Origin of the sequence: Marinobacter sp. C2H3 (assembly GCF_037080155.1) — a bacterium.
Classification (GTDB): Bacteria; Pseudomonadota; Gammaproteobacteria; order Pseudomonadales; family Oleiphilaceae; genus Marinobacter.
Genome location: NZ_JBBBNZ010000006.1, coordinates 1 through 115343, shown reverse-complemented (window position 1 = coordinate 115343; position 115343 = coordinate 1). Strand labels below are relative to the sequence as shown.

At 62.0% G+C, this 115343-nt stretch carries 101 protein-coding genes and 1 riboswitch (1 of these 102 running past the window's edge); of the genes, 68 read left to right on the top strand and 33 right to left on the bottom strand.

Annotation, left to right across the window (positions count from 1 at the left end; all coding sequences use genetic code 11):
• A protein-coding gene (locus tag V3388_RS15135; RefSeq protein WP_336368417.1) for a branched-chain amino acid transaminase crosses the window boundary here: on the top strand, window positions 1-542 show its 3' portion. Its footprint begins 382 nt before the window's first position; 542 of the gene's 924 nt are visible here — the last part of the coding sequence; its start codon lies off the left edge, out of view; the stop codon is at window positions 540-542.
• A gap of 175 nt (window positions 543-717) precedes the next feature.
• Window positions 718-1959, top strand: a complete 1242-nt coding sequence (locus tag V3388_RS15130) for an O-antigen ligase family protein (RefSeq protein ID WP_336368416.1) — start codon at window positions 718-720, stop codon at window positions 1957-1959.
• Here the strand turns inward: V3388_RS15130 and V3388_RS15125 are convergent.
• The 3 genes from V3388_RS15125 to V3388_RS15115 form a co-directional block, all read right to left on the bottom strand.
• Entirely contained in the window at window positions 1918-2859 is a 942-nt protein-coding gene (locus tag V3388_RS15125; protein WP_336368415.1) for a glycosyltransferase family 2 protein, read from the bottom strand. The genes V3388_RS15130 and V3388_RS15125 overlap by 42 nt on opposite strands.
• A 2-nt stretch (window positions 2860-2861) precedes the next feature.
• Window positions 2862-3719, bottom strand: a complete 858-nt coding sequence (locus V3388_RS15120; RefSeq protein WP_336368414.1) for a glycosyltransferase family 2 protein — start codon at window positions 3717-3719, stop codon at window positions 2862-2864.
• A 68-nt stretch (window positions 3720-3787) separates the two neighbouring features.
• A complete protein-coding gene (locus tag V3388_RS15115; RefSeq protein ID WP_336368484.1) occupies window positions 3788-4495 on the bottom strand; it encodes a rhamnan synthesis F family protein in 708 nt (235 codons plus the stop codon).
• Between the two features lie 337 nt (window positions 4496-4832).
• On the opposite strand from V3388_RS15115, the gene rfbB reads away from it, so the two are divergent.
• Genes rfbB through rfbD form a run of 4 tightly spaced genes read left to right on the top strand, consistent with a single transcriptional unit; the run spans window position 4833 to window position 8251 of the window.
• Entirely contained in the window at window positions 4833-5900 is a 1068-nt protein-coding gene (gene rfbB, locus V3388_RS15110; RefSeq protein WP_336368413.1) for a dTDP-glucose 4,6-dehydratase, read from the top strand.
• On the top strand, window positions 5897-6775 hold the full coding sequence (gene rfbA / locus V3388_RS15105) for a glucose-1-phosphate thymidylyltransferase RfbA (protein WP_336368412.1): 879 nt from the start codon (window positions 5897-5899) through the stop codon (window positions 6773-6775). Before rfbB ends, rfbA begins: the two co-directional genes overlap by 4 nt.
• Window positions 6772-7323: a dTDP-4-dehydrorhamnose 3,5-epimerase gene (rfbC, locus tag V3388_RS15100; RefSeq protein ID WP_336368411.1), complete on the top strand. Its 552-nt coding sequence runs from the start codon at window positions 6772-6774 to the stop codon at window positions 7321-7323. The genes rfbA and rfbC overlap by 4 nt, the downstream gene beginning before the upstream one ends.
• Window positions 7310-8251: a dTDP-4-dehydrorhamnose reductase gene (gene rfbD, locus V3388_RS15095; RefSeq protein ID WP_336368410.1), complete on the top strand. Its 942-nt coding sequence runs from the start codon at window positions 7310-7312 to the stop codon at window positions 8249-8251. The genes rfbC and rfbD overlap by 14 nt, the downstream gene beginning before the upstream one ends.
• Here rfbD and V3388_RS15090 read toward each other — a convergent pair.
• From V3388_RS15090 to lpxL, 9 genes are all read right to left on the bottom strand, one after another.
• Window positions 8238-9275: a glycosyltransferase gene (locus tag V3388_RS15090; RefSeq protein ID WP_336368409.1), complete on the bottom strand. Its 1038-nt coding sequence runs from the start codon at window positions 9273-9275 to the stop codon at window positions 8238-8240. The genes rfbD and V3388_RS15090 overlap by 14 nt on opposite strands.
• A complete protein-coding gene (locus tag V3388_RS15085; protein WP_336368408.1) occupies window positions 9268-9999 on the bottom strand; it encodes a YrbL family protein in 732 nt (243 codons plus the stop codon). Before V3388_RS15085 ends, V3388_RS15090 begins: the two co-directional genes overlap by 8 nt.
• Window positions 9996-11036 carry a glycosyltransferase gene (locus V3388_RS15080; protein WP_336368407.1) on the bottom strand — a complete coding sequence of 347 codons (1041 nt, stop codon included), beginning with the start codon at window positions 11034-11036 and terminating at the stop codon, window positions 9996-9998. The genes V3388_RS15085 and V3388_RS15080 overlap by 4 nt, the downstream gene beginning before the upstream one ends.
• A 111-nt stretch (window positions 11037-11147) precedes the next feature.
• Window positions 11148-12248: a glycosyltransferase family 4 protein gene (locus V3388_RS15075; RefSeq protein WP_336368406.1), complete on the bottom strand. Its 1101-nt coding sequence runs from the start codon at window positions 12246-12248 to the stop codon at window positions 11148-11150.
• The gene (locus V3388_RS15070; protein ID WP_336368405.1) at window positions 12245-13228 is read right to left on the bottom strand and encodes a mitochondrial fission ELM1 family protein; all 984 of its coding nucleotides are present in this window, start codon (window positions 13226-13228) and stop codon (window positions 12245-12247) included. The genes V3388_RS15075 and V3388_RS15070 overlap by 4 nt, the downstream gene beginning before the upstream one ends.
• A 29-nt stretch (window positions 13229-13257) precedes the next feature.
• Window positions 13258-14094, bottom strand: a complete 837-nt coding sequence (locus V3388_RS15065) for a glycosyltransferase family A protein (protein ID WP_336368404.1) — start codon at window positions 14092-14094, stop codon at window positions 13258-13260.
• 70 nt (window positions 14095-14164) lie between these two features.
• Window positions 14165-15064, bottom strand: a complete 900-nt coding sequence (locus tag V3388_RS15060) for a lysophospholipid acyltransferase family protein (protein WP_336368403.1) — start codon at window positions 15062-15064, stop codon at window positions 14165-14167.
• Window positions 15061-16482 carry a mannose-1-phosphate guanylyltransferase/mannose-6-phosphate isomerase gene (locus V3388_RS15055; protein WP_336368402.1) on the bottom strand — a complete coding sequence of 474 codons (1422 nt, stop codon included), beginning with the start codon at window positions 16480-16482 and terminating at the stop codon, window positions 15061-15063. Before V3388_RS15055 ends, V3388_RS15060 begins: the two co-directional genes overlap by 4 nt.
• Window positions 16479-17453, bottom strand: a complete 975-nt coding sequence (gene lpxL, locus V3388_RS15050; RefSeq protein WP_336368401.1) for an LpxL/LpxP family Kdo(2)-lipid IV(A) lauroyl/palmitoleoyl acyltransferase — start codon at window positions 17451-17453, stop codon at window positions 16479-16481. Before lpxL ends, V3388_RS15055 begins: the two co-directional genes overlap by 4 nt.
• 113 nt (window positions 17454-17566) lie before the next feature.
• Here lpxL and waaA point away from each other — a divergent pair, with 113 nt between their 5' ends.
• Entirely contained in the window at window positions 17567-18820 is a 1254-nt protein-coding gene (gene waaA, locus V3388_RS15045; protein ID WP_336368400.1) for a lipid IV(A) 3-deoxy-D-manno-octulosonic acid transferase, read from the top strand.
• 31 nt (window positions 18821-18851) lie between these two features.
• Here waaA and V3388_RS15040 read toward each other — a convergent pair whose 3' ends face one another.
• Window positions 18852-20225: a TolC family outer membrane protein gene (locus tag V3388_RS15040; protein WP_336368399.1), complete on the bottom strand. Its 1374-nt coding sequence runs from the start codon at window positions 20223-20225 to the stop codon at window positions 18852-18854.
• A 168-nt stretch (window positions 20226-20393) separates the two neighbouring features.
• Window positions 20394-20512: riboswitch (TPP riboswitch) on the top strand.
• Window positions 20513-20594: 82 nt separating this feature from the next.
• On the opposite strand from V3388_RS15040, the gene thiC reads away from it, so the two are divergent.
• The 4 genes from thiC (at window position 20595) to cpdA (ending at window position 25164) form a co-directional block, all read left to right on the top strand.
• Window positions 20595-22472, top strand: coding sequence for a phosphomethylpyrimidine synthase ThiC (gene thiC / locus V3388_RS15035; RefSeq protein WP_336368398.1), 1878 nt, complete (start codon window positions 20595-20597; stop codon window positions 22470-22472).
• A gap of 626 nt (window positions 22473-23098) precedes the next feature.
• Window positions 23099-23719 (top strand): NUDIX domain-containing protein, encoded by a 621-nt coding sequence (locus V3388_RS15030; RefSeq protein WP_336368397.1) that lies wholly within the window; start codon window positions 23099-23101, stop codon window positions 23717-23719.
• Window positions 23716-24201: a DUF1249 domain-containing protein gene (locus tag V3388_RS15025; protein ID WP_336368396.1), complete on the top strand. Its 486-nt coding sequence runs from the start codon at window positions 23716-23718 to the stop codon at window positions 24199-24201. Before V3388_RS15030 ends, V3388_RS15025 begins: the two co-directional genes overlap by 4 nt.
• Before the next feature lie 156 nt (window positions 24202-24357).
• On the top strand, window positions 24358-25164 hold the full coding sequence (gene cpdA / locus V3388_RS15020) for a 3',5'-cyclic-AMP phosphodiesterase (protein WP_336368395.1): 807 nt from the start codon (window positions 24358-24360) through the stop codon (window positions 25162-25164).
• Here cpdA and metE read toward each other — a convergent pair.
• Window positions 25158-27449, bottom strand: a complete 2292-nt coding sequence (gene metE / locus V3388_RS15015; RefSeq protein WP_336368394.1) for a 5-methyltetrahydropteroyltriglutamate--homocysteine S-methyltransferase — start codon at window positions 27447-27449, stop codon at window positions 25158-25160. The two genes, cpdA and metE, sit on opposite strands and share 7 nt — an antisense overlap.
• 175 nt (window positions 27450-27624) lie before the next feature.
• Here metE and V3388_RS15010 point away from each other — a divergent pair, with 175 nt between their 5' ends.
• The 3 genes from V3388_RS15010 to V3388_RS15000 are packed head-to-tail and all read left to right on the top strand — an operon-like array spanning window position 27625 to window position 30154.
• Window positions 27625-28527, top strand: coding sequence for a LysR family transcriptional regulator (locus V3388_RS15010; protein ID WP_336368393.1), 903 nt, complete (start codon window positions 27625-27627; stop codon window positions 28525-28527).
• 32 nt (window positions 28528-28559) lie between these two features.
• Entirely contained in the window at window positions 28560-28952 is a 393-nt protein-coding gene (gene gcvH, locus V3388_RS15005; protein ID WP_336368392.1) for a glycine cleavage system protein GcvH, read from the top strand.
• Window positions 28953-28957: 5 nt separating this feature from the next.
• Window positions 28958-30154: a class I SAM-dependent rRNA methyltransferase gene (locus V3388_RS15000; protein ID WP_336368391.1), complete on the top strand. Its 1197-nt coding sequence runs from the start codon at window positions 28958-28960 to the stop codon at window positions 30152-30154.
• A 159-nt stretch (window positions 30155-30313) separates the two neighbouring features.
• Here V3388_RS15000 and V3388_RS14995 read toward each other — a convergent pair whose 3' ends face one another.
• A complete protein-coding gene (locus tag V3388_RS14995) occupies window positions 30314-30970 on the bottom strand; it encodes an HAD family hydrolase (RefSeq protein ID WP_336368390.1) in 657 nt (218 codons plus the stop codon).
• Window positions 30971-31150: 180 nt separating this feature from the next.
• On the opposite strand from V3388_RS14995, the gene V3388_RS14990 reads away from it, so the two are divergent.
• Genes V3388_RS14990 through V3388_RS14980 form a run of 3 tightly spaced genes read left to right on the top strand, consistent with a single transcriptional unit; the run spans window position 31151 to window position 35252 of the window.
• Window positions 31151-31681, top strand: coding sequence for an RNA pyrophosphohydrolase (locus tag V3388_RS14990; protein WP_336368389.1), 531 nt, complete (start codon window positions 31151-31153; stop codon window positions 31679-31681).
• Between the two features lie 15 nt (window positions 31682-31696).
• Window positions 31697-34000 carry a phosphoenolpyruvate--protein phosphotransferase gene (gene ptsP / locus V3388_RS14985; RefSeq protein WP_336368388.1) on the top strand — a complete coding sequence of 768 codons (2304 nt, stop codon included), beginning with the start codon at window positions 31697-31699 and terminating at the stop codon, window positions 33998-34000.
• A gap of 10 nt (window positions 34001-34010) precedes the next feature.
• Complete coding sequence (locus V3388_RS14980) at window positions 34011-35252, top strand: patatin-like phospholipase family protein (protein WP_336368387.1); 1242 nt, start codon at window positions 34011-34013, stop codon at window positions 35250-35252.
• Window positions 35253-35345: 93 nt separating this feature from the next.
• Here the strand turns inward: V3388_RS14980 and hslU are convergent, their stop codons facing one another.
• The 5 genes from hslU to V3388_RS14955 form a co-directional block, all read right to left on the bottom strand.
• A complete protein-coding gene (hslU, locus tag V3388_RS14975; protein ID WP_336368386.1) occupies window positions 35346-36677 on the bottom strand; it encodes an ATP-dependent protease ATPase subunit HslU in 1332 nt (443 codons plus the stop codon).
• A gap of 13 nt (window positions 36678-36690) precedes the next feature.
• Window positions 36691-37221 carry an ATP-dependent protease subunit HslV gene (gene hslV, locus V3388_RS14970; protein ID WP_336368385.1) on the bottom strand — a complete coding sequence of 177 codons (531 nt, stop codon included), beginning with the start codon at window positions 37219-37221 and terminating at the stop codon, window positions 36691-36693.
• 75 nt (window positions 37222-37296) lie between these two features.
• The gene (locus V3388_RS14965) at window positions 37297-37929 is read right to left on the bottom strand and encodes an SPOR domain-containing protein (RefSeq protein ID WP_336368384.1); all 633 of its coding nucleotides are present in this window, start codon (window positions 37927-37929) and stop codon (window positions 37297-37299) included.
• Window positions 37930-37936: 7 nt separating this feature from the next.
• Window positions 37937-39622 (bottom strand): arginine--tRNA ligase, encoded by a 1686-nt coding sequence (gene argS, locus V3388_RS14960; protein WP_336368383.1) that lies wholly within the window; start codon window positions 39620-39622, stop codon window positions 37937-37939.
• Between the two features lie 120 nt (window positions 39623-39742).
• A complete protein-coding gene (locus V3388_RS14955; protein ID WP_336368382.1) occupies window positions 39743-41923 on the bottom strand; it encodes a primosomal protein N' in 2181 nt (726 codons plus the stop codon).
• Window positions 41924-42147: 224 nt separating this feature from the next.
• Between V3388_RS14955 and rpmE the strand changes: the two genes are divergently transcribed.
• Entirely contained in the window at window positions 42148-42369 is a 222-nt protein-coding gene (rpmE, locus tag V3388_RS14950) for a 50S ribosomal protein L31 (RefSeq protein ID WP_336368381.1), read from the top strand.
• 250 nt (window positions 42370-42619) lie between these two features.
• Window positions 42620-43885: a malic enzyme-like NAD(P)-binding protein gene (locus V3388_RS14945; protein ID WP_336368380.1), complete on the top strand. Its 1266-nt coding sequence runs from the start codon at window positions 42620-42622 to the stop codon at window positions 43883-43885.
• Between the two features lie 82 nt (window positions 43886-43967).
• On the opposite strand, the gene V3388_RS14940 is transcribed toward V3388_RS14945, so the two are convergent.
• Entirely contained in the window at window positions 43968-46514 is a 2547-nt protein-coding gene (locus V3388_RS14940) for a penicillin-binding protein 1A (protein ID WP_336368379.1), read from the bottom strand.
• A gap of 197 nt (window positions 46515-46711) precedes the next feature.
• Between V3388_RS14940 and V3388_RS14935 the strand changes: the two genes are divergently transcribed.
• The 12 genes from V3388_RS14935 to V3388_RS14880 all read left to right on the top strand — a co-directional run bounded on the left by V3388_RS14935 (window position 46712) and on the right by V3388_RS14880 (window position 62715).
• Complete coding sequence (locus tag V3388_RS14935) at window positions 46712-47776, top strand: pilus assembly protein PilM (protein WP_336368378.1); 1065 nt, start codon at window positions 46712-46714, stop codon at window positions 47774-47776.
• Window positions 47776-48342, top strand: coding sequence for a PilN domain-containing protein (locus tag V3388_RS14930; RefSeq protein WP_336368377.1), 567 nt, complete (start codon window positions 47776-47778; stop codon window positions 48340-48342). The genes V3388_RS14935 and V3388_RS14930 overlap by 1 nt, the downstream gene beginning before the upstream one ends.
• The gene (locus tag V3388_RS14925) at window positions 48339-48950 is read left to right on the top strand and encodes a type 4a pilus biogenesis protein PilO (RefSeq protein WP_336368376.1); all 612 of its coding nucleotides are present in this window, start codon (window positions 48339-48341) and stop codon (window positions 48948-48950) included. Before V3388_RS14930 ends, V3388_RS14925 begins: the two co-directional genes overlap by 4 nt.
• A gap of 2 nt (window positions 48951-48952) precedes the next feature.
• A complete protein-coding gene (locus V3388_RS14920) occupies window positions 48953-49501 on the top strand; it encodes a pilus assembly protein PilP (RefSeq protein ID WP_336368375.1) in 549 nt (182 codons plus the stop codon).
• A 65-nt stretch (window positions 49502-49566) separates the two neighbouring features.
• The gene (gene pilQ, locus V3388_RS14915; RefSeq protein ID WP_336368374.1) at window positions 49567-51645 is read left to right on the top strand and encodes a type IV pilus secretin PilQ family protein; all 2079 of its coding nucleotides are present in this window, start codon (window positions 49567-49569) and stop codon (window positions 51643-51645) included.
• 95 nt (window positions 51646-51740) lie between these two features.
• On the top strand, window positions 51741-52307 hold the full coding sequence (aroK, locus tag V3388_RS14910; protein WP_336368373.1) for a shikimate kinase AroK: 567 nt from the start codon (window positions 51741-51743) through the stop codon (window positions 52305-52307).
• On the top strand, window positions 52300-53400 hold the full coding sequence (aroB, locus tag V3388_RS14905; RefSeq protein ID WP_336368372.1) for a 3-dehydroquinate synthase: 1101 nt from the start codon (window positions 52300-52302) through the stop codon (window positions 53398-53400). The genes aroK and aroB overlap by 8 nt, the downstream gene beginning before the upstream one ends.
• A 6-nt stretch (window positions 53401-53406) precedes the next feature.
• Window positions 53407-55050: an SPOR domain-containing protein gene (locus V3388_RS14900; protein WP_336368371.1), complete on the top strand. Its 1644-nt coding sequence runs from the start codon at window positions 53407-53409 to the stop codon at window positions 55048-55050.
• Window positions 55051-55261: 211 nt separating this feature from the next.
• Window positions 55262-59710, top strand: a complete 4449-nt coding sequence (gltB, locus tag V3388_RS14895) for a glutamate synthase large subunit (RefSeq protein WP_336368370.1) — start codon at window positions 55262-55264, stop codon at window positions 59708-59710.
• 35 nt (window positions 59711-59745) lie between these two features.
• Window positions 59746-61164: an FAD-dependent oxidoreductase gene (locus V3388_RS14890; RefSeq protein ID WP_336368369.1), complete on the top strand. Its 1419-nt coding sequence runs from the start codon at window positions 59746-59748 to the stop codon at window positions 61162-61164.
• A 17-nt stretch (window positions 61165-61181) separates the two neighbouring features.
• Entirely contained in the window at window positions 61182-62246 is a 1065-nt protein-coding gene (gene hemE, locus V3388_RS14885) for a uroporphyrinogen decarboxylase (RefSeq protein ID WP_336368368.1), read from the top strand.
• A 100-nt stretch (window positions 62247-62346) separates the two neighbouring features.
• Entirely contained in the window at window positions 62347-62715 is a 369-nt protein-coding gene (locus tag V3388_RS14880; RefSeq protein WP_336368367.1) for a PilZ domain-containing protein, read from the top strand.
• 283 nt (window positions 62716-62998) lie between these two features.
• Here V3388_RS14880 and radA read toward each other — a convergent pair whose 3' ends face one another.
• Window positions 62999-64375 carry a DNA repair protein RadA gene (gene radA / locus V3388_RS14875; RefSeq protein WP_336368366.1) on the bottom strand — a complete coding sequence of 459 codons (1377 nt, stop codon included), beginning with the start codon at window positions 64373-64375 and terminating at the stop codon, window positions 62999-63001.
• Between the two features lie 153 nt (window positions 64376-64528).
• Window positions 64529-66190 (bottom strand): energy-dependent translational throttle protein EttA, encoded by a 1662-nt coding sequence (gene ettA, locus V3388_RS14870; protein ID WP_336368365.1) that lies wholly within the window; start codon window positions 66188-66190, stop codon window positions 64529-64531.
• Window positions 66191-66427: 237 nt separating this feature from the next.
• Between ettA and glyA the strand changes: the two genes are divergently transcribed.
• The 8 genes from glyA (at window position 66428) to V3388_RS14830 (ending at window position 73040) form a co-directional block, all read left to right on the top strand.
• The gene (gene glyA / locus V3388_RS14865) at window positions 66428-67681 is read left to right on the top strand and encodes a serine hydroxymethyltransferase (RefSeq protein ID WP_336368364.1); all 1254 of its coding nucleotides are present in this window, start codon (window positions 66428-66430) and stop codon (window positions 67679-67681) included.
• Between the two features lie 10 nt (window positions 67682-67691).
• Window positions 67692-68225: a transcriptional regulator NrdR gene (gene nrdR, locus V3388_RS14860; protein ID WP_336368363.1), complete on the top strand. Its 534-nt coding sequence runs from the start codon at window positions 67692-67694 to the stop codon at window positions 68223-68225.
• Window positions 68222-69340: a bifunctional diaminohydroxyphosphoribosylaminopyrimidine deaminase/5-amino-6-(5-phosphoribosylamino)uracil reductase RibD gene (gene ribD, locus V3388_RS14855; protein WP_336368362.1), complete on the top strand. Its 1119-nt coding sequence runs from the start codon at window positions 68222-68224 to the stop codon at window positions 69338-69340. Before nrdR ends, ribD begins: the two co-directional genes overlap by 4 nt.
• Before the next feature lie 69 nt (window positions 69341-69409).
• Window positions 69410-70525 carry a bifunctional 3,4-dihydroxy-2-butanone-4-phosphate synthase/GTP cyclohydrolase II gene (gene ribBA, locus V3388_RS14850; RefSeq protein ID WP_336368361.1) on the top strand — a complete coding sequence of 372 codons (1116 nt, stop codon included), beginning with the start codon at window positions 69410-69412 and terminating at the stop codon, window positions 70523-70525.
• A 40-nt stretch (window positions 70526-70565) separates the two neighbouring features.
• Window positions 70566-71042, top strand: coding sequence for a 6,7-dimethyl-8-ribityllumazine synthase (gene ribH, locus V3388_RS14845; RefSeq protein ID WP_336368360.1), 477 nt, complete (start codon window positions 70566-70568; stop codon window positions 71040-71042).
• Window positions 71042-71518 carry a transcription antitermination factor NusB gene (gene nusB, locus V3388_RS14840; RefSeq protein ID WP_336368359.1) on the top strand — a complete coding sequence of 159 codons (477 nt, stop codon included), beginning with the start codon at window positions 71042-71044 and terminating at the stop codon, window positions 71516-71518. The genes ribH and nusB overlap by 1 nt, the downstream gene beginning before the upstream one ends.
• A 3-nt stretch (window positions 71519-71521) precedes the next feature.
• Complete coding sequence (gene thiL, locus V3388_RS14835) at window positions 71522-72475, top strand: thiamine-phosphate kinase (protein ID WP_336368358.1); 954 nt, start codon at window positions 71522-71524, stop codon at window positions 72473-72475.
• Entirely contained in the window at window positions 72468-73040 is a 573-nt protein-coding gene (locus tag V3388_RS14830; RefSeq protein WP_336368357.1) for a phosphatidylglycerophosphatase A family protein, read from the top strand. Before thiL ends, V3388_RS14830 begins: the two co-directional genes overlap by 8 nt.
• 39 nt (window positions 73041-73079) lie before the next feature.
• Here the strand turns inward: V3388_RS14830 and V3388_RS14825 are convergent, their stop codons facing one another.
• Complete coding sequence (locus V3388_RS14825; RefSeq protein WP_336368356.1) at window positions 73080-73283, bottom strand: DUF6316 family protein; 204 nt, start codon at window positions 73281-73283, stop codon at window positions 73080-73082.
• A gap of 263 nt (window positions 73284-73546) precedes the next feature.
• On the opposite strand from V3388_RS14825, the gene V3388_RS14820 reads away from it, so the two are divergent.
• The gene (locus V3388_RS14820) at window positions 73547-74209 is read left to right on the top strand and encodes a DUF2057 family protein (RefSeq protein WP_336368355.1); all 663 of its coding nucleotides are present in this window, start codon (window positions 73547-73549) and stop codon (window positions 74207-74209) included.
• A gap of 92 nt (window positions 74210-74301) precedes the next feature.
• Here V3388_RS14820 and V3388_RS14815 read toward each other — a convergent pair whose 3' ends face one another.
• Window positions 74302-75846: a WS/DGAT/MGAT family O-acyltransferase gene (locus tag V3388_RS14815; protein WP_336368354.1), complete on the bottom strand. Its 1545-nt coding sequence runs from the start codon at window positions 75844-75846 to the stop codon at window positions 74302-74304.
• 108 nt (window positions 75847-75954) lie between these two features.
• Window positions 75955-76875 carry a LysR substrate-binding domain-containing protein gene (locus V3388_RS14810; protein WP_336368353.1) on the bottom strand — a complete coding sequence of 307 codons (921 nt, stop codon included), beginning with the start codon at window positions 76873-76875 and terminating at the stop codon, window positions 75955-75957.
• A 108-nt stretch (window positions 76876-76983) separates the two neighbouring features.
• On the opposite strand from V3388_RS14810, the gene V3388_RS14805 reads away from it, so the two are divergent.
• The gene (locus V3388_RS14805; protein WP_336368352.1) at window positions 76984-77970 is read left to right on the top strand and encodes a glutathione S-transferase family protein; all 987 of its coding nucleotides are present in this window, start codon (window positions 76984-76986) and stop codon (window positions 77968-77970) included.
• A gap of 56 nt (window positions 77971-78026) precedes the next feature.
• On the opposite strand, the gene V3388_RS14800 is transcribed toward V3388_RS14805, so the two are convergent.
• Window positions 78027-78995: a polyprenyl synthetase family protein gene (locus V3388_RS14800; protein WP_336368351.1), complete on the bottom strand. Its 969-nt coding sequence runs from the start codon at window positions 78993-78995 to the stop codon at window positions 78027-78029.
• A 230-nt stretch (window positions 78996-79225) separates the two neighbouring features.
• Here V3388_RS14800 and rplU point away from each other — a divergent pair, with 230 nt between their 5' ends.
• From rplU to proB, 4 genes are all read left to right on the top strand, one after another.
• Window positions 79226-79537 (top strand): 50S ribosomal protein L21, encoded by a 312-nt coding sequence (rplU, locus tag V3388_RS14795; protein ID WP_336368350.1) that lies wholly within the window; start codon window positions 79226-79228, stop codon window positions 79535-79537.
• A 36-nt stretch (window positions 79538-79573) separates the two neighbouring features.
• On the top strand, window positions 79574-79834 hold the full coding sequence (gene rpmA, locus V3388_RS14790; protein WP_336368349.1) for a 50S ribosomal protein L27: 261 nt from the start codon (window positions 79574-79576) through the stop codon (window positions 79832-79834).
• Between the two features lie 135 nt (window positions 79835-79969).
• Window positions 79970-81166, top strand: a complete 1197-nt coding sequence (cgtA, locus tag V3388_RS14785; protein ID WP_336368348.1) for an Obg family GTPase CgtA — start codon at window positions 79970-79972, stop codon at window positions 81164-81166.
• 3 nt (window positions 81167-81169) lie between these two features.
• Window positions 81170-82291, top strand: coding sequence for a glutamate 5-kinase (gene proB / locus V3388_RS14780; protein ID WP_336368347.1), 1122 nt, complete (start codon window positions 81170-81172; stop codon window positions 82289-82291).
• Window positions 82292-82360: 69 nt separating this feature from the next.
• Here the strand turns inward: proB and rpsT are convergent, their stop codons facing one another.
• Entirely contained in the window at window positions 82361-82630 is a 270-nt protein-coding gene (gene rpsT / locus V3388_RS14775) for a 30S ribosomal protein S20 (RefSeq protein ID WP_336368346.1), read from the bottom strand.
• A 251-nt stretch (window positions 82631-82881) separates the two neighbouring features.
• Here rpsT and murJ point away from each other — a divergent pair, with 251 nt between their 5' ends.
• The 13 genes from murJ (at window position 82882) to V3388_RS14710 (ending at window position 97218) form a co-directional block, all read left to right on the top strand.
• A complete protein-coding gene (gene murJ, locus V3388_RS14770; protein WP_336368345.1) occupies window positions 82882-84498 on the top strand; it encodes a murein biosynthesis integral membrane protein MurJ in 1617 nt (538 codons plus the stop codon).
• 117 nt (window positions 84499-84615) lie between these two features.
• Window positions 84616-85572: a bifunctional riboflavin kinase/FAD synthetase gene (gene ribF, locus V3388_RS14765; protein WP_336368344.1), complete on the top strand. Its 957-nt coding sequence runs from the start codon at window positions 84616-84618 to the stop codon at window positions 85570-85572.
• Between the two features lie 69 nt (window positions 85573-85641).
• Entirely contained in the window at window positions 85642-88461 is a 2820-nt protein-coding gene (gene ileS, locus V3388_RS14760; RefSeq protein ID WP_336368343.1) for an isoleucine--tRNA ligase, read from the top strand.
• Between the two features lie 11 nt (window positions 88462-88472).
• Window positions 88473-88985: a signal peptidase II gene (gene lspA, locus V3388_RS14755; RefSeq protein WP_442915657.1), complete on the top strand. Its 513-nt coding sequence runs from the start codon at window positions 88473-88475 to the stop codon at window positions 88983-88985.
• Between the two features lie 4 nt (window positions 88986-88989).
• Complete coding sequence (locus V3388_RS14750) at window positions 88990-89442, top strand: FKBP-type peptidyl-prolyl cis-trans isomerase (protein WP_336368341.1); 453 nt, start codon at window positions 88990-88992, stop codon at window positions 89440-89442.
• A 1-nt stretch (window position 89443) separates the two neighbouring features.
• Entirely contained in the window at window positions 89444-90397 is a 954-nt protein-coding gene (gene ispH / locus V3388_RS14745; RefSeq protein ID WP_336368340.1) for a 4-hydroxy-3-methylbut-2-enyl diphosphate reductase, read from the top strand.
• A 201-nt stretch (window positions 90398-90598) separates the two neighbouring features.
• Window positions 90599-91201: a GspH/FimT family pseudopilin gene (locus V3388_RS14740; protein ID WP_336368339.1), complete on the top strand. Its 603-nt coding sequence runs from the start codon at window positions 90599-90601 to the stop codon at window positions 91199-91201.
• A 13-nt stretch (window positions 91202-91214) separates the two neighbouring features.
• On the top strand, window positions 91215-91766 hold the full coding sequence (gene pilV, locus V3388_RS14735; protein ID WP_336368338.1) for a type IV pilus modification protein PilV: 552 nt from the start codon (window positions 91215-91217) through the stop codon (window positions 91764-91766).
• 38 nt (window positions 91767-91804) lie between these two features.
• Complete coding sequence (locus tag V3388_RS14730) at window positions 91805-92875, top strand: PilW family protein (RefSeq protein WP_336368337.1); 1071 nt, start codon at window positions 91805-91807, stop codon at window positions 92873-92875.
• A 22-nt stretch (window positions 92876-92897) separates the two neighbouring features.
• On the top strand, window positions 92898-93383 hold the full coding sequence (locus V3388_RS14725) for a PilX N-terminal domain-containing pilus assembly protein (protein WP_336368336.1): 486 nt from the start codon (window positions 92898-92900) through the stop codon (window positions 93381-93383).
• A gap of 31 nt (window positions 93384-93414) precedes the next feature.
• Entirely contained in the window at window positions 93415-93813 is a 399-nt protein-coding gene (locus V3388_RS14720) for a hypothetical protein (RefSeq protein WP_336368335.1), read from the top strand.
• Window positions 93810-96758 carry a pilus assembly protein gene (locus V3388_RS14715; RefSeq protein WP_336368334.1) on the top strand — a complete coding sequence of 983 codons (2949 nt, stop codon included), beginning with the start codon at window positions 93810-93812 and terminating at the stop codon, window positions 96756-96758. The genes V3388_RS14720 and V3388_RS14715 overlap by 4 nt, the downstream gene beginning before the upstream one ends.
• Window positions 96759-96768: 10 nt before the next feature.
• Window positions 96769-97218, top strand: a complete 450-nt coding sequence (locus V3388_RS14710; RefSeq protein ID WP_336368333.1) for a type IV pilin protein — start codon at window positions 96769-96771, stop codon at window positions 97216-97218.
• Window positions 97219-97266: 48 nt separating this feature from the next.
• Here V3388_RS14710 and V3388_RS14705 read toward each other — a convergent pair whose 3' ends face one another.
• The 3 genes from V3388_RS14705 to V3388_RS14695 all read right to left on the bottom strand — a co-directional run bounded on the left by V3388_RS14705 (window position 97267) and on the right by V3388_RS14695 (window position 101030).
• Complete coding sequence (locus tag V3388_RS14705) at window positions 97267-97827, bottom strand: GspH/FimT family pseudopilin (protein WP_336368332.1); 561 nt, start codon at window positions 97825-97827, stop codon at window positions 97267-97269.
• A gap of 115 nt (window positions 97828-97942) precedes the next feature.
• Window positions 97943-99328 carry a sigma-54-dependent transcriptional regulator gene (locus V3388_RS14700; RefSeq protein ID WP_336368331.1) on the bottom strand — a complete coding sequence of 462 codons (1386 nt, stop codon included), beginning with the start codon at window positions 99326-99328 and terminating at the stop codon, window positions 97943-97945.
• Between the two features lie 55 nt (window positions 99329-99383).
• Entirely contained in the window at window positions 99384-101030 is a 1647-nt protein-coding gene (locus tag V3388_RS14695) for a sensor histidine kinase (RefSeq protein ID WP_336368330.1), read from the bottom strand.
• A 92-nt stretch (window positions 101031-101122) separates the two neighbouring features.
• Here V3388_RS14695 and V3388_RS14690 point away from each other — a divergent pair, with 92 nt between their 5' ends.
• A complete protein-coding gene (locus V3388_RS14690; RefSeq protein WP_336368329.1) occupies window positions 101123-102784 on the top strand; it encodes an NAD+ synthase in 1662 nt (553 codons plus the stop codon).
• 3 nt (window positions 102785-102787) lie between these two features.
• Here V3388_RS14690 and V3388_RS14685 read toward each other — a convergent pair whose 3' ends face one another.
• Window positions 102788-103624 (bottom strand): outer membrane protein assembly factor BamD, encoded by an 837-nt coding sequence (locus V3388_RS14685; protein ID WP_336368328.1) that lies wholly within the window; start codon window positions 103622-103624, stop codon window positions 102788-102790.
• Window positions 103625-103756: 132 nt separating this feature from the next.
• Here V3388_RS14685 and rluD point away from each other — a divergent pair, with 132 nt between their 5' ends.
• From rluD to clpB, 3 genes are all read left to right on the top strand, one after another.
• Window positions 103757-104734: a 23S rRNA pseudouridine(1911/1915/1917) synthase RluD gene (gene rluD, locus V3388_RS14680; RefSeq protein WP_336368327.1), complete on the top strand. Its 978-nt coding sequence runs from the start codon at window positions 103757-103759 to the stop codon at window positions 104732-104734.
• On the top strand, window positions 104727-105488 hold the full coding sequence (gene pgeF / locus V3388_RS14675) for a peptidoglycan editing factor PgeF (RefSeq protein WP_336368326.1): 762 nt from the start codon (window positions 104727-104729) through the stop codon (window positions 105486-105488). Before rluD ends, pgeF begins: the two co-directional genes overlap by 8 nt.
• Window positions 105489-105659: 171 nt before the next feature.
• Window positions 105660-108236 carry an ATP-dependent chaperone ClpB gene (clpB, locus tag V3388_RS14670; RefSeq protein ID WP_336368325.1) on the top strand — a complete coding sequence of 859 codons (2577 nt, stop codon included), beginning with the start codon at window positions 105660-105662 and terminating at the stop codon, window positions 108234-108236.
• Window positions 108237-108249: 13 nt separating this feature from the next.
• Here clpB and V3388_RS14665 read toward each other — a convergent pair whose 3' ends face one another.
• A complete protein-coding gene (locus V3388_RS14665; RefSeq protein WP_336368324.1) occupies window positions 108250-108741 on the bottom strand; it encodes a DUF4124 domain-containing protein in 492 nt (163 codons plus the stop codon).
• Window positions 108742-109239: 498 nt separating this feature from the next.
• Between V3388_RS14665 and V3388_RS14660 the strand changes: the two genes are divergently transcribed.
• The 6 genes from V3388_RS14660 (at window position 109240) to V3388_RS14635 (ending at window position 115157) form a co-directional block, all read left to right on the top strand.
• Window positions 109240-110958 carry an acetolactate synthase 3 large subunit gene (locus tag V3388_RS14660; protein WP_336368323.1) on the top strand — a complete coding sequence of 573 codons (1719 nt, stop codon included), beginning with the start codon at window positions 109240-109242 and terminating at the stop codon, window positions 110956-110958.
• A gap of 2 nt (window positions 110959-110960) precedes the next feature.
• Entirely contained in the window at window positions 110961-111452 is a 492-nt protein-coding gene (gene ilvN, locus V3388_RS14655) for an acetolactate synthase small subunit (protein WP_336368322.1), read from the top strand.
• Between the two features lie 62 nt (window positions 111453-111514).
• Entirely contained in the window at window positions 111515-112531 is a 1017-nt protein-coding gene (gene ilvC / locus V3388_RS14650) for a ketol-acid reductoisomerase (RefSeq protein ID WP_336368321.1), read from the top strand.
• Window positions 112532-112621: 90 nt separating this feature from the next.
• Window positions 112622-113440, top strand: coding sequence for a CDP-diacylglycerol--serine O-phosphatidyltransferase (pssA, locus tag V3388_RS14645; protein ID WP_336368320.1), 819 nt, complete (start codon window positions 112622-112624; stop codon window positions 113438-113440).
• Between the two features lie 94 nt (window positions 113441-113534).
• Window positions 113535-114512 (top strand): protein-methionine-sulfoxide reductase catalytic subunit MsrP, encoded by a 978-nt coding sequence (gene msrP / locus V3388_RS14640; RefSeq protein ID WP_336368319.1) that lies wholly within the window; start codon window positions 113535-113537, stop codon window positions 114510-114512.
• A gap of 21 nt (window positions 114513-114533) precedes the next feature.
• The gene (locus V3388_RS14635) at window positions 114534-115157 is read left to right on the top strand and encodes a sulfite oxidase heme-binding subunit YedZ (RefSeq protein ID WP_336368318.1); all 624 of its coding nucleotides are present in this window, start codon (window positions 114534-114536) and stop codon (window positions 115155-115157) included.
• The last annotated feature ends 186 nt before the right edge of the window (window positions 115158-115343 follow it).

Sequence of the window (115343 nt, the reverse complement as noted above, 5' to 3'; positions counted from 1 at the left end):
CGTCCTACATGTCACCCGAGGCGAAAGAGCGGGGCATCAAGGTTCGCACCTCCTCCTACACCCGGCACCACGTCAACATCACCATGTGCAAGGCCAAAGCCAACGGCAACTACATCAACTCCATGCTGGCGCTGAACGAAGCCATTTCCGGTGGCGCTGAAGAAGCCCTGCTGCTGGACAACGAAGGCTACGTGGCCGAGGGGTCTGGGGAGAATATCTTTATCGTCCGTGACGGCGTGCTGCATACTCCGGAGCTGACCTCCTGCCTGGAAGGTATCACCCGCGCCACCATCATCGACTTCGCGAAAACCCTGGGTCTGCAGGTGAAAGAGCGCCGCATCACCCGTGACGAGGTCTACATCGCCGAGGAAGCCTTCTTCACCGGCACCGCCGCCGAAGTGCTGCCCATCCGCGAGCTGGACGGCCGCATGATCGGCGCCGGCAAGCGTGGCCCGATCACCGAGAAGCTGCAGTCCATGTACTTTGATGCGGTGAAGGGCAAACTGGGGGATCGGCAGGAGTGGTTGACGCTGGTTAGGTAGGAGAGTCGCGATCGCTTCCAAGCCTCGTCATTTGGCAATTGGGCATGTGCGGCCTTTGACATGTGACGAGGCGTAGAATCCACGGTCGCTTCCTCGGTGCTGTTGCCAGGAAAACCGGGTCTCAGCACCGGCTTGGCGTTGAGAAAATAGAACGCTACTGGATTAACGTGATTCCATGCAGTTTCTCAATCGCGACACTGGATTCAAGGTGCTCTGGTGCCTGTTGACCGTCGCCATATTCCTTTTCTTTACTGATTTTTTCTTTGATATTGGTAACTATAAGACGCTCTTATATTTTGGCTTTTCATTTTTTGTTGGCGCCTTGCTTGTTTCCCCGGCTCATCGCCAAGTGCTCCATGAATTACGCCCCATCTGCGCCCCGCTGATCGTCGGGACAATCCTACTCATACTTTCCTGCATGGACTCCTCCAGCGGTCAGGTACGCAAAATTTCTGCCCAGAATATTGCGTACTTCATGGCGTTGCTGGTTATGCTGACCTTCTGGCTTTCGTCCATGACACCCACGGTCAGTCGTTGGGTGGTTCGGTCGGTAGCTTTGATCTTTACCCTATTATTAATGTACCAGTGGAATGCCATTTTTCACGTAAGTCACCTGAGAGGGAGCTTCTGGAACCCCCATTATCTTGGGCAGTTTTGTCTTTTATCTCTGGTGGCGTTAATTTCGGCTTTCATTCTTGAGCGATCTGTCGCTTTTCGAGCAACACTTTTGGTCCCGATATCTGTGGACCTTTACTTGTTGGTTTGCTCGCAATCGCGACCTGCCTGGCTCGCGGTAATAGCGGCTTCACTCACGATACTGCTCCTTTTTGGAACCCGAAAGCAGGCTATTGTGGGCAGCTTAATAATTGCCGTGTTTTCTTCAGTAATGGCGCTCGTATTTCCCGATCTTGTCGCTGAACGTATGGCACAGCTGCTTGAAAATCTTTCCTCGGAAGAGCGTGTCTCTATTTGGCGGGACGCCTGGAGAATGATCGAGGACATGAGCCTCCAACATTGGATTCTGGGCTCTGGTCCCGGCTCGAGTCAGGCGGTTATCGGCGCATACCTTGAAGAAGGCTATCGTTACATCGAATTTCCGCACAATTTCGTGCTGGAGGTATTGTTTGAGTCTGGTCTAATTGGGTTAGCCGCGGTGATTGCTCTCTACGCTTTTATATTTGTAAAGTTAGGCGCCGCAATTCGCGTTCGACATCCAAACCGGCAAATACTGGTCGTCATTTTTTGGGGGTTGTTGGCTCAACTCGCGTTCACCAGCATCGTTATACCCTTCTACTCACGACAGGTTCTTCTGCTTCAGGCGCCGCTGATCGCTGTGGGGCTCTTTATAGCCGGTCGATTCGAGCGGCATGGCCCGTCACAAAAAGGGCGTAAGCCTATAAAACCAATTGCCTCGTGATATTTTTCTCGCCGCTTTTGTTGTATCGCTATACAGTCGCAAAAATTCGTCAGCGTGTATGAGTAGAAATCGGTAAAGACTCAGATTGAAATAACATCGGCTATTTCGTTGAAGTAACGTCGACACGAACTGGAGTTTCTGTCGATCCTCAGAGGGCAGTATATCCCTTTCAATGAGGCACTCTATCAGCTCGCGGTTGCGAGCCAGCTTCCTTGCGTTTTTGGTTGCCCTGGAAACCTTCCGCCCTCTTTTTTTTGCGTTGAGAAGGGTGTTTTGCGCGTGTTGCCGATACAGCGAGCCGACTATGTTGCTGGCCTTTAAACCACCTCGTGCTGCTGCAATGATCGCCAGCCAGTGATCGTGTGAAAACACGTTGTTCGGAATAGGCAGCGCCCAATCGAGCAATTCCTTTCGCAAAAGACAGCTGTGTCCGATTACGCAGTTATCGAAAATGAGAGACAGCGCGCTTGACCCCTCCAGGCGTTTGACCCGGGGGAATGTCCCGTTCAGGGGCTTGCCGTTTTCATCGATTAGGGAGACCGCTGAATAGATAAGCAGACTGTCTCCCATTTCCTCCCAGAGTAACGACAGCTTGTTCTGAAGCCAGATGTCATCCTGGTCGCATAGCGCAATCAGCGATCCCCTGCACAATCTAAGTGCCTTCTCGAAATTCTTTATAAAACCGAGATTTTTGGGGTTTTTATGGAGCCGGATTCGACTATCTACGGCTGCATACCCTTCCAGGACTTCGATCGTGTTATCGGTTGAGCAATCATCAACAATGATTAATTCTATGTTCGGGTAATCTTGGGCCAGAACCGAGTCAATTTGCTGCCCCAGATATCGCTCTCCGTTATACGTGCACATCGCAACGGATATCAGTGGTTTTTCGTCGGTCATATTCATTTCCGGTGCGCTCCGTTGGGCGTGCCATCTGCAGCAAACGCAGGCCTACCCCTAAGAAAGGCAAAACCTCCAAGAAACCTGTTGCGGAACTTCCGTCTCTTGACCCGATTCCCCGAGAACAATGATTTCAAAAAGTAAATCAGGAGCATTCGATACGGGCTCTTTCTGCCGTACGCGAGCTTGTGTTTGGCAAAAAAATAAAAGTGTGACCATGCGAAGTGCCAGTTTTTGAGATCCTCAGTTGCGGGATTTGGTTCGCTGGATTGACCTTTCAGGTGCTCTACAAACTGGTCGGTGTTTACGACGATGCGTTTGCCGGCGTGCGTTGCCCGAAAACACAAATCGGTCTCCTCTGAAAACAGGAAAATGTTTTCGTCGAAAAAGCCAATGTCCTTGAACTGCTGAAGATCAAACAACATTAAGGCCCCGCTGATCCATTTTTTGTCCTTGATTCCTTGCCTGACGGCCTCCTTGTCCCGCACCGCGGGCGCTGCGATGGCAGGCTTCGGCACGAGGTCTCGGGTACTCGACAGCAGGGCATGCACGTCACTTGCTGACAGCATCAGATCCGGATTTACCAGCAAAAAGTACGGGCTTCTACAATTTTCGATAGCGGCATTGGCCGCTCGGCCGTAGCCAAGGTTCTGCTTCATGGACAAAACGGTTGCGTTAGGAAAGCGCTCACGGAGTTTTTGTGCACTGCCATCCGTACTGCAGTTGTCAACAATTAAGAAGGAAAAAGCGGATGTGTCTATGAGTCTCCCGAGGCACCGGACGATCACGTCGTAACTGTTGTAGGAAACGATGCCAACGGATAGGGCTTTTGAAAGGTCTTCGTCAGCTTGATTTTCCATGGGTTCTCCGAGCAAGCAAGGTGTCGACCTCTGATAGCAAGCGTTTGCGCAACCTGGGTGTGATTGCATCACCGTGCGCGCAGTAATCGCTTTGCTGCGTCGACAGACGCAAGGTTGTAAGGGTTTCGGTCGATAAATTCACGTTTTAAAAATGGGAATTGATGGTCTGTAACCAATTCGAGCGCGCCATGGTGCATCGGATTGAACTTGGTCGGATTGTTGGCAGCGTTAAACGTTGTCAGATCTTGGAGCTTAAAGAGAGGCGCCGCCGTCAGTCCGAACTGAGCGCATGCTGCCTCATGGATGAATAGTTCGAATCGTTTGATGGCATCATTACGGCTTTTGGCTGGTCGATAGTGCCTACGCCAGAAATAGTCAAAAAATCCACCTTCCAAGGCGGAGCCTTTTACGCCCCAAAAGTAGGACTGCAAATGGTACTGACGCTCGTAACTCTCGGTTAGCGCCATGACCTCAGTACCAACTTGATCCCAGAGCTCGAGGAGTGGAGCCAGCGGAACCAGAGGGCCATAGACACTATCGTTCGCGAATAAAATCCTGCGATACCCTGACGTTACGTCACCCAAGTGGTCGATTCCGGCTTTCCAACTGCCAAAGTCATAACCTTCATTGGGTCGGGTTATGGCGCACGATGCCCAGTCAAGGGCTTTGTGAAGGGTGCTCACTGGGAGAGGAGGCGTGCTGGATGAGATGAACGCAATGTCAGTGTTAGCGTCTTTCAGAGCCTGGAGATAATGAAATACGTCGTCGGATATCATCCCGCTAGAGCTGAAATGCGCAAAAAAACACAAGGTATCCGAGTTCCGAGTCCACTCCTGCGGACGGGTGCCGACGTACTCAAGGATGGTCGCTGGCAGGAGCCGCCTTCTGCGCCCCACGGCCAATGCCGAAATCGAAGCGATGCGCCGGGTTAGAGACATGGGGTGAAGATAGCTTTTTCTTGGAAGCGCATAACAGTCATCGTGAAAAGCACCGATATTGAATTTGGATCATACCACAACCGGTGATCAGATCAGCCGCGGTCCCGTTGCTGGATGAATCTCTGTGGCAAAAGCCGTAAACTGCCACGCTAAACCGACGATACGGAGCGCAGTTGTGAAAATCCTCGTTACCGGCGGAGCGGGCTTCATTGGAAGCGCCGTCGTGCGCCATCTGCTTACTGACACTGATCACTCAGTCGTCAATGTTGATGCCTTGACCTACGCCGGAAACCTTCTTTCACTCCGGGGCGTCGAGGGCGATGTCCGTTATCACTTCGTCCAAGCCGACATCTGCGACGCCTCAGCGATGCGGCGCGTATTCGAGACGTTCGATCCCGACAGTGTGCTTCACCTGGCTGCCGAGTCTCACGTCGATCGTTCGATCGACACAGCCGGCCAGTTCGTCCAGACAAACGTTGTTGGAACCTTTGCTTTGCTCGAAGCGGCACGCGAGCATTGGTCTCGGCTACCTGAAGCCCGTGCGGACCAGTTTCGCTTTCATCACGTTTCGACGGATGAGGTTTATGGTGACCTCCATGGCACCAGCGACCTTTTCACGGAGCAAACCTCCTACGCGCCCAGCTCCCCGTATTCAGCGACTAAAGCAAGTTCTGATCATCTTGTACGTGCGTGGCATCGTACCTACGGCCTCCCCGTTATCGTCACTAATTGTTCAAACAATTATGGGCCGTATCAGTTTCCTGAGAAGCTCATTCCTCACATGATTCTCAATGCTTTGAAGGGCGCCTCTCTGCCAGTCTATGGAAATGGCGAGCAGGTTCGGGACTGGCTGTACGTTGATGACCATGCGCGGGCGTTGGTGGACGTTCTGACGCGGGGACGTGTTGGAGAGACCTACAATATCGGTGGCCACAACGAGAAGCGAAATATCGACGTTGTGAAAGTGATTTGCAGCATCCTCGACGAGTTGGTTCCTGCGTCCGACCGCCTTGTCCGTTGTCATTCGGATCTCATTGAGTTCGTGAAGGACCGTCCCGGTCACGATCAGCGTTACGCGATTGATGCGTCCAAGATCGAACGTGAGCTGGGCTGGAAGCCTCAGGAAACCTTTGACAGTGGAATCCGGAAGACGATCGAGTGGTATCTGAATCAGCGCAGTTGGTGGGAGGCGGTGCTTGATGGCAGTTACCGGCTTGGGCGCCTGGGCGGAGGTATTCAATGAAAGGTATTATTCTCGCCGGAGGGTCTGGCACCCGCCTTTATCCGATCACTCAGGGGGTTAGCAAGCAACTGACTCCGATTTACGACAAACCGATGATTTATTACCCGTTATCGACACTGATGATGGCGGGCATCCGAGATATTCTTGTGATTTCGACGCCTCAGGATTTGCCGTCATTTCGGCATTTACTGGGCGATGGGAGCCAATTGGGCCTGAACCTCAGTTATGCGGAGCAGCCCAGCCCGGATGGATTGGCACAAGCGTTTTTGATTGGTGAACGGTTCATCGGATCTGACCGTTGTGCGCTCATCCTGGGTGACAATATTTTCTACAGTCACAGCCTTTCAGAGATGCTGGCGCGGGCTGCCGCTCAAGAGACGGGTGCGACAGTCTTTGGTTATCACGTCGATGATCCGCGCGCTTACGGTGTGGTTGAATTTGACCGCTCCGGAAAGGCATTGTCGATCGTAGAAAAGCCAGAAAAGCCAAAGTCCCGCTATGCGGTGACAGGTCTCTATTTCTACGACAATGATGTTGTGGACATTGCGCGTCAGATCCGCCCCTCAGCGAGAGGAGAGCTGGAAATCACCGACGTTAACATGGCTTACCTGAAACGCGGCGATCTCAACGTTGAAGTATTGGGTCGCGGTGCCGCCTGGCTAGATACCGGTACCCACGACAACCTTCTTGCCGCATCGCTGTTTATTCAGACGATTGAAAAGCGTCAGGGATTGAAAGTGTGCTGTCCCGAAGAAATTGCCTTCCGCATGGGATACATCGGGGAGCAAGAATTGCGAGGCCTCGCGGAGCCATTGCGAAAGAGTGGCTATGGTGAGTATCTGCTGTCCATTTTAGACGATAGTGTGTACGAATGAACGTGATCAAAACTGAGATAGACGGCCCCCTGATTCTCGAGCCTCGGATATTTGGGGATGATCGGGGGTTTTTCATGGAAACATTCCGCGCGTCATTTTTCGAATCCCTTGGCCCCGGTTATCGGTTTGTTCAGGACAACCATAGCAAGTCGGGTCGGGGCGTGCTGAGAGGTTTGCATTACCAGATCCAGCAGCCCCAAGGGAAGCTCGTGCGGGTGGTTCAGGGTGAGGTGTACGACGTGGCTGTTGATCTCCGGCGTCAATCGCCAACCCTTGGTCGCTCTGTCGGTGTACGCCTCTCTGCTGAGAGCAAGACGCAGTTCTGGGTTCCGCCAGGATTTGCCCATGGGTTTCTCGTGCTGAGCGAAACCGCTGAATTTGTCTACAAGTGCACAGATTATTATGCCCCTGAACATGAGCGGACGCTTCTCTGGAATGACCCTGAGTTGGGCATCGAATGGCCTGACTGTGCCGAGCCTCTGCTATCGGACAAGGATAAACGCGGCCTCCGGCTGAACGAGGCGGAGTTGTACGATGGGTTGCTCTAAATCGCTGCCGATTATTCTGCTCTTGGGAAAGGATGGCCAGGTCGGTCGCGAACTGTCTCAGAGTTTGATGCCTTACGGTCAAATTGTTGCGCTGGGGAGGGGCGAACTTGACCTCACAGACCTCGCCGCCATCGAGAGGGTGCTAACACAGTTTCAGCCGGACATTGTCGTTAATGCTGCGGCTTATACCGCTGTGGACGCTGCCGAAGGCGAGCGGGCCCTGGCATCCAGAGTCAATGCCGAGGTGCCCGGCCTTTTGTCTGAATGGGCGGCTCGCGCAGGTGCCCTGCTTATTCATTACTCGACGGATTACGTGTTTGACGGCAGAGCCCGCAGGCCTTACCGCGAAAACGACGCTACCAGCCCCCTCAATGTTTATGGGGAGACCAAGCTCGAAGGCGAAAAGCTTATCCGTCAGAGTGGGGCCCGACACCTTATTTTCAGGACCTGCTGGGTATATGGGCTCCATGGTCATAATTTCCTCAAGACCATGCTGCGGCTAATGCAGGACAAGCAGGAGTTGCGGGTGGTTGCCGATCAGTTTGGAGTGCCCACATCAAGTCGCCTGATCGCCGATGTCACGACAGTGGCTGTGAGCGATTATCTGCGCGCACGTGGTTCGGGCCGATTTGACAGCGGGGTCTACCATTTGTCGTCGAGGGGAGAGGCGAGTTGGTATGGCTTTGCAAGCCATATCGCAACGAGTCTGCCCGCCTGTTTCCCTCACCTTTCGACGGCACTGGAGCGGGTAACCCCAGTCTCGACAGAAGAGTTTCCAACGATCGCCACTCGTCCGGCCTACTCGGTGCTGGACGTGAGCGCATTAGAAAAGCGATTCAGCCTGAAGATGCCCGATTGGGAGCAAGGGGTTGAGCTTTGCCTGAAGCAGTTGGCAACCGTTGCTGACGCCAACTTCAGGCTCGCTTAATTCGCCCATAAAGCTCCAGATACTGCCCCACAATCACCTCCCGGCTGTAGCTGCGCCAATACAGCTCACGGGCATTCTCCGCCAGTTGGCGGGCCCGCTCCGGGTGCGCCAGAAGCTCACGCATGGCCTCGGCCAGGGGGGCAACCTCGTCGACAGGGGTAATGAGGCCAGTGTTCCCGGAGTCGATCAGTTCGCCGGGGCCCTGGGAGTTGGTGGCGATGATCGGGCATTCGTGGGCCCAGGACTCCATCACGATGGAGCCGAGGCCTTCGTGACGGGACGGGCAGACGAACAGGTCGGCGGTTTTCATCAGGCGGGTCACGTCGTTACGCCAGCCGAGGAAGCGGACCCGGTCGTTCAACCCCAGTTCCGCGCACTGCTGTTTCAGCGCCGCTTCTTCCGGGCCTTCCCCCGCGAGCCAGAGTACAGCGTCCGGAACGTCGGTCAGCGCCTTGAGCAACACATCGAAGCCTTTGTTGATGTGCAGGCGCCCGGCGGCGACGATCAGCGGGCAGCCGGCTGGCGTGTCAAAGCTGGTACGGGGCAGGGGGTCCACCGGCGTTTCGTCGGCGAAGTTGGGGATGTGGAACACCCGGTCGGCGGGCATGCCGCCCCGCACCAGGTGGTCGCAGATGCCGCGGGAAATGCCTACCCAGTAGTCGGCGTGCCGGTAGTACTTGAGGTTGTAGTAATGCCCGAGCCGGCTGATCAGGGTGTAGTCCCCCGGCGGCGTGGAGATGCTGGCCCGGTTCATCCAGGTCATCACGATGTCGGGGTTGAAGGCTTTGAGCGCCCGCCGGAAGGCCATGCGGCCGGTGATGTCGAGGGCCCCGCCAAAGCGGAAGCCCTCTACTGGGACACCGCCGGCGCTGAGGGCGTCCATCCGGTGCTGGTGGCTCCGCACAAACGCTTTCTGATCCAGCTGGCCGGTGGCCTGGAGGCCGTTCACCAGCCGGACAAAAAAGTTTTCCGCCCCGCCTTTCTCGGCGCCGGCGAGGACCTGGGCGACGCGAGTGTTAGTCATGGGGCGCCGAGCCTCCTGGGTGTTGTTGGTTCGGATGTTCGGGGCGATCATCGTGCAGCAGCAATCCGTGATACCCCGGAAAAGTCTCTTGGCCGCGCTGGCCGATCAGTGTGTCAATGCGCTGGAGCAAGTTCGAGGTTTTGCGGGCGGCTTTGCGCCGCTGTGCGGCGATGGGCAGCCAGTGTGCGGGGACAAGGCCGGCGCTTCCCAGGCCGTCGATCACGACTAAGCGCTGAATGCCGCCTCCATCCGCTCGCTGCACCACGATGTTGTGCAACAGAAGATCCCGGGAGGGTATGGCTTCGCGCTCCCAGAATGTCGACAGCGTCTCCACGGCGGAACGGCACTCGTCCGTGAAGCCCTCGTCCCAGAGAACTTTTTTCAGCGTTTGGGCAATGGCGCCGTCACTGTCCCGGATCAGCTCGGAGACCAGCCCCCTGCCCATGTCAGTGTCCACGAAGCCAAAGCAACGACTGATATGTCGGAATGCCCGGTCACCGTAGCGATGTTCAAGGCTTGCCATGACCCTGGCTTCTTCCAGGTTGTCATCAAAACTGGACAGCGGTTTCAGGTTCTTCGGAAATCCCTTTTTCCGGCGACGGTCCGCCAGCGAAAAATCCGGCCGCCGCACCTTCACGCACCGGCCCGGGTCCTCCGGATGCACAAAGCACAGGCGGTTGCCACCCTGGGCGAAGGGCGCCTGGTCGGACAGCGTCAGGGTCATTTCATCCGCCCATCCAAGTGGATGTCCCGGGCCCACACGTAGTCGTGGCTGAACGGCTGCTGCAGCGAGGACTCCACGATGTATTGGGCGTACAGGCGGGAGTTCATTTCCTGGTGGAAGAAGTCCCGGGCGCGGCTGGCCCAGGCCATGCGCTTGGCGTCGTCGTGATGAAACTCGCGGATTTTTGCCAGCAGATCATCCTGGTCGTTGAAATACACCAGGCTCTCCGGCGGCATCAGTTCATCGAACTTCGGGCCGCTGTGGGTGAACTGGAGAATGCCGTTGCCGGCAAGCTGGGCCATGCGGGCCGAGGAGTACCAGTAATCGCCCTCCTGCCGGTTCAGGTTCAGGCCCATGCGGGTGCGGGCCAGCGCCCGGTCGTAGTCCCGGCCCCACACCGGCGGCTCGCCAAAGCTGCCGTAGGTCTTGAAGTTCAGCTCGTCGCCCAACTGGTCCTTGAGCCATTTGACCATCTCCAGGCGCTTGGTGAAGTTGGTGCTGTTGCTGCAGAACAGCAGATCGATATCGAGATCGGTGCGGGCCGCGTTGTTCATGTTCTCGATGGCGGCGTCCACCGGGTTGGGCATATGGTAGACGCGAGCCCGAAGGCCCTCGAACCGGGTCAGCTCGCGCCGGCCGGTGGACACGAAAATGGCGTCCACCACCGAGGCGCGGTGTTTGATGCGCTCGACGTTGTCCGGCACGAACAGGGGGTCGTTGTTGCAGTGGGCCAGCATCACGTCCGGATGACGCCGGCGAATCTCCAGGAGGGTGTCATTGGTGATGATGTCGCAGTGCCCGGCGATGACCAGGTCCGGTTCCACCGCGTCCACGGTTTCCAGCAGTTTCTGGTTGGCCTTGGTTTTGCCCAGCTCCCGGATGCCGAAAGGCGCCTCGAAGGCGGCCACATCCCGGTCGCTGAAGACCGAGACAAAGTGATCGTTGCGAATCAGCCCATTGGTTAGTTTCTGCGCCCAGCTGACCCGGGTCTTGCCGTAACGGCGCAGCTGTTGATAGGCAATGTGCAGTACTCGCATCGTGCGACTTCCTCGGACGTAAAAACCCATATTGTACCAGCTGATCCGCACCCGGTCTTTACGCCCAGCCTGCCCCCGTGTCCGTGTTTACCGGGGCCCGGCGGGCCGGGTTCAGGCCCCGGCGATGGCCCGCCGGTAGACCGCGAGGGTGGCCTCAACCTGATGCTCCAGGCGGAACTCTGGCAGGATGCGGATCTCCGGATGCCGGTCGGCCAGCGCCAGCACGTTCTCGGCAAACCGGTCCAGATCATCCGGCGGCACCAGCCCGTCCGGGAAACAGGCGGACAGGGATTCGGCCGCGCCGCCGCGATCGAACGCGACCACCGGGGTGCCCACGGCAAGGGCCTCGGTGAGGGTGCGGCCGAACGGCTCCGGCTTGCTGGACATGTGGCAGACCACGTCCGCCAGGCGGTAGAACTGGGCGATGTCCGAGCGGTGGCCGGTAAAGGTGACTCGATCCGTCAGGCCCAGTTGCTGCGCCTTGGCCTCCAGCTCCGCGAGATAGCCGAGTTTGCTGGCCTCTGCGCCGCCGACAATCACACCGTGAATGCGGTCCGACTTGTCCACCAGGCGGGCCATCATCTCCAGAAACGCCTCCTGGCCTTTCCAACGGGTCAGGCGCCCCGGCATCAGCACCAGGGTTTTGCCCTGCAGGTGCGGGTACTCGGCATAGAGCGCCTGTCGCCACGCCGGATCCGGTGGGCCGGCGTGGAAGGCCTCGGTATCCACCCCACGCTGGATCACGGTGATGCGGTCCGGCGACACCCCGTAACTGTCCAGAATGTACCGGCGCACGCACTGGGAGATGGCGATCAGGTGATGGGGTTTGGCCATGACGGCGCTGTAGGCGTTCACCGAATACATGCCGTGGAAGGTGCTGACCAACGCCGGCCGGTCGCTTTCGGGCAGCCCCCGCCAGGCTAGCCAGATGATCCAGGCGGGCAGCCGGGAGCGCACGTGGATCACATCCGGGCGCATTTCCTTCAGGAGACGTCGCACCGGCAGGATCTGCCCGAAGGACGCCAGGGCTTTGCGGTGCACCGGTCGGGTCAGGTGGCGGGAGCCCCCGGCGGTCAGCTGGTCCACCAGTCGCCCGCCTGAGGACAGCACCAGAGACTCGTGGCCCCGCTTCACCAGTTCCCGGGCAAACTCGACGGTACCCCGTTCCACGCCGCCGCCGTTGAGGGCGGGCAGAACCTGTAACACTTTCATGGCTGATGGTCCTTGGGCTGTTCTTTGGTCAGAGGCCGGTGGGTGTCGCGATGAGCGGCCAGGGCGTCCAGCACCCGGCAGGCGGCCCGGTCGGCCTCCCAGAGTGGCTCGCTGACGGGCAGCCTGCCCGCCATCACCGCGTCTCGTTCCGGCCAGGGATGCACCATGCCGTCCTGGATCAGGCCCTGCAGGCCACGGACTACCCGGCTGTCGCCGGTGGCGGCCAGCTCGAACAGCCCGGTGCTGGCGCCGGCGGTGATCGCCTCGTACACCATGGACACGCTGTCCGGCGAGACCCAGGCCACCCGGGCACGGGCCAGTTGGGTCGGCAGCCACTCCGGCGGGGTGTTGTCGTGGTGGTGGTAATGCACGTTGCCCCCGGCGATGGCGGCCAGGTGCTGTATCAGCGGTTCCGGCGTGCGCCGGGACGAGGTGATGGTCCAGGTCCAGTCCGGATACCGGCGGCAGAGCTCGTCCAGTTGCCCGAGGATGGCCTCGTCCTGCCACTCATAGTGCTTCGAGGGTCCACCCAGCAGCACCAGGGCCTGGTGTTCGCTGACCGGGTCGGTCCGGGGCGTCACCGCGTTCAGCACGCCCCGGGTCACCAGGACGTTGGTTCGCCTCGGGGGCGCGTCGTGGGCGGGGACGACCGCCAGATCCACCCAGCGCAGCGGGAACGACGGCCGCATCAGCACCACGCAGAGCGCGCCGAAGCGGCGCCGGCAGGCCAGCAACAAACGGTGGGTGCCGGTGCCCGCCGCGACGATAATGTCTGGCCGTGGCAGATCCATGGCGGGCGGTCGGCCGAGCAGGGCGGCCAGTCGGCCGATTGGGTACTGGCTGACGTCCACCCAGACCGCGCGGGCGTTGGCCCGTTGCTCGAGCCGTTCGGCCAGGCCCCGCAGCTGGTTGCGGTGGCCGGGCTTGTTGTCGGTCAGCAGCCACACGGTGGGGCCTTGCTCGTCAGATGTATCAGGCATCTTTTTACGACGTGGGTTAGACGACGGCATTAGTCTTTCAGGCTCTGCCACAAATCAAAATGATCCCATACCGCCTTGAGTTTGACATCGTTGCTCATAGGGCCCGACTTGTTTCCCCGTTTCAACGCCTGGGCCTGTGAGCCCTCGATGGTCAGAAAACGGGTGCCGTAGCTGCGATTGTCATCAACCTGTCTGCAGCGGGTGCCTTTTTTTAATGTCATTGCCTTGAGCCAGATATCGTCTGAATTCGGGCAGATTGACATGAACAAGTCCTTGTTGAGGATGTTGTCGTCAAAGCATCCCGGGAAATAAAGCACTCCGCCCACCCCGGTCGGGAAATTCAGCAGTGAAGGCTCCACACTGCCCTGGCCCTTCGGCCACTGCTTGTAGGGAATCAGCCCCCCTCTCGAATCCTTAATCATGGCGTGCGCTCGGTGACAAGGGACCACGGTGGGGTCAGCCGTCCAGGCCCGGTAGAGCATATCAACCATATCGGGAGGGTAGAGGGTGTCGTCGTCGACGGTGATAATGAGGCTCTCTGGGTAGGCCTGCAGCGTATAAAAGAATTTGCTGTAGGGCCCCAGATCCCGTTCCATGTATCGGATCTCGAACCCCCGTTTTTCCTGAAGGCGCAATATCTCCGGGATCTGCTGCTTATCGGTTTCGCTGTCGATCCACAGGAGAATCCTGTCCGGCTTCAGCGATTGCTGAAACAGGCTTTCAATCGTCAAATAGACATTATTGAGCCGCTTGCCGTAGGTTGTCAGCGAGACAATGATGTCATGGGGCCTATCATTACCGACAACGCCCCCCGTCCCGCTGAGCGCAGACTGCAGGTATTGGGCCGATAGCACAATTTCTTTCATGAGCTGTATTGTCGACTGTTTGGCTTTCAGTCGGTCAGCCCGTCGCTTCGCTCTAAACATAAAAAACCACTTATCGTTCAGGGTTATAGGGGTTTGGGCATCCATCCGGTTGATGACGAAGCCGCTTGTATTCCCATTGATACTGTTCTGGCGCCATGCGAACCGCTTTCTCCACCGTGAGGTTGAGCGCTGCGGCTGCGGCCTCGGGGTCGTCAGTGTCTAGGCCGTTTTCCGCCTCGCTAACAACCAGTTTGAATCCCTGCCCATCAGGCAAGCGCTCGGCGTAAGTAAGGAGCGCCGCAGCACCGGTTTTTCTGAGCAACTTGTTGACCAGCGTCATTGTCCGGACGGTATGCCCAAAGAACGGTGCATAAACATTCGTCTTCCCCCTCGGCGACTGGTCGGGGAGGATCCCGACAACCTCGCCTTCCTTAAGTATTGACATCATACGGAGCAGGCCCCGCCGGTCTCCTCGGACAAGTTCCGAACCGAGGCGCCCCCGCACACGAATCATGTATTGCTCGAACTCGGGCAGGTCGGGCGGGCTGTATAGGGCGGCCATGTTGTACCGGGAAGAGAAAAACAGCCCGGCAAGCTCCCAGTTGCCGAGGTGCGGTGCCAGAAGAATCAGGCCCCGGCCGTTTGCACGGGCCTTGTCGATCAGCTCCAGCCCGACGGTTTCCCGAACGAGGCCCAGGCATCGCTCTACCGGCCACTCCCACATCAGCGGGATTTCCAGGGCTGCCATACCGGTGTGTGCAAGGGACTGCCGTGAAAGCGATGCCTGGTCCGACGATGACAGCTCAGGCAGGCACGCTCGTACGTTGATCTCGGTGACCTTGCGGGCGCCGGTGCCCAGCAGCCACGCTAGGCTGCCCAGCCAGCGCCCGATCGCCTGGGCGGCCCTCAGAGAGAGAAGGCTGGCAAGGCGAAGAGCGCCGGTAATCAGAACGTATTTTAGTCTGCTCATGATCGACCGTATGAATCCTCGAACCGGACGATATCATCCTCGCCAAGATAGGGGCCGGACTGAACCTCGATCAACTCCAGGTCAATAACACCTGGATTTTCCAGGCAGTGCGTCTGGCCAACGGGAATGAACGTCGACTGGTTTTCAGTAACCAAATAGGTGCGATCACCGTTTGTGACCTTCGCCGTGCCGCTGACGACGACCCAGTGCTCAGCTCGATGGTGGTGCATTTGGAGGGATAATTTAGCTCCCGGTTTTACAGTGATCCGTTTTACTTGATAGCGGTGTCCCTGATCAATCGCATCGTAAAACCCCCAAGGACGACAGACTTCCCTGTGGTTGCGAGCCTCGTTGCGCTGGCTGGCGCTGAGTCGCTTCGCCAGTTTGCCGATATCCTGAGCGCGTTCCCGGTGCGCGATCAGAACGGCGTCGGGGGTTTCTACAACTACCAGGTCGCTCACGCCCAAGGTGGCAACCAGTCGGCTGTCAGCGTGGATCAGGGTGTTCTTGGTGTCTTCCGCGAGTGCATCGCCTCGAAGGCTATTGCCCTGGTCGTCCCGCTTGGCAATCTGCCAGAGCGCTGACCAGGAGCCGACGTCACTCCAGCCAGCGGTCATTGGCACTACTGCGCCGGCGTTTGTTCTTTCCATGACAGCGTAGTCAATGGATAGCGAGGGGCTGGCTTCGAACGCATCCGGTGCGACGCGTATGAAGTCCATATCGGTTGTGCGATGGGCCATTGCTGCGGTGCAGGCCTCGAGAATCTGCGGTGCATGGGCAGCGAGCTCTGACAACAGCTGTCTGGCTGGGAACAGGAACATCCCGCTGTTCCAGAGGTACTCGCCGGACGCCAGGTAGGCGCCCGCCGTTTCAGCATCTGGCTTTTCGACAAATCGGGCCAGCTCGAAACCGCCTTCCGGGAAAGGCTTGCCACGCTGGATATAGCCGTAGCCGGTTTCCGGATGCGTCGGGGTGATGCCGAACGTCACTAAACGGCCGGCACGGGCAAGGCGCTCGGCCTGTCGGACACTGTCCTGAAACGCCTCAATGTCGGCGATGTCATGATCGGCCGCGAGCACCAGCAGGAGAGGGTCGGCGTCTCCGTCCGGTAATGACTCCAGGCATTCCAGCGCCGCGAGTGCCAGTGCCGGCGCGGTATTTCGACCACAGGGTTCCAGTAGAATCCGGGGGTGATCGTAGCCTTTTTGGCGGAGATGCTCGGCAGCCAGGAACCGGTGCTCGTCCTGACAAACGATCAACGGAGCCTCGGTTTCGAGCCCGGAAAGCCGATCCACCGTGAGCTGCAACATGGACTGGTGATCATCGGTCAGCCGCAGAAACTGTTTTGGATTCAGTTCTCTGGATAACGGCCAAAGCCTCGTGCCCGTGCCGCCGGCTAGGATAACTGGATGGATCATTGCCTTCTTCTCCTGCGTTTTTTGCCGCGCCGCCCGTAAAACCCCGGATCGCCCCGCTCCGGACGGGTCTTGAACCGGCGGTGCATCCACAGGTACTGGGCGGGGGCCTTGCGGATTTCCCGCTCGATAATCGCGTTCGTGCGGGTGGCGTCGGCCAGGTCGTCGCCGCTGGGGAAGTCCTCCAGCGCGGGGTGAAAGTAGATATCGTAGCCCGGGGCGTCATTCCGCCGGAAGTGGCTGAACGGTACGACCCGGCAGCCGCTGCGTTCCGCAATGCGGGAGGTGGCGGTGATGGTGCCGGTCTCAATGCCGAAAAACGGGGCGAAGACGATGTCCTTGCGGCCGTAGTCCTGATCGGTGGCGTACCACACGGCACGGTTCTGCTTCAGGCTGCGGAACAGGCCGCGCAGGTCCCGAGCGCCCAGAACCGTGCCGTACCGGCGCTCCCGGGCCCGGGTCATCACCGCGTTGACCAGCGGATTGTTGTGGTCCCGCTGCATCACGTCGGCGTCGATGACCTCGGTCACCAGGCTGCCGCCCAGGTCCAGGGTGCTGTAGTGGCCGCCCAGCAGCAGCACGCCCTTGCCGTGGGCGAGGGCGGCTTCAAAGTGCTCGTGCCCGTGAATGCGGGTGATGCCGGCCAGATCGGCCGGGTCCCGGAACCAGGCAATGCCCAGCTCCAGCACGCCGATGCCGTTGGCTTCAAAGGCCTGGCGGACCAGCTCGGCCTGCTCGGCGTCCGACAGCTCGGGGAAACAGAGCCGGATGTTGGTTTCGGTGATGTGCCGGCGGCTGCGGGCAAACCGCCAGGCCAGCCGTCCAAGGCCCCGGCCCAGCGACCACTGCCAGGCAATGGGCAGCTGGGCTGCCAGCCACATCAGCCCGATCATCAGCCAGGTGGGCCACCAGCGGGGGTGGCGGTAGGCCCGGTAATCGGTGTTTCGGGGGGCTTTGCGGCGCGTTTTGGTCACAGGGCAGCTCTGCTTGGCAAGTCACGAAAAGACGGTTCACCCGGCACCCGGTCCGTGTGCGGCGTCCGGCGGATATGCGATATGATAACGTATTGTTTTGCCGGGAGTCGTCCGTGCTTCAAATTCTCTATTCCATTCTGATTCGCTTGTGCCTGCCGTTCATTCTGCTGCGGCTGTGGTGGCGCGGCCGGCGGGCGCCGGGCCTGCGCCAGGATTGGTGGCACCGGCTCGGCTACGCGCCCCGCCTGGACGGTCGGGTGGTGTGGGTGCACGCGGTGTCCGTGGGCGAAACCATTGCGGCCGGTCCGGTGGTACGCCGGTTGCTTGAGCGGGATGATGGCACCACAGTGCTGATGACCGCCACCACCGACACCGGCATGGCCCAGGCCCGGCGCATGTTCGGCGACCGGGTACGCTACGCCTACGCGCCCTATGACACCCCCGGGGCGGTGCGCCGCTTTCTTGCTCGGGTTCGCCCCGCCGTGCTGGTGATCCTGGAAACGGAAATCTGGCCCACTATGATCCTTCAATGCCGCCAGCGGCAGGTGCCAGTGCTGCTGATCAACGCCCGGTTGTCGGAGCGCTCCGCCCGTGGCTACGAGCGGGTGGGCCGGCTGGCGAAGCCGGTGTTACAGAGCATCGACTGGGTGGCCGCCCAGGCGGAGGCCGACGCCGAACGCTTCCGGCTCATTGGCGTGCCGCCAGGCCGGGTATCGGTCACCGGCACCATCAAGTTTGATGTGGATATTCCTGAGGCGGTGCGCCACGCCGCCCAGGATCTCAAGGCGCAGATCGGCCAGCGACCGGTGTGGATCGGCGGCAGCACCCACGCCGGCGAGGATGGCCAGCTGCTCTTTGCCCACGAACAACTGCTGGCGCAGCATCCGGACGCCTTGTTGATTCTGGTGCCCCGTCATCCAGACCGTTTCGAGACGGTTGCCACCAAAGTGGCGGCCCACGGCCTGAGCCTGGCCCGGCGCTCCCTGGCTCAGCCCCCGGTAACCGCTCAGGTGTACCTGGGGGATACCATGGGAGAATTGATGGCTCTGTACGGTGCCAGTGACGTGGCATTTGTCGGCGGTTCGCTGGTGCCCCGGGGCGGGCACAATCCGCTGGAACCGGCGGCCTGGGGTGTGCCGGTATTGTCCGGGCCCCACGTGTTCAATTTCGAGACGGTCTATCACACGTTGGAGGCGGGCGGCGGCGTTCGCGTCGTGTCAGACGCGGACGCTCTCGCCGGGGTGTTGCTGGACTGGTTCGGACACCGCAAGGTCAGGGAACAGGTTGGCCAGCACGCCCGCCAGGTGGTGGACCACAACCGGGGCGCGCTGGCGCAGGTCGTTAAGGGGATCGTCGGGCGGCTGTAAATCCTTGCCAACCGCCCGATACAGCGGTCCTTCAGGGTTTTTCGGTCGGGTCGTCCAGCACCTTGGACTCGTTGGCAATCGCCTCGATGCCCGGCGCGGTCTCACTCAGCCAGTTGTTCAGGTCAATCAGGTCCTGGGGGCTCAGGGTGCCGGCGGCCTGTTTCAACTGAAGCGTATTCACCACGTAGTCGTAGCGCGCGTTGGCGAAGTCCCGCAGAGAGACGTAGTAGGCCCGTTCCGCGTCCAGCACTTCTACGATGTTCCGGGTACCCACCTCATAACCGGCCCGGGTCGCGTCCAGGGCGCTGCGACGGGACACGATGGTCTGCTCCAGGGCAGACGCGGTCGCGATGTTGTTGTTCACCGTCAGGAACAGGCTACGGGTGTTCACCCGGACATCCCGGCGGGTCGTGTTCAGTTGTTCTTCCGCCACCGTGACCAACGACCGTTGCTGCCGCACGCCGGCCTGGGTGCCGCCGCCAGAATACAGCGGTACGTTCAGGGTCAGGCCAATGACGCCCTGGGTGCCGTCAGCGCGGGAGGCGGCCAGCGCGCTGCCGTCCTCAATGCGGGTTTTGCCGTAGGAGGCGTTCAGGTCAAGCGTCGGGTAGTGGCCGGCCTTGGCTTCCTTCAGGTTCGACTGGCTGGCATCCAGCTGGTACAGCGCGGATTGGATGGACCAGTTCTGGGCCAGCGCGGTGGTTTCCCAGGCGGACGGGTCCATTGGGCTCGGGCGGTCCAGCGGGAAATTGCGGCGCAGGTTTTCCAGGTCGTCGGCGTATTCGCCGGTCAGCCGGGCCAAGCGCTCCCGGGCCACGTTCAGTTGGTTTTCGGCGGCGATGCGCTGGCTACGGCTGTCGTCGTAGCTGGCACGGGCTTCATATACCGCCGTGATAGCAATCAGGCCGACATCATACTGTTGCTGGGCCTGCTCGTACTGGCGCTTGATGGCCGCTTCGGTGGCCTTGGCAGTGGTGACGGTGTCCTGCGCCCGCAAAACGTTAAAGTAAGCGGTGGCCACGTCCAGAATCAGCTGTTGCTGCGCCAGGTTGTATTGGGCCTCGGCGGATTTCGTCTGGAACTTGCTGGCGTCGTAGCGGAACCAGGCATCGGCTCGGAACAGCGGTTGGGTGAGGTTGACGCCGTAGTTGTAGGACTTGTAGCTCTCGTCCTGGGCGTCGCCATCCACGTCAATGTGTTGGGCCTCGGCGGACGCGCCGATCTGGGGCAGCAGCGCGCTCTTGCTGACGTCCACCGCCGCCTTCTGGGCCTCAAACGTGGCCTTGGCCGCCGCCAGGCCGGAATCGTAGGTAAGCGCCTTGTTGTACGTTTCCACAAGGTCCATGGCCAGCACCGGCTGGGCCGCCATCAGACCAATCAGTCCGGACATCAGTCGTTTGTTCATTGGTTCTCCTGAGATACCTGTGCTCACGGGTGCCGATAAGCCCCGGGAAGGCGGAACGCTGCCGCAACGGCTGTCTGCAACGGTTTGGTGGGCCATTATGGACAATAATCAGCCGCGGCTCTACACTTGCCAAGTTCACACATTCAGTGTGGCAACCAAGTGAACACTCGCGTCTTGACGGGGTGCTGGTGCTGACGCAACGCGCAGACACCGGCTGAGATTGCAACTGCAAAACCCGCAACCTGATCCGGATAATACCGGCGTAGGGATTTAAGACACAGCGATCACCGGCCAGCCCTCAAAGACCGCCCGATCGTTCCGACGCCTCGTCATACGCGACCCGATACCCAACGCAACCGGGAGCGACCCATGAACGAGTTACCGTCTTACCTCAGCGATTCCGCCACGGTGGATTCTGCCGCCATAAAACCGTTACCAAGCTCACGAAAAATCTACGTAGAGGGTAGCCGATCCGATCTCCGGGTGCCCATGCGGGAAATTACGGTGGCGGACACCCCAACGGAAATGGGGGGCGAGAAGAACCCCCCGGTGGTGGTGTACGACACCTCCGGCCCGTACACCGATCCGGATGCCACCATTGACCTGCGCAAGGGCCTGAAACCGGTTCGCGCTGGCTGGATTGCCGAGCGGGGCGACGTGGAAGCCCTCGACGGCTACACCTCCGAATTCACCCGCCGCCGAATGAAGGACCCAACCCTGGACCCCCTGCGGTTCATGGACGAGCGCAAGCCGCTGCGGGCCAAACCCGGCCGGAACGTGAGCCAGATGCACTACGCCCGCCAGGGCATCATCACCCCGGAAATGGAATACATCGCCATCCGGGAAAACCTGAAGCTGCAGGACGCCCGGGCCCAGGGACTGCTGGACCAGCAGCACCCCGGCCAGTCCTTCGGCGCCAGCCTGCCGGCGGAAATCACACCGGAGTTTGTCCGGGACGAAGTGGCCCGGGGCCGGGCGATCATCCCCGCCAACATCAACCACCCGGAAATCGAGCCGATGATCATCGGCCGTAACTTCCTGGTGAAGATCAACGGCAACATCGGCAACTCGGCGGTGACCTCGTCCATTGAGGAAGAAGTGGAAAAGCTCACCTGGGGCATTCGCTGGGGTGCGGACACCATCATGGATTTGTCCACCGGCAAGAACATCCACGAAACCCGGGAGTGGATCATCCGCAACTCGCCAGTGCCCATCGGCACGGTGCCGATCTACCAGGCCCTGGAAAAGGTGGGCGGTGTCGCCGAGGACCTCACGTGGGAAATTTTCCGCGACACGCTGATCGAGCAGGCGGAGCAGGGCGTGGACTACTTCACCATCCACGCTGGCGTGCGGCTCCATCACGTGCCGCTGACCGCCAAACGCACCACCGGCATCGTGTCCCGGGGCGGCTCCATCATGGCCAAGTGGTGCCTGGCCCACCACAAGGAAAGCTTCCTGTACGAGCACTTTGAGGACATCTGCGAGATCATGAAGGCGTACGATGTGTCTTTCAGCCTGGGCGACGGTTTGCGTCCTGGCTCCATCGCAGACGCCAACGACGCCGCCCAGTTTGGTGAGCTGGAAACCCTGGGTGAACTCACCAAAATCGCCTGGAAGCACGATGTGCAGTGCATGATCGAGGGCCCGGGCCATGTGCCCATGCAGTTGATCAAGGAGAACATGGACAAGCAGCTGGAGTGCTGCGACGAGGCGCCGTTCTACACCCTCGGACCGCTGATCACCGACATTGCGCCGGGCTACGATCACATTACCTCGGGCATCGGTGCGGCGATGATCGGCTGGTACGGCTGCGCCATGCTGTGCTACGTCACCCCCAAGGAGCATCTGGGGCTGCCCAACAAGGACGATGTGAAAACCGGCATCATCACCTACAAGATCGCCGCCCACGCGGCCGATCTGGCCAAGGGCCATCCGGGCGCCCAGATCCGGGACAATGCGTTGTCCAAGGCTCGCTTCGAGTTCCGCTGGGAGGATCAGTTCAACCTGGGCCTGGACCCGGACACGGCGCGGTCTTACCACGACGAGACCCTGCCCAAGGACTCGGCCAAGGTGGCGCACTTCTGCTCCATGTGCGGCCCCAAGTTCTGCTCCATGAAAATCTCCCAGGAGGTCCGGGACTACGCCGCGGAGAACGGCATCGACGAGGTGTCGGCCATCGACGTAGGCATGCAGGAGAAATCCCGGGAGTTCGTGGCGTCTGGCTCCAAGCTGTATGACAAGGTTTGAGGTGAATGCCGTTGTTCGTCGACGTGTAGCCTGATGAGCCGTGCCCGGAGCCGGGGTGGTGGCCTTGTTCAGAAAGCGACTCGAGACGTCCCTGTGCGTCTCGGGCTCCGCCATCCCTGGCTCCGCACGTTTCTGAACAAGGCCTCCACCCCGGCTCGTTCTGGCTTTGGCCAATATCGCTCTGGCGGGAAGGGCTTCAAACAGTGGGAGATAAGGTATTCAGGCGGAAGGGCGTTGAATTAACCTACATATTACCGAAGTCATATGATCAGTATCGCCAAGGCGACTAGCAGTTAGTCCGGCAGGGCGGGTTGGGGCGGGCGGCCAAAAACTGTGCGGAGCCATGGGTGGAGCGCGATAGCGCTCCACGGGCTGGCCATGGAAGGCCAGCCCAGGACCCTCAGCGCGACGCAGGAGCAATAAGCGCTGAGGGGCGGAGCTCAAGCGCCCATGGATGGCCGAAGGAGCGGGTTTTTGGCCGCCCGCCCCAACCCGTCCAACCCCCGCAACAACCAGTCTTCACAAGGCCGCCACCCAAGCACGGTCGTAACCTTGACAGAACGCCACTTGCAGCCGGCCAATCCCAAAGGCTATCGTTCAAAGCCGACTCAAACACGGAACCCCCGATGCCGAAACCGTTTCAGTTCAGCGCCGACGACGTCACCATCGAAAAACGCGAAACCGTCTTCCAGGGCTTCTTCCGCATGGACAAACTCTGGCTGACTCACCCGCGCTTCGACGGCGGACAGATGCCCGTATTCACCCGGGAACTGTTCCTCCGGGGCGACGCCACCTGCGTGCTGCCCTACGACCCGCGGCGGGACGAAGTGGTGCTGCTCGAACAGTTCCGCCTCGGCGCCCTTGGCCGGAACCAGTCGCCCTGGCTGCTGGAACTGGTCGCCGGCATGAACGAACCCGGCGAGCGGCCTGAAGACGTCGCCAGCCGCGAAGCGCAGGAAGAAGCCGGCCTGAGCTTCCGCCGGCTGGAAAAAATCTGTGATTATCTGGTGTCCCCCGGCGGCACCACCGAAATGATCCACCTGTACTTTGGCGAAACCAGCACCCATGGCGCTGGCGGCCTGTATGGCCTGGATCACGAACACGAGGACATTCGCGCCCATGTGGTGCCGGCAGAGGATGCCATAGCGATGATCCACGATGGCCGTATCAACAACGCGGCGGCGATCATCGCCCTTCAATGGCTGCAACTGAATCGGCCGAGGCTGCGTGGAGACACCCCCGAATGACCGAATGGATTAAACGCCCCAAACGTTACGTGCCGGATCTGCGCCAGCTTGGCGCCCTGTGCGACGGCAACTATCAGCGATTGCGCCGGCTTCGCCAGTTGGAGGCTGACGGCCAGCCGGTCAGTGAATTTGAGCTGCACCGGGAAAACCAGTACCTGGGCCGGGTACGGATCACGGTTCTGCAAACCGCACGGTTTACCGAAACCCTGCTGCTGGAGCAGGTGCACAATTCCGGGCGTTGGCTGAATAATCCCCTGATGACGGTGCGGGTCTACCACGATGCCGCCATGGCGGAGGTGATCAGCTGCTATCGGGATCGCCAGATCGCGCCGGTGAACGACTACCCCAACCGGTTCATGCATCACCCGGATGAGAAGGCGCAGATCAATGGTTTTCTGGCGGACTGGCTGGATTACTGCCTCAAGTTCGGCCACCTGCCCATGGAACATGCCCTCTGGTCGGCCAATCAGGCCGCCGACTGACGGCCTGTGTGCCGCAGTTGTCAATTTCTGCAACGGTTTGTTAGCGACTTGTCGTTCTGTGAAGCCTGTGGCATTTGCGGACGACCATTCGGCCGGTGTCCATCGTACACTTGTTGGGAATTTAACGCGTTTACCAGGTCGACAACAGGCTAACCCATGACCCACGCCGCCGCGGCGCGCCCGCTGAAGGTGCTCCAGATAACCGATCCCCACCTGATGGCCAACGCCGAGGGCGCGCTGCTTGGCGTCGTCACTCTGGACAGCCTTGATGCGGTGATTCAGGAAGCCCTGGCCCGCCATGGCCAGCCGGATCTGGTGCTGGCCACTGGCGACCTGGCCCAAGACGGGTCGGCGGCCGCCTACCAGGTGTTCGGCGAACGCCTGTCTGCATTCCAATCTCCCAGTGCCTGGATTGCCGGGAATCACGACCATGCGGACCGGCTGGCAGACGCGGCGGAGCGGTTTGGCGCCCGCCACAGGGCCATCCTGGAAGGCGGCTGGCAGATCGTGCTGCTGGACTCCTCCGTGCCGGGCAAGGTCCATGGCGAACTGAGCAACGCCGAGTTGACGTTTCTGGACGCTACGCTGGCGGCCCACCCGGAGCGGCCGGCACTGGTCACCCTGCATCACCATCCGGTGGATATTGGCTGCGACTGGATGTCCGGTATCGGTCTGAACAACGCGGATGCGCTCTGGGCAGTGCTGGACCGGCACCCTCAGGTGCGCATCGTGCTCTGGGGGCACATTCACCAGGAGTACACCGCGCGCCGCAACGGCGTGACGCTGCTGGCCTCGCCGTCCACTTGCATTCAGTTCGCCACCGGGTCGTCGCAGTTCTCCGTGGAGCCCCTCGCGCCCGGCTATCGCTGGTTCGAACTGGCGGCGGATGGCCGATTCCACACCGACGTGGGCCGGGCCACCGCCTTCCAGTTCGATCTCGACGAGACCAGCGCGGGTTACTGAGCGACCGCTTCTACGCCTTCCCGCAGTTCGGCGGCGGCGGCCACCATCGCCGCCAGTGCCGGCCGGACCTCCTCCCACCGGCGAGTCTTGAGGCCGCAATCCGGGTTCACCCAGAGTTTTTGCGCCGGCAGACGCTGTGCCGCCTGCCGGAGCAGATCGGCAATCTGCGCTGCGGCTGGCACGTTGGGCGAGTGGATGTCGTACACGCCAGGGCCTAAATCGTTCGGGTAGTCCACCTCTCGGAAGGCGTCAAGCAGCGCGTTGTGGGAACGGGCGTTTTCGATGGTGATCACGTCCGCGTCCATGCGGGCAATGGCGTCAAGAATGTCGTTGAACTCCGAATAGCACATGTGGGTGTGGATCTGGGTTTGGTTGTCGACACCGTTGGCCGCCAGGCGAAACGCGTCGATGGCCCAGTCGAGGTATTCAGGCCAGTCCGATCGGCGCAAAGGCAGGCCCTCCCTTAGAGCCGCTTCGTCGATCTGGATCACGGCGGCACCGGCCCGCTCCAGGTCCTGTACTTCCTCTCGCACCGCCAGCGCCAGTTGCCAGCAGGTCTCACTACGGGGCTGGTCATCCCGCACGAACGACCAGTTCAGCAGCGTCACCGGCCCGGTCAGCATGCCCTTGACCGGCCTGGACGTGAGCGACTGGGCGTAGCGGAACCAGTCGATGGTCATCGGGTTTGGACGTCGAACGTCGCCGTACAGGATCGGTGGCTTCACGCACCGGGAACCGTAGGACTGAACCCACCCGAACTGAGTAAAGGCAAAGCCGTCCAACCGCTCGCCGAAATATTCCACCATGTCGTTGCGCTCAGCCTCGCCGTGGACCAGCACGTCAAGACCCAAGGCTTCCTGCTCTTCCACGCACCGGGCGATTTCCTGGCGGATGCGGTGGTGATAACCGCTTTCATCCAGTTCCCCCTGGCGAAAGGCCCGTCGGGCCTGCCGGATGTCCGGTGTTTGCGGAAAGGACCCGATGGTGGTGGTCGGGTAAGGCGGCAGGTTCAGCCGACGGGCCTGTAACAGCGCCCGCTCGGCGTAGGGTGCCTGGCGGCTGCCCAGTTGCGGCGTGACCCGGCCGAGGGCGGCCCGGACATCGTCCCGGCGGGTGAGGGGTGAGGCCCGACGCGAGCTGAGGGCGTCCCGGTTGGCGGAAAGCGCCCCGGAAATCCGTTCGCGGCCATCGGTCAGTGCGGTGGCCAGCAGGCTCAGTTCCGCCAGCTTCTGCCGGGCAAACGCCAGCCACTGGACTAGCGTCGGGTCCAACGCCGCTTCCAGCTCAAGGTCTACCGGCACGTGCAGCAAGGAGCAGGACGGCGCCAGCCAGAGCCGATCTCGCAGCCTGGCGTAGAGGGGCTCGAGCCAGTCCAGCAGAGGGGTCAGATCAGTGGCCCACACATTCCGGCCATTAATGACGCCAAGGGAGAGAACCTTGTGGGCGGGCAGCCAGTCGATCAGCCGTTCCACTTCGGGGCGGGCACTGACGGCGTCCAGATGAAGGCCCGCCACCGGCAATTCGCAGGCAAGCTGCAGGTTTTCCCGCAACTGCCCGAAATAGGTGGTCACCAGCAGCTTCGGCCGGCAGCCCTTGAGCTGGTGATAGGCCAGCTCAAAGGCGTGGCGCCAATCGGCGTCCAGTTCGGTCACCAGCGCCGGTTCATCCACCTGTATCCAGTCCGCGCCCGCCTCGGCCAGTTGCTCGAGCAACTGGCCGTAGACCGTCAGAAGGCCTGGCAGCGCATCCAGTTTGGGGCTGCCGTCGGTGCTCTTGGCCAGCCACAGATACGTAACGGGTCCCAGGATCACCGGTTTCGCGTTGTGCCCCTGCTGGCGGGCCTCCTGAAACTGGGCCAGCAAGCGCTCGGGGTTGAGCGTGAACCGGGTGGTTTGGTCCAGTTCCGGCACGATGTAGTGGTAATTGGTGTCGAACCATTTGGTCATCTCCCCCGCCGTGACGCCGCCTCCGCAACAGGCTTGGCTGCGGCCACGGGCCGCCCGGAAGTAGGCATCAAGGTCTGGGCCCCGGTCGCTGCTCAGCACACGTGCTGGCAGGTTACCCAGTGTGGCGCTCATATCCAGAACCTGGTCGTACAGGGAAAAGTCGCCGACGGGCACCCAGTCCAGATGGCTCTGGTCCAGCCAGTGCCGCCGGCGCAGGTCGGCGGCGGTGCGTTCGAGCTCGTCGGCGGATAGGTTGCCCTTCCAGTAGGTTTCCAGGGCGAATTTGAGCTCGCGGTGCTTGCCAATCCTCGGGTATCCGAGTGAGTGAGTGGTTACCATAAGAGTTTCTCCGATTCGATGTTGGCCATGGCGTTTATGAATTCACGCAGGATAGGCTCTCGAAGGAATGAAAAATAATGGTAATATTTCAACGATCCATGAATTTTGGTCATGGATTGGGCGTGCTCACCGTCTGGGCGGCGCGCCCGACGACCCTACTGTTCGGAGACCTGCCATGCTGGACCGTCATCATCTTGCCATCGTGGCCGCTGTCGATCGCGAAGGGTCCCTGACCGCGGCGGCGGACGCCCTGCACCTGACCCAGTCAGCGCTCAGCCACGCGGTGCGCAAACTGGAAGATCAGCTGGGCGCGCCGCTCTGGTTCCGGGAGGGGCGGCGCCTGCGGCCCACCCAGGCCGGCGAATACCTGTTGGCATTGGCCAATCGGGTGCTGCCGCAGCTTGAGCACGCCGAACAGGTCGTACGCCAGTACGCCCGGGGCCAGCGCGGGGCGCTGAGAATCGGTATGGAGTGTCACCCCTGCTACCAGTGGTTGCTTCGGGTGGTTGGCCCCTATCTGGAGCAGTGGCCCGACGTGGACGTGGACGTTAAGCAGAAATTCCAGTTTGGTGGCATCGGCGCCCTGTTTGGCCATGAAATTGATTTGCTGGTCACCCCGGATCCGCTCCATCGCCCCGGCCTTCACTTCGAGCCGGTATTCGATTACGAGCTGGTGCTGGTGGTCAGCCGGCACCATCCGTTGGCCGGGGCTGGGCAGGCCGATCCCGACCAGTTGGAGCGGGACACGCTGATCACTTACCCGGTCGATGTTGAACGGCTCGATATTTTCACTCAGTTCTTCCTGCCCGCCCACACCAGCCCGGCGCGGCACAAAACCATTGAAACCACAGACATTATGCTTGAGATGGTCGCGGCAGGGCGGGGCGTCACCGCATTGCCGGGCTGGCTGGTGCGGGAGTACGCCCGGCGCCTGCCCATTGTGCCGGTGCGGCTCGGAAACGCAGGTATCGCCAAGCAGATCTTCCTGGGGTTACGGGACGGTGACCGGAATCTGGCTTATCTGGACGGGTTCATGACCCTCGCCCGGGGTGTCGCTGGTGCCGCCGACATGCGGTAAACTGCGCGGAAAATTCCACAGGAAGCAGATCCATGAGTGACATCCCGGCAGATCTCAAATACCTCGAAACCCATCAGTGGGTGCGCGTGGCGGATGACGGCACCGCCACCGTTGGCATCACCGATTTTGCCCAGGAACAGCTGGGCGACGTGGTCTATGTGGGCGTACCGGAAGTGGGCGCGACCGTCACCGGCGGCGAGGAAGCGGGCGTGGCGGAGTCGGTGAAGTCCGCCTCCGACGTGTTCAGCCCCGTCACCGGTGAAGTGATTGCGGTGAATGAGCAGTTGGAAGACGAGCCGGAATTGCTGAACGAAGACCCGTACGGCGATGGCTGGATGTTCCGCGTGCGCCTGGACGATGCCGGTGAGCTGGACGGCCTGATGGACGCGACGGCCTACGCCGAGCACGTGGCGGCGGAAGCCTGACCTTGATGACCCTTCCTGTCTTGACACTGCGCAAAGGCGCCGAGCGGCGTCTGCGGGCCGGCCACCTGTGGGTCTACAGCAACGAGGTGGATACCCGACGCACGCCCCTGACCGATTTTGAGCCCGGCGACCAGGCCGAGCTGCGAACCGCCGGCGATAAGCCCCTGGGTGTGGTTTTCGTGAATCCCCACGCGCTGATCTGCGGGCGACTGATCAGCCGGGATCCGAGCCACGGTATGACCCCAAAACGCCTGACCGAGCGAATGGAACAGGCCCTCGCCCTGAGGGAGCGTCTGTTCGACCGGCCGTTCTACCGCTGGGTCTTCGGCGACAGCGACGGGCTCTCCGGGCTGGTGGTGGATCGCTTCGACGACACCATAATCGTACAGATTTCCACCGCCGGCATGGAGCGCCTCAAGGAGGCGGTGGTCCGGGCCATACAGCGCCTGGTGCAGCCGAAAGCGATCGTGTTCAAGAACGACGGCAAGATGCGCCGGGTGGAAGGTCTGAAGACCTACGTCGAGCAGGCCCACGGGCCGGAAGTGACCGACCTGCGGGTGGAGGAAAACGGCGTCCGTTTCGAGGTGCCCCTGGCGGGCGGCCAGAAGACGGGCTGGTTTTACGATCACCGGATGAATCGTCAGCGCCTGCAGGCGTACGCACCGGGCCTGAGGGTGCTGGATGTGTTCAGCTACGCCGGTGGCTGGGGCCTGCAGGCAGCCCATGCGGGCGCGGCGTCGGTGACCTGCGTGGACGCCTCGGCCAGCGCGTTGGATGCCGTGGCGCACAACGCCCGCCTGAATGGCCTGGCCAACGTGGACACCCTGGCCGGTGATGCGTTCGAGGTGCTCAAAGGGCTGGCGGACGAACGCCAGAAGTACGATATCGTGGTGCTGGACCCGCCGGCACTGATCCCCCGTCGCCGTGACCAGAAGGCCGGCGAGCAGGCCTACGCCCGGCTCAACCAGCTGGGCCTGCGGCTGCTGGAGCGGGACGGCCTGCTGGTCTCGGCTTCCTGCTCCATGCACCTGTCCCAGTCCGCCCTGATTGACATCATTCGTGCCAGCGGGCGCAAGATCGACCGGTTCGTCCAGCTGCTGGAGCAGGGGCATCAGGCGCCGGATCATCCCATCGTCCCGGGTATCCCGGAAACCGACTACATCAAAGCCTGCTTCGTCCGCTCCCTGACCGGGTTTTTCTGAGCGGGTGCCGGAGCCCGCGTTCGGGGTCAGATGAAAACCTTCATCTGACCCCTGATTCACCGCCAAACCCTCGGGGTCAGATGAACGCTTTCATCTGACCCCTGTTTCAGTCTCCGGGGCCAGATGAGCTCTTTCATCTCACCCCAGCTTTACCCAGCGTCAATCCCGCAGTGAAATCACCGGCCAGCCGGATGCCCGGGCCAGTGCTTCCAGCGTCGGGTCCGGGTCGACTGCGACCGGATGGTCAACTGCCTGCAACAGAGGTGCGTCATTGTGGGAGTCACTGTAGAACCAGGCGCCGTCCAGGGACTGGCGGCGGCTGTCCATCCAGTGGTTGAGCCGGGTGACCTTGCCCTCGCGGAAGCTGGGGACGCCCTCGACTTCGCCGGTAAAGCGGCCGTCGACAATTTCCGGGTCGGTGGCAATCAGGTGTTCCACTCCCAAGCGCTCGGCAATCGGCTCGGTCACAAATCGGTTGGTGGCGGTAATGATCATCAGCGTGTGGCCTTGCTGCCGGTGGCGATCCAGCAGGGCCTGGGCCTTGTTCTGCAGCATAGGCAGAACCTTGCGTTCCATGAAGGTGGCGCGCCAGGCCAGCAGCTCGTCCATCGGGTAGCGTGTTAGCGGGGCGAGGGCAAACCGCAGGTAGTGAAAAATATCCAGCTCGCCGTTCAGGTACTCCTGATAGAACCGGTCGTTGGCGCGGCGGTGCTCGGCTTCATCCACAATGCCTTCTTCCACCAGAAATTCGCCCCAGGCGTGGTCGCTGTCGCCGGCGAGGAGGGTGTTGTCCAGGTCAAACAGAGCAAGCGTCAAGGAAGGTCTCCGGGCGTTGGTCAGTCGAGGGTGAGGTAACGATGGGCTGACAGTCTACCACGGCGTGATCGGATCGGCCGCGTTTGCCGAAGCCTTGGGATTCTGTAAGAATGAGAGCAACTTGGACAATTCCGGCCGGTTAACTTTTAACCGGCAGCCGACTACTACGAGGACTGTGCCGTGATCGACTCAGACGGTTTCAGACCCAACGTCGGAATCATTCTGGCCAACCACAGGGGCGAGGTCCTCTGGGCAAGGCGCATCGGGCAGGATTCCTGGCAGTTTCCCCAGGGGGGCATCAACCCCGATGAAACGCCCGAGGAAGCCCTTTACCGGGAGTTGGGTGAGGAAATCGGCCTTACCGCCCGTGACGTGGAAATCATCAGCTGTACCCGCGGCTGGCTGAGATACCGCCTGCCCAGGCGCATGGTGCGGCAGAACGCGCATCCGGTGTGCGTTGGCCAAAAACAGAAATGGTTCCTGCTGAGGATGCTTTCCCCGGACGCGCAGGTGCGCGTTGACGGGACCGACTCACCCGAGTTCGACGGCTGGCAGTGGGTTAGCTACTGGTACCCGCTGGGACAGGTGGTGTCGTTCAAGCGGGAAGTCTATCGGCGCGCGCTCCGGGAACTGGCGCCGCGTCTCTTCCAGGGTATGGAGCAGTGGCGTCGGGCCGAGTTATCCCGGCGCCAGAAGGATTCTTCACAATGACGGGCTGATAGGGCCATGCTGAGCACACTGCGAAGTCTTGTACAAGAGGTAAACAGCGCCCGCGATCTGCAGGAGGCGCTGGATATCATCGTTTCGCGGGTGCAAAAGGCCATGGGCACCGAGGTGTGCTCCGTTTACCTGCTGGACCCGTCCTCCAACCGCTACATTCTTATGGCCACCGAAGGCCTCTACCGCAAGGCGGTGGGTCAGGTTAGCCTGGGTTATTCCGAGGGCCTGGTCGGTCTGGTCGGCTCCCGTGAAGAGCCGATCAATCTCGAGGACGCGCCCTCCCACCCGCGTTATCGCTATTTCCCGGAGACCGGGGAAGAGCGCTTCCGCTCCTTCCTGGGTGTGCCCATCATCCACCATCGCCGGATGCTGGGTGTGCTGGTGGTCCAGCAGCGGGAGAGTTCCCGAACCTTTGACGAGGGTGAAGAGGCCTTTCTGGTCACAGTGTCGGCCCAGTTGGCAGGCGTCATTGCCCACAGTGAGGCGACGGGGGCCATCAGCGGCCTGTCTCTGACCGGCAAGGAAACGCGGGACGTCAGTTTCAACGGGGTGCCCGGAGCGCCCGGTGTTGCCATTGGCACCGGTGTGGTGATGTATCCACCGGCGGATCTCGATGTGGTGCCGGAAAAACCGACAGACGATATCGACGGAGAGCTGGAGCGGTTCCGCACCGCCGTTCTGGCCGTGCGCGAAGACATTGAGCGAGTCGCCCGACGGCTGGCCAGTCAGCTTCGGCCAGAAGAGCAGGCCCTGTTCGAAGTGTACCTTCGTATGCTGGGGGACGAGGCCCTGCCCGGTGAGGTGGCTAACCGCATTCGGGAAGGCTTCTGGGCGCAGGGCGCCTTAAAGCAGGTGGTGCAACAGTATGTTCGCCACTTTGAACGCATGGACGACCACTACTTGCAGGAACGGGCGGTGGATATCCGGGACCTCGGCCGGCGGCTGCTGTCCCACCTGCAGGAGGGCGAGACCCGGCAGGTGGAGTTCCCGGAGCGCACAGTGTTGGTCAGCGAGGAGCTGACTCCCGCTATGTTGGGCGAGGTGCCCAAAGGACAACTGGTGGGTCTGGTGTCGGTCAAGGGCTCCAGCAACTCCCACGTGGCCATTCTGGCCCGCGCCATGGGCGTGCCCACGGTGATGGGGCTGGTGGACATTCCGGTGAACCAGCTCGATGGCCGGGAACTGATCGTGGATGGCTTTGAGGGCCAGCTGTTTGCCTCGCCGTCGGCGGACCTGCGGGCGTTCTTCCAGGCCATCTGTGATGAGGAGAATGAGCTGGTCCGGGGGCTTGAGGCGCTCCGGGACCTGCCCTGTGAAACCACCGATGGCCACCGGGTCTCGTTGCTGGTGAACACCGGGCTGATGACCGACGTGGTCCGCTCCCTGTCCCACGGTGCCGAGGGCATCGGCCTGTACCGCACCGAAGTGCCGTTCATGATCCAGGACCGGTTCCCGTCCGAGCAGGAGCAGCGGGAATACTACCGGGAGCAGCTTGAGGCTTTTGCGCCCAACCCGGTGACCATGCGTACCCTGGATGTGGGCGGCGACAAGGCGCTGACCTACTTCCCGATCCACGAGGAAAACCCGTTCCTCGGCTGGCGCGGCATCCGCGTGACCCTGGATCACCCGGAGATTTTCCTGGTGCAGGTTCGGGCCATGCTCAAGGCCAGCGAAGGCCTGAACAACCTGCAGATCATGCTGCCCATGATCAGCAACATTTCCGAAGTGGAGGAGTCCCTGCACCTGATTTACCGGGTGTACCACGAGGTCCGTGAGGAGGGCTACGACATCCAGATGCCCAAGGTGGGCGTGATGGTAGAGGTGCCGGCGGCGGTCTATCAGATCCGCGAGCTGGCGGACCGGGTGGATTTTCTGTCGGTTGGCTCCAACGACCTGACCCAGTACCTGTTGGCGGTGGACCGCAACAACCCGCGGGTGGCCCAGCTGTACCACTCCTACCATCCGGCGGTGCTGCAGGCGCTGGTGCGGGTCGCCCAGGATGCCCACGCGGTGGGTAAACCGGTGGGCATCTGCGGCGAGCTGGCCGGTGATCCGGGCGGTGCGCTGCTGCTGATGGCCATGGGCTACGATTCCCTGTCGATGAACGCCGCCAGCCTGCCCAAGGTCAAGTCGGTGATCCGCAGCGTGAGCCGGGACTGGGCCGGGCAGTTGCTGGACGATGTACTCATGCTCGATTCGCCCCACGTGATCAAGAGCTGCGTGGATCTTGCCCTCAGAAATGCCGGTTTCGGACGCTACCTGCGCCCCGGCCGGACGTCGTCCGCGGTGATCGCGGAGCAGACAGCCTAAGGAGTTCACCATGGTGCAGGATTCCCGACAACCGGCTCGGCCCCGGATTGGCCTGGCCCTGGGCGGCGGCGGGCCGCTTGGCGGCATCTACGAGATTGGCGCACTCCGGGCGCTGGATGAAGCGCTAGATGGCCTCGATTTCAACGATCTGGACGTCTATGTGGGCGTCAACGCGGGTTCCTTTGTGGCGGCCAACCTGGCCAATCAGATGACCTCCGCCCAGCTGTGCCGGATTTTTGTGCGCAACGAAGCCGAGGTGCATCCGTTCCATCCGGACGTGTTCTACCGGCCGGCGTTCCGGGAAATCGGCGCCCGGCTGCTGGCGGTGCCGGGCCTGGTTACCACGGCGCTGAGGCGGTTTGCCAATAACCCCTACGATCAGAGCTTTCTGGAGGCGCTCACCATCCTGGCCCAGGCGGCGCCGGCGGGGCTGTTCGATAACGAAGGTCTGCACGACTATCTGACGCGGGCCTTCACCAGTTTGGGTCGCACCAATGATTTCCGGGAATTGCGCCGCAGCCTCTACGTGGTGGCCACGGATGTGGAAAGCACCGACGCCGTCTGTTTTGGCGCGCCGGGGTTTGATCATGTGCCCATTTCTCGGGCCATTCAGGCCAGCACCGCGTCGCCGGGCCTGTATGTGCCGGTGGACATCGACGGCCGGTATTACGTGGATGGCACCTTGCGCAAGGGCCTGCACGCGTCCGTCGCGTTCGAAGACGGTGCTGACCTGGTGCTGGCGGTGAATCCGCAGGTGCCCATTGATGCCAGCGCCGCGGTCCGGGCCGGCTCCATGCAGCCGGGGGAATTGACCCATTCGGGCCTGCCGAACCTGCTGTCCCAGATGTTCCGCACGATGGTGTACTCCCGTATGCAGTCCGGCATTGCCCAATATGGCCGGGATTATCCGGACAAGGACATCCTGCTGTTTGAACCGACCCGGGACGACGCCAAGCTGTTCCTGTCCAACGTATTCAGTTTTCGCAGCCGGCGTATGGTGTGTGAGCACGCCTATCAGATGACCCGCCGTGATCTGCTGGCCCGTGCGGACGAGCTGGAGCCGGTGTTGTCCCGCTATGGCATTCGGCTGCGCCGGGATCGCCTGGAAGACACCCAGCGCACCATCAGCACCAGCCTCTATGGCGAAATGCTGCCGCTGTACGTGGCCCGGGGCCGCCAGCGCTCGTCCCCCAGGGGCCGCCTGGCAGCGGGCATTGACAACGTCACCCAGTTGTTTTCCCGCGCCCAGTAGCGGCTGGAGGGCGTATCGATAAGCCGATGTGCCCACAAAAAACGCCGGCCCGCAGGCCGGCGTTTTCGTTCCAGGGCAAGGCCCCGCACGCACTCAGAGAATGTAGCGGCTCAGGTCCTCGTCCTCGGACAGCTCCCCAAGCTTCTCCTCCACATACTCAGCGGTCACCTCGAATCCATCGGTAACCCGGTCACCGGCATCGTAGGACAGGCTTTCGAGCAGCCGCTCCAGCACCGTATGCAGGCGTCGAGCGCCGATGTTCTCGGTGGTTTCGTTGACCTTCCAGGCCACCTCGGCGATGCGGGCGATGGCCTCATCGGAGAAGGTCAGGCTCACTCCCTCGGTTTTCATCAGCGCGATATACTGCTGCACCAGGGAGGCGTCCGGCTCGGTCAGGATTCGCTTGAAGTCCTCGGGGGTCAGCGCCTGCAGTTCCACCCGGATGGGCAGGCGGCCCTGCAGCTCCGGAATCAGGTCGGACGGCTTGGACAGGTGGAAGGCGCCGGACGCGATGAACAGGATGTGGTCGGTCCGGATGGTACCGTACTTGGTGCTCACGGTACTGCCTTCGATCAAGGGCAGCAGATCGCGCTGGACGCCTTCCCGGGATACGTCCGAGGAAGTGTTTTCCGAACGCTTGGCGACTTTGTCGATCTCGTCGATAAAAACGATACCGTTCTGCTCCACTGCCTGGACCGATTTCTGCTTGATGTCCTCTTCGTTCACCAGCTTGGCGGCTTCCTCATCCTTGACCAGCTTTAGCGCATCCGCCACCCGCAGCTTGCGGGTTTTGCGCTTGTCCGAAGACAGACTGGAGAACATGTTCTGCAGCTGGCTGGTCATCTCCTCCATGCCCGGGGGGGCCATGATCTCCACCCCGGCGCCGGTGCTGCGCAAGTCAATCTCGATTTCCTTGTCGTCCAATTCGCCTTCCCGCAACTTTTTGCGGAACAGCTGGCGGGTGCTGGAGTCGTCCCGGGTACGCTGGCTGTCTTCGCTAAAGTCGCGGGGCGGCGGCAGCAGGGCATCCAGGATGCGATCTTCTGCCGCATCCGCGGCCCGGTATTCATGACGCTTCTTTTCCTGTTCCCGAAGCATCTTGACCGCCATATCGGCCAGGTCCCGAATGATGGATTCCACGTCGCGACCCACGTAGCCCACTTCCGTGAACTTGGTGGCTTCCACCTTAAGGAAGGGCGCATCGGCCAGCTTGGCCAGACGCCGGGCGATTTCGGTCTTGCCGACGCCGGTGGGGCCAATCATCAGGATATTCTTGGGCGTCACTTCGTCCCGCAGGCTGGCATCCAGCTGCATCCGGCGCCAGCGGTTGCGCAGGGCAATGGCCACCGCGCGCTTGGCCTCCTCCTGGCCGACGATGTGTTTGTTGAGCTCGTGGACGATTTCTCTGGGCGTCATGGCTGACATGTCGGGCTCCGAATCACGCTTTGATGGGCAGCACTTCGAGGGTGCGATTCTGGTTGGTGTAGATGCAGATGTCCGCGGCGATGTTCAGGCCCTTGTCGACAATGTCGTGGGCCGACAGCTCGGTGTTCTCCAGCAGCGCCCGCGCGGCCGCCTGGGCATAAGGACCGCCGGAGCCGATCGCAATCAGGCCGTTTTCCGGCTCCACCACATCGCCATTGCCGGTGATGATCAGGGAGGCGGTCTTGTCCGCGACGGCGAGCAACGCCTCGAGTTTGCGAAGGGCACGGTCGGTTCGCCAGTCTTTGGCCAGTTCCACCGCCGCCCGCGTGAGGTTGCCCTGGTGTTTCTCCAGTTGCGCCTCAAAGCGCTCGAACAGGGTGAACGCGTCGGCGGTGCCGCCGGCAAAGCCCGCAATGACCTGGCCGTTATAGAGCCGGCGAACTTTGCGCGCGTTGCCTTTCATGACGGTGTTGCCCAGGGTTACCTGGCCATCACCGCCCATGGCGACTTCGTCGTCCCGCCGGACGGAAAGAATGGTAGTCATGAGGGCTCCCGTTACCGAATAAATGGTTTCCCAGTTAAATGGTGACGGGCGGAGGCTTTTCAAGGGAGGTAATGGTTACCCTTCCTTAGGGATTTTGCGCACCAACGGCGAGATGCTCAGAGTAACGAGCTTGTCGACGGCGGCGTTCATCTTGCTGCGGTCGCTGAAGGGGCCGACGTTGACCCGGAACCAGACCGATCCCGAGTCGGTTTCAATCCGCTGAATGCTGGCGCGAAGGCCCTGGAAGGCGATCTGCGCGCGCTGGCGCTCCGCATCGGCCCGGTCCCGGAACGAGCCGGACTGAACGATGTAGTCATACTGCGTGAACGTTTTGGGCGGGCTGTATTCTTCCACCTGCGGCGGCACCACTTCCGATTCCGGCAACATGTCATAGAACCGGAACGTGGGCTTTTTGTCGTCGGCGGTGGTTGGCGCTGGTTGGGTTTCCGGCGCCGACGCCGTTGCGCGGGTGGGCGCTGGCGTCACCGGTAGGGAGTTGAGGTAGACAATAAACCCGATAAACCCGCCAACGGCCGCCAGCGCCACGATCCATTTCAGGGACAGTCCGCCACGCTGGTTGTTGACGGGCGCAGACGCGCGGGATCGCGACGCGCTTCGCTGTGGCGTTGGGCGACGCGATGTCGTGTCGCGGCGGGGCGTGGCGGCGGCGCGGCCGCTGCGCGATTTGCGGGCGTAATCCTGGGCCATGGGGTGCCTACATTTCCTCGGGCGCGCTCACGCCCAGCAGGTCGAGACCGTTGGCCAGCACCTGGCGAACCGCCAGATACAGGCTCAGCCGGGCATCCCGCAGGTCGGTGTCGTCCACCAGCACCTTGTGGGCGTTGTAATAGGTGTGGAACTGGCCGGCGAGCTCCCGCAGGTAGTAGGCCACGTGGTGGGGCTCACGCTGGCTGGCGGCGTTGGCCACCAGCTCCGGGTATTTCGCGAGCTGGTTGGCCAGCTCTTTCTCCTCATCCAGGGTCAGACGTTCCAGGTTGCCCAGGCACTCATTCCGGCCCCGGCTAACCCCTTCATCCGCGAGTTTACGCAGCACGCTGCAGATGCGGGCGTGGGCGTACTGGATGTAGTACACCGGGTTCTCGTTCGTCTGGGAACGGGCCAGATCAATGTCGAAAGTCAGCTGGGAGTCCACGCGGCGGGCCGCGAGGAAGTAGCGGGTGGCATCCCGGCCCACTTCGTCAATCAGGTCGCGGATGGTGACGTAGCTGCCGGCCCGCTTGGAGATTTTCACTTCCTGTCCGGAGCGGGTCACCATCACCATCTGGTGCAGCACGTAATCGGGCCAGCCCTGGGGAATATCGGCCTTCAGGGCCTGAAGGCCGGCGCGGACACGGGTCACCGTGGAGTGGTGGTCGGCCCCCTGTTCGTTAATGACCGTGGTGAAGCCCCGGCGCCATTTGTTCAGGTGGTAAGCCACATCGGGCAGGAAGTAGGTGTAGCCGCCATCTTTTTTGCGCATCACCCGGTCTTTGTCGTCCCCGAATTCCGTGGTGCGCAGCCACAGCGCGCCGTCCTGCTCGTAGGTATAGCCATTTTCCTGAAGCCGCGCGACGGTGGCCTCTACTTCGCCTTTCTCGTACAGCGAGGATTCAAGGAAGTACACGTCGAAGTGCACACCGAAAGCCTTGAGGTCCAGGTCCTGCTCCCGGCGCAGGTACGCCACGGCAAAGTCGCGGATGGCGTCCAGGTCGTCCGCGTCGGCTTTAGCGGTCACCTCTCGGTCGTCGGCGGTCACCGTCTCGCCGGCCAGGTAAGCCTTGGCCACGTCCACGATGTAGTCGCCACGGTAGCCGTCGGCGGGCCAGCGTTCGTCATCCGGTGTCAGGCCATGGACCCGCGCCTGAACGGACAGGGCGAGATTGTTGATCTGGGCGCCCGCGTCGTTGTAGTAGAACTCCCGGGTGACCTGATAACCGTTGGCGTCCAGTAGCCGGCACAGGCAGTCGCCGATGGCGGCACCCCGGCCGTGGCCCACGTGCAGGGGGCCGGTCGGGTTGGCGGACACGAACTCCACCTGCACTTTTTGTCCCTGGCCGGCCGTGTTGCGGCCAAACCGGTCCGCCTCTGAGAGGATGGTTTCCACCACTTCAAAAGCGCTGGCGGTGCTCATGAAAAAGTTGATGAATCCCGGTCCGGCGATCTCCACCTGTGCGACGGCCTTGCTCTCGGGCAGTCGGGCCACCAGCGCCTCAGCCAGTTGGCGCGGCGGGCAACCCGCGGCCTTTGAGGCCACCAGTGCGATATTGCAGGCGTAGTCGCCATGGGCCTTGTCTTTGGTGTTGCCCACCTGCGGGGTAAACGATTGGTCCGGGGGCAGGACGCCTTCGGATTGCAGGGTGGCCAGGGCGGACTGGAGAAGCTCGGATACGATCTCTTTCATGCTGTCGGCAGACTCGGATGGCAGAACGCTGAGTGTCGGGTGCCAGGGCGCTGGACCCTGAGGACTTGAGAGGGGCGTATTATCGCGGAAACGCGAAGCGTAATCAAAAAGGGCTGGATGTCATCCGGTCTCCTGTGGGTCCACGTCCACCATCCAGCGGACGGCCGAGGGCAGGCGCTGTTGGTCCAGGTGTTGGCAAAGGCCGCTCAGGGCGGCATTCAGATGGCCTCGCTGGTGGCTGAGTAGGACCAGTTGTGCCCGGTGTCTGTCGGCCCGGCGGGCAATGAGGGCGGGCAGGGGGCCCCAGCACTCCACGTTCCCGGCCGGTACCAGCGGTTTGAGCTGGTCAAGCAGTGCCAGGCTTCGGGCCATGGTGTCCGCCTCCGCACGTACGATAGTCATGTGCCGGAAGGGCGGGAACAGCCCCTGTTCCCGCTCCGCAAGCAGCCGAACAGCGATGTCCAGATAGGCGTCACTGCATAGGGCTCTGAGCAGGGGGTGGTCGCTGTGGCACGTCTGGATCAGCACCCGGCCGGGCTTTTCCGCCCGCCCGGCCCGGCCGCTGACCTGAATCAGCGTCTGGGTCAGTTGCTCCGGCGCCCGGAAATCGACGCTGAAAAGCCCACCGTCTGCGTTGACCACCACCACCAGGGTGACGTTTGGAAAATCATGGCCCTTTGCCAGCATCTGTGTGCCCACCAATACGCAGGGGGCACCGCTGTTCACTTTGTCCAGAATCTGCTGGATGCTGCCCTTGCGCTGGGTGCTGTCCCGATCGACCCTGACCACCGGGGTGTCCGGGAATGCCTCCGCCAGGGTGTCCTCGGTACGCTCGGTGCCCTGGCCAACGGGCTTGAAGCGTTCACTCTGGCATTGGGGGCAGGTGTCCCGGGCGGCGCACTGGAAGTCGCAGTGGTGGCAGCGCATGGCTCGATCGCGGCGATGATAGGTCAGGCGGCTGTCGCAGCGGGGGCACTCCATCAGGTGGCCGCAGTCAAAGCACATCATCACTGGCGCGAAGCCTCGGCGGTTAACAAACACCAGTGCCTGCTCGCCCCGGGCAAGGACGTCGCGGATCGCGCTCAGGGCCGGACGGGACAGGCCGCCTTCCAGGGGGCGGCTGCGAATGTCCAGCAGGGACAGGGTGGGTGGCCGCGCCGGCCCGGCGCGCTGCTCCAGCCGCACAAGCCGGTATTTGCCGGTGCGGGCGTTGTGGACGGACTCCAGGGACGGGGTCGCGGAGCCCAGAATGACAGGGCACCGGTTCAGGTGAGCCCGGTAGACGGCCAGATCACGGCCGGAGTATCGGAAGCCATCGCCCTGCTTGTAGGAGGTGTCGTGTTCCTCATCGACCACCAGCGCGCGCAGCCGGGTAAAAGGCAGCAGCACGGCGGACCGGGTGCCGACGAGAATGACCGGCTCCCCGTGGCGAACTTTCAGCCAGGTGTCCAAGCGGTCAGTGTCGTTCAGCGCAGAGTGCCAGACCACAATCCGATCGCCGAAGTACTTCTGGAACCGGGCAACGGTCTGCGGGGTCAGGTTGATTTCGGGAACCAGCACCAGTGCCTGGTCCTGATCGCCCAGGTGGGTCTTCAGATAATGAAGGTACAGTTCAGTCTTGCCGCTACCGGTGACGCCATAAAGCAGGGTGGCGCTGAAGCCCGCGTTCACAGCGGGTAATTGGCTGGCGGCCTCTGCCTGAGCGGGGGATAGCGTCGGCCGACAGCTCGGAGCCGGGGTCGCGTCGGCCACGTGTGCTGCTTGAGGTGCGGTCGGGTCAACCCGGGTGATCCACTGCTTGTTCGCCAGGGCGTCGATCTGGGTACGCTGGAAGCCAGCGGCTCGAAGAGTACTGTCGGCGACGTCGCCAGGCTGGTCCTTCAGCCAGTCCAGCAGTGCTTTCTGCCGGTGAGCGCTGGCGGGCAGGGTGGCTCCGGACCCTGTGTAACGCCAGACCATCGGGGCCGGCCGCTCCGCCGGCCGGCCCCTGCGCAGTGCCGGCGGCATGGCGGTAAACAGGCATTCACCGAGAGGGTGCTGATAATAGTGGCTGGCCCACTGGAGCAGGGCAACCGTTTCGTCCGGCAGCGCCGGCCATGGCTCCAGGGCCTGGCTGACCGGTTTCAGCGTGAGCCCTTCCGGGGGGGTACCGTTGGTGTCGGCCACCAGGCCGGTCAGCGTTTGCCGTCCAAACGGAACCCGCACCCGCTGGCCCCGGGTTAGCACCATCCCGTCCGGACGCTCATAGTCAAACAGCCGTCTCAGCGGGCGGTTCAGTGCGATTCGGACGGTTGCGGGCAAGGGGTGGCTCCGGAGGGGAAGGGGCGGATTGTGAATTCTACCTATCGACCAATGTCCTATCGGAACCACTACTTGCTTGGCCGGTGCAGAGCAAGTATGATTCGCGATCTGTTTTCGGTGCGGCATGATTGTGCCTCGCCACTCACTTTGATTCAAACATGCGGTGCCCGGCGCCGGCCTTAGTGCCCGTGACCTGGTAGCGGCATGACCGACCGAGGTTCGCCATGAAAGAAGGTATCCACCCGAAGTACGTTGACATCACCGCGACCTGTTCCTGCGGTAACGTCATCCAGACCCGCTCCACCGTAGGACACGACCTGCAGCTGGACGTCTGCTCGCAGTGCCACCCGTTCTACACCGGCAAGCAGAAGGTGATGGACGCCGGCGGCCGTATCGATAAGTTCAACAAGCGTTTCGGTGGTCGGATCGGCGGCAAGAAAGCCTGATCCGGAGCCTCAGCCGGCTCGCGAACAAAAAAAGCGCCTTCGGGCGCTTTTTTTGTGCCTGGTTGTTCGGTATGTGGCTCCAATTGCCCTCTGTGACGTGCTTGGCGACATTAAACCATTGGCGTATTGACTGGTCGGACCACGCGCAGCGTCCACTTGTTGTTTGTCGGAGGCCGGGACATAATGGCCCGCTCCGTCAGGGTTTCTGGCGGCCATCCGATAAATAAACGTGACAGACGGAACAGTGGCAATGTCTCAAGATCTGAAAACCGCAGCCCTTGAATATCACGCCAAGCCGCGGCCGGGTAAGCTGAGCGTAGAAATCACCAAGCCGACCCGTACCTCCCGCGACCTCTCCCTGGCGTACAGCCCGGGGGTTGCAGAGCCGGTTCGCGAGATCGCGAAGGATCCGGAAAACGCCTATCGCTACACCGGGAAGGGGAACCTGGTGGCCGTGATTTCGGATGGCTCTGCCATTCTGGGTCTGGGCAACCTGGGGCCGCTGGCCAGTAAGCCGGTCATGGAAGGCAAAGGGGTACTGTTCAAGCGCTTTGCCGGCATCGACGTGTTTGATATTGAGGTCAAGGCCGAGAGCCCGCAGGCGTTTATCGAAACGGTTGAGCGGATCGCCGACACCTTTGGTGGTATCAACCTCGAGGACATCAAGGCGCCGGAATGCTTCGAGATTGAGCGGGCACTGATCGAGCGTTGCAACGTGCCGGTGTTCCATGATGACCAGCACGGCACCGCCATTGTGACCGCGGCCGGCATGATCAATGCGCTGGAGCTTCAAGGCAAGAAGATCGAAGAAGCCACCATCGTTTGCCTGGGTGCGGGTGCGGCCGCCAATGCCTGCATGAAGCTGCTGATCAGCTGCGGCATGCGGTCCGAAAACATCTACATGATTGACCGAAAGGGTGTGATCCACGCCGGCCGCGATGATCTGAACCAGTACAAGGCGATGTTCGCCAACAACACGGACAAGCGCACTCTCGACGACGCCATTGACGGCGCGGATGTGTTCGTTGGCCTATCCGGCGCCAACCTGCTGACCGCTGAGCAGTTGAAGAAAATGGCGCCGAATCCCATCGTCTTTGCCTGCTCCAATCCGGATCCGGAAATCAGCCCGGAACTGGCGCGGACCGTGCGGGACGACCTGATCATGGCCACCGGTCGTTCAGACTACCCGAACCAGGTGAACAACGTGCTGGGCTTCCCGTTTATCTTCCGGGGCGCGCTGGATGTTCGTGCGACCACCATCAACGAAGAAATGAAGATTGCCGCCGTTAACGCCATTCGCGAACTGGCGAAGGAGCCGGTGCCGGCGGAAATCTGTGAGGCTTACGGGGTTGAGTCGTTTGAGTTCGGCCGTGACTACATCATTCCCAAGCCGATGGACGTTCGCCTGCTTGACGTGGTGCCGGCGGCTGTGGCCCGGGCGGCCGTGGATTCCGGTGTTGCCCGCAACCCGTACCCGGCGCACTATCCGCTCAAGTCCATGGACGACATTATCTGAGCGAGGGCTCACTGAGCCGCTGTGTCTAAAAAAGCGCCTCGGGCCGTCGGCCCGAGGCGCTTTTTTTGTGGCGTTTGATCGCTCAGAAGAGCTGTCGGGAGGCGCCGTCATCCGATGCGCCGTTTTGCTGATTCTCGGACTCCGGTGCCAGCGGAGGCGGCGCGTCCTCTTCGCGGAACAGTTCGAAAATGCCGTCCTCGCCGGGACGGGCGCGCAATCCGGTTTCCGGATCGATGCGGACGTTTACGATGCCGTTGGGGCGCGGCATGTCCGAGACCGGCGTGTCTTTCAAGGCAATCCGCATATAGTCGATCCACGCCGGCAGCGCGGTGCTGGCTCCGTATTCCCCCCGGCCAAGGGGGGTGGGCTGGTCGAAGCCGACCCAGACAGTGGTGGCGAGCTGGTAATTGAAGCCACTGAACCAGGTGTCCCGCTGGTCGTTGGTGGTGCCGGTCTTGCCTGCCAGGTCGCTGCGGTCGAGCACCAACGCCCGGCGGCCCGTACCCTTGCGAATAACGTCTTTCATCATGGAGTGCAGGATGTACACGGCCCGCTTGTCCGCCAGGCGGTGCATGAGCCTTGGCTCAGGGTGAGTCCGGTCAATGGTCTTGCTGGCGTTGTCCGCGGTCGCCATGGTGACGTCGTCGCTGCCCTCGGCCGCGATCGCCGGCCCGGGGGTCGCCTCGATGCCCCCGGGTGCCTCGTCCGCAAGGTCTTTTTCGCAGGCCTGGTCGCAAAGGATGGTTTCCGGCGCCTGGTAGACGAGTTCGCCCCGGGCGTCCCGGATCTCGTCAATCAGGTAGGGCTGGACATCAAACCCGCCGTTGGCAATGACGGCAATGCCCCGGGCCATGTCCATGGGGGCCAGCAGGCCGCTGCCCAGGGCCAGGGACAGGTTGTTGGGCATGTTGTCCGTGGGGATCTTCAGCTGTTTGAGGAAGTCCAGCACGTTGCTGATGCCCAGGTCCCGCAGCAGGCGGATGGACACGATGTTGCGTGACGTGTAGAGCGCCTCGCGCAGGCGGGTGGGGCCATAGAACTGGCCGGAAGAGTTTTCCGGGCGCCAGGACGTTTCCAGCTTGTCGTCATCAAACACGATCGGCGCGTCGTTGTAGATGGTGGCGGCGGTCTTGCCGTCAACCAGGCCCTTCAGATAGAGGAAGGGCTTGAAGTTGGAGCCCGGCTGCCGTTTTGCCTGAATGGCCCGATTATACTTGCTCTGGCTGAAGCTGTAGCCACCGCTGAGGGCCTGGATGGCGCCGGTATGGGCGTCCAGAGAAATCAGGGCCCCTTCCACCTGGGGAATTTGCCCGAGAGCCACAGTCTGTATCTGGCCCTGGCCGGCCACGTCGATGTCGCCCTCAGCGGGTGTCGCAGCCGGCTGTTGGTGAACGTATACCACGTCCCCGGGCGCAAGCACGTCAGACGGCTTGCCGGGGGCAGGCCCTTTCAGGTCTTCGGTTTTGTAGCGGCGGGCCCACGTCATGGTGTCGAACGGCATCACGACCGTGCCCAGACCACGAGCGTAAAGAGTCGCCTGGCCGGCCTTGTCGTTCACCGATAGGGTGATCGCCGGCCGCTGATCAGCCACCATGGGGTAGTTCAGGATCAGGTTTTCCGGGTCTTCGGCGGCGAGTGTGTCTGTGTCCAGATGGCCAATCGGGCCGCGGAAACCGTGCCGGTGATCATACGCTTCCAGGCCGTCACGCAACGCACGGGTGGCGGCTTTCTGTTTCTCGCTGTCTACGGTCAGGGTCACCGTGTAGCCGTCGCTGTAGGCGTTGTCGCCAAAACGGCGCACCATCTCAGCGCGTGCCATCTCGGCCACGTAGTCGGCGTCCACCTCGGGGTCTATGCCGTGGTAACTGGCCGTAATGGGGGCGGTGATGGCCAGGCCATAGGCATCATCGGTGATATAGCCAAGGTCCCGCATGCGGCTAAGAATCCAGTTCCGGCGCGCCATGGCCCGGTCAGGGTTTGCCAGGGGGTTGTAGGCGGAGGGAGCCTTGGGCAGGCCGGCCAGCATCGCCATCTGGGCCAGCGACAGCTCGTTCACGGGCTTGTCGTAATACACGTCGGCCGCGGCGGCCAGTCCGTACGCACGGTTGCCCAGGTAGATCTTGTTCAGATACAGCTCAAGGATACGGTCTTTGGGCAGTTCACGTTCAATCTGAAGAGCCAGCAGTATCTCCCTGAACTTCCGAATGAACGTGCGATCCCGTGACAAAAAGTAATTTTTTGCAACCTGCATGGTGATGGTGCTGCCCCCAGACTGTATCTCGCCAGTGGAGACCAGTTGAACCGCAGCCCGCGCCAGGCCTTTGATGTCGATCCCGAAGTGTTCATAAAAGCGGGAGTCTTCAGCCGCCATGAACGCTTGTAACTGAAGTGTAGGGATCTGTTCGATTGTGATTGGGGTCCTTCTCTTTTCACCGAATTCTGCTATTAATCTGTTGTCTTTGCTAAGCACCCGCAGCGGTGTCTGCAGCTTGATGTCCAGCAGCTGTTCCACCGGCGGAAGCCCGGGTCGGAGATAAAGATAAAACCCGGAAACGGTGATAACCGCGACACTCAGGCCGGTGAGAAATAACCAGGCAAAAAGGCGAGATGTACGCAACAAATGAGACATTTTTTTCTGACAACTGTTGGATATAGGTCTATCATCTGAGAAATTGCTTTAGGAAGAATGAGACACTTGCCGGACTCACAATGCTTTTCCTGAAAACAAGAATGGGCATTGTAGACGGAAAGCGGAAGAAATTCCCTTACATAAAAAACACATCAGTGAATTAACCGGATGCATATATCCAGGTATAGGGTGAGCGCGTGTTCGGATTGTTCGGAAAGAAATCCAGTTCGGTGTTGGGCGTCGACGTCAGCTCGAGTTCGGTAAAGCTCCTGGAGCTGTCCCGGCAGGGCGCACGATATCGGGTCGAGAGCTACGCCGTTGAGCCGTTGCCGGCCAACGCCGTTGTCGAAAAAAACATCACGGACGTAGAAGCGGTGGGGGAAGTCCTCAAGCGCGTTGCGTCCAAGTCCCGAACCGGCGTCAAGCAGGTGGCGGTGGCGGTGTCCGGCTCCGCGGTGATCACCAAGGTGATCCAGATGGACGGCGGGCTGAACGAATTTGAGATGGAAGACCAGATTGCCCTGGAGGCGGACCAGTACATTCCGTATCCGCTGGACGAGGTCGCCATCGATTTCGAGGTGCAGGGCCCCTCCGAGACCAACCCTGATCAGGTGGATGTTTTGCTGGCCGCCTGCCGAAAGGAAAATGTGGACATCCGAGAGGATGCCCTCGAGATTGCCGGGCTGACCACGCGCATCGTTGACGTGGAGGCCTACGCACTGGAGCGCGCCTACGCGCTGATTGAGCCGCAGTTGGAATCCCAGGGCGAAGAGCTGGTCGTCGCCATCGTGGACATCGGCGCCACCATGACCACCCTGAGCGTTCTGGCGGACGGCAAGACCGTGTACACCCGCGAGCAGATTTTCGGCGGCAAGCAGCTGACCGAGGAAATCCAGCGCCGGTATGGCCTCTCTCTTGAGGAGGCCGGCCTTGCCAAGAAGCAGGGCGGCCTGCCGGACGATTACGACAGTGAAGTGCTGACCCCCTTCCGGGAAGCCGTGGTGCAACAGGTGGCCCGGGCGCTCCAGTTCTTCTTCGGTGCCAGCCAGTACAACGCCGTGGACTATGTGATTCTGGCCGGCGGCACCGCCTCGATCCAGGGCCTGACGGACATGGTTGAGGACAAGACCGGAACACCCACCCTGGTGGCCAACCCGTTTGCCGACATGTCGGTGGGCTCGCGGGTGAACGCCTCTGCCCTGAGCAACGATGCCCCCTCCCTGATGATTGCGTGCGGCCTGGCGATGAGGAGCTTCGACTGATGGCAAAGATTAACCTCAGACCCTGGCGCGAAGAACTTCGGGCAGAAAAGCAGAAGCAGTTCGTGGTGATGATTCTGGGCGCCGTGATTGTCGCGGGCGGCCTGGTGTTCCTCTGGAAATCCCACCTGGACAGCCAGATCGCCTATCAGCAGGCCCGTAACGCCTACATTGAAACCGCTGCCAAGAAACTGGATGCGCAGATCAAGGAGATCGAGGATCTCAAGCGCAAGCGCGATGAGCTTCTGGCGCGGATGAAAGTGATCCAGGACCTGCAGGGCAAGCGCCCGGTGATCGTGCGGATTTTCGACGAACTGGTGCGGACGCTTCCGGACGGCCTGTATTACACCGACCTGACCCGAACTGGCGACAACCTGCAGATTGTGGGTATGGCGGAATCCAACAACCGCATTTCCACCCTGATGCGATCGTTTGAGGAGTCCGACTGGTTTGCCAGCCCCAGTCTGGCCAACGTATCGGCGGCCGACAGCCGCCGGGCCGGCTACAGCCAGTTCAACATGACGGTCAAGCAAACCACGCCTGAGCCCGAAGGGGAGGAGAAGAAATGAGCCTCGCGGACTCCCTCAAAAGCCTGAACGAATTTGATATCAACGATCTCGACGTCAACAATGCTGGCATCTGGCCGGCGCCGATCAAGGCCGTCGTCGTGCTTCTGATCTTTGGCCTCATCCTCGGTGGCGGGTACTGGTTTCTGGTGAAGGATCAGTACACGCAGCTTGAGCGTGTCACCAAACAGGAGCAGGACAAGCGCAAGGAGTACGAGCGGAAGGCCTATCAGGTGGCCAACCTGGCGGTATTCAAGGCCCAGATGACCGAGATGGAAGAGACCTTCGGCGCGCTGGTGCGACAGCTCCCCAGTGAGACTGAAGTGCCCGGCCTGCTGGAAGACATCACCAACACGGCGCTTGGCAGTGGTCTCAGCCTCAAGCAGATCAAGCTGCAGCCGGAGCAAAAGCGTGACTTTTACGCCGAACTGCCGATCAACATTGAGGTCACCGGTACCTACCACGAGCTGGCCTCGTTCGTGAGCAGCGTCGCCAGCCTGCCGAGGATCGTGACGCTTCACGATTTCACCATCAAACCAACCGGTGGAGAGGGGGACCAGCTTGATATGCAGGTGGTTGCCCGTACCTACCGCTACCGGGCTGGAGAATGAGCATGGCGAACATTCGTGCAAATAAAGCCTGGCTGGGTCTGTGCCTGATGGGACTGCTGACCGCCTGCTCCCAGAGCAACGGCTTCTCGGACCTCGACCGGTTCATGGAGGAGGCCCGGGCAAAACCCCGCGGCCACGTTGAGCCACTGCCGGAGTTCAAGGCCTATGAGGCGTTCAGTTACTCCGCGGCGGATCGCCGGTCGCCGTTCGAGCCGCCGGTGGAGGTGCAGCTCACCATGATGAACGAGCAGCCCGCGAGCACCGTGGAGCCGGATCTGGACCGGCCCAAAGAAGCCCTCGAGAACTTTGATCTCAAGGAGCTGAGCATGGTCGGTACGCTGCAGGGACCGTCCGGTGACCTGTACGCACTGGTGAAGGACAGCACCGGTGGCATTCACCGTGTGCGCTCCGGTAACCATCTGGGCCAGAATTACGGCCGCATCGTGGGTGTCAGCGACACCCGCATTGAGCTGATCGAGATCGTTCCCAACGGCCAAGGCGGCTGGGTCGAACGTCCTCGTTCCCTGACATTGAACGAGGAACAGGGCTAAGGAGCGGCAGTATGATGTCTGTAAGAAACATGCACGAACAAAAAGGTTTAGGGTCGAGGCTAGCGATGTTCAAAAAACTCACTGTATCCGTCGGTGTGATTGCCCTGGGGTTGATGTCCGGCCTGGTTCACGCGGTCACGCTGAAAGACGTATCGCTCTCCTCGCTGTCCGGAGAGCGCTTGCAGGTTCGGCTCCAGTTTGATGGTCAGCCGCCTGAGCCCACGGGCTACACCATTGAGCGCCCAGCTCGCATTGCGGTGGACCTTCGGGACACCAAGAGCGGCCTCAACAGCCGGAGTATTCCGCTGGAGGGTGCCAACGCCCAGAGCATGACGGTGGTGGAAACCTCCGACCGCACCCGGTTGATTTTTAACCTGGTGGACCTGGTGCCTTACACCACCCGCCGGGACGGCAACGATCTGGTGATGATCATTGGTGGCGACAGTGGCAGCACGGCTACCACCACCATGGCCTCAGCCGCGTCGTCGGCCTCTGCGTCACCCTCTTCGGCCTCGACCAGCCCGAATACGCTGGCGGGCGTGGACTTCCGTCGGGGCAAGGACGGCGAAGGCCGGGTCATCGTTAATCTGGGCTCCAGCAGTACGCCGGTCGACCTGACCGAGCAGTCTGGCAAGATTCGTTTGACCATGCCGGAACTGTCGGTGCCTGAGAACCTCCGCCGCCGGCTTGATGTGACCGATTTCGCCACGCCGGTGAGCCGAATTGATACCTTCGTCTCAGACGGCAAGGCCGTGGTCGAGATCCGTCCGGAAGGCAACTACGATTACATCGCCTACCAGTCTGGCAACGAGTTCACCGTCAGCGTCGAGAAGCTGAGCCAGCAGGAAGCCGAAGCCCGCAAGGAAGAGAAGTTCCCGTACACCGGCGACAAACTCTCCCTGAACTTCCAGGACATCGAAGTGCGGTCCGTACTGCAATTGATCGCGGACTTTACCGGCCTGAACCTGGTGGCCAGTGACACCGTGACCGGCAGCATTACCCTGCGGCTGCAGAACGTGCCCTGGGACCAGGCGCTGGACCTGATCCTGAAAACCAAGGGCCTCGACAAGCGCCAGATTGGCAACGTCCTTCTGGTGGCGCCGGCCGATGAAATCGCCGCCCGCGAGAAGCTTGAGCTGGAAACCAACAAGCAGATCGCCGAACTGGCGCCGGTCCGCCTGGACATTATCCAGGTGAACTACGCCAAGGCCGGGGACATTGTCGACCTGATCAAGGCGGACAAAGACTTGATCTCCTCCCGGGGCTTCGTGTCCTCCGACGTGCGCACCAACACCATCAGCGTGCGTGAGACCGCGGACAAGCTGGAAGAGATCCGCCGGCTGGTGTCCACCTGGGACGTCCCGGTTCGCCAGGTGTCCATTGAGGCCCGGATTGTCCGCGCCCAGACGAACGTAGCCGAGAACCTGGGCATTCGCTGGGGCGGCGCCGCCTACAACGTGAGCGGTAACCACGTGTTCACCGTTGGCGGCTCCCAGGGAACCTTGCAGGAAGCCCGTGATGCTGCCGGAAACGGCAATGCCACCGGCATCACCTTCCCGGGTGCCTTGGCCGTGGACCTTGGCGTCTCAGGCGAAGGCACCTCGTCCCTGGCCATCGGTTGGGGCAGCGACGACTTCCTTGTGGATCTGGAACTGTCCGCACTGGAAAGCGATGGCCAGGCGGAAATCGTGTCCCAGCCGCGAGTTGTGACAGCGGACCGTCAGACCGCCTCGATCAAGTCCGGTGAGGAAATCCCGTACCAGGAAGCGTCCTCCAGCGGTGCCACCTCGGTATCCTTCAAAGAAGCCGTGCTGTCCCTGGAAGTGACGCCGCAGATCACGCCGGATGACAAGATCATCATGGACCTGGTGGTGAACCAGGACTCCCGTGGCGAGGTGACCGCTGGGATTCCGTCCATCAACACCAACTCGGTGACCACCCAGGTGCTGGTGGGTAACGGTGAGACCGTTGTGCTCGGCGGTATCTTCCAGTCCCAGGTGTCCACGCAGACCACCAAGACGCCGTTCCTCGGTGATATTCCCTATCTCGGCGCCCTGTTCCGTCGGACTGAGAACATCGACGAGCGCAGCGAGCTGCTGATTTTCATCACGCCGAAGATCATCAAGAACGATCTGATCAAGTAAGCCGGCGGCTGACGCCGCAAAGACAGGCCGCCGCGTCAAACCGGCGGCCTTTTTTATGCTATTCTCACCCGCCTGAAATTCTGTGAGCGCTGAGTATGTCGTTGCCAAAGCGAGTCGTTCTGGTCGGCCCCATGGGGGCGGGGAAAAGCACCATCGGTCGTTTGCTGGCCCGGGAGCTGGGTTATCGATTCCTGGATTCCGACCGGATGATCGAGGAGCGCTGCGGAGCCAACATTCCCTGGATTTTCGATGTGGAAGGCGAGGCCGGGTTCCGTCAGCGGGAGACCGCGATGCTGGCAGAGCTGGCGGGGGAAACGGAGGCGGTTGTGGCCACCGGCGGCGGGGCGGTCATGCGGTCGGAAAATCTGGCATTGCTCAAGCAGAATGCGGTGGTTGTCTATCTAAAAACCTCGATCGATCAGCAGGTGGAGCGCACCCGCAAAGACCGCAACCGACCGCTGTTGCAAAACGACGATCCCGAGGCCATTCTTCGGTCACTGTTCGCCATCCGGGACCCCCTCTACCGGCAGATCGCCGATGTGGTCATGCACACGGATCGAAAAAGCCCGCGTCTGGTGGTCCGGCAACTGGTTAACCGGGTTAATCCCCGAACCCCCAAACACCGTCGTCAGTTTCGCAAGGAAGGCCGACACCATGCCTGAGCTGCACCATCAGTTGATCGTCGAACTGGGCGATCGCAGCTACCCCATTCTTATCGGCGCCGGCCTGCTCGGCAGCCAGGATCTCACCGGCTATGTCGCCGGCAGCAAGGTGATGATTGTCACCAATAACACCGTGGCACCGTTGTATCTGGAGCGCGCACGCGCCTGCTTTCCCGGGAAGCAGGTCGATACCGTGGTCCTGCCCGATGGCGAGCAGTATAAAGACTGGCAGACGCTGAATCGCATCTTCGACGGGCTTCTGGAAAGAACCCACACCCGTAACACAACGCTGGTGGCCCTCGGTGGCGGCGTGGTCGGTGACATGACGGGGTTTGCCGCCGCCTGTTACCAGCGGGGCGTGCCGTTTATCCAGATTCCGACCACGCTGCTGTCCCAGGTCGACTCCTCAGTGGGTGGCAAGACCGGTATTAATCACCCCCTCGGCAAGAACATGATCGGAGCGTTCTACCAGCCTCAAGTCGTGTTAATCGATACCGACACGCTGACCACGCTCCCGCCCCGGGAAGTGGCGGCGGGTCTGGCGGAGGTGATCAAATACGGGCTGATACGTGAGCCTGCGTTTCTCGATTGGCTGGAGGCCTCCATGGACCGTCTGACCGCACTGGAGCCGGCCGCGGTGGCCGAGGCGGTTTATCGTTCCTGCGCCTGCAAGGCCGATGTGGTGGCCCAGGACGAGCGCGAATCCGGTCTGCGGGCCACCCTGAACCTGGGGCACACCTTTGGTCACGCTATCGAAACCTTTGCGGGCTACGGTCAGTGGCTGCACGGCGAGGCAGTTGGAACCGGGATGATCCTGGCGGCCGACCTGTCAGTCCGCGAAGGTATGATTGATCGAACGGACTACGAGCGCGTGGTCCGCCTGATTCGCGCTGCGGGCCTGCCGGAGCGGCCGCCGGAAACCATGACTCCGGCGGATTTCAGGCGCCTGATGGCGGTGGACAAGAAAAACGTCGATGGCCGACTTCGGCTGGTGCTATTGCGCTCGCTGGGCGAGGCGACGGTTACCGACACCGCCTCCGATGCTCACCTGACGTCGACGCTCGACGCCTTCTGTGGCCAAAGGCCGGCCTGAACCTGAGTGGGTACTGCGATGATCGATGGATTGAACAGCGCGGAAGACGGCGGCCTGTTCCCTCGGGTTCAGCACCGTTATGGTCTGCGCGCGGACCCATTGGACATGGACGCTCCGTTTTTCCCGGATGCCGGGCGCCAGCACGCCCTGGAGACCCTGCGCCATCTCTGTGGCTTTGGCGACATGGCGTTGCTGGTGACCGGGGCGCCGGGCGCTGGGAAAACACGGCTGCTCGGGGAGTTGATCCGCAGCGAGGCGTCACGTCTGGACATGCATCGGTTGCCGTCGGCCTCCCTCACCAGCGTTCAGGCGCTGGTTCGTCATCTCAGGTCGATAGCGCCGGCCCTGGGGCATACCGGCGATGTGCCCCGGGACGTGGTATTTGCGTTCTTCCGCTGGTCGGAAGCCCGCGCCCGCAAGGGGCAGCGCATGGTGGTAATGCTGGACGATGCCGACCGCGTGGCGCCGGAATTGCTGCGCCTCGTGCTTTCAGCCTTTCTGGCCGCCGACCGCGCGAGTGCGGCGGTGCCGGTGTTCGCTGGCAGCCAGGGACTTCTGGAGTCTCTCGGTATTGAAGGCAGTGCCGAAGGGGTCTCGGTGCACCAGGTGGATCTTCGTCCCCTGGGTCCGGAGGAGTTGTTCGCCTATCTCAAGGTGCGCGTCGAGATGGCCGGGGGCAAAGTCTCCGAGTTGTTGGGGCACAAGCGACTTGACCAGTTGCACCAGCTTAGCCAGGGCAGTTTCGGCCGCCTCAAACGCGTCGGGCATGGCGTCTGGTTGGACCAGGTGGCGTTGCGCCCGGCGGCGCCCGGTCGTAAGGCGCGGCTGAGTACCCGCTCGCTGGCCTGGCCGGCTCTAGGGGTGTTGCTGCTCGGCGGTTCGTGGTGGTACGTTTCCTGGCAGTATGACCAAACCGTTGCCCGGGACCGTACCGTGGCCGCCCAGCCCGCGCCGACAAGGCGCAGCGTAACGGTCGGTCCGGGTGAGGCGCCGGACCTGCCGTCCCAGACGGTCACATCCCGGGCAGAGCCACCCAAGCCCGCCCCCCCGGAAGTGGGGTCGTCTTCGGTGGCGATTTCTCCGGCGCAGTCCTCAGAGGCGCCGCCCCCCCAGGCTGAGGTGCCCAAACCGGAAACGACCGGTGTCATGGAGCCGGGTACGGCCGCAGGCGCCGTGACCGGGCCGACGTCGTTGCCCGCCGCCACGTCGACCGGGATCCCGGCCACGGATGTGCCTTTGGAAACGGCCTCCGCGAAGGTGGTTGCGCCCGATAGCGCTGCCCCGAACAACGCTCCCCGATCGGCGGCGCCGGAAGTGATGGCCGACACTCCAGCGGTAAAGCCGAAGCAGCCGTCATTCGAGCCCGCACTCGGGGCTCGGTTCCGGCCCATCGACCAGTTGCGGGCCCGGAGTGGCTGGACCCTGCAGCTGGTGGCGGGCCACCAGGAAAAAACGGCTGTGAGCCTGATTCGCCAGTATCCGCAGTTGGGGGATTTGTGGTATACCCGTATCCAGAGAAACGGCGAGCCCTGGTATCTGGTCGTCGCCGGTGCCTACGGGTCCCTCTCGGCAGCGCAGCAGGCGAAGGCCGCCCTGCCGGAGTCCCTGCAGAAACAGTCCCCCTGGATACGCCGTAATCAGGATCTCTGAACACCATGGGCCAGCCGGGGCCGTGCCTCCAAGCCTTGGGCCGCAAGGCCGAGAGCGTATTCCGATCCTGACGACAATCCACGCCGATTTGAGTACGTATTTCTACGTGTGTAAAATAGCCAGCCCCCATTTTCAGTGTCAGAGGGGTGTTGTGCGGCCGGTGGTTGCTTAACCCTCTGATTGAAAAGCATTTCTACGCGAGATTACGCTTATGACGACAGGTTTGTATCATCCCGACGAGTTCAGGGACAACTGCGGATTCGGTCTGATCGCCCACATGAAAGGCGAGGCCAGTCATGCGTTGTTGCAAACCGCCATCGAGTCGCTGACCTGCATGACCCACCGAGGTGGTATCGCAGCGGACGGTAAGACCGGTGATGGTTGCGGCCTGCTGATTCAGAGCCCCGAAGCGTTTCTGCGCAAGTGCGCCCAGTCGGCGTTCGGCCGCGCCCCGGAGGGGCCCTTCGCGGTCGGCCAGGTCTTCCTGAACCCCGATCCAGCCAAGGCGAGTGCTGGACGGGCCGCCATTGAAAAGCGGCTGACTGAACAGGGTCTGGATATCATGGGCTGGCGCGACGTGCCGGTGGATGACAGTTGCCTGGGCCCGATGGCACTGGACTGCCTGCCGAAGATCGAGCAGGTATTCGTGCTGCCCGCCGGAAAGGACGAGCGCGCGTTCGCCATCAGCCTGTTCGTGGGCCGCCGCCACGCCGAGCGGGACATGGCCGACGACAGCGAATTCTACATCTGCAGCCTGTCGCCCCGGACCCTGGCCTACAAAGGCCTGATGATGCCCGCCGACCTGGCCAACTTCTATAAGGATCTGGGCGACCCGGATTTCGAAACCGCCATCTGCGTATTCCACCAGCGGTTCTCCACCAACACCATGCCGCGCTGGCCCCTGGCCCAGCCGTTCCGGTACCTGGCCCACAACGGCGAGATCAACACCATCGATGGTAACCGGAACTGGGCGATTGCTCGCGCCGCCAAATTCAGTTCCCCAGACCTGCCGGACCTGCAGACGCTGCAGCCGCTGGTCAATCTCACCGGGTCTGATTCCTCCAGCATGGACAACATGTTGGAAGTGCTGCTGGCTGGCGGTGTGGATCTGTTCCGGGCCGTGCGGATGATGATTCCGCCCGCCTGGCAGAACGTCGACACCATGGACTCCGAGCTGCGGGCGTTCTACGAGTACAACTCCATGCACATGGAGCCGTGGGATGGCCCCGCCGGCCTGGTGCTTTCGGACGGCCGTTATGCCGTGTGTATGCTCGACCGCAACGGCCTGCGTCCGGCCCGCTGGGTGATCACCAAGAACGACTTCATCACCCTGGCCTCGGAAATAGGCACCTACAGCTACGAGCCGGACGATGTGGTCGCCAAGGGCCGTGTCGGGCCCGGCCAGATTCTGGCGATCGACACCGAATCCGGTGAAGTCCTCCATACCAAGGACATCGACCAGCGTCTGAAAACCGCTCAGCCCTACAAGCGCTGGCTGCGGGAGAACGCGCTGCGGGTGGAAACCACGCTGAACCAGGACACGCCCGAGTTCAAACTGATGGACGCGGATGCCCTGCTGGTGCATCAGAAAATGTTCAACGTGTCCTATGAAGAGCGTGACCAGGTGCTGCGCCCGCTGGCCGAGAACGGCCAGGAAGCGGTTGGCTCCATGGGTGACGACACCCCCATGGCGGTGCTGTCCAGCAAGGTACGGCACGTTGCTGAATACTTCCGGCAGAAGTTCGCCCAGGTCACCAACCCGCCGATCGACCCCCTGCGGGAAGCGATCGTCATGTCCCTGGAGACGTGTCTGGGTGCCGAGCGGAACGTATTTGAAGAGAGCGCCGAGCATGCGGACCGGATTATCCTGACCACGCCGGTGCTGTCCCCGGCGAAATTCCTGCGCATCAGCAACAACGACCGCCCGGGCTTCGAAGTAGCCCGCATCGCGCTCAGCTACCGCCCGGAACTGGGTCTCAAGCAGGCCGTTCAGTCAGTGTGCGAACAGGCCGAGCAGGCGGTGCGAGAGGGCAAGGTCCTGCTGATCCTGTCTGACAAGGACCTGGAGCAGGGCTTCCTGCCGATCAACGCCCTGATGGCCACCGGCGCGGTACACCACCACCTGGTGGGCAAGGGCCTGCGTTGCGATTCCAACATCATCGTCGAGACTGGCTGGGCGCGGGACCCGCATCACTTTGCGGTCCTGTTCGGTTTTGGCGCGACGGCCGTCTACCCGTATCTGGCCTATCAGGTGCTCAACGATCTGATCCGCACGGGCGAAGTGCTGATGGACCCGATCGAAGCCAAGAACAACTACCGCAAGGGTATCAACAAGGGGCTTCTCAAGATCCTGTCCAAGATGGGGATCTCCACCATGACGTCCTACCGGGGCGCGCAGCTGTTCGAGGCCATTGGCCTGGCGGACGAGGTGGTGGACCTGTGTTTCAAGGGCGTGCCCAGCCGCATCCAGGGCGCCGGCTTCATTGACTTCCAGGAGGACCAGGAAACTCTGGCCGACGTAGCCTGGAAGCCGCGCAAGCCGATTTCCCAGGGTGGTCTGCTGAAATACGTGCACGGGCAGGAGTATCACGCTTTCAACCCGGACGTCGTGGGTAAGCTGCAAGAGGCGGTGAGCACCGGTGATTACGGCCACTACCGCGAGTACGCGGCCCTGGTGAACGAGCGCCCCGTCGCGACCCTGCGGGACCTTCTGGTGTTCCGCGACGGCATCCAGCCCATCGATCTGTCCGAGGTGGAGCCGGTGGAGCGGATTTTCCCGCGCTTCGATTCCGCCGCCATGTCCCTGGGCGCGCTGTCTCCGGAAGCCCATGAGGCGCTCGCGGTGGCCATGAACACCCTGGGCGGTCGCTCCAACTCCGGCGAGGGCGGCGAAGACCCGGCCCGCTACGGCACCGAAAAGCGGTCCAAGATCAAGCAGGTGGCCTCGGGCCGGTTTGGCGTGACCGCGGAATACCTGCGCAGTGCCGACGTCATGCAGATCAAGGTGGCCCAGGGCGCCAAGCCCGGCGAGGGCGGCCAGTTGCCGGGCGGCAAGGTGAACGAACTGATTGCACGCCTGCGCTACTCGGTGCCGGGTGTGACGCTGATTTCACCGCCACCGCACCACGACATCTATTCCATCGAAGACCTGGCCCAGCTGATCTTTGATCTCAAGCAGGTCAATCCCCAGGCGCTGGTCTCCGTCAAACTGGTGTCTGAGCCGGGTGTCGGTACCATCGCTGCCGGCGTGGCCAAGGCCTACGCTGACCTGATCACTGTGTCCGGCTACGACGGCGGTACCGCGGCCAGCCCCCTGACCTCCATCCGCTACGCCGGCTCCCCCTGGGAGCTGGGCCTGACTGAGACCCAGCAGGCGCTGCGGGCCAACGATCTGCGGGGCAAGATCCGCCTGCAGACCGACGGTGGCATCAAGACCGGCCTGGACGTGGTCAAAGCGGCCATCCTCGGCGCCGAGAGCTTCGGCTTTGGCACCACCCCGATGGTGGCGCTCGGCTGCAAATACCTGCGCATCTGCCACCTGAACAACTGCGCCACCGGTGTGGCCACCCAGAACGACCAGCTGCGGGAAGACCACTTTAAGGGCACCGTGGAAATGGCCATGAACTTCTTCCGGTTTGTGGCGGAAGAAACCCGTGAGTGGCTGGCCAAACTCGGGGTTCGCAGCCTGGAGGAGCTGGTAGGCCGTGTCGACCTCCTTGAACGCCTGCCGGGCAACACCGAGCGCCAGAAGAAGCTCGATCTCAGCCGTCTGCTGGCCAACGACCACATCCCGGCGGACAAGCCCCAGACCTGCCAGGTGGAGCGGAACCATCCGTTCGACAAAGGCGAGCTGGCCGAGCGCATGGTGGCGGATACCGCTGCGGCGATCGACGGTAAAACCGGCGGTGCCTGGTCGTACCGGGTGACCAACTGCGACCGTTCCATCGGTGCGCGGCTGTCCGGCGAGATTGCGGCCCGTCACGGCAACCAGGGCATGGCCGATTCGCCCATTACCCTGGACCTGACCGGTACTGCTGGTCAGAGCTTTGGCGTCTGGAACGTGGGTGGTCTGAACCTGATCCTCGAGGGCGATGCCAACGACTACGTGGGCAAGGGCATGACCGGCGGCAAGCTGGTGATCAAGCCGCCCCGTGTCAGCGATTTCCTGACCAACGAAACCTCCATCATGGGCAACACCTGCCTGTACGGCGCAACCGGGGGCAAGTTGTTCGCGGCCGGCACCGCGGGTGAGCGTTTTGCGGTCCGTAATTCCGGCGCCCACGCGGTGGTGGAAGGGGCCGGCGACCATTGCTGTGAGTACATGACCGGCGGCCTGGTCACCGTGCTGGGGACCACTGGCCACAACTTCGGCGCGGGCATGACCGGCGGCTTCGCTTACGTGCTGGATCTGAACAACACCTTTGTGGACAAGTACAACCACGAGCTGGTGGAAATTCAGCGGATTTCCAGTGAGGACATGGAGTCCTACCGGAACCACCTGCGCGGCGTCATCCGGGAGCACATCTCGGAGACCGGCAGCGAGTGGGCCGCGAACATTCTTGAGAATTTCGACGATTTCATCGGCCGGTTCTGGCTGGTCAAGCCCAAGGCTGCGAGCCTGCGGACCCTGTTGGCCAGCACCCGGGCACGCCCGGAGTAAGCACCCGTCGAAATCGAGCTGATGAGAGCACCACAATGAAAGAAAGACTGAACAACGACTTCCAGTTTGTCGAGGTGGGCCGGGTTGACCCGAAGAAAGTCCCGGCCAAAAAGCGCAAGAAAGAGTTCAAGGAGATCTACCAGCCGTTCACCGCGGTAGCTGCAGGCTCCCAGGCGCACCGCTGTCTGGCCTGCGGCAACCCATACTGCGAGTGGAAGTGCCCGGTGCACAACTACATTCCAAACTGGCTCAAGCTGGTGTCGGAAGGCAACATCATGAAGGCAGTCGAGCTGTGTCACCAGACCAACTCCCTGCCGGAAGTCTGCGGCCGGGTCTGCCCCCAGGACCGTCTGTGCGAGGGCGCCTGCACCCTGAATGACGGCTATGGCGCTGTCACCATCGGTTCAGTGGAGAAGTACATCACTGACACGGCGTTTGCGCTGGGATGGAAGCCCGACCTGTCCAACGTCAAGTGGACCGACAAGAAAGTCGCCGTCATCGGTGCCGGCCCGGCTGGCCTCGGTTGCGCCGATATCCTGGTGCGCAACGGCGTGCGCCCGGTGGTGTTTGACCGGTACCCGGAAATTGGTGGCCTGCTGACCTTTGGCATTCCCGAGTTCAAGCTCGAAAAGAGCGTGATGACCCGGCGCCGAAAGGTCTTCGAGGAAATGGGCGTGGAGTTCCGCCTGTCCACCGAGGTGGGCAAGGACGTGACCATGGCGTCCATTCTGGAGGACTTTGATGCGGTCTTCATGGGTATGGGCACCTACACCTATATGAAGGGCGGCTTCCCTGGAGAGCACCTGCCGGGGGTATACGACGCGCTGCCGTTCCTGGTGTCCAACGTCAATCGCCGCCTTGGCTTTGAGCAGAATCCCGACGACTTCATCGACATGAAGGGCCGGCGCGTGGTGGTGCTCGGCGGCGGTGACACGGCCATGGACTGCAACCGCACGTCCATCCGCCAGCAGGCCGAAAGCGTTACCTGCGCCTATCGCCGGGACGAGGCCAACATGCCCGGTTCCCGTCGGGAAGTGGCCAACGCCCGGGAAGAGGGTGTGAAGTTCCTGTTCAACCGGCAACCCATCGCCATTATCGGCGAGGACCGGGTGGAAGGCGTCAAGGTGGTCCAGACCCAGCTGGGTGAGCCGGACGAGAACGGCCGTCGCCGCCCCGAAGTGGTGCCGGGCAGTGAGGAAGTGATCCCGGCGGATGCGGTGCTGGTGGCCTTTGGCTTCCGCCCGAGCCCGGCGGACTGGTTTGAGGAGCAGAACGTTCGCACGGACGACTCTGGCCGCGTCGAGGCGCTGGAGCAGGCGGAGTTCCCGTTCCAGACCTCCAATCCGAAAATTTTTGCCGGTGGTGATATGGTGCGCGGCTCTGACCTGGTGGTCACCGCCATCTGGGAAGGCCGTCAGGCCGCCGAGGGCATCCTGGATTACCTGGATGTCTGACCAAACCGGGAGACCCCATGACTGAGCTGCAGAACGACCGTTTTCTCAGGGCGCTGCTGCGCCAGCCGGTGGACCGAACCCCGGTGTGGATGATGCGCCAGGCCGGGCGGTACCTGCCGGAGTACCGGGCGACCCGCGCCCAGGCCGGGGATTTTTTGAGCCTCTGCAAGAACGCCGAGCTCGCCTGCGAGGTTACCCTCCAGCCCCTGGCCCGCTATCCGCTGGACGCCGCCATTTTGTTCTCGGACATCCTGACCATTCCGGATGCCCTTGGGCTGGGCCTGTACTTCGAAACCGGCGAGGGGCCCCGGTTCCGTCGTACCATCCGGTCCGAGGCGGACGTGGCCGCGTTGCCCACCCTCAAGGCGGACGTGGACCTGGACTACGTGATGAACGCGGTGTCCACCATCCGTGGCGCACTCGGTGGCCGAGTGCCGCTGATCGGGTTTTCCGGCAGTCCGTGGACACTGGCGACCTACATGGTTGAGGGCGGCTCGTCGAAGGATTTCCGGGAAGCCAAGGCGTTGATGTACGGTCAACCTGAGGTCATGCATCGGCTGCTGGCGCACCTGGCGGATTCGGTCACGGACTACCTGAACAGCCAGATCCGCGCCGGCGCCCAGGCGGTTCAGATCTTTGATACCTGGGGGGGTGTGCTCAGCACCTGGGCCTACGAGGCGTTTTCCCTGCAGTACATGCGCCGGATTGTCTCTGGCCTGATTCGGGAGCACGAGGGGCGCCGGGTGCCGGTCATCCTGTTCACCAAGAATGGCGGTCAGTGGCTGGAGTCCATCGCCGACACCGGTGCCGACGCGGTCGGCCTTGACTGGACCACGGACATCGGCAACGCCCGTGCCCGGGTTGGCGATCGCGTCGCCCTCCAGGGCAATATGGACCCCGCCATGCTCTATGCCCCCAAGGCTCGTATCCGGGATGAGGTTGCCGATATTCTGTCCCGCTACGGCAGCGGATCCGGGCACGTGTTCAATCTCGGCCATGGCATCACCCCGGATGTCGATCCCGAGCACGCCGGCGCCTTTATCGAGGCGGTGGTGGAGCTGAGCCCGCAGTACCATCGGTGAATCGTTCTCGGGTGCTGCGGAACCCGAGAACGATTGGCCCGGACTTCAGGCAGCAACTATAGTCAGGATATCGGGCCTGGCCCCATCGAGGAGAGCTGCCTTGTCTGTTTCGCATTCCGAAAAACGCCGGTTTCACCGCATTGAGTTTGACGCGCCCTGCGAGCTGCACTGCCACGATCAGGTGTGGTCTACCGAGGTGTTGGATATCTGTCTGAAGGGGCTGTTGGTCCAGCGCCCTCTCGGCTGGAGCGTCCCCGTGGACCAGGCCTGCGAAGTGGTGATCCACCTGAACGAGCATGAGGCGGCCATCGTCATGGCGGTGGAGCTCAAGCACGTTGAAAAGCACCGTCTGGGGTTTCGCTGCCAGTACATCGACCTGGACAGTGCGACCCACCTGAAGCGGCTGGTGGAGCTGAATCTGGGGGATCCTGCCTTGCTGGAACGTGAGTTTGCCCATCTGATTGACTGAAAGCCAAAGCCCCGGGCCTGATGCCTCGAGTTAGGCCTCTGGCTGTCCCCGGTTCAAAAAAACGCGGCGAGCACATCCCTGTGGGCTTGGCTCGGGCCATCCTTGGCCCTCGACATTTTTTGAACCGGGGACAGCCAGAGGCCGGCAAAGCTTGATGCTGTCCGCAGGTTAGAAAAGCACTGCGAATGGATTTTTGTGGGGTTGGCTTGGGCCATTCCTGGCTCTCGACATTACTCGAACCAGGCCCGGCCAGAGTCAGACAGAGCTAGGTGCTGTCCGTCGGTTAAAGCTCTTCCAGGGCAGTCAGGGCCTCGGACAGTTTGGTGACGGGAATCACTTTCATGCCGTCCAGGGGTTTGCGGGGTGCGTTGGATTTGGGTACGAGGGCGCGGGTGAAGCCGTGTTTGGCGGCTTCGTAGATGCGTTCCTGGCCGCTTGGCACGGGGCGGATTTCGCCGGACAGGCCGACTTCGCCGAAGATGACCAGGTCCTGGGGCAGGGCGCGGTCCCGGAAGGACGAGACAATCGCCGCCAGCAGGGCCAGATCGGCGCTGGTTTCGCTGACCTTGACGCCGCCCACTACGTTCACGAATACATCCTGATCGGCCACGTGCAGGCCGCCATGGCGGTGCAGAACGGCCAATAGCATTGCCAGACGATTCTGATCCGCGCCCACCGCAACGCGCCTGGGGTAGCTGCCCTGGGCCATGTCCACCAGGGCCTGGATTTCCACCAGCATCGGGCGGGTGCCTTCCCAGACCACCATGACGACGCTGCCCGGAGCGGCTTCTTCGCCCCGGTTCAGGAAAATGGCGCTGGGGTTTTTCACTTCCTTCAGCCCCTGTTCCAGCATGGCGAAGACGCCGAGCTCATTGACCGCGCCGAAGCGGTTCTTGATGCCCCTGAGGGTGCGGTAGCGGCTGTCGCTGGAGCCTTCGAGCAGGATGGAACAGTCAATCATGTGCTCCAGCACCTTCGGGCCGGCCAGGCTGCCGTCCTTGGTGACGTGGCCCACCAGCAGCAGGATGGTGCCGGTCTGCTTGGCAAAGCGCGTCAGGAAGGCGGCGCTTTCGCGCACCTGGGAAACGGAGCCGGGGGCGGACTCGATGTCCGCCACGTGCATGACCTGAATACTGTCGATCACCAGGATGCGTGGCTTCTCGGTCTCTGCGACTTGAAGCAGACGCTCGACCGAGGTTTCGGAGAGCATTTTCAGGTCCTTGGTGGGCAGGCCGAGGCGTTTGGCGCGCATGGCCACCTGCTGGAGCGATTCTTCGCCGGTGACGTACAGGGCGGGGTGCTGGGCCGCCAACTGGCATACCGCCTGCAGTAGCAGGGTGCTTTTTCCGGCGCCAGGGTGGCCGCCCATCAAGACCGCCGAGCCTTCCACCAGCCCGCCGCCGAGCACCCGGTCGAATTCCTGCATGCCGGTGCTGATGCGGGCCTGCTCAGCCAGGCTGACCTCATCCAGGCTCTTCACCGACGACAGGCTGCCGGCAAAGCCCTCGAACCGGGCGCTACGGGCACCTTTCCCCGGGCCGGACACCCCCCGCACTTCGCTGATGGTGTTCCAGGCCTGGCACGCGGTGCACTGGCCCTGCCATTTGGAGTAGTCAGCGCCGCACTCGGTGCAGACAAAGGCGGTTTTGGCTTTGGCCATGTCGGCTCCTTTGGTGCGGTTCAATCGGGGTCCGGTCAAATCGGGGTCAGATGAAGGTTTTCATCTGACCCCAGGTTCGCGGGTAACGTCGGGGCCAGAATTCCGGGGTCAGATGAACGCTTTCCTCTGACCCTTGCTAACGCCCCGCCGGCCTCAGGCCAGCTTCTTGTACTTCATCCGCTTGGGCTGCATGGCAGAGTCGCCCTTGCGCTTTTTGAAGTCGGCGTCGTAGTCGCTGAAGTTGCCTTCGAAGTAAACCACCTCGCCGTCGTCCTCGAACGCCAGGATGTGGGTGGCTACCCGGTCCAGGAACCAGCGGTCGTGGGAGATCACCAGGGCGGAGCCCGGGAAGTTCAGCAGGGCCTCTTCCAGCGCCCGCAGGGTTTCGACGTCCAGGTCGTTGGTGGGCTCGTCCAGCAGCAGCACGTTGCCGCCCTGTTTCAGCAGCTTGGCCAGGTGCAGGCGGTTGCGCTCACCGCCGGACAGGTCGCCGACCCGCTTCTGCTGATCGGTGCCCTTGAAGTTGAAACGGCCCACATAGGCTCGGGACGGCGTCTCGTAGTTACCCACCTTGATGATGTCCTGGCCGTCGCTCAGTTCTTCCCAGACGGTCTTACTGCCGTCCAGATCGCGCATCTGATCGACGTACGCCAGTTCCACCGTCTCGCCCACGGTAATGGTGCCGGCGTCCGGTTTGTCGAGCCCGGCGATCATCTTGAACAGGGTGGATTTGCCGGCGCCGTTGCCACCGATGATGCCCACGATAGCGCCCGGGGGCACGCTCAGGGACACATTCTCGTACAACAGCCGGTCATCGAAGGACTTACTGATGCCATCGACCTCAATTACCTTGTTTCCCAGGCGGGGCCCGGGCGGGATATACAGCTCGTTGGTTTCGTTACGCTTCTGGAATTCCTGGGAGCTCATTTCCTCAAAGCGGGCCAGGCGGGCCTTGCTCTTGGACTGGCGGCCCTTGGCGTTGCTGCGCACCCATTCCAGTTCCTGCTTGATCGCCTTCTGATGAGAAGCCTCTTGCTTGGATTCCATCTCCAGGCGCTTCTCCTTGTTCTCCAGCCACTGGCTGTAGTTGCCTTCGAACGGGATGCCGTGGCCCCGGTCGAGCTCCAGAATCCAGCCGGCGACGTTGTCCAGGAAGTAGCGGTCGTGGGTGATCGCCACCACAGTGCCTTCGAAGTCGTGCAGGAAGCGCTCGAGCCAGGCCACGGATTCCGCGTCCAGGTGGTTGGTAGGCTCGTCCAGCAGCAGCATGTCAGGGCCGGACAGCAGCAGGCGGCACAGCGCCACCCGGCGACGCTCACCGCCGGAGAGCACGGCGACCTTCTGGTCCCAGGGCGGCAGTCGCAGGGCATCGGCGGCCACTTCCATCTTGCGTTCGATGTCGTGCCCGTCGGTGGCCTGAATCAGTGCCTCCAACTCGCCCTGTTTCTTGGCCAGGGCGTCAAAATCGGCATCCGGCTCGGCGTAGGCGGCGTACACCTGGTCGAGTTCCGCGAGGGCGTTGTGCACATTCGCCACGGCCTCGTCCACGATTTCTTTCACGGTTTTGCTCTCGTCCAGCTCCGGCTCCTGGGGCAGGTAACCCACGTTGATGCCGGGCTGGGGGCGGGCTTCGCCGATGTAATCCTGGTCGACGCCGGCCATAATCCGAAGAAGGGTGGACTTACCCGCGCCGTTCAGGCCGAGCACGCCAATCTTGGCGCCGGGGAAGAAGCTCAGGGAAATGTCTTTGAGGATTTCGCGCTTGGGCGGGACAACCTTGCCCACGCGGTTCATGGTGTAGACGTATTGTGCCATGGTGGCTGAATCCTTCGATGTCAGGTGCCTGAGAACAGTAACCGGGTAAGGTAACGAAACCCTCCAGCGATAGCAATTGAGCCGCCTGGACCGATCCCGGCGTGACGGTATCTGCGGACCGTTCACAGGGTGATTTTCCACCCGCTTTCGCGGTAGAATAGCGGCCCAAATTTTCAGGGGGCCGCCAGCGTGTCAGGCGGGCTCCCGGCCAGCCATACAGACAGGGGCAGCACATCCATGTTTAATCGTGATATGAAAATCGCCGGTTACGACGACGAACTGTGGACCGCGATGGAAGCCGAGCGCAACCGTCAGGAAGTCCACATCGAGCTGATCGCGTCCGAAAACTACACCAGCCCGCGAGTCATGGAAGCCCAGGGCAGTGTGCTGACCAACAAATACGCCGAAGGTTACCCCGGCAAGCGTTACTACGGCGGTTGCGAGTTTGTCGACGTGGCCGAGCAACTGGCCATTGACCGCGCCAAGCAGCTGTTCGGGGCCGCCTACGCCAACGTGCAGCCGCACTCCGGTTCCCAGGCCAACTCGGCGGTGTTCATGGCGCTGCTCAAGCCCGGTGACACCGTGCTGGGCATGAGCCTGGCCCACGGCGGCCACCTGACCCACGGTGCCACCGTCAACTTCTCCGGTAAGATCTACAATGCCGTGCAGTATGGACTGAATCCGGACACTGGCCTGATCGACTACGATGAGGTCGAGCGCCTGGCGGTCGAGCACAAGCCGAAGATGATCATTGCCGGTTTCTCTGCTTACTCTCAGGAGCTGGATTTCGCCCGCTTCCGGACGATCGCGGACAAAGTCGGTGCGTACCTGTTTGTCGACATGGCCCACGTAGCGGGCCTGGTGGCCGCCGGTGTCTACCCGGACCCGGTGCCCCACGCCCACGTGGTCGCGACCACCACCCACAAGACCCTGCGCGGTCCCCGCGGTGGCCTGATCCTGGCCTGCGACGACGAAGACCTGCACAAGAAACTCAACTCCGCCGTGTTCCCGGGCGGCCAGGGCGGCCCGCTGATGCACGTCATCGCCGCGAAGGCCGTGTGCTTCAAGGAAGCCATGAGTGACGAGTTCAAGACCTATCAGCAGCAGGTGGTCAAGAACGCGTCGGCCATGGCCGAGGTGTTTATCGAACGCGGCTTTGATGTGGTGTCCGGCGGTACCCGTAACCACTTGTTCCTGGTCAGCCTGATCAAGCAGGACATCACCGGCAAGGACGCGGATGCGGCCCTTGGCCGTGCCCACATCACCGTGAACAAGAACGCCGTTCCGAACGATCCGCGTTCCCCGTTCGTTACCTCCGGTTTGCGTATCGGTACTCCGGCGGTCACCACCCGTGGCTTTGGTGAGGCGGAGTGTCGGGACCTGGCAGGCTGGATGTGCGACATCCTCGACAATCTGGACGACGAAACCGTTAACGCCCGGGTTCGGGAGCAGGTTGAAGCCCTGTGTGCCCGTTTCCCGGTCTACGGCTGAGCGAGGTCTCATGCACTGTCCGTTCTGCGGTGAAGCCGAAACCAAGGTGATCGATTCCCGGCTTGTGGCCGAAGGGGATCAGGTCCGCCGGCGCCGGGAATGCCTGTCCTGTCGCGAGCGTTTCACCACGTTTGAAACCGCGGAGCTGGTGATGCCCCGCGTGGTAAAGCAGGACGGCACCCGCCAACCGTTTGACGAGGACAAGCTCCGGGCCGGCCTGATGAAGGCGCTGGAAAAGCGCCCAGTAAGCATCGAAGCCATCGATGCGGCCCTGAACCGCATCAAATATCGGCTGCGGGCCACCGGCGAGCGGGAAATTAAATCCCGTCAGTTGGGGGAAGAGGTCATGACGGAATTGCGCCAGCTCGACAAGGTGGCGTACGTGAGGTTTGCCTCGGTCTACCGCAGTTTCCAGGACATCAACGAATTCAAGGAAGAGATCGAGCGCCTGTCGGCCCACAACGGGGACGGTCCGGTGGACGTGGCCCGGGTGCTGGCGGAAGCACCGCCGGAACCCGGCGGCTCCGGTAAGGACGGTCAATGACCACCATTGAAGACCGGCAGTGGATGGCGCGGGCCATTCGCCTGGCGTGGCGTGGCCGCTATTCCACCCACCCGAATCCCAGGGTAGGCTGCGTGATCGTGCAGGGCGGGCGTCTGGTGGGCGAAGGCTGGCACGAGCGGGCCGGTGAGGCTCATGCCGAGGTACGCGCGCTCAGTCAGGCCGGCGCAGAAGCCCGTGACGCCACCGTGTACGTGACGCTGGAACCTTGTAGCCATTATGGCCGGACGCCGCCGTGCGCCCGGGCGCTGATTGATGCGGGCGTCAGCCACGTGGTCGCCGCCACCAAGGATCCGAACCCGGCGGTTTCCGGCCGGGGCCTGGACATGCTCCGGGAGGCGGGCATTCGAGTGACCGAAGGCTTGTTGGCCGACGAGGCGGTACGCCTCAACCCGGGTTTTATGAAGCGCATGCGCACAGGTCGGCCCTGGGTGCGAGTGAAGATGGCGGCCAGCCTTGATGGCCGAACGGCCATGGCCTCCGGTGAAAGCCAGTGGATCACTGGCCCGGCCGCTCGCCAGGATGTGCAACGGCTGCGTGCGATCAGCGATGCCATCGTCACCGGCGTGGGCACGGTTCTGGCTGACGATCCGGCCCTGACCGTGCGCCGCGACCAGCTCGGCGAGATCGGCGATGCCACCGAGCCGTCTCGCCAGCCGCTGCGAGTGGTCGCCGATCGGGACGCCAGAACACCCGCCAGTGCCAAGGTGCTGCAGGGCGGTAAGGTGCAACTGTTCTGTGCGGAGTCCACGCTGGCGACGCCTGCGGCCCAGGATCTGGCGGCGTTGGGCATCGGCCTGACCGGCGTCGACTGGAAAGACGACGGCATCGATCTAGAACAGCTTCTGGACGCCCTGGGCGGCCTGGGCATTAACGAATTGCTGGTGGAAGCCGGACCAACCCTGGCTGGCGCCTTCATCCGAGATGACCTGGTCGACGAACTCTGGCTCTACCAGGCGCCAGTGTTCCTGGGCAGTACGGGGCGGCCCACGGCGTGCCTTCCCCTGACGTCCATGGCCGACAAGGTGCAATGGACGGTACGCGACCGGCGACAGGTGGGTGAGGATCAGCGCCTCATTCTGGTCCGCCGATACTGATTACATTTACGGTTGCAGAGGGCGGGGCGAGGCTCCGGCGCTGATGCGACCCAGAGGGTGCGACACCGTATGGCACTGAACAGCATTGAAGAGATTATCGAGGACATTCGCCAGGGCAAAATGGTCATCCTGATGGATGATGAAGACCGGGAGAATGAAGGCGATCTGGTCATGGCCGCCGAGCACTGTACGGCCGAGGCCATCAACTTCATGGCGAAGTTTGGTCGGGGGCTGATCTGCATGCCGATGACCCGGACCCGCTGCGAGCAGCTGGGGCTGCCGCTGATGGTTCAGCAGAACGCCTCCGGCTTTGGTACCAAGTTTACCCTGTCCATCGAGGCCCGCGACGGGGTCACCACCGGCATTTCCGCCGCCGATCGGGCCCGCACCGTTCAGGTGGCGGTGGCCCGCAACGCCCAGGCCTCGGATCTGGTGCAGCCGGGGCACATCTTTCCGCTCATGGCGGACCCCGCCGGCGTCCTGAGCCGGGCAGGCCATACCGAGGCCGCGTGCGACCTGGCTGCCCTGGCGGGCTGCGAGCCGGCCGGTGTGATCTGCGAGATTATGAACGACGATGGTTCCATGGCCCGGCGGGACGATCTCGAGCGATTTGCCGAGGACCACGGCCTCAAAATCGGCACCATTGCCGACCTGATTCACTACCGCACGATGAACGAGCGCACGGTGACCTGCGTCGAGGAAAACGAGCTGGATACCGAATACGGCCTGTTCCGCCTGCGGACCTATCGGGACAGCATCCAGGGCGCCACCCACCTGGCCATGGTGATGGGCGATATCCAGCCCGATGAGCCAGTGTTCGTGCGGGTGCACATCACCGACACCCTGCGGGACCTGCTGGGTGCCCGACGCCAGGATTCCCGGAGCTGGCCCCTGCACCATGCTCTTGAAAAAGTCGCGGCCGAGGGCCGGGGTGTGGTGGTGTTGCTCAACAGTGCAGAGGACAGCTACAACCTCGAAGACCGTATTCACGAGTTTTTCGATCAGGGCCGCCAGTCTGCCGGCAAGGGCAGTTCCGGCGTCTATTTCACCGTGGGCACCGGCTCCCAGATCCTCCGGGATCTGGGCGTCTGCAAGATGCGCCTGTTGAGCCCGCCCATCAAGTTTTCCGCCATCTCCGGGTTCAACCTGGAAGTGGTGGAGTACGTTCCCTACAGCCCAGAATGAACCCGGCCGCCGGTGACGGCGGCCCGCATAGGAGCCATCCATGGCAGAGATCAAGGTAATTGAAGGCGATTTTACCCAGTGCAGCGGGCGTTACGCCCTGGTGGTCGGTCGCTTCAACGGATTTGTGGTTGAGAGCCTGGTAGAAGGCGCTATTGATACCCTGCGCCGACACGGCATCGCTGACGACGACATCGTCATCGTCAAGGTGCCCGGCGCTTACGAAATGCCCCTCGCGGTCAAGCGTGTGGCTGAAAGCGGTGACTACGACGCGGTCATTGCCCTGGGCGCCGTGATCCGCGGCGGCACCCCGCACTTTGAGTACGTGGCCGGCGAAGCCGCCAGCGGCCTTGGCGCCGTGAGCCTGGACACCGACGTGCCGGTGACCTTTGGCGTGCTCACCGTGGATTCCATCGAGCAGGCCATTGAGCGGTCCGGCACCAAGGCTGGTAACAAGGGTGCCGAAGCGGCCATCACCGCGCTGGAGATGGTCAGCCTGTTCCGGAAGCTGGGTGAGTAATGACCACAAGCGAAGACACTTCTCCGTCCGCCCCGGCGCCGGGCAAACCGAAGGCGGGCGACCGTCGCAGGGCCCGGTCTCTGGCTATGCAGGGCCTGTACCAGCGCCATTTCAGCCGGAGCGCGATCAACGATATTGAAGCCGAGTTCATGGTCGATAACGACATGAGCAAGGTGGACCTGCTGTACTTCCGGGACCTTCTTCGCGGCGTTCATCGGGAGCAGTCGGAACTGGATAGCCTGCTGGAGCCTTACCTGGACCGTCCTCTGGACGAGGTCGATCCTATTGAGCTGGCCATCGTTCGGCTGGGTGCCTACGAGCTGAAAAACCGCCTGGACGTGCCTTACCGGGTGGTGATCAACGAGGGCATCGAACTGGCCAAGCGCTTTGGCGGAACCGAGGGGCACAAGTTCGTCAACAGCATTCTGGACAAGCTCAGCCGTCGGCTGCGGCTGGCGGAAACCCGCCCGCGCTGACCCATGGGTGAGTTCGAGCTGATTCGCCGCTACTTTCTGTCCATGGCCCCGGCGGACGGCGGTGACGAACTCGTTCTCGGTCCCGGCGACGACTGCGCGATCCAGCGCGTCCCGGCGGGGCGGGATCTGGTCTTCTCAGTGGATACCCTCGTGGAGGGGTGCCACTTCCCCCCGGGCTATAGCCCTGAATCCGTTGCCTGGCGTGCCCTCGGCAGTGCCGCCAGTGATCTGGCGGCCATGGGTGCCCGCCCAGTCTGTTTTACCCTGGCCCTGACCCTGCCGGATGCCAGCGACCGTTGGTTGGCGCCGTTTGCCCGGGGCCTCGCGGAGGCCGGCGGTGCCTTCGGGCTGGCACTGGCGGGCGGCGATACCACCCGCGGGCCGTTGACCGTGACCGTGCAGGTTCATGGCACTGTGCCGCAGGGCCAGGCTCTGCGCCGCCGGGGTGCCGTGGCCGGAGACGTGATTGCCGTGTCCGGCACGCTGGGCGATGCAGCCGCTGCCCTGGATTACCTGACCGAGCCGGCACCGTCCGTTGAGGCGGCGCGGCTGCTGGCTCGCTACCATCGCCCAGAGCCCCGGTTCGAACTGGGCGAGGCCCTGATCGGTGTGGCGACAGCAGCCATCGATATCTCCGACGGCCTGTGCGCCGATCTTGGCCATATCCTGGACGCATCCGGCGTGGGCGCCACCGTGGACGCCCGGCGGGTACCGCTGTCACCGGCCCTGCGCCGGTGTTGTGGCGCCAGCGCGCTCGTCAAAGCGCTGTATGGCGGGGACGATTACGAACTGTGCGTGACGATACCGGCGGGGCGCTGGCGCACATTGCCTGAATCCGTTAAAGGTGGTCTGACCGCCATTGGCGAGGTGGACGCGTCGCCCGGGCTGAGGCTCCTTCATGCACCCGGTGAAGCGGCGGGCGCCGGTTACGACCATTTCCGGAGCGCAGATGACTGACTCAAACAACCAGACAACGGGGCCCGAGGGTGCACCGACGGATCCGTCCGACGATGACAGCGCGCCGGAGATTCCCCAGGCGATCCTGCCACCGGGCTTTCTGCGGCACCCCGTGCATTTTCTGGCCTTCGGCCTGGGCAGTGGTGCCATCGCCCGTGCACCGGGCACTTGGGGCAGTCTGGCCGCGATTCCCCTGTGGTACCTGTTTGCCTGGGTGCCCGCGCCTATCTATTGGTTGGTGGTCCTGCTGGCCTTTGTGGTGGGTATCTGGCTGTGTGGCAAAACCGCCGATGATCTGAAGGTCCACGACCACGGCGGAATCGTCTGGGATGAGTTCGTGGGCATGTGGATTGCTCTGGGCCTGTTTCCGGATCAGATCTACGGGGTGCTGATGGCGTTTGGCCTGTTCCGGCTGTTTGATGTGGTCAAACCCTGGCCGATCAGTTGGTTGGATCGGCGCCTGCCGGGCGGGCTGGGCATTATGGTGGACGACGTGGTGGCGGGCATCCTTGCCCTGGTCTGCCTCTACGGCATTGATGTCTGGGTGCTGCCGGTCCTGCTTTGACCGTTGGTACGCTGTAGGGGGTGACGGCGCCCGGGGCGCTCAGTGGGTGGTCTGCTCTTCAGGGAGGAGTCGCACTACGTGCAGGAATCGCCGTAGGCCAATTTCGGCGCGTTCCCGCGAGTCGAACGGGCCGCTGTCAAAGCCCTCCCGAGTGGTGAAGTACCATTTGCTCCCGACGCAGAAAAACCGGCTGCTACGGAACGGAATGGGGCCTTCTTCTCCGATCCTCTGTTGCGTATCCATATCAATCTCCTGAGCCCCTGTTTTGATGGTTATGTGGGCGCCGATGGTTTTCTGCCGATTTCTTTAAAGTAATCCAACCAATGCCGAATTCAACATTTTTTTACAATTCTGCCGGAGATACCTTGTCCGCGCCGGCTCGGCCGGTTTCCAGCCCGGCCTGGGGGGTGGTCGCTGCGCCTTGCGCCCGTCGCTGGCCCCGGTCAGAATGCCCGGGTTCCCAGGTATTCAAGACCCTTTTTCTGCGACTGACTGAAGGAGTGCCCATGACTGTCAAACGTCTTTCCATGGCTTTTGCCATTGCGGTGGCTGCCGTGATAGCGGTATCCCTGTCCGGCTGTGCGTCCAGCCTGGCCCAGGTAAACACCTGGAGTGGCAACCCGGCTGCCGCCAGCGAGGCCGCGGTTCTGAAGACTCCGAAAGCGATTCAGGTGCTGCGGGTGAACGGCCAGGGCATGACCAATTATCTACTGGACGACCTTGCTTTGGACTACGGGCTGCTGCCGGGCCAGAACGTGGTGGTGTTTGACTACAAGAGTATCTGGGCCAAGTCCGGTGTGGTGGAGAACGGTGAGTCCAAAGTCCACGTGGTTCAGAGCAAGCCTCAGGTGGTCCGGTTTGATGCCCGCCCCAATCAGGCTTACCGGTTTGAGTTCGAGGCGCCCAAGAGCCGCGCCGAGGCCATGGCTGTGGCGGATGACTTCCGCGTCTCGATCATCGACGCCGACGGAAAGGTCGTGGCCCGCTCAGAGCCGTGGAACGAAGCCGAGGCCCGTCAGGCCGCCATGGCCTCTTCGGCACCGCAAGGTGGTTCCGACAGGGCCGCAGGCGCGATGGCATCCGGCTCCACCCTCGAGCAGATGAAAGCGCTGTGGTCGTCCGCGTCTGAGGAGGAAAAGCGGGCCTTCATGAGCTGGGCGCTGAAGTAATCCCTCCGGGCTGGCGTCTGGCGCCGAGGGTGCCGCCGATCGATCAGCCCGCCTTTCCTGGTGATCGCCCGTGCCCGGTCTGGCCCGGGCGATCAGCGTTTGCTGCGTCGTAACAGCCGCTGCAGCCCCCCTTCCAGGAACGTCAGGACATCGTCACTGAGGCTCGTCGTCGTGTCCGGTTCCGGTTCGTCGTCGGGTTCAGACTGCAGTGCCTGAGCATCTTGCTCGATCTGCTCCAGGCTGGCCTCCACGTATGCCGGCAGGCGTTCGCTGTTGCGGATAACGTCCGGGCACAGGGTGAAATTCAGTGTCAGCTCACCCTGGTAGCTCACCGCCACAATCACCAGCCCCATGGTGTCGAACAGGGGCGAGGTGTTGTACTGGCGGACGAGTCTGGCCCCCTGAAGGTAAAGGGGCACCTGCGGCCCCGGCACGTTGGTGATCGGAAGGTTGAACACCGGCTGGTAGCGCTGGGCAATCTGCAGCTCCGTATACAGTCGCGCTGACAGGGCCAGCAGGGTGGAGGGCAAACGCTCGGTCAGCCGGTCGGCGGCAATCGCCTCCCGGTAGGGTTCGGACACCACCGCGTTCCGGTGGATGCGCCGGATGCGGCGGGCCGGATCGGGTTCAGTGGTGGCCAGGTCCAGCAGCATGGCGGACATCCGGTTGCCGGTGGCCAGGCGAAGGCTGTTGGAGCGAACGGAAACCGGGGTCATGGCCACCAGGGAGCGGTCCATGTCAGCACCCTCGCTGGTCAGGTAGCGGCGCAGGGTTTCCGCGCACAGGCCAAGAACCACATCGTTCAGGGTCACATCCCCCAGGCTTGCCTTGATGGCTTTCAGGCGGGCGAGATCAACGCTGGCCGCGACAATCCGACGATTGGCGGTAATCTGCTGGTTCAGCGGGCTGGTCGGTGCCGAGAACAGGGGAAACGGCAGCGGCAGTTTGCGCAACTGGCGGTGGACCAGGCCCCGGGCGGTGGCCTCGACGGCGTTGAAGGCCAGCGACGTCACTTGCAAAGGTGTTCGCATCAGGTTGGCGCCAGCCTGCAGGGCCACGCGTTCCCGCGAGGGTTCCGGGTGTGGCCGCCAGGGCCGGGCGGGAATGATCGGGCGCGGTTCCGGCGTGTACTCCAGCAGCTTTCCGAGAATTTCCTCGCCGCTGAACGCGTCGATGGCGGCATGGTGCAGTTTGACGATCAGCGCAAAGGCGCTCCGGCCCTGGTCACTGGTGTCTTCCTCGCCAGCCCCATCGATGCCAAAACCGTCCACAAACGTGATGTGCCACAGCGGACGGTCCCGCCGCAGCGGTTCCTCGAGAATCCGCGACGCCAGAGAGATGAGGTCTTTGCTGGTGCCCCCGTGGGACAGGTTGACGTAGGCCAGATGGCGCTCAAGGCTGAAATGCGGGTCGTCAATCCAGTACGGGCGGCCAAGGCGCAAAGGAACTTCCTTGAGGCGCTGGCGGAACACAGGCACCACGTGCAGCCGGCTGCGCAGGTGTGCCACAAAGGTGCTGAAGGCCAGCGGGGTGTCCCGGTGGCTGCCATCGAACAGATAGACGCCGCCGATGTGCATCGGGCTCGTTTCCGATTCGAGGTACAGGAAGGACGCGTCCAGTTCCGACAATTGCCGCATTCAAACAACTCCTAGGGCCGGCTGAGGGCGCAGTATAGACCAGGCCGTCTTACAGAAGATTGACCGAGTCGTCCGTTCCGGGCGGGGCGCTGGGTCATGCCCCGGAGGTCAGTTAGCCTCATGGCCAAGCCATTGGCTGAGGGTGTTTTCCGACCGGAGCCGATCCCAGAACCACATCAGCGCCTTACCCCGGTCCTCAGCGTGACGGGCCAGATGCAACGTGATCGGTGCCCGGGGTTCGGCGACGGCCTTTTCCATCAGCGTGCCGTTGGCGAGCAGGTGGCGGACGCGTGGCTCTGGGAGCCAGCCCACCCCCAGTCCGGAGGCCTGTAACGCGATCTTCTGGTCGATGTTGCTGACGGTGACTGTCCGCTGGCGCCTGAAAATCCCGGCGTGGCCGGGGGGCAGGGCGCGGGAGGTGTCCGCGGCTACCGCCGCCGGATAGCGCGCGATATCGTCCTCCGAGAGCGGGCGTTCAATGGCCGCCAGGGGGTGGCTGGCGGCAACAGCAAAGACAAAGTGAATCGGGCCCAGGTTGTGGGTGGCAAAGTTGCCTGCCGGCTTGCTGGACTGATCAGCCCCGACCACCAGGTCCACCCGGCGGCTTTGCAGGGCGTCCCACGCGCCGGCGAACACCTCTTCCACCACCTGCACGTCCACCGGCACGCCGAGCTCGTGGAACGCCCGGATGGTCGGGAACAGGCACTCGGCCGGTAGCAGGGAGTTGAACCCGATGCGCAGTCGGGTTTCCCAGCCCTGGGCAACCTGGCGGGTGGTGTGTGCCAGGGTTTCCGCGGCCTCGAGCAGGGAGCGCCCCTGCTCGAGGAGATAGCGGCCCGCGGGGGTGAGAATGGCCCGATGGCCGGAGCGGTCGTAAATGGCAACGTCCAGGTCTTCTTCAAGCTTCTGGACCGTATAGCTGATGGCTGAGGGTACCCTGAACAGCTCTGCGGCGGCACCGGCAAAGCTGCCTTTGCGGTCGATGGCGTCCAAGACTTTCAGTGCGTCTATGGTGATGGCTGTGTGCATGTTCGAATTATCTGAAGGTGTTTGCCAGAAATGCTTGCTTTGAGGGTAGCAGCCGTGCCGTTACGCTGTCTGCCTATTTGAACGAAACTGATAAATGGAGGCGTCGCGATGGGACTGCTGGTGGACGGGCAGTGGCACGATCAGTGGTACGACACCGAAAGCACGGGTGGTAAATTCCAGCGGGAGTCTGCCCAGTTCAGGAACTGGGTGACGAAGACCGGTGACGCCGGCCCGACGGGCGAAGGCGGTTTTGAGGCTCGGAGCGGTCGATATCACCTTTACGTTTCCCTGGCATGTCCCTGGGCCCACCGCACATTGATCCTTCGGCGCCTCAAGAGGCTTGAAGACCACGTGTCCGTCTCCGTTGTTCACCCTGACATGCTGGAGCAGGGCTGGGAATTCCGGCCCGGCGACGCTGAGCATCAGGATCACCTTTACGGCCTGGAGTGCCTGCACCAACTGTACACCCGGGCGGCACCAGACTACACCGGCCGCGTGACCGTGCCGGTTCTGTGGGACCGGGAGCGGCAGACCATCGTCAGCAACGAGTCGGCGGATATCCTGCGCATGTTCAACGGGGCGTTCAATGGCCTGCCGGGGGTGAATGCCGGGCTGGATGTGTATCCCGAGACCCTGCGGGCGGAGATTGATGCAGTCAACGAGCGGGTTTATCACACCGTCAACAACGGCGTGTATAAAGCCGGTTTTGCCACGGCTCAGGACAAGTACGAAACCGCCTACCACGAGCTGTTTGCGTCCCTGGACTGGCTGGAAGCGCGGCTGGCGACCCGGCGTTATCTGGTCGGCAACACACCCACGGAAGCCGATTGGCGCTTGTTTACCACCCTGGTGCGGTTTGACGCGGTCTACTTCAGCCACTTCAAGTGCAACCGTCAGCGGATTGCGGATTTCCCCAACCTGTCCGGGTACCTTCGGGACCTGTACCAGACGCCGGGTGTGGCGGGGACCGTCAGCATTGACCAGATCAAGCGGCATTACTACGTCAGCCAGCGAACGGTGAATCCGACCCAGATTGTGCCCGTTGGCCCTGAGCTGGATTTTGAGGCGCCCCATGGGCGGGAACGGTTGGGCTGAACGCCGGGCGCAAAAACGGGGTCAGATGAAACTCATCTGACCCCTTCTTTATTCCCTTAGCTTACCCGTGCCACGGCAAGTTCGGTCAGTGCCACGAGAGCCTCTTTATGGGCGGAGTCCGGCAGGCAACCGAGGCAGTCGTTAGCGAGCGCAGCCTGCTCGCGGGCGCGGGCCAGGGTATCGTCAATGGCGCCAGAGCGCTGGACGATCTCGAGGATGCGAGGCAGGTCGTCCAGCCCGCCCTTGCGGATGGCGCTACGAATCAGTTGGCGTTCGTCGTCGGTACTTCGGGCCATGGCGTAAATCAGCGGCAGCGTGGTCTTGCCCTCGGCCAGGTCGTCGCCGACGTTCTTGCCCATGGCCTCGGCGTCGCCCTGATAGTCGAGCACATCATCCACCAGTTGGAAGGCCAGCCCGAGGTGCTTGCCGTAATCCCGCAGCCCCCGCTCCTGCAGATCGGTAGCGCCGGAGAGCAGGGCGCCGGTGTGGGAGGCGGCTTCAAACAGCATGGCGGTCTTGTTGTGGATCACCGCCATGTACTGGTCTTCGCTCAGGTCCGGGTTCTTCACGTTCATCAATTGCATCACCTCGCCCTCGGCAATGACCGCCGTGGCGTGGGAGAGCACGTCCATGATGTCCAGGCTGCGCAGTTCCACCATCATTTCAAAGGCGCGGGCGTACAGGAAATCCCCCACCAGCACGCTCGGCGCGTTACCCCAGCGGGCGTTGGCGGTGGCGCGGCCCCGGCGCAGGTCCGAAGTGTCCACCACGTCGTCGTGGAGCAGGGTGGCGGTGTGCAGGAACTCGATGACGGCGGCCAGCTTCAGGGGCTCGTCGCCACGATGCCCGAGGGCGCGGGCGGACAGCAGCACCAGCAGCGGGCGCAGGCGTTTGCCGCCGCTTTCAATAATGTACTGGGCAATCTTTTCCACCATCGGCACGTCGGACGACAGCCGGCGGATGATCAGATCGTTGACGAGGGAAAAATCCTCCGCCACGGTGTCGTAGATGCGCTGGGCTGTCATGCGGCTCGTGGATCCTTGCTCGTGGGTCTGAAAGGGGAATTCAGGCAAGACGCCGCAATGCTAGGTATTGCAGGTGGTAGTGTCAACGCCACTTGCTCAATGGGGCCGGTTCTCGTACAATCACGCGCCCAACTCATCCCAACCTGCGCTCCCTGCTATAGGGTTGCCAGAGTGCTTCCCTTAGAACCAGGTGGATAAGAGCAGGGATGGGTCTATCGTGGAGACAACGAATGTACGCAGTAATTGTTAGCGGTGGCAAGCAGCACCGTGTGAAGGAAGGCGAAACCCTGAAGCTGGAAAAGCTGGAAGTGGAAACCGGCGGTGCCGTCGAGTTTGATCGCGTCCTGCTGGTTGCCGACGGCGACAACGTAAAAGTGGGCGCGCCGGTGGTTGACGGCGCCAAGGTGACTGCGGAAGTGGTCAGCCACGGCCGTCACGACAAGGTACAGATCATCAAGTTCCGTCGTCGTAAGCACCACATGAAGCGTCAGGGCCACCGTCAGTGGTTCACCGAAGTCAAGATCACGGGTATCCAGGGCTAAGCCCTCGATCAACCCCTTAATTGAAGGAGGCTGGTAATGGCTCACAAAAAAGCAGCAGGTAGTACCCGTAACGGTCGCGATTCCGAGTCGAAACGACTTGGTGTGAAGCGCTTCGGCGGCGAAACCGTCACCGCAGGCAGCATCATCATCCGTCAGCGTGGCACCCGTTTCCACGCTGGCAACAACGTTGGCCTGGGCAAGGACCACACCCTGTTCGCGAAAGCGGACGGTCAGGTGAAGTTCGAGACCAAAGGCCCGCAGAACCGCAAGTTCGTGAGCATCGTTCCGGCGGCGTAAGCCGCGGCGATCCGGTTCTGTCGAACCTTGGGTGAGCCTGATATGCTGATCTGATCGGCAGCAGGTACATCCGGAGCCCCGCAAAGCTTCCTTGAGGCTGCGGGGCTTTTTAGTTTATGCAGGGACATCTGGCGTATGAAGTTTGTCGACGAAGCCACCATCATTGTGGAAGCCGGTAAGGGCGGTCACGGCTGTCTCAGTTTCCGGCGGGAGAAATACGTGCCCAAGGGCGGCCCGGACGGCGGCGATGGCGGCGATGGCGGATCGGTCTATCTGGAAGCGGATACGTCGCTCAACACCCTGATTGACTACCGTTTTCAGCGCAAATACAAAGCCCAGAATGGTGAGCCCGGTGCCGGTCGCAACTGCACCGGCACCAAGGGCGAGGACCTGGTGCTGCCGGTGCCGGTGGGCACCACCGTGGTGGATATGGACACCCACGAAGTGCTGGGCGACCTGACTCATGAGGGCGAGCGCCTGAAAGTGGCCCAGGGTGGCTTCCACGGACTGGGTAATACCCGCTTCAAATCCTCCATCAACCGGGCGCCCCGCCAGACCACCAAGGGCTCGGAAGGGGAACTTCGCAACCTGCGCCTGGAGCTTAAGGTGCTCGCGGATGTGGGTCTTCTGGGGCTGCCTAACGCCGGCAAGTCTACCTTTATCCGCTCGGTGTCGGCGGCTCGCCCGAAAGTGGCGGATTACCCCTTTACCACGCTTGTGCCCAACCTGGGCGTGGTGAGTGTGCAGGCCCACCAGAGCTTTGTCATCGCCGATATCCCGGGCCTGATTGAAGGCGCGGCGGAAGGCGCGGGGCTGGGTATCCGGTTCCTCAAGCATCTGGTGCGCACCCGGTTGTTGCTGCATTTGGTGGATGTCGCGCCCTATGACGGTTCCTCCCCCGCCGAGGCGGTCCGGGTCATTGCCCGGGAGTTGGAAAAGTTCAGTGAAACGCTGGCGGACCGTCCCCGGTGGTTGGTGTTGAACAAGGTTGACATGCTGCCGGAAGACGAGCGCGAGGCCGTCTGCCAGGGCATCGTTGACGAGCTGGGCTGGGACGGGCCGGTGTTCCGGATTTCCGCCCTGTCCGGCGAGGGTACCAAGCCGCTGGTGCAGGCGGTGATGCGCTGGATCGAGATTCAGGCCGAGGAAGAGGCCCAGAACCCGGAGCGTGCCGAGGAAGAGGCGGCCCGCCGTCGCCGGATGGATGAAGAGGCACGGGCGCGCATCGAGGCGGAACGCCAGGCGCGGCGCGAAGCCCGCCGGGCGGAAGGCCTGGATGATGACGACGAAGACGACGATGGCGACGTGGAAGTCGTCTATGCTCCGGAGTAAGTCATGAGCCACCGCAGCCCGCTGCGCCAGGCCCGGCGCCTGGTGATCAAGATCGGCAGTGCCCTGCTGACCAATGATGGCAAGGGCCTGGATCAGTCCGCGCTGGAGGGCTGGGTGGCCCAGATGGCCGCGCTGGTGGAGCAGGGCGTGGAGCTGGTGGTGGTGTCCTCCGGCGCGGTTGCTGTTGGCCTGAGCCGGCTGGGCTGGCCGCGCCGCCCGGACCGTTTGCACGAGTTGCAGGCCGCGGCGGCAGTCGGGCAAATGGGCCTGGTGCAGGCCTGGGAAGCGGAATTCCTTCGCCACGGCATTCACACTGCCCAGATCCTGTTGACCCACGACGACCTTTCGGACCGGAAGCGCTATCTGAACGGCCGCAGCACGCTGCGGGCCCTGTTGTCCGTGGGGGTGGTGCCAATCGTGAACGAGAACGATACGGTGGTGACCGATGAGATCCGGTTCGGCGATAACGACACCCTGGGCGCACTGGTCGCTAACCTTGTGGAAGCCGACGGCTTGATCCTGCTGACGGATCAGGACGGCATGTACGACCGGGACCCGCGAAAGCACGCGGACGCGGTCCTTCTGACCGAGCGGCATGCCAGTGACCGGGATCTGGACGCGATGGCCGGTGGTGGCGGTGCCCTCGGCCGGGGCGGTATGCAGACCAAACTCCGGGCCGCGCGGCTGGCCGCCCGGTCCGGCGCCTTCACGGTGATTGTCGGCGGTCGCCTTGAGGGGGTGATCGCCCGCCTGCGGGAGGGCGAGCCGGTGGGCACCCTGCTGCTGCCGGATCAAGGCCGGGTGGCGGCCCGTAAGCAGTGGATTGCTGGTCACCTGCAGATTCACGGCCGGCTCACGTTGGATGAAGGCGCTGTGCGGGTGGTGCGTCAGGGTGGTCGGAGCCTGCTGCCGGTAGGAGTAAAGGCGGTGTCTGGCCAGTTCCGGCGGGGCGATGTGGTGTTGTGCCTGGATGAGGCCGGGCAGGAGGTTGCCCGTGGCCTGGTGAACTACGACGCCGACGAGGCCCGCGCCATTGCCGGTCGCTCAAGCGAGCGGATCAAAGAGGTGCTGGGGTATATCTCGGATGAGGAGATGATCCACCGGGATAACCTGGTGCTGGGTTAGTGCTTCCGGTGAATTTTAGCCACAAAAAAAACCGGCGATCGCGCCGGTTTTTTTGTGGCAATCGCTGGATCAGGCGCTCTTCAGAGCCTTGATCCGGGCGTTCAGGCGGCTCTTCTGACGAGCGACCTTGTTCTTGGCGAAGATGCCCTTGTTGACCATGCTGTCGAGGATCGGCTGAGCCTGCTGAAGGGCTGCCTGGGCTTCTTCGTAGCTGCCGGCACTGATCTTGGCCTGGACTTTCTTCACGTAAGTGCGCGCCATGGAACGCAGGCTGGCGTTGTGCTTGCGGTTCTTCTCGTTCTGACGAGCGCGCTTTTTGGCTTGCGGGGAATTTGCCACCGTAAAACTCCTGAAAATCTGAAAACGTTGCGGATTGACGTCTAGTGAATTCCTGACGAATTCGTAGATCGCGTGCGCGCCAAACTCCAGCGCGTCGAAATAAATGACGCGGAACTATGCCGCCCGGCGCCCGAAATGTCAAGGCCGAAAGCCGGTCCGTGCCCCGCCGGCCGGGGGCTGTGCTACACTCGCCGATCGCCGCTGCCGGGGCGTGTCCGGCCGGATAAGGGTATCTACAGAGCAGGATCAGCATGGCATCGCAGCCGGAACCACCGTTGTCTTCATCGCCTACCGGAACCGATTCCGCCGCCCCGGGGTCTGGCGCGCCCAAACCGGCGCCGGGCCTGTTGCGGTCGTCCGGCGTGGTTGGCCTGATGACCCTGCTGTCCCGGGTGCTGGGTCTGGTGAGGGATATGGTGGTGGCCCGATATTTTGGGGCGGGCACCGGCGCCGACGCGTTTTTCGTGGCCTTCAAGATTCCCAACTTTCTGCGCCGGCTGTTCGCCGAGGGTGCGTTCTCTCAGGCCTTTGTGCCGGTGTTGTCGTCCTACCGGGAGCAGGGTGACATTACCGAGGTGCGCCGTCTGGTGAACGCCGTTGCCGGCTCCCTGGGGCTGGTGCTGCTCGGTGTCACCGTGGTGGCCATGATCGGCTCGCCCCTGTTGACGGCGGTTTTTGCGCCGGGCTTTGTCGACGAAACGGTCAAGTTCGGCCTGGCCAGCGACATGCTGCGCATCACCTTTCCTTATCTGCTGCTGATTTCGCTGACGGCCTTTGCCGGCGCTATCCTCAACAGCTACGACCGCTTCGCGGTGCCGGCGTTTACCCCGGTGCTGCTCAACCTCGCGATGATCGCCGCCGCCATCTGGCTGGCGCCGCTGATGGCCGAACCGATCATGGCGCTGGCCTGGGGGGTGTTCATCGCTGGCGCGCTGCAGCTGTTTTTCCAACTGCCGTTCCTGATGCGCCTGGGCCTGCTGCCACGGCCGAAGGTGGATTATCGCCACGAGGGCGTTCGCCGGATACTGACGCTGATGACGCCCGCCCTGTTCGGGGTGTCGGTCAGCCAGATCAACCTGCTGCTGGATACCGTGCTGGCCTCGTTCCTCCAGACCGGCAGCGTGTCCTGGCTGTATTACTCGGACCGGCTCTCGGAGCTGCCCCTCGGGGTGTTCGGGATTGCCATTGCGACCGTGATCCTCCCCAGCCTGTCCCGCAAACACGCCTCCGCCTCCGCCGAGCAGTTTGCCGCCACCCTGGACTGGGCGGTGCGCGCGGTGCTACTGATTGGGGTGCCAGCGGCGCTGGCACTGGCGCTGCTGGCAGAACCGCTGCTGGCCACTCTGTTTGGTTACGGCGAGGTGACCCCGCGGGACCTGGCCATGTCCGCCCAGAGCCTTCGCGCCTATTCGGCGGGCCTGGTGGCGTTCATGCTGATCAAGGTGCTGGCGCCCGGGTTCTTTGCCCGGCAGGACACCCGCACCCCGGTGAAAATCGGCATCATCGCCATGGTGGCCAACATGGTGTTCAACTTGCTTCTCATTGTGCCGCTGGCGCACGCCGGCCTCGCGCTGGCCACCTCGCTCTCCGCCTGGTTGAACGGCGGGCTGTTGTGGCGGGGATTGAAGCGGGAGCAAGCCTGGCGTAGCCAGCCTGGCTGGCCGGTGTTCCTGCTCCGATTGCTGGCGGCCAACGGCGCGCTGGCGGCGGTGATTCTCTGGCTGGTGGGCCCGGCTGCGCGCTGGCTGACGATGTCTGGCAGTGAGAGAGCGCTGGCGATGGCAGGGCTCGTTGGCGCGGGCGTTGTGGCGTATTTTGCGGTCTTGGCACTGGTCGGGGTGCGGATAAGACATTTTCGCATCAGGTAAGGTATAATCGCGCGTTTTCTCACCAGCGTTCCCGCAGCATTCGCCGGACCCGGTCCTGGACCGTGCCGGGCTGAGCGGGCTCGCTGAAAGCCGTTGTACACGCAAGGTTTGTGCTGCATGCGTCTGATCCGGGGCCAGTCTCACCTCAAACAGCTTTCCTCCCGTGCCGATTCGCCGCTGGCGCGCGGCTGTGTTGCCACCATCGGAAATTTTGACGGCGTGCACCTGGGGCACCAGACCATCATTGATCAGGTGAAGAGCAAGGCCCGGGCGTTGGACCTGCCGTCCGTGGTCATGGTGTTTGAGCCCCAGCCCAGGGAGTTCTTCCAGGGTGACGAGGCGCCCCCGCGCCTGATGCCGTTTCGCCAGAAAGTGGACGCTTTGCTGGCCCGCGGCGTGGACCTGGTGCTGTGCCTGCGGTTTGATCAGGGTTTTCGCGAATACTCAGCCCTCGGCTTTATCGACGATGTTCTGGTAAGCGGGCTGGCGGTGCGGCACCTGGTGGTCGGTGACGATTTCCGCTTCGGCTGCGACCGTGCCGGTGATTTTGCGCTGCTGCAGGCCGAAGGCGCCCGCAACGGCTTTACGGTGGAGCACACCCGCACGGTGACGGTGGGGGGCGACCGGGTCAGCAGTACCCGCATCCGCAACTCGCTGGCGGCGAACCGGTTGGACGAGGCCGAAGCGCTGCTCGGCCACCCCTACACGATTGCCGGCAAGGTGGTCTACGGCAAACAGCTGGGGCGGCAGATCAATGCGCCCACCGCCAACCTCCGGCTCCGTCGCACGCCGCCGTTGCGGGGCGTGTACGTGGTGACAGCAACCCTGGCCAACGGCCGCCGCTACGACGGCGTTGCCAACATCGGCACCCGGCCAACGGTGGACGGCACCCGGCCGTCGCTGGAAGTGCACCTGTTTGACTTTGCTGGCACACTCTATGGCCAGCGCCTGGACGTGACCTTCCGCCACGCCCTGCGGGACGAAGTGAAGTTTGATTCCATCGATGCCCTGAAAGACCAGATTGCCCGTGATCAGGATGAGGCCCGGGCCTGGCTCCGGGCCCAGAACGACTGATCGGGACCGGTGAAAACCGGTCCGGCCTAACCGATACAACCCAGACCGAAAGAGTGCGCAGCTGACACCATGAGCGACTACAAGCATACCCTGAACCTGCCGGAAACCGCGTTTCCCATGCGTGGTAACCTGGCCAAGCGCGAGCCGGAGATGCTCCAGCGCTGGCAGGACCTCGACGTCTACGGCACGCTGCGCCAGAAGCGCCAGGGCCGGGACAAGTTCATCCTGCACGATGGCCCCCCGTACGCGAACGGCAGCATTCATATCGGTCACGCGGTCAACAAGATTCTCAAGGACATGATCGTCAAGTCCCGCAGCTTCATGGGCTATGACGCGCCCTATGTACCCGGCTGGGACTGCCACGGCCTGCCTATTGAACACAAGGTGGAACAGGAAATCGGCAAGGCGGGCGTGAAGGTGGATTACAAAACCTTCCGTCAGGCCTGCCGGGATTACGCCACCAAGCAGATCGCCGGGCAGAAGGCTGACTTTATCCGCCTGGGTGTCATGGGCGATTGGGACAAGCCCTACCTGACGATGGACCCGAAGGTGGAAGCGGGCATTGTCCGCGCCCTGGGCAAGATCATCGCCAAGGGCCATCTGGTGCGGGGCTACAAGCCGGTGTACTGGAGCGTGGTGGGCCAGTCGGCGCTGGCCGAGGCGGAAGTGGAATATCAGGACAAGACCTCCACCCAGATCGACGTGCGTTTTACGGCCGTGGATCCGTCGGCGGTGCTGGCGGCCTTCGGCACCGACCGGGGCGAGGGCGATGTGTCCGTGGTGATCTGGACCACCAACCCCTGGACCATTCCGGCGAACCAGGCGGTGTCCCTCGGGGCGGACCTGGAATACGCGCTGGTGCAGCTGGATGTGGGGCAGGGCCCGGAGCGGATGGTGCTGTCCCTGGATATGCTGGATGAGATTCTGGCGCGCTGGGATGTGACCGGCCACGAGGTGCTTGGCACCGTCCGGGGCGCCGCCCTCGAACACCAATTACTGAAGCATCCGGTGTACGACAAGCAGGTGCCGGTGATTCTGGGCGACCACGTCTCCACGGACGCCGGTACCGGTGCCGTGCACACGGCCCCGGACCACGGCATGGAAGACTTCGAGGTGGGCCGCGAGTACGGCATTGGCACCCTCAACCTCGTGAAAGCCGATGGCACCTACACCGAGGCCGCCGGGGAGTTCGCCGGGGTGCACGTGTATAAAGCCGATGAGCCGGTGTGCGCGGCGCTGACCCGGGAAGGCAAACTGGTGCGTTCACAGACCTTCCAGCACAGCTACCCCCACTGCTGGCGCACCAAGACCCCGCTGATTTACCGGGCGACGCCCCAGTGGTTTATCAGCATGGACAAGCACAATCTCCGGGCCGATGCCCTGGAGGCCATCAAGGGCGTGCGCTGGGTGCCGACCTGGGGGCAGAACCGCATCGAGGCCATGTTTGAGCAGAGCCCGGACTGGTGTATTTCCCGCCAGCGTACTTGGGGCGTCCCAATCACCCTGTTCGTGCACAAGGAAACCCAGGCGCTGCATCCGGACACCCAGGCGCTGATCGGCAAGGTCGCTGCCGCCATCGAAGTGGACGGCATTGACGCCTGGTACGAGATCGATGCCCGGGAACTGATCGGCGACGACGCCGACCAGTATGAGAAAGTGCTCGATACCCTGGACGTCTGGTTTGATTCCGGCGTCACCCACGATTCGGTGCTGCGGGTACGGGACGAGCTGGGCCAGTTCCCGGCGGACATGTATCTGGAAGGCTCGGATCAGCACCGTGGCTGGTTCCAGTCGTCCCTGAAAACCTCCATCGCCATGAATGGCGTGGCGCCTTATCGCCAGGTGCTGACCCACGGCTTCACCGTGGATGGCAACGGCCGCAAGATGTCCAAATCCCTGGGCAATGTGATTGCGCCCCAGGAGGTCATGAACGAACTGGGTGCCGACATCCTGCGCCTTTGGGTGGCCGCCACCGACTACAGCGGTGAGATGACCGTCTCCAAGGACATCCTGCGCCAGACCGCGGACGGCTACCGCCGCATCCGCAACACCGCGCGCTTCCTGCTGAGCAACTTGACGGGCTTCGACCCGGCTCAGCACACGGTGGCGCCGGACGACATGATCGCCCTGGACCGCTGGATGGTGCACAAGGCCCTGGAACTGCAGGACGAGCTGAACGAGGATTACCAGAACTACGCGTTCCTGCGCATCTACCAGAAGGTGTACAACTTCTGCGAAGCAACGCTGGGCGGGTTTTATCTGGACATCATCAAGGATCGGCAGTACACCACCCAGGCCGACAGCCTGGCGCGGCGTTCCTGCCAGACCGCGCTGTTCCATGTGGCGGAAGCGCTGGTGCGCTGGGTCGCGCCGATCCTGAGCTTTACTGCCGACGAGATCTGGCAGCACTTGCCCGGGGAGAGGGGCGATACGGTGTTCTACGAGACCTGGTACGAGGGCTTGAGCCGCCTGCCGGCGGACGCCGATTTGGGTGCGGATTTCTGGCAGGACATTCAGGACGTTAAAGAGGCGGTGAACAAGTGCCTGGAAGCGGCCCGGGGACGGGGCGAGATCAAGGGTTCCCTGAGCGCCGAGGTAACGCTGTACTGCGAGGGTGACATGGCCGCGCGCCTTACGGCCCTGGGCGAGGAGCTGCGGTTCGTGCTGATCACCTCCGAGGCCACGGTGCGGCCGGTCTCTGAGGCCTCTGGTGCGGAATCCACCGGCCTTGAAGGCCTGATGGTACAGGTGCGGCCGACGGCCTACGCCAAGTGTGAGCGCTGCTGGCACCATCGGGAAGACGTTGGCACCGACACCCGTTTCCCGGACCTGTGCGGGCGCTGCGTGACCAACGTCGACGGCGCCGGCGAAGCCCGGTCGTTCGCCTGATGGAGGCCGCCATGAGCGCCAAGACCCCCGGTTCCATGCTCCGCTGGCTCTGGCTGGCGGCGCTGGTGCTGGCCCTGGACCTGGGCACCAAGGCGCTGGCCAGCGCCAGCCTCACCTATGCCGACCCGGTGCCGGTGATGCCCATGTTCAACCTGACGCTGCTGCACAACACCGGCGCGGCGTTCAGTTTTCTCGCCGATGCGGAAGGCTGGCAGCGCTGGTTCTTTGTGGTGCTCGCGCTCGGGGTGAGCGTTGCCCTGATCGTCTGGATGCGCCGTCTCAAGGCCGATGAGACCCTGACGGCCATCGCCATCGCGCTGATTCTCGGTGGCGCACTGGGCAACGTGTACGATCGCGTCGTACATGGCTATGTGGTCGATTTCCTGCACCTGTACTGGCGCCAGTGGAATTACCCGGCCTTCAACCTGGCGGACACCGCGATCACCCTCGGTGCCGGCCTGATGATTCTGGACATGTTCCGCAAACCCGCCGGTAAAGGCGGGGATGCCCAACGCGACGAGTAACGCCATGAAAGAGCTTCCTGTGGACAAGGGCACCCGCGTGACCCTGCATTTCGCCCTGAAGATCCAGGGCGGCGAGACCGTGGATTCCACCTTCGACAAAGCCCCGGCCACCCTGGACATCGGCGACGACAACCTGCCGGAGAATTTTGAGGCCTACCTGATGGGCATGGTCGCGGGTGACCGCAAGACGTACGAAGTGCCGCCGGAGCGGGGCTTTGGCCAGCACAACCCCAACAACCTGCAGACCTTCAAGCGCCACGAGTTCAGCGCCGACATGGTGCTGGAGCCGGGCGTGGTGGTGTCGTTCGCCGACGCGCGCCAGCAGGAACTGCCTGGCGTGGTCAGCCGCGTGGAAGGGGACGAGGTGGAGGTGGACTTCAACCATCCGCTGGCGGGGCGTACACTGGAATTTGAGGTGGAAATTCTCGACGTCGAACCGGTAGGAACCGCACACTGATATGAACATCCTGCTCGCCAACCCCCGTGGCTTCTGCGCCGGCGTGGACCGCGCCATAGAAATCGTCAACCGTGCCCTGGAGGTGTTCGGGGCGCCGATCTACGTGCGCCACGAAGTGGTCCACAACAAGTTCGTGGTGGACGACCTCCGGGCCCGTGGCGCAGTGTTCGTGGACGAGCTGGACGAAGTGCCGGACGACACCCTGGTAATTTTCAGCGCCCACGGGGTCTCCCAGGCGGTGCAACAGGAAGCGGCCCGCCGCGGCCTGAAAGTGTTTGACGCCACCTGCCCGCTGGTCACCAAGGTGCACCTGGAAGTGATGCGCTACAGCCGGGACGGCCGGGAGTGCGTGCTGATCGGCCACCACGGCCACCCGGAAGTGGAAGGCACCATGGGCCAGTACGACCGCAGCAACGGGGGCAACATCTACCTGGTGGAAAATGAGCAGGACGTTGAGACCCTCGCGGTGACCGACCCCGATCGGCTCTCCTACGTCACCCAGACGACCCTCTCCATGGACGACACCGCCCGGGTGATCGACGCCCTGCGGGCCCGGTTCCCCAACATTCAGGGCCCCCGCAAGGACGATATCTGCTACGCCACCCAGAACCGCCAGGACGCGGTCAAGCAGCTGGCGGACGGCTGTGACCTGATGCTGGTGGTCGGCTCCCCCAACAGCTCCAACTCCAACCGCCTTCGGGAGCTGTCCGAACGCATGGGTACCCCCGCGCACCTGATCGACAACGCCGCGCAGATTGATCCCGCCTGGCTCGAGGGTAAACAGTCCGTCGGTGTCACCGCCGGGGCCTCCGCCCCCGAAGTCCTGGTTAACGACGTGATCGCCCGCTTGCGGGAACTCGGTGGCCAGACGCCGCAGGAAGTGCCCGGCCGGGAGGAGAATATTGTGTTCTCCATGCCCAAGGAGCTTCGGATTGATGCGGTGAATGTGTCCTGACCCAACGCGTTTGAGCTGAGGCCCGCGATACCGTTACAAAGCGCCTGTTTTGCCTTTTTACGGTCCATAGTGTGCACCGCTTCACGGGTTTATAGGGCTCACCACCGCTTATCCGCCTCAGATTACCGCTTATCGACAGCCCATAGCGCACCCTGCACCGCCTCTCTAAGATGACAAGAGGTTTAGAAAGAGGGGTGACGCATGCCTGCAAAACGGCGCCATGCGGGTTTCACAATGATTGAGCTTCTCGTGACGATCATCGTTCTCGCGATCGTCGCCTCGTATGCTCTGCCATCGTTCGAGCAAACCGTCCTGAACAATCGGTTGACCTCCCAGGTCAATGATGTTTCGAGCCTTGTGGCGTATGCCCGCAGTGAGGCCTCGAAGCTCGATGCTGGCGTGATCACGGTTTGTTCCTCCAGCGACAGCGCGTCGTGTAGCGGGAGCAGTTCCTGGGAGCAAGGGTGGATTGTGTTTCGGGACATTGACGGCGACCGGGTTGTTGATGCGGGTACAGACCGTTTGCTGAAAGTTAGCGGGCCTCTCTCCGGCGGGAACACCCTTCGTATTTCCGGTTTGACCAGTGACGGTGGCGGGTACGCGCAGTTCGCCAGCAACGGCTTCCCGATCCCCTCGGCGACGGGTGCGGCGGCCGGCACGTTGACTGTCTGTGACAGTCGCGGCGCGTCAGAGGCTAAAGCGGTTGTTATCAATATCTCCGGGCAGACCCGACTCGCTCGGGATACCGGTGGTACGGCTGGCGTCGTGAATAACGACAAAGGCAACGATGTTACGTGTCCTTAAAGGCGATTTGACGATGCAAGGTCTGGTGAAGTCTGTCCAAAGAAGGAAGTCGCTTCCGGGAAGCGGGCATCTCGCGAAAGGGTTCACATTGATCGAAATCCTCGTGACGATGTTCATTTTGGCCGTTGGTTTGCTGGGTCTGGCTGGGCTGCTGTTTGAGGGCATGCGGAACAACCAGGGTGCCTATCTTCGAACCCAGGCGACAATTCTGGCCTATGACATGGCGGACCGGATGCGTGCAAACCGTGCCGAAGCACTCAATGGCTCGTATGGGGATTTTTCAACGGCGGACCTGACCTCGTTATCGGTGCCTTCGTGCGCATCGGCATCGACGGGTTGTACAGCAGCGGACCAGGTGTCAGTTGACCAGATTGAGTGGGCCCGGGAGGTTCAGGGAACGGGTTCGGACTTGGCTATGGTTCCAGGTGGCGTTGGCGCAATCACCTATGACGCCACCACGGGAATTTATACCATCACCGTTCAATGGGATGAGGCCAGCCGGGGTGGGGACTCCGGCGAGTCAATCGCTGGCGATAACTCCTACACCGTTCGGTTCGCGTTGTGAGGTGGATAATGCAAATTAGCCGATGCAAAGGATGCCGAGTGGATCGGCGGGTGGATCAAAGCGGGTTGTCCCTTATCGAGCTCATGGTCGCATTGGCGCTGAGCGCGACGCTGATACTGGGTATCTTTACGGTGTATATGGACTCCAGTCGCACCTCCCGTATCGCCACATCGTTAGCGAGGGTTCAGGAGGCGGGTCGCATTGGTGCAGACATCATGGCCCGAGACCTTCGAATGGTCGGTTTTCAGGGGTGTGCGGACCCTGCGGACGTGACGTTGAATGTGATCGCGGAAAACCCGCCGACCTCCGATTTTTTTGAATCAACTCTGCGTGGATGGGAAGTGACTTCCTCAAGCTGGGCAGACGGTACGGAATTTGATGGCACGTCGATTGAGTCTCGGGCACGCATTGGTAGCGACGTTCTTGCCGTTCAGCGTGGAGAGTCTGTGGAGGTTGAGCTGACGGGTAATATGAACGCGGACAATGCCAATATTCAGGTTGGCGGCCCCGATGTGAACCTGTTTGCCCAAAACGATCTCGTTCTGATTTCGGACTGTGAGGCGGCCGATCTGTTCCGGATTTCCAGTCAGCCGAGTTCCAACACATGGGCCCACGCGAACAACGTCAATACCGATAACCGGTTGAGCCAGGCTTACACCGGCTCAGCCAGAATCATGCGTTTCTCGGCGACCGTCTATTTTGTGGCCGATACTGGCCGCAATGATGATCAGGGCAACGACATATTTGCGTTGTATCGGGCGACGAACAACCTTTTAAACAATGCCACGCCCTCTTTCCAGGTGGATGAAATCGTTGAGGGGGTCGAGAGTCTTCAGGTGGAATATGGCGAACTGCTCTCCACCAACAATATTCGCTACGTCACTGCTGATAATGTCGGTGACATGAAGCGGGTTGTGGCCTTGAGGGTTGGATTGCTGGTGAGTGATGCGAATGAGGCTCTCCGTTCCGACGATGCCGCCTCGTATGACCTGCCGGGTGAAACGATTGTCGGGGCGTCCGCTGGAGGAGCATCGTCGGTCACTCATCCCAATGACGATCGCCTTCGCAGAACGTTCATATCCACTGTCATGTTGCGAAACCGGGATTAATACGGTTATGAGGCGTCCGATAATGACCATGTTTAACGATAGCTCCAAGCCTTCAGATCAGCATGGGGCCGCCCTGATCATCAGTCTGATCATTCTGCTCGTACTGACCCTTATCGGGGTTGCGGGGATGAATACATCGGTGATGCAGGAGCGTATGGCCGTAAATTCGCAGAACTCCAACCGGGTGTTTCAGGCCGCTGAGAGCAATGTGCGAGCACTGACGAATCAACTCTATAACAATGACTTGAGCATACTGAGAGAGTCCATGCAGAGCGCCACTGAAAAAAGTGACAAGGTGACGGTCAACACGCTGGACTCGACCAACAAGATAACGGGCAGTTATCAGGCGCGATATCTCGGAGAAATTATTATTACGAGCGGTAGCTCCATGGACGCTAACGAGAGCTCCAGCCAACTCAAAGGGTACCGTTACGAGTTGATTGGAGAAGCCTCAATGGCGAATACGGGGGCTGAAGCTCGCGTCTTCAAAGGCATCGAGTACTACTGATTCGGGTATCAGATTCCGGAGGAATCGAGAGATGGGTAAAAAACATGCGTTTTCCAGATTACCTACCGCAGCGGTGTGCATCGTGGCGTTACTGGGGCTTTTCGGTATCGGTACAGCATCGGCGAAAGAGCCCTCAGGACGAATTATCGATTCGCCTTACGAGGCCGTGGAAGCGGCATCAGTCCGGCTTGTAACAGACGCTTCCGGGCGCGTGGTTCAAATTGTCGCTAAGGCCTGCCCTCAATGCCCAGCGCCATCGATACTACCCTCCGGGGATCTCGTCGTTGAAATTGGGCATAAGCCCGCGACGAAGGAAGAGATTGAAAGGTTCAGTGGATTCCCCGGCGTGATTCACATCAGTCACACCAACAATATGGCTTATCGGGTGTCATTTCTTGGGGTGACCTTAGATGAGGAGGGCGTCAAATGAATCGTCCGTTGAAGCTCAAAACCGTAGGATCCACGTTCATTCTGTGCGTCCTTTCTTTGATAACTCAGCCCGCCCTGGCTGACGATACGGAAATATTCTTTACTCAGAACGCATCGTCGGTGGTTAAGCCGAACATCATGTTTATCATCGACAATTCGGGCAGTATGGACAGCTCGGTGGGCGACACGGGTAAAACTCGCATGCAGGTCGTTCAGGAGGTCACGAACCAACTGATCGATAATATGAAAGACGTTAACGTTGGTCTGATGTCATTCAACGTGGATAAAGCCTGCTATTGGTATAACAACCAGTGCTACTACTACGATGTGACGGAGTCCGGCGGTCACGTGATGTCGACACCGGTTCCGGTCGAGAGCAACCGTTCGACGCTGAAGGATCTGGTTAATTCTCTCGCTCCTATCGGTAATACACCGCTCTCTGAGACCCTCACAGAGGCTGCTCGATACTTCAGGGGAGATGCGGTTGGCTATGATGACGCGCCAATAAGCGCCGCCTTGTCCAATGCGAATACTTACAAATCGCCGGTCAACTATGAGTGCCAGAAAAACCACGTAATTTTTTTGACGGATGGTGAGCCCACTGCCGACAACACCGATGCGTCGATTGGCAATTACATTGGCCAACGGTGCGGGACCCAGGACAGCAACGACAGCAACAACAGTTGTCTGGACGAAGTGGCCGGTTTCCTGGCGACTAAAGACATCAACTCGGATAAGGCGGGCGATCAGTTCGTATTCACCAACACGGTAGGTTTTGCCAGCCAGCAGCAGCTTCTTTCTGATACGGCAAAGGCGGGCAATGGCAAGTACTATCTCGCCGATGATGCCGCAACGCTGACGAAAGCGTTTTCAGATTTTTATCTCGACGTGAGGGCGCAATCGACGACCTATGTTGCTCCGGGTATTGCCGTCAATACGTTCGACCGGCTTAACCACCTCGACGAGCTTTACTATGCACTGTTCCAGCCCGCTAAAGGCGCCATATGGAACGGTAACCTAAAGCGCTACAAGCTCGATATTCAGACGGACGCGACGACAGGCGACTCCAAAGCGGTCATCGTTGATGTGAACGGTAATGCCGCGATTGATCCGACAACAGGATTTTTCAAGGACACGGCTCGCAGTTGGTGGAGCCCTCAAGCGGACGGGAAACAGGTTGACCAGGGAGGCGCCGCGTCTCAGTTGCCGGACGTGACCGCTAACCGAAAGGTGTATTCCAATCTGGCGACGAACACCAACGATCTGTCCAAGGCGGGAAATCAGGTTTCAACGGCGAACGCTAACCTCACGGGAGCCGCATTTGGGAACGCCAGCATGTCATCTGCTGACCTCGCGAAGCTGATCAAATGGACCCGAGGTGTGGACGTGAACGATCAGGACGGTGACGGTAGTACAACTGACGCTCGCAAGTTCTTGGCTGACCCGTTGCACTCAGTTCCGCATCTGATTATCTATGATCCGACGACGACCTCTCAGGACGTAACGATTTACTACGGTGATAATCAGGGATACATCCACGCCGTAAATGGCGCTACGGGCAAAGCCTATTTTTCATTCATTCCGAAGCAGCTACTTAAAAATCAGCCGGCGCTCATGAACAGCACGGAAACGTCATCCAAGGTGTACGGCATGGATGGCACGGTGATTAGCTGGGTCCACGACGATAATTTTGACAACAAGATCGTCGGCGCTGACGGGGATTTTGCCTACATTTACTCCGGGATGCGTCGGGGTGGAAAGGGTTATTACGCCCTCGACGTAACGGACCGTTCTGCGCCGAAATTACTCTGGTCGATTACCGGCGGCGTTGCAGGCACCGCATACAAGGAGATGGGGCAGACCTGGTCCAAACCGGTAAAAACAAAGGTGAATATCAACAACAAGCTTTATGAGGCTCTGATTGTCGGGGGAGGATACGATCCGGATCAGGACACGGCCACCGTGAGAACGGCCGATGATCAGGGGCGCGCCGTTTATATCATTGATGCGTCTACCGGCGCCTTGCTGTGGTGGGCCGGCCCGACTGGCAGCGGAGCCAACCTTGAGCTGGCGGATCTGAAATACAGTATTCCGGCATCGCCCAAGGTCTTGGACGTGAACGGCGATGGCCTGGCTGATCAGATCTATGTTGGTGACATGGGCGGGCAGATCTTCCGATTTGATATTACCAATACCAACAAGGCCACAGAGCTTGCGACCGGCGGTCGAATTGCCAACCTGGCGTCGGATGGCACGGCGGGCGGTGCACGCCGCTTCTATCACTCGCCAGACCTGTTTGGTATCAAGATTGGCGGCGCTCGCTACCTCGGGCTGATCATCGGGTCCGGCTACCAGGCGCACCCGCTGAGCACGGCAACAAACGATAGAATGTACATGCTGAAGATCGCATCGGTCAGTTCGGCGCCGCTGGACCTTACCGATCCAGACAATCCGGTGGTGAGTTACAAGACCATTACCGAGTCCGATCTCTACGACGCGACGGATAACCTGATCCAACAAGGTAACGCGTCGGAGAGAACGGCCGCTGCGGAGTCGTTGGGTGCGAGTGATGGCTGGTACATTCGCTTGACTAATGCCGGCGAGAAGGTGCTTTCAACGAGCACGACGGTAAACAGCGAGGTGTTTATTACCACCTATGAGCCGAAGCCCAGTACTAACCCGTGTGTTCCTTCGACGGGAACCTCCCGGCTTTACCATCTCTCGGTACTGGATGGGCGTGCGGTGCGGAATTACTACACTGCAGACAACAAACCAGCGGACGAGCTAACCAAGGATGATCGGCCGGTAGAGCTGAACACCGCAGGTTTGCCAGCAAATCCGCAGCGGATGCGTGTCGACGATACCGATGTTGTATGTGTGGGCACCGAATGCCGGGCCATCGATACGTTGAAAGGTGTGGTCGAAACCTATTGGTATGAGGACTAATCCGTTGCGAATGAAAGACGCCGAAATCCGAGGCTTCACACTGATCGAACTGCTGATCGTTGTTGCGATTGTTGGGGTGATTGCCGCATTTGCGTATCCCAGCTATCAGCAGTACGTTGAGCGCACCCGGCGCGCCGATGCCCAGGGTGCGCTCATGGAGTTTTCGGCAGCGATGGAGCGCTACTACGCCGGCCAGAATACCTATGCCGGCGCGGCAAGCGGGGGTGCCGACACGGGGGCGCCGGCCATCTTCGGAGACTCGGTTCCGCTTGATGGGGGCAACCCGTTTTACAGCCTGACGATCGAGTCCGCCGATGCGGTGTCTTATACGCTTCGTGCGACGCCCATTGGCCTGCAGGCCGGAGACGGCATGTTAGAGCTCGACTCGACTGGTATCCGGCGGTGGGATCGCGACAACAGTGGCGGCTTTGGTGCCGGAGAAACTACTTGGGATGAGTAGAGAAAAGTGCCCGAAGTGAGCGCTGTCTTCGGGCCGTTACCTTGTAGCTCAGGGACAGGTAACCTTGCCACCCCAACTGAGCGAGATCATCCCATCTCCGTCGTCATCTTGCTCGACTCTGAATCGCCCGACGATGTTGATCGGCATGTAGGACATCGTACTGTGCATGAAGTTCGCGGGGCACAGTACCAGGCTTCCCATGGAGCCGCTGATCATTCCTCGTTCGTCGAATCGGAAGTAGCCTCTTCCCGCTGTCCGACTGTGCAGCTTGAATGCGCCAAGCTCCGGTGCGAATGTGCGTAGCGGGCTTTGGTCCGGTTGTTTGTCGCGATTTTCGTCCACAAAGACGGAAATAGGCCGATTCCAGTCGTCAACACAGGTGTTGTTCGTTGATAACGGGCAAACGGTGATCAGAGAACGCCGGCTTGCCGCTGACCAGCGGGCGTAAGCGAAGACAGTGTGTAGATCGTTGATCACCGTGCGCTGGGTCGACCGCTCAATGAAGCGCCCCCAGCTGTTTGACGCGAAGGCTGCGGTGATGGCCAAAATAGCCAGCATGACAACCAGTTCAATGAGTGTAAAGCCAGCGTGACGCCGAGTTGAAAGCATAGCGATTTCCTTATCATCGGTGTTCTTGCGATGGCATCCTGCCATCGATAAACGAGTTTACATCATGGCGATTATATCGTTCCGGACCTCCCCCTCATTTCGACTACCCAACAACTTACTCCATTCCCAGCTTCTTCAACCGATACCGTAATGCCCGAAAACTGATCCCCAGCCGTTTTGCCGCGGCCGTCTTGTTCCAGCGGGTCGCCTCCAACGCCTTTTCAATCGCCTGGCGTTCAATCGCTTCGAGATACCCTTCCAGGTCGATTTCACCCTCGGGCACATGGGCCGCGCTGGCACCGCCGTCCGGGTCGCTGGCGGCGATCTGCTGGGTCAAGGAGGGGCCGGGGGCGGAGCCGAGGCTCAGATCGCCGGCGTCGATGCGGTCTTCGTCGCACAGGGTAAACGCCCGCTCCAGAATATTTTCCAGTTCACGGACGTTCCCCGGGAACCGATAGCGCTGCAATTCAGCGATTGCTGCGGGCGTGAGGGTGGCCGGGTCGCAGTCGTACTCGTCCGCCATGCGCCGGAGGATGTGGTTAGCCAGCAGTGGGATGTCGTCGGCCCGGTCCCGCAGGGGCGGTACGGACAGTTCGATCACGTTGATGCGATAAAACAGATCCTGGCGGAACTGGCCCTGGGCCACGAGTTCCGGCAGGTTCTTGTGGGTAGCGCTGAGCACGCGGATGTCCACCGGAATCTCCTGGGTGTCGCCCACCGGGCGCACGGCTTTTTCCTGAATGGCCCGCAGCAGTTTCACCTGCATTGCCAGGGGCAAATCTGCGACTTCATCCAGGAAGAGCGTGCCCCCGTCGGCGGAACGGAACAGGCCGGCCTTGTTTTCCACGGCGCCGGTGAAGCTGCCTTTCTTATGGCCGAAGAATTCGCTCTCCATCAGCTCGGAGGGAATCGCACCGCAGTTGACCGCCACAAACGGCCCATCCCGGCGGGGCCCCTGCAGGTGAATCATGCGGGCCACCAGCTCCTTGCCGCTGCCGGACTCGCCGCTGATGAACACCGGTGCCTGGCTGCGGGCGAGTTTGCGGGTCTGGTTGCGCAGCTTGCGGATCTGCGGCGAATTGCCCAGCAGGAGGCCCTGTTCATCCGGCTCGATCGCCGTGGATGGGCCGGGCTCGGACAGTCGCAGAGCGGTCTGGATCAGCTCCCTTAAACGCGGCAATTCGACCGGTTTGGAGACGAAATCGAAGGCGCCGGCTTTCAGCGATTCAATGGCGGTTTCCATGTTGCCGTAGGCGGTGATCACCGCCACCGGCGTGGACGGCAGGTGTTGCTGGATCCAGGCCACCAGCTCAATGCCATTGCCGTCCGGCAGGTTCATGTCGGTCAGGCACAGGTGGGGGCGGTGCCGTTCCAGCAGGGCGCGGGCCTGGGCCAGGTTCTCGGCGGTGTGGGTGGTGATGCCCATGCGGGTCAGGGTGATGTCCAGGAGGTCCCGGATGTCCGGCTCGTCGTCGACGATCAGTACGGTGTGTTCGGTCATGGTCGGGTGTCGTGTCCGTGTCAGTCTGGGGCCTGTGCCCTGGCGCTTCGGTGATTCAGATCATCCGCCCGGGGTGGGCGAAGGTTATGCGAAAACGGCACCCGGGTTGCCCGTCGTCCACCAGCGACAGATGCGCCTGATTAGCCTCGCACAGTTCCCGGGCCAGATAAAGGCCGAGTCCGGTGCCGCTTTTGTCGGTAGTGAAAAACGGCTCGAAGATCGCGGCGCGGTCGGCGCCGGTGATGCCCGGGCCCGCATCGCGGATATCCAGGTAGGCCCGCTGCCGGTCTTCCGTCGGGCCGGTCGCCAGCTCGATCCAGCGCTGGCCGGTCTGTTGCTGGCTGTAGCGAAGTCCATTGTCACACAGGTTCACCAGCACCTGCTCGATCTGGCTCTTGTCAAAACGTGCCGCTGGAGTGTCCGCGTCAATTTGCAGGTCGATGGTCGCCGGCGCCGTATGGTCATCCTGGGTCTGCAGGTAGTCCCTCCGGAATTCCTGCAGCCAGACGGGAATGTCCACCAGTTCGGCGTTAGCGGTTCGGCGACGGGACAGGTCCAGTACGTTCTCGATGATGCCGTTTACCCGGCGGGAGTGGCGGCGGATGATGTCCAGCATTCGGCGATCCCCGTCGTCCAGGCTTGGGGACTCTTCCATCAATTGGGCGGCATGGCTGATCGCTCCGAGAGGGTTGCGGATCTCATGGGCGATACCGGCGGTTAACCGGCCCAGGGAGGCGAGTTTCATCTGCTGGGCCTGCTGGGTCACCTTGCTCATGTCTTCGAGGAAAACCAGCACCAGATCCCCCCGCTCCTGATCCAGGCGGGTAAAGTTTGCCTGAAGGGGCGGGGAGGCGGGCGTCGGCTGGAACGACTCCAGGCGCCGGCGCGGGTCCCGAAGCCAGGCGTCGAGTCCCTGGCGAAGAGGTTTTGGCAACACCAGGGCGGGCTGGGGCGTCTGTGCCTGTACCGCGGCCGTTCCAACCAGAAGCTCTTCGGCGGCTGCGTTGGCGAGCCGCACTTGGCCAAACCGGTCCAGCACCAGAATGCCGGTGCGCATGCGCTGGATGATCTGGCGGTTGATCTGCTCGAGCTCCGCGAGGCTTCGGGCCCGGCTGGAGGCAAGGGCTTCGCTCCGTATCATCCGGCGGGAAATGTTCTGGAGCACAAATGCGGCCGCGAAATACAGAATGCCGAGGGAGCCTGCGCGGACAATGTCGTCGGCGTGGCCATCCACCGCCAGGGCCGCCCAGGCCGAAATGCCCAGAGAGCAGATGGCCGCGAGGGCCGCGTAAAACGTGCCCATTCGGCTGGGGGTGAGAATGTTGCCGGCGGCTACCGAGACGATCACCAGGTTGGCCAGGCCGTTGGTGATGCCGGTGCTGGTCAGCAGCAGCGCGTGCATCACAACAATGTCCAGTGCAATGGACAGGGCAATGTGCCGCTGGCTGGGACGAAAGCCGGCAAGCAGGATCAGCGCAATGAACCCGTTCAGCGCCAGGTAGGTGATAACGCCGGACTGGTAGTAATCCTGCCAGCGAAAACGGGCGTCGAGGGTGATGGGATCAACAAACAGCAGCGCCACCAGAACCGCGCTGACGACGAGGCGGTAATAGTTGTAGATCCGGAACAGTTTGGCCTGCTGCAGGTTCGGGGCCGGGGCTCCGTAGGGCTGGTCAGCGAGGGTGGGGCGTTGGGTCAACATAACGTCCTTGAATGCAGGTCTACAGAAGAAATCCGGCCTCAGCCGCGGTTATAATAGCCTTTTCGTGGCAACGAGTTACAGGAGCCCAGTTTATGCCGTCCTCAGGGAACGCCCCGGCCAGTGCTGCCGGACACGAATTGCGCGTGGTCATGGCCCAGTCCGATTTTCTGGTGGGAGACATCCCCGGCAACACCCAGCGGGTCATTGACGCCACCCGCGAGGCCGAGCAGCGGCACCAGGCGGACATCGTCGTGTTCCCGGAGCTGTGTCTGAGTGGCTACCCGCCGGAGGATCTGCTGCTGCGCCCAAGCATGGACCTGCGCATCGCCGAGGCCGTTGAGGTGCTTTGCGGGGCCGGCCTGAATGCCGCCATTGTGGTCGGTGCGCCGCTGCGCGACCGGGGACTGCTTTATAACGGTGCCCTGGTGATTGAGAGTGGTGCCGTGGTGGCCCGCTACTTCAAGCGTTTTCCGCCCAACTATCAGGTGTTCGATGAGAAGCGATATTTTGCCGAAGGCACGGAGACTCTGGTGCTGCGCCTTCGGGGCGTGAACGTGGGCATCACCGTGTGTGAGGACATCTGGAAGGACGGACCCGTAGAAGACTGCGCGGCTGCCGGTGCCCGGCTGATTCTGAACCTGAATGCGTCGCCCTATGACATCGGCAAGCAGAACCGGCGTAAGGCGTTGCTCGAGCGCAAGGCCCGGGATAACGGCGTCAGCATTGTTTACGTGAACCTGATGGGCGGCCAGGACGAGCTGGTGTTCGATGGCGGCTCGATGGTGTTCGACCATTCCGGCCGGTTGTGCGCGGAGGCTCCTCAGTTTGCCGAAGGGCTGTACCCGGTGACCTTCCTCTGCGAGCACCACTGCCAGCCGATCTCCCAGCCGCTGCCGGAAGAGCCTTCCCTGGAGGCAAACGTTTACCGGGCGCTGGTGACCGGGGTGCGGGATTACGTCAACAAGAACGGCTTCCGGTCGGTGGTGCTTGGCCTTTCCGGTGGCATCGACTCGGCGGTGACTCTGGCGGTGGCCGTGGATGCCTTGGGCAAAGATCGGGTCCGGGCGGTGATGATGCCGTTCCGCTACACCTCCAGCATGAGCCTGGAGGACGCCGAAGCCGAGGCAACGCTGCTGGGTGTGCAGTACGAGGTGCTCTCCATCGAGCCGCTGTACGACGCCTTCATGCACACCCTGGCGGGCCCGTTCGAGGGCACGCGCCCTGACACCACGGAGGAAAACCTCCAGGCCCGGCTTCGGGGCGTGCTGTTGATGTCCCTGTCCAACAAGTTCGGCTCGCTGGTGCTGACCACCGGCAACAAGAGCGAGATGGCCGTCGGTTACTCAACCCTGTACGGCGACATGGCCGGCGGTTTCGACGTGCTGAAGGATGTGCCCAAGACCCTGGTGTTCCGCCTGGCCCGGTACCGGAATACGGTGTCTCCCGCCATTCCCGAGCGGGTGATCACCCGGCCGCCGTCTGCGGAGCTGGCGCCTGACCAGAAGGACGAAGACAGCCTGCCCGGTTATGACGTGCTGGACCAGATCCTGAATCTCTACGTGGAGCGGGACTTCAGCGCCGAGGCCATCATCGCCGAGGGCTTTGATCGGGAGGACGTCGAGCGTACCGTGCGGCTTGTGGACATCAACGAATACAAGCGCCGGCAAGCGCCGATTGGGGTGCGCATCACCGAGCGGGGCTTTGGCAAGGACCGCCGGTATCCGATTACCAATGGGTGGAAGAGCGGGAAGTAGGGTTTACTCGTCGCCCATTAACCCGAACGTCACCACATTGGTCAGCGATCGGTTTTCCTGCTTGAGCACGTCGGCGACGAACTCACCCTGATCGTTAAAGGCATCGCTCTTCGGGTAGTTCTTGCGAAGCAGGGCGATGGCGTCGCTGGCGCCTTTTTTCAGGCCCAGGAAGTCATAGGTATTGGCCATGATGATCAGGGCCTCTTCCACGGACGGGGATGTTGGGTAGTTCTCGAGGATATAGCGGGCCCGGTTGTTGGCGGCCATGTAGGCTTCCCGCTTGATGTAGTAGCGTGCCGCCACCAGTTCCAGCTCGGCCATGCGGTTACGGATGGCCACCATACGCTGGCGGGCATCGGCGGCGTAGGCGCTGTCCGGGTAGCGGTTGAGCAGATCGCTGAAATCCCGGAACGCCTGGGACTGTTCGCCCGGGTTGCGGGCGGCCACGTCAATCGGGAAATAGCGCTCGGCCAGGCCGATGTCCAGGTTGTAGGACGCCAGGCCGCGCATGTACAGGGCGTAGTCCGCGTGCTCGCTCTGGGGGTTTAGCCGCAGGAAGCGGTCGGCGGCGGCCCGGGCGCCTTCCAGGTCCAGATTCTGGTAGCGGGCATAGATGACATCGAGCTGGGCCTGCTCGGCGTAGCGGCCGAACGGATAGTAGGTCTCCAGGGAGTCGAGGTTTTTCTCGGCCTCGTTGAAATTGCCCGAGTTCATCGCCTTGCGGGCGTTGTCGTAGTACGTCTTCTCCGGCAGGACTTCTTCCTGCTTGCTGTTGGTGGCGCAGGCGCTGATCATCACCACGAAGGTGGACAGCAGCAGCAAACGGACAACTGATCTCATGCCGGAATCCCGTATAATGTCGAAAATGTCGAGAGCGGCCATTGTAGCGGGGAACCGCCTGTATGTGCAGGGGCGTGTTTACCGGATTGCCGCAACCTGACCGAAACGTAACACACCCGCCCTGGGGGCTGAATGTCACTGGAAAACCGAATTACCGCGCGCTGCGTGGTCCCGCCCGAACTGAGCGACCGCCGGCTGGACCAGGCCGTGGCCGAACTGCTACCGGAACACTCCCGCTCCCGCCTGCAACACTGGATCCGGGACGGGCGGCTAACGGTGAACGGCGAAGCCCGCAAGCCACGGGACAAAGTCATGCTCGGGGACGTGGTGACGCTGGACGCCGAGCCGGAAGCCCAGGTGAGCTGGCAGGCCGAGGCCATTGATCTCGACATCGTCTATGAAGATGAGCACCTGCTGGTGATCAACAAGCCGCCCGGGCTGGTGGTGCACCCCGCCGCCGGCCACGCCGAAGGTACGCTGGTGAACGCCATTCTGAACTACGCTCCGGAGGTGGAAAACCTGCCCCGGGCCGGCATTGTTCACCGGCTGGATAAAGATACCTCTGGCGTCATGGTGGTGGCCCGCAGCCTGATCGCCCACACCTCCCTGGTGAATCAGTTGCAGACCCGCACCATGGGGCGGGAGTACGACGCCATCATTGTCGGCACCCTGACTGGCGGTGGCACTGTGGATGCTCCTATTGGCCGGCATCCGAAGGAGCGCAAGAAAATGGCCGTGGTGGGCACCGGCAAACCGGCGGTTACCCACTACCGGCTGGCGGAGCGGTTTGCCGCCCACACCCACGTCCGCTGTAAGCTCGAAAGTGGCCGAACCCACCAGATCCGGGTGCATATGGCCCACATTCGCCACCCGCTGGTGGGCGATCCGGCCTACGGCGGCCGCCTGCGGTTGCCCAAAGGCACCACCGAGGCGTTGCGGGAGGTGCTGTCGGCGTTTCACCGCCAGGCACTGCATGCCCGCCAGTTGACGCTGGAGCACCCGGAAACCGGTGAGGTGATGAGCTGGGAGGTGCCGCTGCCTGAGGATTTTGTCGAGCTGGCGGAGGCGTTGCGAACCCACGCCCGGGAACTGGCGGCACGGGATGTCTGATCTGCCGTTGATCTGGGCGGACGCGCTGGCCGAGGCCACCGGTGGCCGGGTGCGTGCCTGCTGCTCGACCCGGGCGGGTGGGGTCAGCGAGGGCGTCTGGTCGAGCCTGAACCTGGGGGATCACGTCGGCGACAATCCGCGCCACGTCGCGGAGAACCGCCATCGGCTGGCGGCTGCCGCCGGGCTTGATTCCAGGCGAATCGGTTGGCTGAGCCAGGTGCACGGCACCACCGTGGTCGACCTCGACGCCACGCCCCCGGGGGTGCCGGAGGCGGACGCCAGCGTCTCGCGGACGCAGGGAACCGCCTGCGCGATTCTCACCGCCGATTGCCTGCCGGTAGTGCTGGCGGACAAGGATGGCCAGATGGTGGGCGCGGCCCACGCCGGCTGGCGGGGGTTGTGTGAGGGCGTGATCGAGCGCCTGGCGGCCTCCATGAGTTGCCCGCCGGGCCGCCTTGTCGCCTGGCTCGGCCCGGCCATTGGCCCAGAACAGTTCGAGGTGGGCCCGGAAGTCCGGGACGCATTCGTCCGGGTGGATTCGGCCAGCGCGGCCGCGTTTACCGCCGAGGGTGCTCGCCCCGGCCGGCTGATGGCCGATATCTATCAGCTGGCCCGGCGCCGGCTGGAACGGGCCGGGGTGTCCCGCGTCATGGGTGGCGGGGAGTGCACCGTGACCGACGCCGACCGCTTCTTCTCCTACCGCCGGGACGGCCAGACCGGGCGTATGGCAACCCTGGTATGGCGGGCGCGCTGAACCACCCTTCCTTTTCCCGAATCTGATGGCCGTCAATTTTCTGACGATTGTCGGCCCCCGCAACTTGAAGTCCCGTCACCAGCCCCTACATTGGCTGTTAAGACTACAACGGATCGGGCGGGCCACGATGGCCACCCGGAGCTCCGCTGAACGAATCGGGGAAATGCCTTCATGAGAATCGACAAACTGACGAGCAAACTGCAATCCGCGCTGGCCGATGCCCAGTCGCTGGCCGTCGGCAACGACCACAACTTTATCGAGCCGGTGCACCTGATGCAGGCGCTGCTGGATCAGCAGGGCAACGCCATCAAGCCCTTGCTGAAGCAGGCCGGCGCCGAGCCCGGCCGGGTGCGCCAGGCCATCGCCCGGGAAATCGACAACCTGCCGGAGGTCAAAGGCTCGGCGGGGGATGTGGCCATGTCTAACGATATGGGCCGTCTTTTCAACATCGCCGACCGCCTGGCCCAGAAGCGCAAGGACCAGTACATTTCCAGCGAGCTGCTGCTGTTGGCGGCCCTGGAAGACCGGGGCACCCTTGGGCGCGTTTTGCGGGAGCAGGGCGTGGACAAGGCCGCCCTCGAGAAAGCCATTGACGAGGTCCGGGGCGGCGAAGCGGTGAACGACGCCAGCGCGGAGGAAAACCGGCAGGCGCTGTCCCGCTACACCATTGATCTGACTGAGCGGGCCGCGGAAGGGAAGCTGGACCCCGTGATCGGCCGGGACGACGAAATCCGCCGGACCATCCAGGTGCTGCAGCGCCGGCGCAAAAACAACCCGGTGCTCATTGGTGAGCCCGGCGTGGGCAAGACCGCCATTGTCGAAGGGCTGGCCCAGCGCATCGTCAACGGCGAAGTGCCGGACGGCCTCAAGGACAAAAAGGTCCTGTCCCTGGACATGGGCTCGCTGATTGCCGGCGCCAAGTTCCGGGGCGAGTTCGAGGAACGTCTGAAAGCGGTGCTCAATGAACTGGCCAAGCAGGAAGGGCAGATCATCCTGTTTATCGACGAGATTCACACCATGGTTGGCGCTGGCAAGGCCGAGGGCTCGATGGACGCTGGCAATATGCTGAAGCCGGCCCTGGCCCGGGGCGAACTGCACTGCGTGGGCGCCACCACCCTGGACGAATACCGGGAGCACATCGAGAAAGACGCCGCCCTGGAGCGTCGCTTCCAGAAGGTGCTGGTGAGCGAACCCAGTGAAGAGGACACCATCGCCATCCTCCGTGGCCTCAAGGAGCGTTATGAGGTGCACCACGGCGTGGAAGTCACTGACGGCGCCATCATCGCGGCGGCCAAACTGTCCCACCGGTACATTGCCGATCGCCAGTTGCCGGACAAGGCCATTGATCTGGTGGACGAGGCGGCCAGCCAGATCCGCATGGAAATGGACTCCAAGCCCGAAGCCCTGGACCGTCTCGAGCGCCGCCTGATCCAGCTGAAAATCGAGCGGGAAGCGCTGAAGAAGGAAACGGATGCGGCGTCGAAAAAGCGGCTGGAGGAGCTGGGCGAGGTGATCACCCGCGTCGAGCGGGAATACGCCGATCTGGAGGAAGTCTGGAACACCGAAAAAGCTGCACTGCACGGCTCCCAGAAGATCAAGAGCCAGCTCGAACAGGCCCGCATCGATCTGGAAAACGCGCGCCGGGCCGGTGACCTGGGCAAAATGTCCGAGCTTCAATATGGCCGGATTCCGGAGCTGGAGCGTCAGTTGGACATGGCCAGCCAGGCCGAGATGATGGAAATGAAGCTGCTGCGCAACCGGGTCACGGATGAGGAGATCGCCGAGGTGGTGTCCAAGTGGACCGGTATTCCGGTGGCGAAGATGCTGGAGGGCGAGCGGGACAAGCTGATGCGCATGGAAGAAGCGCTGCACGCCCGGGTGATCGGCCAGGACGAGGCGGTCGAGGCGGTGGCCAACGCCGTGCGTCGGTCCCGGGCGGGGCTGTCGGACCCGAACCGGCCGAACGGCTCGTTCCTGTTCCTTGGCCCTACCGGCGTCGGTAAGACCGAGCTGTGCAAGGCGCTGGCCTCGTTCCTGTTCGATACCGAAGAGGCCATGGTGCGCATTGATATGTCCGAGTTCATGGAGAAGCACTCCGTCGCCCGCCTGATTGGTGCGCCTCCGGGCTACGTCGGCTACGAGGAGGGCGGTTATCTGACCGAGGCGGTGCGCCGTCGGCCCTATTCGGTGTTGCTGCTTGATGAGGTGGAGAAAGCCCATCCGGACGTGTTCAACGTGCTGCTCCAGGTGCTGGAAGACGGCCGGTTGACGGACGGGCAGGGTCGGACGGTGGATTTCCGCAACACGGTCATCGTGATGACGTCCAACCTTGGGTCAGACATCATCCAGCAGAAATCCGGTGAGGAGAACTACGAGGCCATGAAGGCGGCGGTGATGGAGGTGGTCGGTACCCACTTCCGTCCGGAGTTTATCAACCGGGTGGACGAAGTGGTGGTGTTCCATCCGCTGGCGGCGGACCAGATTCGCGGCATCGCCAGTATTCAGATCGGCCTGCTGGGCAAGCGCCTGAAGGAACAGGACATGGTCCTGGCGCTGGACGACGATGCCATGGCCCTGCTGGCGGACGTGGGCTACGACCCGGTGTACGGCGCCCGCCCGCTGAAGCGGGCGATCCAGCGGACCATCGAAAACCCGCTGGCGCAGAAGCTACTGATGGGCGAGTTTGTTCCTGGCGATACCATCCGCGCCTCCGTGGAAGACCACAAGCTGGTGTTCCACAAAGGCTGAGGCACCGACGTCATTACTGGGCTGCGGGCTGGGACTTTTCCGGTCCGCAGTTTTCGTCGGCAATCTTTTGGAACGTCGCTTTCTGGTTTGCGATCTCTTCCGGGGTGAGGTATCGCATCTCGCCATCCTTTTCCATGCGGATGCGGGCGTTGCTGTCGATGATGCTGAGATTGGATTTGGCCGTTTCGCAGTTGGCCGCGCGCAGCTTCTGACGGGCTTCCTCCTGCGCCTTCTCACGGGCCGTACTGGCCTGGTCAGCCTGCGCTTTTTCCATGTCCTCGACCTTGGCTTGAGGTGAGGGCGTCGCTGCTGGTTTGCCGGCGCCCGTACCGACGCGCACATCGACTTTCTGGGCCTTGCGCCCGTCATCCGGCTGACGATCCCCAAAATGGGTGACGCCGTTTTCATCCGTCCACTTGAACACGGAGGCGGCCTGGGAGAGGGTCGGAACAGAGGCGGCCAGCAAGGCCAGGAGCAGAAGTTTTGTTTTCATGGATACACCCATCAAGCGACGTCTACGCCGTCGCAGGGCCGAGCCAGAGCCGGCTGTCTGCAACGCTGATTGCCCGTATCATGCCACAGCTGTCTGCAATTTCCCCAGCCTGGTTCAAACTCTGACCACTGGGCTCATTTTCCGGCGCCAGCCCGGACGTCTCCGCGGTTGCCAGAAACGGCTGGAAACTATTGACAGCGCGGCTCGCGCTGTCAGAATTACCGATTGCCTGAAATGGGGTAAATACGGCAGGCAATCCCGAGCAAGTATCCCCCGTTAATCACCACACTGAGCGCGTCCGCCCAGGTCGCGCACTGGTTGTTGCTTACGTGCAACCCGTTGATTGGTCGTTCTCCGCAACCCTCAGGAGGGCGGCTGGCCAGGAGACAACCTCTTTTTTGCAGGTGTGGAGGAGCAGCCGGTTCCGCTTTCACAAGAAGCAGGGAAACCGTGAATCCAGGCAACCGGGCCCGTCCCGGCTCATTCACTCGAAGAAGAGGGTAGAAAATCGTGGAGTTATTGTCTGGCGCCGACATGCTGATCCGGTCCCTTCAGGACGAAGGTATCGAATACCTGTACGGCTATCCGGGTGGTGCAGCCCTTCATATCTATGACGCGCTGTTCAGGCAGGACAAAGTCAAACACATTCTGGTGCGGCACGAGCAGGCGGCGGTCCATATGGCCGACGGCTATGCCCGTGCCACCGGCAAGCCCGGCACGGTCCTCGTGACGTCGGGCCCTGGCGCCACCAACACCATCACCGGTATTGCCACCGCATTCATGGATTCCATCCCCATGGTGGTTCTGTGTGGCCAGGTGGCCAGCACGCTGATCGGTGAGGACGCGTTCCAGGAAACCGACATGATCGGCGTGTCCCGACCGGTGGTGAAGCACAATCTCAGCGTGCGTCGTCCAGAAGACATTCCGGAAATCATCCGCAAGGCCTACTACATTGCCTCAACCGGCCGTCCAGGACCGGTGGTGGTGGACATTCCCAAGGACATGACCACCCCGAACGAGCGCTTTGAGTACGTCTTCCCCAAGAAAATCAAACTGCGCTCCTACAGCCCGGCCGTTCGCGGCCATGCCGGCCAGATCAAAAAGGCGGTCGACATGCTGATGGCCGCCCGCCGCCCGATCATCTATGCCGGTGGCGGTGTGGTGCTCGGCAAGGCTTCGGCCCAGCTCACTGAGCTGACCCGTACCCTGGGGTTCCCGATTACCAATACCCTGATGGGCATTGGCTGTTATCCGGCGACGGACAAGCAGCACTTGGGCTGGCTGGGGATGCACGGCACCTACGAAGCCAACATGGCGATGCACCATTCGGACCTGATTCTCTGTGTTGGTGCCCGCTTTGATGACCGCGTAACCAACGCCACCGAGAAATTCTGTCCGGGCGCGCGCATTGTGCACATCGACATCGATCCGGCCTCCATCTCCAAGACCATTGAGGCTGACGTGCCCATTGTGGGCCCGGTGGATGCGGTGCTGAAGGAAATGCTGGCGCTGGTCAAGGAAACCAAAACCCGTCCGGACGCCGATGCGCTCAAGGCCTGGTGGAAGCAGATCGATGAGTGGCGCGCGTTCCACGGCATGCGCTACGAGACCAGCGACGATGTGATCAAGCCGCAGGAAGTCATCGAAGCGCTCTGGCAACTGACCAACGGTGAGGCGTTTGTGGCCTCTGACGTGGGTCAGCACCAGATGTTCGCGGCGCAGTACTACAAATTCGACAAGCCCAATCGCTGGATCAACTCCGGTGGTCTCGGCACCATGGGCTTCGGCCTGCCGGCGGCCATGGGCGTCAAACTGACCCATCCGGACGACGAAGTGCTGTGCGTCACCGGTGAAGGCAGTATCCAGATGAACATCCAGGAGCTGTCCACCTGCAAGCAGTACAACCTGCCGGTGAAAATCGTCAACCTGAACAACCAGGCCCTGGGCATGGTCAAGCAGTGGCAGGACATGAACTACGAGTCCCGCCATTCCCAGTCTTACATGGAGTCCCTGCCGGACTTCATCAAACTGGCGGAAGCCTATGGCCATGTCGGTATCCGGATTGACCGCAAGGAAGATCTGATTCCGAAGCTCAAGGAAGCGCTCGCCATGAAAGACCGGCTGGTGTTCATTGACGTGTACGTTGACCGGTTCGAGCATGTGTACCCGATGCAGGTCGCCCGGGGGTCCATGAAGGACATGTGGCTCAGCAAGACGGAGAGGGTGTGATCATGCGTCGAATCATTTCTGTATTGCTGGAAAACGAGCCGGGCGCCCTGTCCCGCGTGGTCGGGCTGTTCTCGCAGCGCAACTACAATATCGAGACCCTGACGGTGGCGCCGACCGAAGACGAGACCCTGTCCCGCCTGACCGTGACCACCACCGGCTCCGACAAGGTCATTGAGCAGATCACCAAGCAGCTGAACAAGCTGATCGAGGTGGTCAAGCTGGTGGACCTGACCGAGGGCGCCCACATCGAGCGGGAACTGATGCTGGTCAAGCTCAAGGCCACCGGCTCGCAGCGGGCCGAGATCAAGCGTACCGTGGACATTTTCCGGGGCCAGATCGTCGACGTCACCAGCTCCGTGTATACGGTGCAGTTGGCCGGCGATAGCGAAAAACTGAACGCGTTCATTCAGGCCGTTGGCACCGCCGGTGTGCTGGAAGTGGTGCGCAGCGGTGTGTCCGGGATTGCCCGGGGCGAAAAAGTGCTCAGTCTCTGACGGGCCCTGAATCCTTATTAGAACCTGACCCCAAGGGGTCACCGATACTGACCGAGGTTGTTATGCAGGTTTACTACGATAAAGATTGTGATCTCTCCCTCATCCAGGGCAAGAAAGTTGCCATCCTGGGCTTTGGCTCCCAGGGTCACGCCCACGCGTGCAACCTGAAGGAATCCGGCGTTGACGTTACCGTGGGCCTGCGCCCGGGTTCCGCGTCCATCGCCAAGGCTGAAGCCTACGGCCTGAAGACCAGCGACGTGGCCTCTGCCGTCGCCGGCGCCGACGTGGTCATGGTGTTGACCCCGGACGAGTACCAGTCCCAGCTGTACAAGGCCGAGATCGAGCCGAACCTCAAGGAAGGCGCCACCCTGGCGTTCGCCCACGGTTTCGCCATCCACTACAACCAGATCGTGCCGCGCAAGGACCTGGACGTGATCATGATTGCGCCCAAGGCCCCGGGCCACACCGTGCGCACCGAGTTCACCAAGGGCGGCGGTATTCCGGATCTGATCGCCATCTTCCAGGACGCCTCTGGCAACGCCAAGAACCTGGCGCTGTCCTACGCCAGCGGCATCGGCGGCGGCCGTACCGGTATCATCGAAACCACGTTCAAGGATGAGACCGAAACCGATCTGTTTGGTGAGCAGGCGGTTCTGTGTGGCGGCGCGGTTGAGCTGGTCAAGGCCGGTTTCGAAACGCTGGTGGAAGGCGGTTACGCCCCGGAAATGGCGTACTTCGAGTGTCTGCACGAGCTCAAGCTGATCGTCGACCTGATGTACGAGGGCGGCATTGCCAACATGAACTACTCCATCTCCAATAACGCCGAGTACGGTGAGTATGTGACCGGCCCGGAGGTGATCAACGAGCAGTCCCGTGAGGCCATGCGCAACGCGCTCAAGCGGATCCAGAGCGGCGAATACGCCAAGATGTTCATCTCTGAAGGCGCCCTGAACTACCCGTCCATGACCGCTCGCCGCCGTGAAAACGCGGCTCACGAGATCGAGATCGTGGGCGAGAAGCTGCGCTCCATGATGCCGTGGATCTCCGCGAACAAGATCGTCGACAAGGCGAAGAACTGATCCGGGCTTCGGCCAGGCTCACGAAAACGCGGCCCGGGTGGCCGCGTTTTTCGTCTATACTCCGCCCATACGTTTTCCGGGAAGGTTGGAATGACTGAAGAGAAAAAAGACGCTGAAACGTCGGGCCCGACGCCTGACAAGCCCTGCGATACGGAGCTCGATTCCGGTGAGGTGGTCGAGGAGGAGCTCGTCGAGGGGGCGCCGGTTCGCCGCCGCGGCATCTATCTGCTGCCCAACGCGCTTACGACGGCCTCGCTGTTCTCCGGGTTTTACGCCATTGTGTCCGCGGCCAACGGCCACTTTGAAAACGCCGCCATTGCCGTGTTTGTGTCCATGATCCTGGACGGGCTCGATGGGCGCGTCGCCAGAATGACCAATACCCAGAGTAAATTCGGCGAGGAGTACGACAGCCTTGCGGATATGGTGGCCTTCGGCGTGGCCCCGGGTATGGTGGCGTTTTTCTGGTCGCTCAACGGGTTGGGCAAGTTCGGCTGGGCGATCACGTTTATTTACGTGGCGGGTGCCGCGCTTCGACTGGCCCGCTTCAACACCCAGATCGGGTCTGTGGACAAAAAGTTCTTTGTCGGGTTGCCAAGCCCCTCTGCTGCGGGTTGTGTGGCGGGCCTTGTCTGGTGCTTCCACTTGTGGGCGCCGGCGACCTGGCTGACGGCTCTGACGGTCCTCGTGGTCGGCGGTGCGGGCGTCATGATGGTCAGCAACGTGTTCTATCGAAGCTTCAAAGATCTGGATTTGCGTGGCCGGGTGCCGTTTGCGGCCATCCTGCTGGTGGTGCTCATCTTCGTAGTGATCGCGCTCGATCCGGCCACCGTACTCTTTGTTGTATTTCTGGCTTACGCGTTGTCCGGCCCCGTCCGGGCGGTCTTTCGAGGCAAGCCCCGTCGATCCTGACCTGGATGTCGCCTGGGCCCCTTTCCGGGGCCGGGCACTTTTGGCGGAATTGCCGGTCAACGCTGTTACGCACTGACGACCGGAGAAGCCCGTCATGATCATCAAAAAGCGCCCGTCCTGGGCCTTAAGCCACGCAGACGTTACCCCCGAATCGGTGTTTCTCAATCGTCGTCGGTTCATGACCGGCCTGGCTGCGACCGCGGTTGCCGGGAGTGTGCTGCCCCGCTGGTCCGCTGCGGCACAGGTGCCGGTGCAGGGAGAAGCCCTTTCTTATACCGCCATGCCCCGGTTTTCCACCGACGAGGCAAAAACGCCCCTCAAAGACGTCACCCACTACAACAACTTCTTCGAGTTCGGTACCGGGAAGGAAGACCCTGCCAAGTATGCCGATGAAATGGTGGTCGACCCCTGGTCGGTCACGGTTGAAGGCGAGTGCGGCAAGCCGGGCACCTACTCCCTCGAGGATCTGGTAAAGCCTGTCGACTACCAGGAGCGCATCTATCGCCTGCGCTGTGTGGAGGCCTGGTCCATGGTCATTCCCTGGATCGGCTTCCCCCTTGCGGACCTCATCAAGCGCTTTGAGCCGAACAGCCGGGCCAAGTATGTGGCGTTTGAGACCCTCAGTGATCCCAAACACATGCGCGGACAGCGGTCATTTTTCAGCACCATCGACTGGCCGTACCGCGAGGGCCTTCGAATGGATGAGGCTATGAATGAGTTAAGCTTCATGGCGGTGGGCCTCTACGGCAAAGCGCTGCCCAAGCAGAACGGCGCGCCGCTGCGCCTGGTGGTGCCCTGGAAGTACGGGTTCAAGAGCATCAAGTCGATTGTGCGTATTCGCTTCCAGGAAACCGAGCCGAAAACCAGCTGGAATATGATTGCGCCTCAGGAGTACGGCTTTTACTCCAACGTGAACCCGGAAGTGGATCACCCCAGGTGGAGCCAGAAACGGGAGCGCCGCCTGCCTTCGGGCTTGCTGTCCACCAACTGGATTGAAACCCGGAAGTTCAACGGGTACGGGGAGCAGGTTGCTGACTTGTACAAGGGCATGGACCTCAAGAAGTATTTTTGAGGCGAAAGGGAGGTTATCCGGATGGCTGCAGTACCCCTGACGGCGTTCCGCGTTGGTGTGTTTTTTTTGGCCCTGGTGCCGCTGGGGTTGCTGGTACAGGACGTGATTGGCCAGAACCTTGGGCCGGACCCTGGAGAAGCCCTGACTGAACAGCTGGGTCTTGCGGCATTCCAGTGCCTGATGGCCACACTGTTTATGACGCCAATGTCACGGTGGACCGGATGGAGTGGCTGGATCAGGGTGCGCCGGATGCTTGGGCTTTTCGCGTTTTTCTACGCCGTGGCTCACCTGCTGGGGTTCCTCCAGTTCGTGATTGGCTGGCAGGATCTTTGGGCAGCCTTTACCGAGCGCCCCTATATTATCTTCGGCTCTCTCGCGTTGCTGCTCATGGTGCCATTGGCCATCACCTCCACCAAGGGCATGATGAAGCGGCTGGGCCGTCGCTGGAAGCCGCTGCATCGGTTGATTTACCCGGCGCTGGGTCTGGCCTGGTTGCACTTCATCTGGCAGGCTCGAAGCGACATCGGTGAAATGGTGATTTACGGCGCGATTGCCCTGGTGCTGCTTGGCGTTCGCGTTTACTGGTTCGGCTGGGTGTCTTTAGTGCCGCTCCGGTCACCGCCCCGGACGCCGAGGACGGCTTGAAACCTGTGAAATTGATCACCTTTCCGGCAAGTTGAGGAGAGAGTGATCAGTCGCGTAGGTGGAAACCGAAGCCCTGGAAAATAAATGGAAACGGGGCGTTGACAGTTTTCCGTGGGGCTGTAGAATGCGCACCACTTCTGAGGGACACAGCGCTGAGGCGGGTGTTTCGGGAAGCTGTTAACTGCC

What these genes read in the sequence shown, in the direction of transcription:
- ileS (WP_336368343.1), top strand. Translation starts at nt 85,642, where the DNA reads ATGAGCGACTACAAGCATACCCTGAACCTGCCGGAAACCGCGTTTCCC.
- ribF (WP_336368344.1), top strand. Translation starts at nt 84,616, where the DNA reads ATGCGTCTGATCCGGGGCCAGTCTCACCTCAAACAGCTTTCCTCCCGT.
- rfbA (WP_336368412.1), top strand. Translation starts at nt 5,897, where the DNA reads ATGAAAGGTATTATTCTCGCCGGAGGGTCTGGCACCCGCCTTTATCCG.
- V3388_RS14890 (WP_336368369.1), top strand. Translation starts at nt 59,746, where the DNA reads ATGAAAGAAAGACTGAACAACGACTTCCAGTTTGTCGAGGTGGGCCGG.
- V3388_RS14715 (WP_336368334.1), top strand. Translation starts at nt 93,810, where the DNA reads ATGAATCGTCCGTTGAAGCTCAAAACCGTAGGATCCACGTTCATTCTG.
- msrP (WP_336368319.1), top strand. Translation starts at nt 113,535, where the DNA reads ATGATCATCAAAAAGCGCCCGTCCTGGGCCTTAAGCCACGCAGACGTT.
- V3388_RS14825 (WP_336368356.1), bottom strand. Translation starts at nt 73,283, where the DNA reads ATGGATACGCAACAGAGGATCGGAGAAGAAGGCCCCATTCCGTTCCGT.
- V3388_RS15010 (WP_336368393.1), top strand. Translation starts at nt 27,625, where the DNA reads ATGCTGGACCGTCATCATCTTGCCATCGTGGCCGCTGTCGATCGCGAA.
- murJ (WP_336368345.1), top strand. Translation starts at nt 82,882, where the DNA reads ATGGCATCGCAGCCGGAACCACCGTTGTCTTCATCGCCTACCGGAACC.
- glyA (WP_336368364.1), top strand. Translation starts at nt 66,428, where the DNA reads ATGTTTAATCGTGATATGAAAATCGCCGGTTACGACGACGAACTGTGG.
- rfbC (WP_336368411.1), top strand. Translation starts at nt 6,772, where the DNA reads ATGAACGTGATCAAAACTGAGATAGACGGCCCCCTGATTCTCGAGCCT.
- nrdR (WP_336368363.1), top strand. Translation starts at nt 67,692, where the DNA reads ATGCACTGTCCGTTCTGCGGTGAAGCCGAAACCAAGGTGATCGATTCC.
- aroK (WP_336368373.1), top strand. Translation starts at nt 51,741, where the DNA reads ATGTCGTTGCCAAAGCGAGTCGTTCTGGTCGGCCCCATGGGGGCGGGG.
- V3388_RS14665 (WP_336368324.1), bottom strand. Translation starts at nt 108,741, where the DNA reads ATGGGTGTATCCATGAAAACAAAACTTCTGCTCCTGGCCTTGCTGGCC.
- V3388_RS14805 (WP_336368352.1), top strand. Translation starts at nt 76,984, where the DNA reads ATGGGACTGCTGGTGGACGGGCAGTGGCACGATCAGTGGTACGACACC.
- V3388_RS14705 (WP_336368332.1), bottom strand. Translation starts at nt 97,827, where the DNA reads ATGCTTTCAACTCGGCGTCACGCTGGCTTTACACTCATTGAACTGGTT.
- V3388_RS14930 (WP_336368377.1), top strand. Translation starts at nt 47,776, where the DNA reads ATGGCAAAGATTAACCTCAGACCCTGGCGCGAAGAACTTCGGGCAGAA.
- rpmE (WP_336368381.1), top strand. Translation starts at nt 42,148, where the DNA reads ATGAAAGAAGGTATCCACCCGAAGTACGTTGACATCACCGCGACCTGT.
- V3388_RS15070 (WP_336368405.1), bottom strand. Translation starts at nt 13,228, where the DNA reads ATGCCTGATACATCTGACGAGCAAGGCCCCACCGTGTGGCTGCTGACC.
- rpmA (WP_336368349.1), top strand. Translation starts at nt 79,574, where the DNA reads ATGGCTCACAAAAAAGCAGCAGGTAGTACCCGTAACGGTCGCGATTCC.
- V3388_RS15030 (WP_336368397.1), top strand. Translation starts at nt 23,099, where the DNA reads ATGCCGAAACCGTTTCAGTTCAGCGCCGACGACGTCACCATCGAAAAA.
- thiC (WP_336368398.1), top strand. Translation starts at nt 20,595, where the DNA reads ATGAACGAGTTACCGTCTTACCTCAGCGATTCCGCCACGGTGGATTCT.
- rfbD (WP_336368410.1), top strand. Translation starts at nt 7,310, where the DNA reads ATGGGTTGCTCTAAATCGCTGCCGATTATTCTGCTCTTGGGAAAGGAT.
- pilQ (WP_336368374.1), top strand. Translation starts at nt 49,567, where the DNA reads ATGTTCAAAAAACTCACTGTATCCGTCGGTGTGATTGCCCTGGGGTTG.
- pssA (WP_336368320.1), top strand. Translation starts at nt 112,622, where the DNA reads ATGACTGAAGAGAAAAAAGACGCTGAAACGTCGGGCCCGACGCCTGAC.
- V3388_RS15055 (WP_336368402.1), bottom strand. Translation starts at nt 16,482, where the DNA reads ATGATCCATCCAGTTATCCTAGCCGGCGGCACGGGCACGAGGCTTTGG.
- V3388_RS15125 (WP_336368415.1), bottom strand. Translation starts at nt 2,859, where the DNA reads ATGACCGACGAAAAACCACTGATATCCGTTGCGATGTGCACGTATAAC.
- ilvC (WP_336368321.1), top strand. Translation starts at nt 111,515, where the DNA reads ATGCAGGTTTACTACGATAAAGATTGTGATCTCTCCCTCATCCAGGGC.
- hemE (WP_336368368.1), top strand. Translation starts at nt 61,182, where the DNA reads ATGACTGAGCTGCAGAACGACCGTTTTCTCAGGGCGCTGCTGCGCCAG.
- ispH (WP_336368340.1), top strand. Translation starts at nt 89,444, where the DNA reads ATGAACATCCTGCTCGCCAACCCCCGTGGCTTCTGCGCCGGCGTGGAC.
- V3388_RS14725 (WP_336368336.1), top strand. Translation starts at nt 92,898, where the DNA reads ATGACCATGTTTAACGATAGCTCCAAGCCTTCAGATCAGCATGGGGCC.
- ribH (WP_336368360.1), top strand. Translation starts at nt 70,566, where the DNA reads ATGGCAGAGATCAAGGTAATTGAAGGCGATTTTACCCAGTGCAGCGGG.
- V3388_RS15090 (WP_336368409.1), bottom strand. Translation starts at nt 9,275, where the DNA reads ATGACTAACACTCGCGTCGCCCAGGTCCTCGCCGGCGCCGAGAAAGGC.
- V3388_RS15080 (WP_336368407.1), bottom strand. Translation starts at nt 11,036, where the DNA reads ATGCGAGTACTGCACATTGCCTATCAACAGCTGCGCCGTTACGGCAAG.
- V3388_RS14695 (WP_336368330.1), bottom strand. Translation starts at nt 101,030, where the DNA reads ATGTTGACCCAACGCCCCACCCTCGCTGACCAGCCCTACGGAGCCCCG.
- radA (WP_336368366.1), bottom strand. Translation starts at nt 64,375, where the DNA reads ATGGCCAAAGCCAAAACCGCCTTTGTCTGCACCGAGTGCGGCGCTGAC.
- V3388_RS15065 (WP_336368404.1), bottom strand. Translation starts at nt 14,094, where the DNA reads ATGAAAGAAATTGTGCTATCGGCCCAATACCTGCAGTCTGCGCTCAGC.
- V3388_RS14800 (WP_336368351.1), bottom strand. Translation starts at nt 78,995, where the DNA reads ATGACAGCCCAGCGCATCTACGACACCGTGGCGGAGGATTTTTCCCTC.
- V3388_RS14965 (WP_336368384.1), bottom strand. Translation starts at nt 37,929, where the DNA reads ATGGCCCAGGATTACGCCCGCAAATCGCGCAGCGGCCGCGCCGCCGCC.
- hslU (WP_336368386.1), bottom strand. Translation starts at nt 36,677, where the DNA reads ATGTCAGCCATGACGCCCAGAGAAATCGTCCACGAGCTCAACAAACAC.
- V3388_RS14940 (WP_336368379.1), bottom strand. Translation starts at nt 46,514, where the DNA reads ATGTCTCATTTGTTGCGTACATCTCGCCTTTTTGCCTGGTTATTTCTC.
- V3388_RS15130 (WP_336368416.1), top strand. Translation starts at nt 718, where the DNA reads ATGCAGTTTCTCAATCGCGACACTGGATTCAAGGTGCTCTGGTGCCTG.
- thiL (WP_336368358.1), top strand. Translation starts at nt 71,522, where the DNA reads ATGGGTGAGTTCGAGCTGATTCGCCGCTACTTTCTGTCCATGGCCCCG.
- V3388_RS15115 (WP_336368484.1), bottom strand. Translation starts at nt 4,495, where the DNA reads ATGATATCCGACGACGTATTTCATTATCTCCAGGCTCTGAAAGACGCT.
- gltB (WP_336368370.1), top strand. Translation starts at nt 55,262, where the DNA reads ATGACGACAGGTTTGTATCATCCCGACGAGTTCAGGGACAACTGCGGA.
- V3388_RS14750 (WP_336368341.1), top strand. Translation starts at nt 88,990, where the DNA reads ATGAAAGAGCTTCCTGTGGACAAGGGCACCCGCGTGACCCTGCATTTC.
- V3388_RS15025 (WP_336368396.1), top strand. Translation starts at nt 23,716, where the DNA reads ATGACCGAATGGATTAAACGCCCCAAACGTTACGTGCCGGATCTGCGC.
- V3388_RS14820 (WP_336368355.1), top strand. Translation starts at nt 73,547, where the DNA reads ATGACTGTCAAACGTCTTTCCATGGCTTTTGCCATTGCGGTGGCTGCC.
- V3388_RS14635 (WP_336368318.1), top strand. Translation starts at nt 114,534, where the DNA reads ATGGCTGCAGTACCCCTGACGGCGTTCCGCGTTGGTGTGTTTTTTTTG.
- cpdA (WP_336368395.1), top strand. Translation starts at nt 24,358, where the DNA reads ATGACCCACGCCGCCGCGGCGCGCCCGCTGAAGGTGCTCCAGATAACC.
- ilvN (WP_336368322.1), top strand. Translation starts at nt 110,961, where the DNA reads ATGCGTCGAATCATTTCTGTATTGCTGGAAAACGAGCCGGGCGCCCTG.
- ribBA (WP_336368361.1), top strand. Translation starts at nt 69,410, where the DNA reads ATGGCACTGAACAGCATTGAAGAGATTATCGAGGACATTCGCCAGGGC.
- V3388_RS15120 (WP_336368414.1), bottom strand. Translation starts at nt 3,719, where the DNA reads ATGGAAAATCAAGCTGACGAAGACCTTTCAAAAGCCCTATCCGTTGGC.
- lspA (WP_442915657.1), top strand. Translation starts at nt 88,473, where the DNA reads ATGAGCGCCAAGACCCCCGGTTCCATGCTCCGCTGGCTCTGGCTGGCG.
- V3388_RS14980 (WP_336368387.1), top strand. Translation starts at nt 34,011, where the DNA reads ATGGTGCAGGATTCCCGACAACCGGCTCGGCCCCGGATTGGCCTGGCC.
- ribD (WP_336368362.1), top strand. Translation starts at nt 68,222, where the DNA reads ATGACCACCATTGAAGACCGGCAGTGGATGGCGCGGGCCATTCGCCTG.
- V3388_RS14925 (WP_336368376.1), top strand. Translation starts at nt 48,339, where the DNA reads ATGAGCCTCGCGGACTCCCTCAAAAGCCTGAACGAATTTGATATCAAC.
- V3388_RS14810 (WP_336368353.1), bottom strand. Translation starts at nt 76,875, where the DNA reads ATGCACACAGCCATCACCATAGACGCACTGAAAGTCTTGGACGCCATC.
- V3388_RS15040 (WP_336368399.1), bottom strand. Translation starts at nt 20,225, where the DNA reads ATGAACAAACGACTGATGTCCGGACTGATTGGTCTGATGGCGGCCCAG.
- pgeF (WP_336368326.1), top strand. Translation starts at nt 104,727, where the DNA reads ATGTCTGATCTGCCGTTGATCTGGGCGGACGCGCTGGCCGAGGCCACC.
- ptsP (WP_336368388.1), top strand. Translation starts at nt 31,697, where the DNA reads ATGCTGAGCACACTGCGAAGTCTTGTACAAGAGGTAAACAGCGCCCGC.
- V3388_RS14720 (WP_336368335.1), top strand. Translation starts at nt 93,415, where the DNA reads ATGGGTAAAAAACATGCGTTTTCCAGATTACCTACCGCAGCGGTGTGC.
- V3388_RS14740 (WP_336368339.1), top strand. Translation starts at nt 90,599, where the DNA reads ATGCCTGCAAAACGGCGCCATGCGGGTTTCACAATGATTGAGCTTCTC.
- V3388_RS15075 (WP_336368406.1), bottom strand. Translation starts at nt 12,248, where the DNA reads ATGAAAGTGTTACAGGTTCTGCCCGCCCTCAACGGCGGCGGCGTGGAA.
- V3388_RS15085 (WP_336368408.1), bottom strand. Translation starts at nt 9,999, where the DNA reads ATGACCCTGACGCTGTCCGACCAGGCGCCCTTCGCCCAGGGTGGCAAC.
- pilV (WP_336368338.1), top strand. Translation starts at nt 91,215, where the DNA reads ATGCAAGGTCTGGTGAAGTCTGTCCAAAGAAGGAAGTCGCTTCCGGGA.
- argS (WP_336368383.1), bottom strand. Translation starts at nt 39,622, where the DNA reads ATGAAAGAGATCGTATCCGAGCTTCTCCAGTCCGCCCTGGCCACCCTG.
- ettA (WP_336368365.1), bottom strand. Translation starts at nt 66,190, where the DNA reads ATGGCACAATACGTCTACACCATGAACCGCGTGGGCAAGGTTGTCCCG.
- rplU (WP_336368350.1), top strand. Translation starts at nt 79,226, where the DNA reads ATGTACGCAGTAATTGTTAGCGGTGGCAAGCAGCACCGTGTGAAGGAA.
- clpB (WP_336368325.1), top strand. Translation starts at nt 105,660, where the DNA reads ATGAGAATCGACAAACTGACGAGCAAACTGCAATCCGCGCTGGCCGAT.
- hslV (WP_336368385.1), bottom strand. Translation starts at nt 37,221, where the DNA reads ATGACTACCATTCTTTCCGTCCGGCGGGACGACGAAGTCGCCATGGGC.
- nusB (WP_336368359.1), top strand. Translation starts at nt 71,042, where the DNA reads ATGACCACAAGCGAAGACACTTCTCCGTCCGCCCCGGCGCCGGGCAAA.
- proB (WP_336368347.1), top strand. Translation starts at nt 81,170, where the DNA reads ATGAGCCACCGCAGCCCGCTGCGCCAGGCCCGGCGCCTGGTGATCAAG.
- V3388_RS14710 (WP_336368333.1), top strand. Translation starts at nt 96,769, where the DNA reads ATGAAAGACGCCGAAATCCGAGGCTTCACACTGATCGAACTGCTGATC.
- gcvH (WP_336368392.1), top strand. Translation starts at nt 28,560, where the DNA reads ATGAGTGACATCCCGGCAGATCTCAAATACCTCGAAACCCATCAGTGG.
- rluD (WP_336368327.1), top strand. Translation starts at nt 103,757, where the DNA reads ATGTCACTGGAAAACCGAATTACCGCGCGCTGCGTGGTCCCGCCCGAA.
- V3388_RS14830 (WP_336368357.1), top strand. Translation starts at nt 72,468, where the DNA reads ATGACTGACTCAAACAACCAGACAACGGGGCCCGAGGGTGCACCGACG.
- V3388_RS14685 (WP_336368328.1), bottom strand. Translation starts at nt 103,624, where the DNA reads ATGAGATCAGTTGTCCGTTTGCTGCTGCTGTCCACCTTCGTGGTGATG.
- V3388_RS15060 (WP_336368403.1), bottom strand. Translation starts at nt 15,064, where the DNA reads ATGAGCAGACTAAAATACGTTCTGATTACCGGCGCTCTTCGCCTTGCC.
- V3388_RS14945 (WP_336368380.1), top strand. Translation starts at nt 42,620, where the DNA reads ATGTCTCAAGATCTGAAAACCGCAGCCCTTGAATATCACGCCAAGCCG.
- metE (WP_336368394.1), bottom strand. Translation starts at nt 27,449, where the DNA reads ATGGTAACCACTCACTCACTCGGATACCCGAGGATTGGCAAGCACCGC.
- cgtA (WP_336368348.1), top strand. Translation starts at nt 79,970, where the DNA reads ATGAAGTTTGTCGACGAAGCCACCATCATTGTGGAAGCCGGTAAGGGC.
- V3388_RS14920 (WP_336368375.1), top strand. Translation starts at nt 48,953, where the DNA reads ATGGCGAACATTCGTGCAAATAAAGCCTGGCTGGGTCTGTGCCTGATG.
- V3388_RS15000 (WP_336368391.1), top strand. Translation starts at nt 28,958, where the DNA reads ATGACCCTTCCTGTCTTGACACTGCGCAAAGGCGCCGAGCGGCGTCTG.
- V3388_RS14700 (WP_336368331.1), bottom strand. Translation starts at nt 99,328, where the DNA reads ATGACCGAACACACCGTACTGATCGTCGACGACGAGCCGGACATCCGG.
- V3388_RS14690 (WP_336368329.1), top strand. Translation starts at nt 101,123, where the DNA reads ATGCCGTCCTCAGGGAACGCCCCGGCCAGTGCTGCCGGACACGAATTG.
- aroB (WP_336368372.1), top strand. Translation starts at nt 52,300, where the DNA reads ATGCCTGAGCTGCACCATCAGTTGATCGTCGAACTGGGCGATCGCAGC.
- V3388_RS14815 (WP_336368354.1), bottom strand. Translation starts at nt 75,846, where the DNA reads ATGCGGCAATTGTCGGAACTGGACGCGTCCTTCCTGTACCTCGAATCG.